Origin of the sequence: Streptomyces sp. NPDC091412, assembly GCF_044756885.1 — a bacterium.
In the GTDB taxonomy this organism is placed as follows: Bacteria; Actinomycetota; Actinomycetes; order Streptomycetales; family Streptomycetaceae; genus Streptomyces.
The window spans coordinates 166,722-274,589 of the sequence record NZ_JBIVTV010000007.1 but is presented as its reverse complement, the minus strand read 5'-3'; the positions used below and the strand labels follow the sequence as shown (position 1 = coordinate 274,589).

At 71.8% G+C, this 107,868-nt stretch carries 116 protein-coding genes and 4 pseudogenes (1 of these 120 cut by a window edge); 57 read left to right on the top strand and 63 right to left on the bottom strand.

The window, feature by feature from the left end:
* The 3 genes from ACIQMV_RS20485 to ACIQMV_RS20475 all read right to left on the bottom strand — a co-directional run.
* Positions 1-608, bottom strand: partial view of a CoA transferase gene (locus ACIQMV_RS20485; RefSeq protein ID WP_402594427.1) — the beginning only. 1,162 nt of this gene lie to the left of the window's left edge; the window shows 608 of its 1,770 coding nt (coding positions 1-608); its start codon is at positions 606-608; the stop codon falls past the left edge of the window.
* Positions 605-1,432, bottom strand: coding sequence for a class I SAM-dependent methyltransferase (locus ACIQMV_RS20480; protein ID WP_402594425.1), 828 nt, complete (start codon positions 1,430-1,432; stop codon positions 605-607). The genes ACIQMV_RS20485 and ACIQMV_RS20480 overlap by 4 nt, the downstream gene beginning before the upstream one ends.
* Positions 1,433-1,518: 86 nt before the next feature.
* Complete coding sequence (locus tag ACIQMV_RS20475; RefSeq protein WP_402594423.1) at positions 1,519-1,692, bottom strand: hypothetical protein; 174 nt, start codon at positions 1,690-1,692, stop codon at positions 1,519-1,521.
* Positions 1,693-2,492: 800 nt separating this feature from the next.
* Between ACIQMV_RS20475 and ACIQMV_RS20470 the strand changes: the two genes are divergently transcribed.
* Positions 2,493-2,759, top strand: a complete 267-nt coding sequence (locus ACIQMV_RS20470; RefSeq protein WP_402594422.1) for a UDP binding domain-containing protein — start codon at positions 2,493-2,495, stop codon at positions 2,757-2,759.
* A 64-nt stretch (positions 2,760-2,823) separates the two neighbouring features.
* On the opposite strand, the gene ACIQMV_RS20465 is transcribed toward ACIQMV_RS20470, so the two are convergent.
* On the bottom strand, positions 2,824-3,486 hold the full coding sequence (locus ACIQMV_RS20465) for a response regulator transcription factor (RefSeq protein ID WP_141367292.1): 663 nt from the start codon (positions 3,484-3,486) through the stop codon (positions 2,824-2,826).
* Positions 3,483-4,607: a sensor histidine kinase gene (locus ACIQMV_RS20460; protein ID WP_402594420.1), complete on the bottom strand. Its 1,125-nt coding sequence runs from the start codon at positions 4,605-4,607 to the stop codon at positions 3,483-3,485. The genes ACIQMV_RS20465 and ACIQMV_RS20460 overlap by 4 nt, the downstream gene beginning before the upstream one ends.
* Before the next feature lie 209 nt (positions 4,608-4,816).
* On the opposite strand from ACIQMV_RS20460, the gene ACIQMV_RS20455 reads away from it, so the two are divergent.
* The 4 genes from ACIQMV_RS20455 (at position 4,817) to ACIQMV_RS20440 (ending at position 9,807) form a co-directional block, all read left to right on the top strand.
* Positions 4,817-6,997, top strand: a complete 2,181-nt coding sequence (locus ACIQMV_RS20455; protein WP_402594419.1) for an MMPL family transporter — start codon at positions 4,817-4,819, stop codon at positions 6,995-6,997.
* An 81-nt stretch (positions 6,998-7,078) separates the two neighbouring features.
* On the top strand, positions 7,079-8,224 hold the full coding sequence (locus ACIQMV_RS20450; RefSeq protein WP_402594417.1) for a winged helix DNA-binding domain-containing protein: 1,146 nt from the start codon (positions 7,079-7,081) through the stop codon (positions 8,222-8,224).
* Between the two features lie 72 nt (positions 8,225-8,296).
* Entirely contained in the window at positions 8,297-9,394 is a 1,098-nt protein-coding gene (locus tag ACIQMV_RS20445; RefSeq protein WP_402594416.1) for a P1 family peptidase, read from the top strand.
* A gap of 68 nt (positions 9,395-9,462) precedes the next feature.
* Positions 9,463-9,807: a PucR family transcriptional regulator gene (locus ACIQMV_RS20440; protein ID WP_402594414.1), complete on the top strand. Its 345-nt coding sequence runs from the start codon at positions 9,463-9,465 to the stop codon at positions 9,805-9,807.
* Between the two features lie 25 nt (positions 9,808-9,832).
* On the opposite strand, the gene ACIQMV_RS20435 is transcribed toward ACIQMV_RS20440, so the two are convergent.
* From ACIQMV_RS20435 to ACIQMV_RS20425, 3 genes are all read right to left on the bottom strand, one after another.
* A complete protein-coding gene (locus ACIQMV_RS20435; RefSeq protein WP_402594412.1) occupies positions 9,833-11,257 on the bottom strand; it encodes a purine-cytosine permease family protein in 1,425 nt (474 codons plus the stop codon).
* Positions 11,258-11,509: 252 nt separating this feature from the next.
* Complete coding sequence (locus tag ACIQMV_RS20430; protein WP_402594410.1) at positions 11,510-11,809, bottom strand: hypothetical protein; 300 nt, start codon at positions 11,807-11,809, stop codon at positions 11,510-11,512.
* 80 nt (positions 11,810-11,889) lie between these two features.
* Positions 11,890-12,939, bottom strand: coding sequence for an aldo/keto reductase (locus ACIQMV_RS20425; protein ID WP_402594408.1), 1,050 nt, complete (start codon positions 12,937-12,939; stop codon positions 11,890-11,892).
* Between the two features lie 603 nt (positions 12,940-13,542).
* On the opposite strand from ACIQMV_RS20425, the gene ACIQMV_RS20420 reads away from it, so the two are divergent.
* A complete protein-coding gene (locus tag ACIQMV_RS20420) occupies positions 13,543-14,265 on the top strand; it encodes a CBS domain-containing protein (RefSeq protein ID WP_402594406.1) in 723 nt (240 codons plus the stop codon).
* An 11-nt stretch (positions 14,266-14,276) separates the two neighbouring features.
* On the opposite strand, the pseudogene ACIQMV_RS20415 reads toward ACIQMV_RS20420, so the two are convergent.
* Both ACIQMV_RS20415 and ACIQMV_RS20410 read right to left on the bottom strand, forming a co-directional pair.
* A pseudogene (locus tag ACIQMV_RS20415) lies at positions 14,277-14,393 on the bottom strand (oxidoreductase); the annotation flags it as partial.
* A gap of 107 nt (positions 14,394-14,500) precedes the next feature.
* The gene (locus tag ACIQMV_RS20410) at positions 14,501-15,379 is read right to left on the bottom strand and encodes an endonuclease/exonuclease/phosphatase family protein (protein WP_402594404.1); all 879 of its coding nucleotides are present in this window, start codon (positions 15,377-15,379) and stop codon (positions 14,501-14,503) included.
* Between the two features lie 286 nt (positions 15,380-15,665).
* On the opposite strand from ACIQMV_RS20410, the gene ACIQMV_RS20405 reads away from it, so the two are divergent.
* Positions 15,666-17,513, top strand: a complete 1,848-nt coding sequence (locus ACIQMV_RS20405; RefSeq protein ID WP_402594402.1) for an exo-alpha-sialidase — start codon at positions 15,666-15,668, stop codon at positions 17,511-17,513.
* A 52-nt stretch (positions 17,514-17,565) separates the two neighbouring features.
* Here the strand turns inward: ACIQMV_RS20405 and ACIQMV_RS20400 are convergent, their stop codons facing one another.
* Positions 17,566-17,898 carry a putative quinol monooxygenase gene (locus tag ACIQMV_RS20400; protein WP_402594400.1) on the bottom strand — a complete coding sequence of 111 codons (333 nt, stop codon included), beginning with the start codon at positions 17,896-17,898 and terminating at the stop codon, positions 17,566-17,568.
* A gap of 242 nt (positions 17,899-18,140) precedes the next feature.
* On the opposite strand from ACIQMV_RS20400, the gene ACIQMV_RS20395 reads away from it, so the two are divergent.
* Positions 18,141-18,719, top strand: coding sequence for a restriction endonuclease (locus tag ACIQMV_RS20395; RefSeq protein ID WP_141367316.1), 579 nt, complete (start codon positions 18,141-18,143; stop codon positions 18,717-18,719).
* Positions 18,720-18,801: 82 nt separating this feature from the next.
* Here the strand turns inward: ACIQMV_RS20395 and ACIQMV_RS20390 are convergent, their stop codons facing one another.
* The 6 genes from ACIQMV_RS20390 to ACIQMV_RS20365 form a co-directional block, all read right to left on the bottom strand.
* Positions 18,802-19,662 carry a cytochrome c biogenesis CcdA family protein gene (locus ACIQMV_RS20390; RefSeq protein WP_141367318.1) on the bottom strand — a complete coding sequence of 287 codons (861 nt, stop codon included), beginning with the start codon at positions 19,660-19,662 and terminating at the stop codon, positions 18,802-18,804.
* Positions 19,659-20,405 carry a DsbA family protein gene (locus ACIQMV_RS20385; protein ID WP_402594398.1) on the bottom strand — a complete coding sequence of 249 codons (747 nt, stop codon included), beginning with the start codon at positions 20,403-20,405 and terminating at the stop codon, positions 19,659-19,661. The genes ACIQMV_RS20390 and ACIQMV_RS20385 overlap by 4 nt, the downstream gene beginning before the upstream one ends.
* Positions 20,406-20,471: 66 nt before the next feature.
* Positions 20,472-20,960, bottom strand: coding sequence for a hypothetical protein (locus tag ACIQMV_RS20380; RefSeq protein WP_402594396.1), 489 nt, complete (start codon positions 20,958-20,960; stop codon positions 20,472-20,474).
* Between the two features lie 66 nt (positions 20,961-21,026).
* On the bottom strand, positions 21,027-21,413 hold the full coding sequence (locus ACIQMV_RS20375; RefSeq protein ID WP_402594395.1) for a hypothetical protein: 387 nt from the start codon (positions 21,411-21,413) through the stop codon (positions 21,027-21,029).
* 80 nt (positions 21,414-21,493) lie between these two features.
* Positions 21,494-21,850 carry a DsrE family protein gene (locus ACIQMV_RS20370; protein WP_402594393.1) on the bottom strand — a complete coding sequence of 119 codons (357 nt, stop codon included), beginning with the start codon at positions 21,848-21,850 and terminating at the stop codon, positions 21,494-21,496.
* Positions 21,851-21,986: 136 nt separating this feature from the next.
* Positions 21,987-23,882 (bottom strand): ATP-binding cassette domain-containing protein, encoded by a 1,896-nt coding sequence (locus ACIQMV_RS20365; RefSeq protein ID WP_402594391.1) that lies wholly within the window; start codon positions 23,880-23,882, stop codon positions 21,987-21,989.
* A gap of 387 nt (positions 23,883-24,269) precedes the next feature.
* Here ACIQMV_RS20365 and ACIQMV_RS20360 point away from each other — a divergent pair, with 387 nt between their 5' ends.
* From ACIQMV_RS20360 to ACIQMV_RS20345, 4 genes are all read left to right on the top strand, one after another.
* Positions 24,270-25,922, top strand: coding sequence for an alkaline phosphatase family protein (locus ACIQMV_RS20360; RefSeq protein ID WP_402594389.1), 1,653 nt, complete (start codon positions 24,270-24,272; stop codon positions 25,920-25,922).
* Between the two features lie 208 nt (positions 25,923-26,130).
* Positions 26,131-26,664, top strand: coding sequence for a sigma-70 family RNA polymerase sigma factor (locus ACIQMV_RS20355; protein ID WP_141367328.1), 534 nt, complete (start codon positions 26,131-26,133; stop codon positions 26,662-26,664).
* A gap of 25 nt (positions 26,665-26,689) precedes the next feature.
* Positions 26,690-27,502 carry a zf-HC2 domain-containing protein gene (locus ACIQMV_RS20350; RefSeq protein WP_402594387.1) on the top strand — a complete coding sequence of 271 codons (813 nt, stop codon included), beginning with the start codon at positions 26,690-26,692 and terminating at the stop codon, positions 27,500-27,502.
* Between the two features lie 12 nt (positions 27,503-27,514).
* On the top strand, positions 27,515-27,910 hold the full coding sequence (locus tag ACIQMV_RS20345; RefSeq protein WP_402594495.1) for an ATP-binding protein: 396 nt from the start codon (positions 27,515-27,517) through the stop codon (positions 27,908-27,910).
* 59 nt (positions 27,911-27,969) lie between these two features.
* On the opposite strand, the gene ACIQMV_RS20340 is transcribed toward ACIQMV_RS20345, so the two are convergent.
* Positions 27,970-28,701: an MgtC/SapB family protein gene (locus ACIQMV_RS20340; RefSeq protein ID WP_402594385.1), complete on the bottom strand. Its 732-nt coding sequence runs from the start codon at positions 28,699-28,701 to the stop codon at positions 27,970-27,972.
* A gap of 206 nt (positions 28,702-28,907) precedes the next feature.
* On the opposite strand from ACIQMV_RS20340, the gene ACIQMV_RS20335 reads away from it, so the two are divergent.
* Entirely contained in the window at positions 28,908-29,354 is a 447-nt protein-coding gene (locus tag ACIQMV_RS20335) for a VOC family protein (protein WP_402594383.1), read from the top strand.
* A 99-nt stretch (positions 29,355-29,453) separates the two neighbouring features.
* On the opposite strand, the gene ACIQMV_RS20330 is transcribed toward ACIQMV_RS20335, so the two are convergent.
* Positions 29,454-30,374, bottom strand: coding sequence for a LysR substrate-binding domain-containing protein (locus ACIQMV_RS20330; RefSeq protein ID WP_402594381.1), 921 nt, complete (start codon positions 30,372-30,374; stop codon positions 29,454-29,456).
* A 117-nt stretch (positions 30,375-30,491) separates the two neighbouring features.
* Between ACIQMV_RS20330 and ACIQMV_RS20325 the strand changes: the two genes are divergently transcribed.
* From ACIQMV_RS20325 to ACIQMV_RS20315, 3 genes are all read left to right on the top strand, one after another.
* The gene (locus ACIQMV_RS20325; RefSeq protein ID WP_402594379.1) at positions 30,492-31,610 is read left to right on the top strand and encodes a diaminopropionate ammonia-lyase; all 1,119 of its coding nucleotides are present in this window, start codon (positions 30,492-30,494) and stop codon (positions 31,608-31,610) included.
* 63 nt (positions 31,611-31,673) lie between these two features.
* Positions 31,674-32,297, top strand: coding sequence for a LysE family translocator (locus ACIQMV_RS20320; protein WP_402594377.1), 624 nt, complete (start codon positions 31,674-31,676; stop codon positions 32,295-32,297).
* 106 nt (positions 32,298-32,403) lie between these two features.
* Positions 32,404-32,559 (top strand): hypothetical protein, encoded by a 156-nt coding sequence (locus ACIQMV_RS20315; protein WP_172633279.1) that lies wholly within the window; start codon positions 32,404-32,406, stop codon positions 32,557-32,559.
* A gap of 112 nt (positions 32,560-32,671) precedes the next feature.
* On the opposite strand, the gene ACIQMV_RS20310 is transcribed toward ACIQMV_RS20315, so the two are convergent.
* Both ACIQMV_RS20310 and ACIQMV_RS20305 read right to left on the bottom strand, forming a co-directional pair.
* Positions 32,672-33,934: a glycoside hydrolase family 3 N-terminal domain-containing protein gene (locus ACIQMV_RS20310; RefSeq protein ID WP_402594375.1), complete on the bottom strand. Its 1,263-nt coding sequence runs from the start codon at positions 33,932-33,934 to the stop codon at positions 32,672-32,674.
* A 257-nt stretch (positions 33,935-34,191) separates the two neighbouring features.
* A complete protein-coding gene (locus ACIQMV_RS20305) occupies positions 34,192-34,716 on the bottom strand; it encodes a transglycosylase SLT domain-containing protein (RefSeq protein WP_141367344.1) in 525 nt (174 codons plus the stop codon).
* 513 nt (positions 34,717-35,229) lie between these two features.
* Here ACIQMV_RS20305 and ACIQMV_RS20300 point away from each other — a divergent pair.
* Positions 35,230-35,358, top strand: a complete 129-nt coding sequence (locus tag ACIQMV_RS20300; RefSeq protein ID WP_281156534.1) for a hypothetical protein — start codon at positions 35,230-35,232, stop codon at positions 35,356-35,358.
* Between the two features lie 107 nt (positions 35,359-35,465).
* Complete coding sequence (locus ACIQMV_RS20295; RefSeq protein ID WP_402594373.1) at positions 35,466-36,803, top strand: dicarboxylate/amino acid:cation symporter; 1,338 nt, start codon at positions 35,466-35,468, stop codon at positions 36,801-36,803.
* A 166-nt stretch (positions 36,804-36,969) separates the two neighbouring features.
* Here the strand turns inward: ACIQMV_RS20295 and ACIQMV_RS20290 are convergent, their stop codons facing one another.
* Entirely contained in the window at positions 36,970-37,203 is a 234-nt protein-coding gene (locus ACIQMV_RS20290) for a hypothetical protein (RefSeq protein WP_141367349.1), read from the bottom strand.
* Positions 37,204-37,394: 191 nt separating this feature from the next.
* On the opposite strand from ACIQMV_RS20290, the gene ACIQMV_RS20285 reads away from it, so the two are divergent.
* Complete coding sequence (locus ACIQMV_RS20285; RefSeq protein ID WP_402594370.1) at positions 37,395-37,907, top strand: GNAT family N-acetyltransferase; 513 nt, start codon at positions 37,395-37,397, stop codon at positions 37,905-37,907.
* A gap of 24 nt (positions 37,908-37,931) precedes the next feature.
* Here the strand turns inward: ACIQMV_RS20285 and ACIQMV_RS20280 are convergent, their stop codons facing one another.
* Genes ACIQMV_RS20280 through ACIQMV_RS20270 form a run of 3 tightly spaced genes read right to left on the bottom strand, consistent with a single transcriptional unit; the run spans position 37,932 to position 39,197 of the window.
* Positions 37,932-38,450, bottom strand: a complete 519-nt coding sequence (locus ACIQMV_RS20280; RefSeq protein ID WP_141367353.1) for a GNAT family N-acetyltransferase — start codon at positions 38,448-38,450, stop codon at positions 37,932-37,934.
* A complete protein-coding gene (locus ACIQMV_RS20275; RefSeq protein WP_216372871.1) occupies positions 38,447-38,740 on the bottom strand; it encodes a hypothetical protein in 294 nt (97 codons plus the stop codon). The genes ACIQMV_RS20280 and ACIQMV_RS20275 overlap by 4 nt, the downstream gene beginning before the upstream one ends.
* A 55-nt stretch (positions 38,741-38,795) precedes the next feature.
* Positions 38,796-39,197, bottom strand: a complete 402-nt coding sequence (locus ACIQMV_RS20270; protein ID WP_402594368.1) for a hypothetical protein — start codon at positions 39,195-39,197, stop codon at positions 38,796-38,798.
* 319 nt (positions 39,198-39,516) lie between these two features.
* Between ACIQMV_RS20270 and ACIQMV_RS20265 the strand changes: the two genes are divergently transcribed.
* The 4 genes from ACIQMV_RS20265 (at position 39,517) to ACIQMV_RS20250 (ending at position 43,059) form a co-directional block, all read left to right on the top strand.
* Entirely contained in the window at positions 39,517-40,779 is a 1,263-nt protein-coding gene (locus ACIQMV_RS20265) for an MFS transporter (protein ID WP_402594366.1), read from the top strand.
* A gap of 113 nt (positions 40,780-40,892) precedes the next feature.
* Positions 40,893-41,561 carry a metalloregulator ArsR/SmtB family transcription factor gene (locus tag ACIQMV_RS20260; protein WP_141367357.1) on the top strand — a complete coding sequence of 223 codons (669 nt, stop codon included), beginning with the start codon at positions 40,893-40,895 and terminating at the stop codon, positions 41,559-41,561.
* Positions 41,558-42,745 (top strand): cysteine desulfurase family protein, encoded by a 1,188-nt coding sequence (locus ACIQMV_RS20255; RefSeq protein ID WP_402594365.1) that lies wholly within the window; start codon positions 41,558-41,560, stop codon positions 42,743-42,745. The genes ACIQMV_RS20260 and ACIQMV_RS20255 overlap by 4 nt, the downstream gene beginning before the upstream one ends.
* The gene (locus ACIQMV_RS20250; protein WP_402594363.1) at positions 42,742-43,059 is read left to right on the top strand and encodes a sulfurtransferase TusA family protein; all 318 of its coding nucleotides are present in this window, start codon (positions 42,742-42,744) and stop codon (positions 43,057-43,059) included. The genes ACIQMV_RS20255 and ACIQMV_RS20250 overlap by 4 nt, the downstream gene beginning before the upstream one ends.
* 122 nt (positions 43,060-43,181) lie before the next feature.
* Here ACIQMV_RS20250 and ACIQMV_RS20245 read toward each other — a convergent pair whose 3' ends face one another.
* From ACIQMV_RS20245 to ACIQMV_RS20230, 4 genes are read right to left on the bottom strand one after another with little or no spacing between them, the layout of a single operon-like run.
* Positions 43,182-44,261: a thiamine pyrophosphate-binding protein gene (locus tag ACIQMV_RS20245; RefSeq protein WP_402594361.1), complete on the bottom strand. Its 1,080-nt coding sequence runs from the start codon at positions 44,259-44,261 to the stop codon at positions 43,182-43,184.
* Positions 44,262-44,302: 41 nt separating this feature from the next.
* The gene (locus tag ACIQMV_RS20240; protein WP_402594359.1) at positions 44,303-45,253 is read right to left on the bottom strand and encodes a hypothetical protein; all 951 of its coding nucleotides are present in this window, start codon (positions 45,251-45,253) and stop codon (positions 44,303-44,305) included.
* Positions 45,250-46,083: a family 1 encapsulin nanocompartment shell protein gene (locus tag ACIQMV_RS20235; protein ID WP_402594357.1), complete on the bottom strand. Its 834-nt coding sequence runs from the start codon at positions 46,081-46,083 to the stop codon at positions 45,250-45,252. Before ACIQMV_RS20235 ends, ACIQMV_RS20240 begins: the two co-directional genes overlap by 4 nt.
* A gap of 19 nt (positions 46,084-46,102) precedes the next feature.
* Positions 46,103-47,179 (bottom strand): Dyp-type peroxidase, encoded by a 1,077-nt coding sequence (locus tag ACIQMV_RS20230; protein ID WP_402594356.1) that lies wholly within the window; start codon positions 47,177-47,179, stop codon positions 46,103-46,105.
* Between the two features lie 250 nt (positions 47,180-47,429).
* Here ACIQMV_RS20230 and ACIQMV_RS20225 point away from each other — a divergent pair, with 250 nt between their 5' ends.
* Positions 47,430-47,654, top strand: coding sequence for a YozE family protein (locus tag ACIQMV_RS20225; RefSeq protein WP_141367371.1), 225 nt, complete (start codon positions 47,430-47,432; stop codon positions 47,652-47,654).
* Positions 47,655-47,685: 31 nt separating this feature from the next.
* Here ACIQMV_RS20225 and ACIQMV_RS20220 read toward each other — a convergent pair whose 3' ends face one another.
* The 3 genes from ACIQMV_RS20220 to ACIQMV_RS20210 all read right to left on the bottom strand — a co-directional run bounded on the left by ACIQMV_RS20220 (position 47,686) and on the right by ACIQMV_RS20210 (position 49,484).
* Positions 47,686-48,858 (bottom strand): GTP-binding protein, encoded by a 1,173-nt coding sequence (locus tag ACIQMV_RS20220; RefSeq protein ID WP_402594354.1) that lies wholly within the window; start codon positions 48,856-48,858, stop codon positions 47,686-47,688.
* Between the two features lie 6 nt (positions 48,859-48,864).
* The gene (rpmF, locus tag ACIQMV_RS20215) at positions 48,865-49,035 is read right to left on the bottom strand and encodes a 50S ribosomal protein L32 (protein ID WP_141367375.1); all 171 of its coding nucleotides are present in this window, start codon (positions 49,033-49,035) and stop codon (positions 48,865-48,867) included.
* 146 nt (positions 49,036-49,181) lie between these two features.
* Complete coding sequence (locus tag ACIQMV_RS20210; RefSeq protein ID WP_402594352.1) at positions 49,182-49,484, bottom strand: hypothetical protein; 303 nt, start codon at positions 49,482-49,484, stop codon at positions 49,182-49,184.
* A 240-nt stretch (positions 49,485-49,724) separates the two neighbouring features.
* Between ACIQMV_RS20210 and ACIQMV_RS20205 the strand changes: the two genes are divergently transcribed.
* Complete coding sequence (locus tag ACIQMV_RS20205; protein ID WP_402594350.1) at positions 49,725-50,366, top strand: superoxide dismutase; 642 nt, start codon at positions 49,725-49,727, stop codon at positions 50,364-50,366.
* A 222-nt stretch (positions 50,367-50,588) separates the two neighbouring features.
* Here the strand turns inward: ACIQMV_RS20205 and ACIQMV_RS20200 are convergent, their stop codons facing one another.
* Positions 50,589-51,407 (bottom strand): isocitrate lyase/phosphoenolpyruvate mutase family protein, encoded by an 819-nt coding sequence (locus ACIQMV_RS20200; RefSeq protein ID WP_402594349.1) that lies wholly within the window; start codon positions 51,405-51,407, stop codon positions 50,589-50,591.
* Between the two features lie 180 nt (positions 51,408-51,587).
* Between ACIQMV_RS20200 and ACIQMV_RS20195 the strand changes: the two genes are divergently transcribed.
* Complete coding sequence (locus ACIQMV_RS20195) at positions 51,588-52,241, top strand: hypothetical protein (RefSeq protein ID WP_402594347.1); 654 nt, start codon at positions 51,588-51,590, stop codon at positions 52,239-52,241.
* Between the two features lie 61 nt (positions 52,242-52,302).
* On the opposite strand, the gene ACIQMV_RS20190 is transcribed toward ACIQMV_RS20195, so the two are convergent.
* Positions 52,303-53,364: a peptidoglycan-binding protein gene (locus tag ACIQMV_RS20190; protein ID WP_402594346.1), complete on the bottom strand. Its 1,062-nt coding sequence runs from the start codon at positions 53,362-53,364 to the stop codon at positions 52,303-52,305.
* Positions 53,365-53,602: 238 nt separating this feature from the next.
* Here ACIQMV_RS20190 and ACIQMV_RS20185 point away from each other — a divergent pair, with 238 nt between their 5' ends.
* Both ACIQMV_RS20185 and ACIQMV_RS20180 read left to right on the top strand, forming a co-directional pair.
* A complete protein-coding gene (locus ACIQMV_RS20185) occupies positions 53,603-54,517 on the top strand; it encodes a DUF2690 domain-containing protein (protein ID WP_402594344.1) in 915 nt (304 codons plus the stop codon).
* Positions 54,518-54,523: 6 nt separating this feature from the next.
* On the top strand, positions 54,524-55,630 hold the full coding sequence (locus ACIQMV_RS20180) for a barstar family protein (protein WP_402594343.1): 1,107 nt from the start codon (positions 54,524-54,526) through the stop codon (positions 55,628-55,630).
* Between the two features lie 22 nt (positions 55,631-55,652).
* On the opposite strand, the gene ACIQMV_RS20175 is transcribed toward ACIQMV_RS20180, so the two are convergent.
* Positions 55,653-57,128 carry a multicopper oxidase family protein gene (locus ACIQMV_RS20175; protein WP_402594341.1) on the bottom strand — a complete coding sequence of 492 codons (1,476 nt, stop codon included), beginning with the start codon at positions 57,126-57,128 and terminating at the stop codon, positions 55,653-55,655.
* Between the two features lie 308 nt (positions 57,129-57,436).
* A complete protein-coding gene (locus ACIQMV_RS20170) occupies positions 57,437-57,922 on the bottom strand; it encodes a carboxymuconolactone decarboxylase family protein (protein ID WP_401772336.1) in 486 nt (161 codons plus the stop codon).
* Between the two features lie 151 nt (positions 57,923-58,073).
* Here ACIQMV_RS20170 and ACIQMV_RS20165 point away from each other — a divergent pair.
* Together ACIQMV_RS20165 and ACIQMV_RS20160 are read left to right on the top strand one after the other, a co-directional pair.
* Positions 58,074-58,279, top strand: a pseudogene (locus ACIQMV_RS20165) (RNA polymerase subunit sigma-24); the annotation flags it as partial.
* A gap of 53 nt (positions 58,280-58,332) precedes the next feature.
* Positions 58,333-59,202, top strand: coding sequence for an alpha/beta fold hydrolase (locus tag ACIQMV_RS20160; RefSeq protein ID WP_402594339.1), 870 nt, complete (start codon positions 58,333-58,335; stop codon positions 59,200-59,202).
* 90 nt (positions 59,203-59,292) lie between these two features.
* Here ACIQMV_RS20160 and ACIQMV_RS20155 read toward each other — a convergent pair whose 3' ends face one another.
* The 6 genes and pseudogenes from ACIQMV_RS20155 to ACIQMV_RS20130 form a co-directional block, all read right to left on the bottom strand.
* On the bottom strand, positions 59,293-59,889 hold the full coding sequence (locus tag ACIQMV_RS20155) for a hypothetical protein (protein ID WP_402594337.1): 597 nt from the start codon (positions 59,887-59,889) through the stop codon (positions 59,293-59,295).
* On the bottom strand, positions 59,843-61,081 hold the full coding sequence (locus tag ACIQMV_RS20150; RefSeq protein WP_402594494.1) for an amidase family protein: 1,239 nt from the start codon (positions 61,079-61,081) through the stop codon (positions 59,843-59,845). Before ACIQMV_RS20150 ends, ACIQMV_RS20155 begins: the two co-directional genes overlap by 47 nt.
* Positions 61,082-61,175: 94 nt before the next feature.
* Entirely contained in the window at positions 61,176-61,733 is a 558-nt protein-coding gene (locus ACIQMV_RS20145) for a pyridoxamine 5'-phosphate oxidase family protein (protein WP_141367398.1), read from the bottom strand.
* Positions 61,734-61,936: 203 nt separating this feature from the next.
* A complete protein-coding gene (locus tag ACIQMV_RS20140; RefSeq protein ID WP_402594335.1) occupies positions 61,937-62,896 on the bottom strand; it encodes a DUF5996 family protein in 960 nt (319 codons plus the stop codon).
* A 159-nt stretch (positions 62,897-63,055) separates the two neighbouring features.
* A pseudogene (locus ACIQMV_RS20135) lies at positions 63,056-63,192 on the bottom strand (alpha/beta fold hydrolase); the annotation flags it as partial.
* 31 nt (positions 63,193-63,223) lie between these two features.
* The gene (locus ACIQMV_RS20130) at positions 63,224-63,724 is read right to left on the bottom strand and encodes a DUF1772 domain-containing protein (RefSeq protein WP_402594333.1); all 501 of its coding nucleotides are present in this window, start codon (positions 63,722-63,724) and stop codon (positions 63,224-63,226) included.
* Positions 63,725-64,026: 302 nt separating this feature from the next.
* Here ACIQMV_RS20130 and ACIQMV_RS20125 point away from each other — a divergent pair, with 302 nt between their 5' ends.
* Entirely contained in the window at positions 64,027-64,683 is a 657-nt protein-coding gene (locus tag ACIQMV_RS20125) for a class I SAM-dependent methyltransferase (protein ID WP_402594332.1), read from the top strand.
* Positions 64,684-64,946: 263 nt separating this feature from the next.
* On the top strand, positions 64,947-65,123 hold the full coding sequence (locus tag ACIQMV_RS20120; RefSeq protein ID WP_402594330.1) for a hypothetical protein: 177 nt from the start codon (positions 64,947-64,949) through the stop codon (positions 65,121-65,123).
* A gap of 28 nt (positions 65,124-65,151) precedes the next feature.
* Here ACIQMV_RS20120 and ACIQMV_RS20115 read toward each other — a convergent pair whose 3' ends face one another.
* Both ACIQMV_RS20115 and ACIQMV_RS20110 read right to left on the bottom strand, forming a co-directional pair.
* Positions 65,152-66,642 (bottom strand): glycosyltransferase family 39 protein, encoded by a 1,491-nt coding sequence (locus ACIQMV_RS20115; RefSeq protein ID WP_402594329.1) that lies wholly within the window; start codon positions 66,640-66,642, stop codon positions 65,152-65,154.
* Positions 66,643-66,678: 36 nt separating this feature from the next.
* Complete coding sequence (locus tag ACIQMV_RS20110; protein ID WP_402594327.1) at positions 66,679-67,536, bottom strand: polysaccharide deacetylase family protein; 858 nt, start codon at positions 67,534-67,536, stop codon at positions 66,679-66,681.
* 305 nt (positions 67,537-67,841) lie between these two features.
* Here ACIQMV_RS20110 and ACIQMV_RS20105 point away from each other — a divergent pair, with 305 nt between their 5' ends.
* Positions 67,842-68,207, top strand: coding sequence for a response regulator transcription factor (locus ACIQMV_RS20105; protein WP_402594326.1), 366 nt, complete (start codon positions 67,842-67,844; stop codon positions 68,205-68,207).
* Between the two features lie 95 nt (positions 68,208-68,302).
* Positions 68,303-68,734 (top strand): SRPBCC family protein, encoded by a 432-nt coding sequence (locus tag ACIQMV_RS20100; RefSeq protein ID WP_141367915.1) that lies wholly within the window; start codon positions 68,303-68,305, stop codon positions 68,732-68,734.
* Positions 68,735-68,758: 24 nt separating this feature from the next.
* Here ACIQMV_RS20100 and ACIQMV_RS20095 read toward each other — a convergent pair whose 3' ends face one another.
* Positions 68,759-69,493 (bottom strand): response regulator, encoded by a 735-nt coding sequence (locus ACIQMV_RS20095; RefSeq protein ID WP_402594324.1) that lies wholly within the window; start codon positions 69,491-69,493, stop codon positions 68,759-68,761.
* Positions 69,490-70,812 (bottom strand): sensor histidine kinase, encoded by a 1,323-nt coding sequence (locus ACIQMV_RS20090; protein WP_402594323.1) that lies wholly within the window; start codon positions 70,810-70,812, stop codon positions 69,490-69,492. Before ACIQMV_RS20090 ends, ACIQMV_RS20095 begins: the two co-directional genes overlap by 4 nt.
* Positions 70,813-71,143: 331 nt before the next feature.
* Between ACIQMV_RS20090 and ACIQMV_RS20085 the strand changes: the two genes are divergently transcribed.
* Both ACIQMV_RS20085 and ACIQMV_RS20080 read left to right on the top strand, forming a co-directional pair.
* On the top strand, positions 71,144-71,716 hold the full coding sequence (locus ACIQMV_RS20085) for a heme-binding protein (RefSeq protein ID WP_402594492.1): 573 nt from the start codon (positions 71,144-71,146) through the stop codon (positions 71,714-71,716).
* A gap of 255 nt (positions 71,717-71,971) precedes the next feature.
* Positions 71,972-72,622: an ankyrin repeat domain-containing protein gene (locus tag ACIQMV_RS20080; protein ID WP_402594321.1), complete on the top strand. Its 651-nt coding sequence runs from the start codon at positions 71,972-71,974 to the stop codon at positions 72,620-72,622.
* Between the two features lie 107 nt (positions 72,623-72,729).
* Here the strand turns inward: ACIQMV_RS20080 and ACIQMV_RS20075 are convergent, their stop codons facing one another.
* From ACIQMV_RS20075 to ACIQMV_RS20060, 4 genes are all read right to left on the bottom strand, one after another.
* Complete coding sequence (locus ACIQMV_RS20075) at positions 72,730-73,242, bottom strand: nucleoside deaminase (RefSeq protein WP_141367416.1); 513 nt, start codon at positions 73,240-73,242, stop codon at positions 72,730-72,732.
* A 9-nt stretch (positions 73,243-73,251) separates the two neighbouring features.
* The gene (locus ACIQMV_RS20070) at positions 73,252-73,752 is read right to left on the bottom strand and encodes a nucleoside deaminase (protein ID WP_402594319.1); all 501 of its coding nucleotides are present in this window, start codon (positions 73,750-73,752) and stop codon (positions 73,252-73,254) included.
* Between the two features lie 83 nt (positions 73,753-73,835).
* Positions 73,836-74,306: a cyanase gene (gene cynS / locus ACIQMV_RS20065; RefSeq protein ID WP_141367420.1), complete on the bottom strand. Its 471-nt coding sequence runs from the start codon at positions 74,304-74,306 to the stop codon at positions 73,836-73,838.
* Between the two features lie 120 nt (positions 74,307-74,426).
* A complete protein-coding gene (locus tag ACIQMV_RS20060; protein ID WP_402594317.1) occupies positions 74,427-75,020 on the bottom strand; it encodes a carbonic anhydrase in 594 nt (197 codons plus the stop codon).
* A gap of 124 nt (positions 75,021-75,144) precedes the next feature.
* Here ACIQMV_RS20060 and cynR point away from each other — a divergent pair, with 124 nt between their 5' ends.
* The 3 genes from cynR to ACIQMV_RS20045 all read left to right on the top strand — a co-directional run bounded on the left by cynR (position 75,145) and on the right by ACIQMV_RS20045 (position 77,701).
* Entirely contained in the window at positions 75,145-76,056 is a 912-nt protein-coding gene (cynR, locus tag ACIQMV_RS20055; protein ID WP_402594315.1) for a transcriptional regulator CynR, read from the top strand.
* Between the two features lie 230 nt (positions 76,057-76,286).
* The gene (locus ACIQMV_RS20050; RefSeq protein WP_141367426.1) at positions 76,287-76,580 is read left to right on the top strand and encodes an SCO4225 family membrane protein; all 294 of its coding nucleotides are present in this window, start codon (positions 76,287-76,289) and stop codon (positions 76,578-76,580) included.
* Positions 76,581-76,777: 197 nt separating this feature from the next.
* The gene (locus tag ACIQMV_RS20045) at positions 76,778-77,701 is read left to right on the top strand and encodes a GNAT family N-acetyltransferase (RefSeq protein WP_402594490.1); all 924 of its coding nucleotides are present in this window, start codon (positions 76,778-76,780) and stop codon (positions 77,699-77,701) included.
* On the opposite strand, the pseudogene ACIQMV_RS20040 reads toward ACIQMV_RS20045, so the two are convergent.
* Positions 77,682-78,924: pseudogene (locus tag ACIQMV_RS20040) on the bottom strand (hypothetical protein); the annotation flags it as partial. The gene ACIQMV_RS20045 and the pseudogene ACIQMV_RS20040 overlap by 20 nt on opposite strands.
* A 10-nt stretch (positions 78,925-78,934) precedes the next feature.
* On the bottom strand, positions 78,935-80,713 hold the full coding sequence (locus ACIQMV_RS20035; RefSeq protein WP_402594313.1) for an MOSC domain-containing protein: 1,779 nt from the start codon (positions 80,711-80,713) through the stop codon (positions 78,935-78,937).
* A 393-nt stretch (positions 80,714-81,106) separates the two neighbouring features.
* Here ACIQMV_RS20035 and rox point away from each other — a divergent pair, with 393 nt between their 5' ends.
* Complete coding sequence (rox, locus tag ACIQMV_RS20030; protein WP_402594311.1) at positions 81,107-82,543, top strand: rifampin monooxygenase; 1,437 nt, start codon at positions 81,107-81,109, stop codon at positions 82,541-82,543.
* Positions 82,544-82,650: 107 nt separating this feature from the next.
* Here rox and ACIQMV_RS20025 read toward each other — a convergent pair whose 3' ends face one another.
* The 3 genes from ACIQMV_RS20025 to ACIQMV_RS20015 form a co-directional block, all read right to left on the bottom strand.
* Complete coding sequence (locus ACIQMV_RS20025; protein WP_402594310.1) at positions 82,651-83,547, bottom strand: RNA polymerase sigma-70 factor; 897 nt, start codon at positions 83,545-83,547, stop codon at positions 82,651-82,653.
* A gap of 351 nt (positions 83,548-83,898) precedes the next feature.
* Positions 83,899-85,104, bottom strand: a complete 1,206-nt coding sequence (locus tag ACIQMV_RS20020; protein ID WP_402594308.1) for an NAD(P)/FAD-dependent oxidoreductase — start codon at positions 85,102-85,104, stop codon at positions 83,899-83,901.
* A gap of 183 nt (positions 85,105-85,287) precedes the next feature.
* Positions 85,288-85,803 carry a CGNR zinc finger domain-containing protein gene (locus ACIQMV_RS20015; protein ID WP_402594307.1) on the bottom strand — a complete coding sequence of 172 codons (516 nt, stop codon included), beginning with the start codon at positions 85,801-85,803 and terminating at the stop codon, positions 85,288-85,290.
* Between the two features lie 116 nt (positions 85,804-85,919).
* On the opposite strand from ACIQMV_RS20015, the gene ACIQMV_RS20010 reads away from it, so the two are divergent.
* From ACIQMV_RS20010 to ACIQMV_RS20000, 3 genes are read left to right on the top strand one after another with little or no spacing between them, the layout of a single operon-like run.
* Complete coding sequence (locus tag ACIQMV_RS20010) at positions 85,920-86,576, top strand: TetR/AcrR family transcriptional regulator (RefSeq protein ID WP_402594305.1); 657 nt, start codon at positions 85,920-85,922, stop codon at positions 86,574-86,576.
* On the top strand, positions 86,573-87,940 hold the full coding sequence (locus ACIQMV_RS20005) for an MFS transporter (protein WP_402594303.1): 1,368 nt from the start codon (positions 86,573-86,575) through the stop codon (positions 87,938-87,940). Before ACIQMV_RS20010 ends, ACIQMV_RS20005 begins: the two co-directional genes overlap by 4 nt.
* Positions 87,941-87,997: 57 nt before the next feature.
* Positions 87,998-88,867, top strand: a complete 870-nt coding sequence (locus tag ACIQMV_RS20000; RefSeq protein ID WP_402594301.1) for an alpha/beta fold hydrolase — start codon at positions 87,998-88,000, stop codon at positions 88,865-88,867.
* A gap of 6 nt (positions 88,868-88,873) precedes the next feature.
* On the opposite strand, the gene ACIQMV_RS19995 is transcribed toward ACIQMV_RS20000, so the two are convergent.
* The gene (locus ACIQMV_RS19995) at positions 88,874-89,833 is read right to left on the bottom strand and encodes a GlxA family transcriptional regulator (RefSeq protein WP_402594299.1); all 960 of its coding nucleotides are present in this window, start codon (positions 89,831-89,833) and stop codon (positions 88,874-88,876) included.
* A gap of 115 nt (positions 89,834-89,948) precedes the next feature.
* Here ACIQMV_RS19995 and ACIQMV_RS19990 point away from each other — a divergent pair, with 115 nt between their 5' ends.
* The 3 genes from ACIQMV_RS19990 to ACIQMV_RS19980 all read left to right on the top strand — a co-directional run bounded on the left by ACIQMV_RS19990 (position 89,949) and on the right by ACIQMV_RS19980 (position 92,487).
* Positions 89,949-90,587 carry an HD domain-containing protein gene (locus ACIQMV_RS19990; RefSeq protein ID WP_402594297.1) on the top strand — a complete coding sequence of 213 codons (639 nt, stop codon included), beginning with the start codon at positions 89,949-89,951 and terminating at the stop codon, positions 90,585-90,587.
* Positions 90,588-90,752: 165 nt separating this feature from the next.
* Positions 90,753-91,223, top strand: a complete 471-nt coding sequence (locus ACIQMV_RS19985) for a cation:proton antiporter regulatory subunit (RefSeq protein ID WP_402594295.1) — start codon at positions 90,753-90,755, stop codon at positions 91,221-91,223.
* 4 nt (positions 91,224-91,227) lie between these two features.
* Entirely contained in the window at positions 91,228-92,487 is a 1,260-nt protein-coding gene (locus ACIQMV_RS19980; protein WP_402594294.1) for a cation:proton antiporter, read from the top strand.
* A 231-nt stretch (positions 92,488-92,718) separates the two neighbouring features.
* On the opposite strand, the gene ACIQMV_RS19975 is transcribed toward ACIQMV_RS19980, so the two are convergent.
* From ACIQMV_RS19975 to ACIQMV_RS19965, 3 genes are all read right to left on the bottom strand, one after another.
* Positions 92,719-93,009, bottom strand: coding sequence for a DUF3040 domain-containing protein (locus ACIQMV_RS19975; RefSeq protein ID WP_402594292.1), 291 nt, complete (start codon positions 93,007-93,009; stop codon positions 92,719-92,721).
* Positions 93,010-93,416: 407 nt separating this feature from the next.
* Positions 93,417-93,761: a DUF1801 domain-containing protein gene (locus ACIQMV_RS19970; RefSeq protein ID WP_402594290.1), complete on the bottom strand. Its 345-nt coding sequence runs from the start codon at positions 93,759-93,761 to the stop codon at positions 93,417-93,419.
* Positions 93,758-94,528 (bottom strand): esterase/lipase family protein, encoded by a 771-nt coding sequence (locus ACIQMV_RS19965; protein WP_402594288.1) that lies wholly within the window; start codon positions 94,526-94,528, stop codon positions 93,758-93,760. Before ACIQMV_RS19965 ends, ACIQMV_RS19970 begins: the two co-directional genes overlap by 4 nt.
* A gap of 571 nt (positions 94,529-95,099) precedes the next feature.
* Between ACIQMV_RS19965 and ACIQMV_RS19960 the strand changes: the two genes are divergently transcribed.
* On the top strand, positions 95,100-96,065 hold the full coding sequence (locus ACIQMV_RS19960; protein WP_402594287.1) for a nitronate monooxygenase: 966 nt from the start codon (positions 95,100-95,102) through the stop codon (positions 96,063-96,065).
* Positions 96,066-96,252: 187 nt separating this feature from the next.
* On the opposite strand, the gene ACIQMV_RS19955 is transcribed toward ACIQMV_RS19960, so the two are convergent.
* Positions 96,253-96,519, bottom strand: a complete 267-nt coding sequence (locus ACIQMV_RS19955) for a hypothetical protein (RefSeq protein ID WP_402594285.1) — start codon at positions 96,517-96,519, stop codon at positions 96,253-96,255.
* 865 nt (positions 96,520-97,384) lie between these two features.
* Here ACIQMV_RS19955 and ACIQMV_RS19950 point away from each other — a divergent pair.
* Positions 97,385-98,542 (top strand): acyltransferase family protein, encoded by a 1,158-nt coding sequence (locus ACIQMV_RS19950; RefSeq protein ID WP_402594283.1) that lies wholly within the window; start codon positions 97,385-97,387, stop codon positions 98,540-98,542.
* A 187-nt stretch (positions 98,543-98,729) separates the two neighbouring features.
* Positions 98,730-99,950: a hypothetical protein gene (locus tag ACIQMV_RS19945; RefSeq protein WP_401772253.1), complete on the top strand. Its 1,221-nt coding sequence runs from the start codon at positions 98,730-98,732 to the stop codon at positions 99,948-99,950.
* Between the two features lie 122 nt (positions 99,951-100,072).
* Here the strand turns inward: ACIQMV_RS19945 and ACIQMV_RS19940 are convergent, their stop codons facing one another.
* Positions 100,073-101,053 carry a LuxR C-terminal-related transcriptional regulator gene (locus tag ACIQMV_RS19940; RefSeq protein WP_402594281.1) on the bottom strand — a complete coding sequence of 327 codons (981 nt, stop codon included), beginning with the start codon at positions 101,051-101,053 and terminating at the stop codon, positions 100,073-100,075.
* 95 nt (positions 101,054-101,148) lie between these two features.
* Between ACIQMV_RS19940 and ACIQMV_RS19935 the strand changes: the two genes are divergently transcribed.
* From ACIQMV_RS19935 to ACIQMV_RS19920, 4 genes are all read left to right on the top strand, one after another.
* Positions 101,149-101,415: a hypothetical protein gene (locus ACIQMV_RS19935; protein ID WP_402594279.1), complete on the top strand. Its 267-nt coding sequence runs from the start codon at positions 101,149-101,151 to the stop codon at positions 101,413-101,415.
* A gap of 46 nt (positions 101,416-101,461) precedes the next feature.
* The gene (locus tag ACIQMV_RS19930) at positions 101,462-102,124 is read left to right on the top strand and encodes a class I SAM-dependent methyltransferase (RefSeq protein ID WP_402594277.1); all 663 of its coding nucleotides are present in this window, start codon (positions 101,462-101,464) and stop codon (positions 102,122-102,124) included.
* A gap of 170 nt (positions 102,125-102,294) precedes the next feature.
* Positions 102,295-102,921 carry a hypothetical protein gene (locus ACIQMV_RS19925; protein ID WP_402594275.1) on the top strand — a complete coding sequence of 209 codons (627 nt, stop codon included), beginning with the start codon at positions 102,295-102,297 and terminating at the stop codon, positions 102,919-102,921.
* A 177-nt stretch (positions 102,922-103,098) separates the two neighbouring features.
* Positions 103,099-104,019 (top strand): universal stress protein, encoded by a 921-nt coding sequence (locus ACIQMV_RS19920; protein WP_402594274.1) that lies wholly within the window; start codon positions 103,099-103,101, stop codon positions 104,017-104,019.
* Positions 104,020-104,219: 200 nt separating this feature from the next.
* On the opposite strand, the gene ACIQMV_RS19915 is transcribed toward ACIQMV_RS19920, so the two are convergent.
* Positions 104,220-104,441: an HIT family protein gene (locus tag ACIQMV_RS19915; protein WP_402594272.1), complete on the bottom strand. Its 222-nt coding sequence runs from the start codon at positions 104,439-104,441 to the stop codon at positions 104,220-104,222.
* Here ACIQMV_RS19915 and ACIQMV_RS19910 point away from each other — a divergent pair.
* Complete coding sequence (locus ACIQMV_RS19910; protein WP_402594271.1) at positions 104,440-104,877, top strand: glutaredoxin domain-containing protein; 438 nt, start codon at positions 104,440-104,442, stop codon at positions 104,875-104,877. The two genes, ACIQMV_RS19915 and ACIQMV_RS19910, sit on opposite strands and share 2 nt — an antisense overlap.
* 118 nt (positions 104,878-104,995) lie before the next feature.
* On the opposite strand, the gene ACIQMV_RS19905 is transcribed toward ACIQMV_RS19910, so the two are convergent.
* Entirely contained in the window at positions 104,996-105,406 is a 411-nt protein-coding gene (locus ACIQMV_RS19905; RefSeq protein WP_402594269.1) for a hypothetical protein, read from the bottom strand.
* Between the two features lie 257 nt (positions 105,407-105,663).
* On the opposite strand from ACIQMV_RS19905, the gene ACIQMV_RS19900 reads away from it, so the two are divergent.
* The 3 genes from ACIQMV_RS19900 (at position 105,664) to ACIQMV_RS19890 (ending at position 107,863) form a co-directional block, all read left to right on the top strand.
* Positions 105,664-106,566 carry a universal stress protein gene (locus ACIQMV_RS19900; protein ID WP_402594268.1) on the top strand — a complete coding sequence of 301 codons (903 nt, stop codon included), beginning with the start codon at positions 105,664-105,666 and terminating at the stop codon, positions 106,564-106,566.
* A gap of 217 nt (positions 106,567-106,783) precedes the next feature.
* Positions 106,784-106,906 (top strand): hypothetical protein, encoded by a 123-nt coding sequence (locus tag ACIQMV_RS19895; protein WP_301184433.1) that lies wholly within the window; start codon positions 106,784-106,786, stop codon positions 106,904-106,906.
* Positions 106,907-107,200: 294 nt separating this feature from the next.
* Positions 107,201-107,863 (top strand): response regulator transcription factor, encoded by a 663-nt coding sequence (locus ACIQMV_RS19890; RefSeq protein WP_141367480.1) that lies wholly within the window; start codon positions 107,201-107,203, stop codon positions 107,861-107,863.
* Positions 107,864-107,868: the final 5 nt, after the last annotated feature.

Here is a 107,868-nt window from a genome sequence, read left to right as displayed (position 1 = left end):
AACGGCGGTGCGCCGGCGCCCGGACCGGGGGACCTCAGCGGCACCGGCCTGTCCGCAGGGTGCGTACGGGCGGCGCTCGCCATGGCCAGGTACTGGCCGGTGGCGAGGAGCGCGCCCTGCGCGACCGAGGTGCGCACCCGGCCGATCCGGGTGCCGCGCGCGGCGGCGTGGAACGCGGCGAGCATGCCCGTCACGGCGAGCACCCCGGCCACCGTTCCGGCGTAGTCGAGGCCGAGCGGCGTGGGCTCCCCGTACCGGCGCCCGTGGATGTGGGCGATGCCGCAGGCGGACTGCACATCGGCCTCGCTCGCCAGGGGCAGCGCCACCGGGCCCGCCCAGTCGATGGCGCAGGTGAGGCTGTCGGCACCCGTGACGGCGACGAGGGTGCCCGCGTCACCGGCGTCACCGGTGCCGTGCCCCGGACGGCTGTCACCGGTGCCGTGCTCCGGGCCGGCGGTGGCCGGTTGGCAGCCGAGGAGCGCCAGGTGGGCGGCGGCGACCGCGAGCGCCGTCGAACCGCCCGCGGCGCTCACCTGGATCCCGGCCAGCGGCCGGTGCGGTTCCGGCGTCCGACGTGCCTCGGTCCGTACACACGCGTCGACGCTCACCGGGCCCGCCGCCCCTGCACGGAGTAGATCACGCACGAGCCGGCCCGGAACCGCGGATGCCGCATCACCTCGCGTACCTCGGCGAGTTCGGCGTCGGTCATGCTGGCGGCGACGAGACGGTCACGCAGGTGGTGGGTGTGGTGGATCAGGAGGTGGACGCCGGGCGAGTCGGCGTGCCACGGCATCAGGAAGGGCACGGGGTCGATGTCGACGAGCCCGGCATCCCGCAGGGCCCCGGCGGCGTGCCGTCCCCAGCTGCCGTCCGCTCCCGCCTGCGCGAACACGCGTGCCCTGGCCGCCAGGAACCGCTCGTACACCTCGGCTCCGGCACGGCTCGGCGCGAGCAGGACCGGGCCATGGTCGATGTCGAACGCGTCGAGTTGCAGCCACCCGCCCGGGCGCAGGGCACGGGTCATCGTGGCGAGCGCCGCCCGGCGGTGCGGCAGACGGAGCGGCACCGGACGGGAGTGGACCAGGTCGAAGGCCTCCTCGGGCAGTGGGTCGCGGGTCACGTCGTGCCGCGGTGTCCGAAGGCGCGGGTGCTCGGGGAGGCGCACCGGACTGATGTCCGTGGCCACCACCTCGCCGGTGGGCGCCACGCGTTCGGTCAGCCAGGTGGCGACGCTGCCGCCGCCCGCGCCGACCTCGAGGCAGCGCCAGCCGTCGGTGACTCCGGTGCCGGCCAGCCGCGCGGTGGTGATCGGATCCAGCGACGCGGCGAGGCAGCGGTGCTGCTCCGTCGCGTGGACGTTGTCGTTGTCGAAGGCGTATCCCTCGCCGGGATCCGCGACCGCGGCGGCGGGTGCGTGGAGAGCGGACTTCACCAAGTGCTCCTGGGATGCGGGTGAGTACGGGACCGGGCGCGCGGGTGAGGCCGGGGCGACCCCGGCCCTGTCCGCCGTCCGCCGTGTCAGGAGGAGAAGCTGCCGGACAGCTGCGTGGTGTGCATGCCGTGGCCGGGGAGGACCGCGACGCCCGCGCTCGCCGCGTGGGCCGACCCCGAGCCGGCCAGGCTCAGGACGCCCGCGAGGGACGCGGTGGCGAGGGCGGTGGTGAAGCGCTTTCCGACAGCGGATTTGTGCATGAGATCTCCTTGGACATCTCGGGCCCGGTAACCGGCGACACTCACAGAAGATCACATTGAGCGACAGTCATCTCGCTGTCCGTGTCGGCTGCGTTCGTGGCCGTACCGCGGGATCCCCGCCGTGCGGTACGGGTTTGCCGCCGGGACGGCCGGTTCCGGGGGCGCGCGGGTTTCACTGCGCGGAGTGACCGTGATCGCCCGGTCGGATGCGCGCGACCTGTCGGCCTCCGGGGCGGCGGCCCGGTGCACGACGCACAGCGGTGACGGCCGTTGCGTGTGCGCGGAAGCCGCCATCGGCGTGATCGCCGTCGATTCCGCCTGCGCCAGCGTTTGGGGCGCCCGGCACCGGCAAGCCCCGCTCACCGGCAAGACCCGCATGACCGGCCGACACGCCGCCGCCTCGGTGGCCATCGGCAGGGGCGCCCTCGGACACCGGATCAAGCGACGGACGGCACTGCCCCGTGCACACCAGAGCGATGTGCACGGGCATCGGACCGCCCAGGCCCGGCCCGGCGGTGGAGGGAGCGAGGGAAACCGCCCCTGTGCCCCGGACCACGGACCCCGGACCACGGACCACGGACCCCAGGCCCCGGACCACGGACCCGTGCGCGCCGGATGTGGAGCGAACGCGGTGGACCAGAACACCCAAGACCGTTCGGGGTGTTCGGCTGCGCACGGGTTCTGGCAACAGGACTCACTCCCGCTCGGTCTCCAGGAACGGTTCGCCTTCCGGACGGTCGCGGCCGCGCGGCAGCCTTCGCCTCCGGACGGTCGCCGCCGCGCGGCGGGTGAACCGTGAGATGCCCGCCCATGTGGCGCGGCGGGTGACCGCGCTGCGGGACGAAGCGGGGTGCGCGGTCCAGGGGGCCGAAGTGCCGCTGCTCGGCATGACCTGCAAGCCGGACGTCGCCGATCTGCGCCAGTCACCCGCGACCGCGGTGGCCCGGTGCCTGACCGCGCTCGGCGCCACGGTCCGCTTCCACGATCCGCACCATCCGATTGGCCGTCATCAGCGCTCCTGTCCATGGGGGGATTCCCAGGCCAGGAGCACAGGGGAGGCAGGTTGATCAGCCACGCCCGTCCTCACCCCGGGTGTCGCAGCGCCCCGACCGGCACGGCCGCCCGCCTCGCTCAACGGCTTCGCGGGGTCACCAGGCCCGACTCGTAGGCCAGGACTACGAGTTGGGCGCGGTCACGGACTCGGAGTTTGACCATGGCCCGGTTGACGTGGGTCTTCGCGGTCATCGGGCTGATCACCATGCGGTCGGCGATCTGGTCGTTGGACAGCCCCTGCGCGACCAGGGCGACGGCCTCGCGTTCGCGGTTGGTCAGCTCCTTCAGCCCCGGGCCGGCTCCCGTGTCGAGCGGCTGGGTGACGTACCGGCTGATCAGCTTGCGGGTGATCGACGGCGCGAGCAGGGCGTCGCCCCGCGCGGCGACACGCACCGCGTGCAGGAAGTCCTCCGGCACGATGTCCTTGACGAGGAACCCGGCCGCCCCGGCGCGCAGCGCGTCGAAGACGTACTCGTCCAGGCCGTAGTTGGTCAGGATGACGACGTGCACCCCCGACAGCGCCGGGTCCGCCGCGATGCGCCGGGTCACCTCGATGCCGTCGAGGACCGGCATCCGGATGTCGATGAGCGCGATGTCGGGCAGGTGCTCCCGGACCAGGGCCAGGCCCTCCTGCCCGTCACCGGCCTCGGCCACCACCTCGATGTCGTCCTCCATGTCGAGCAGCGCGCGGAACCCGCTGCGCAGGAGCGGCTGGTCGTCGACCAGCAGGACACGGATCACGACGTCTGCTCCACGGGGAGTTCGGCCTGGACGGTGAAGCCTCCCTCGACACGCGGCTCGGCCCGCAGCCGGCCCCCGAGGGCGGTGACGCGCTCACGCATCCCGAGCAGTCCGACGCCGGGCACGGGGGCGGTGCCCGGCGTGGCCCTGCCGTCGTCGTCGACGCGTATCGTGAGCGCGTCCGGACGGCAGTCGATCCGGACCGACGCCGAATCCGCGGCGGCATGCCGGGCGATGTTGGTCAGCGACTCCTGCACGATCCGGTACACGGTCCGGTCCACCGCGGCGGGCACGTCGTGCCGTTGCCCCTTGATCGTCAGCGTCGCGTCCAGGCCGATGGCACGGGCCCGTTCCACCAGCTCCGGGACGTGGTCGAGACCGCGCGGCGGGGCCGTGTCGTCGTCGCGCAGCGCCTCCAGGGTCGCGCGCAGCTCCCGGCTCGCCTCGCGTCCCGCCTCCTGGATCGCCAGCAGGGGCGCCGGTACCTGTTCGCCGCGCTTGCGGGCCACATGGACGGCGACCTCGGCCTGCACCTTGATGATCGAGATCTGGTGAGTGAGCGAATCGTGCAACTCCCGTGCGATGTGCAGCCGTTCCTCGTCGGCGCGGCGCCGCGCGGTCTCCTCCCGGGTGCGCTCGGCCTCGTCCGCCCGCCGCTCGGCCTGCCGCAGCGCCTCGCCCGCCGCGCCGGCCGCGATCAGCCAGGCCACTTCGAGGGCGCCGCGGGCCTGCGCGAACGCCTCCCCCGTGTCGTGCAGGGAGGCGAGGGCCGCGAGGGGGAGGGCGGCCAGCATGGCCACGCTCGCCGCGACGGTGACGGTACGGTGCCCCGCCCGCATGGCGGCGTACACCGCGAACAGGTAGGCGACGGCGGGCACATCGAAGCCGACCGCCTGGTAACCCACCGCGCACACTCCGGTGACGGCCAGCACGGGCAGCGGGGCCCGGCGGCGCGCGGCCAGCGCCAGACCGCCGGCCACCAGCAACGCGTAGCCGAGCGGGCCGAGTCCGTCGGCGGAGTGCTCCCCGGACAGCCCGGTGGCCAGCAGCGCCCCCGCCACGCCGACGGCGATCGCCCAGTCCCCGACACCGGCCGGGACACCGAACCGTGCTCTGTCCATGGGCGCACCCTAACGGGATGCCGCCGCGGGCGGATCACGCTCGCGGACGAGCGCCCCCGTACCGCACCCGCGGTACAGGGCCGGCGCCCGCGGTATCCGCCGCGGCCGCGTGCGCCGCCGGCGGCAGCCCGAAGTGTCCGCGCCTGCGGGACGTTCGGGGACGGGTCCGGCGGACATGATCGGGCGACGTCCAGCCGCAGGAGGAGAAGATGACGGCAACCGACACCCCCCGTACGGAAGGAGCCCTGGCGGGACTTGCCCGGTTCTGCTACCGGCGGCGCCGCCTGGTGCTCCTGGCCTGGATCGTCGGCGTGATCGCCGTGGCGTTCGCCGGCTTCGGCTTCGGCGCCGCCGCCGACAACGACTTCTCCGGCGGAAGCTCCGACTCCGCCAAGGCGCAGACGCTGATCGAGAAGCACTTCCCCGAGCGGCAGGGGGATACGCTGACTCTCGCGATCAAGGCGGAGAAGGGGATCGACGACCCCGCCGCCCGGCAGAAGATCGAGCAGGTCATCGCCGATCTGGACGCCTCCCCCCTCACAGGACCGGTGACCTCGCCGTACAGGGACGAGGATCTGGTGACGAAGGATCGTCGTATCGCCCGTACGACCATCCCGCTGACCGCCAAGGATGTGAAGAAGTCCGAGGTCAAGCCCCTGGTGACCATGGTCAAGGAAGCCTCCGGCGACGGCGTGACGCTGGGGCTGGGCGGGGAGAAGGCGGAGAAGGCCGAGACGCCCCCGCAGGGTTCGTCCGAGAGCGTGGGCATCGTGGCGGCGGCGGTGATCCTGTTCATCGCCTTCGGGTCACTGGTGGCGATGGGGCTGCCGATCGTGACCGCGCTGCTGGCGATCGTCGCCGGCATCGCCCTGATGAAGCTGGTGGGATACCTGGTCCCGTCACCCGATTTCACCGCGATCCTCGCCGCGATGATCGGTCTCGGCGTCGGCATCGACTACGCGCTGTTCATCGTGACCCGCTACAAGGACGCCCTGCAGGCCGGCGACGAGCCGGAGACCGCCACGGTCAAGGCCATCACAACGGCCGGTCACGCGGTCCTGTTCGCCGGTACGACCGTCGTGATCGCGCTGATGGGCCTGATCGTCATGGGACAGCGGCTGATGACCGGGGTGGCCGTCGCCACCTCGGTGATCGTGCTGGTGACGATGATCGCCGCGGTGACCCTGCTGCCGGCGTTCCTGGGCTTCACCGGGCACAGGATCAACTCGCTGCGCCTGCCGCGTCGCACGTCCCGCCGGAGCGGGGCCGGCGGTGTTCCGGCGCGGGAGCGCCGTACCCTCGCCGAGCGCTGGGCCGGCGTGGTGCAGCGCAGGCCGCTGGTCGCCGCGGTACTGGCCGGCGCGGTCCTGCTGGTGCTGGCCGCCCCCACGCTGTCGATGCGGTTGAGCAACCCCGACGCCAGTGTCCAGCCCCACGACAGGAGCAGCTACACCTCGTACAAGATCCTCTCCGAGGGCTTCGGTCCCGGCTACGGCGCACCCCTGATCCTCGCCGCCGAGGTCGGCTCCGACCACACCGGTCTGGGTCCCGTCGTCGAAGCGGTCGGCAGGACCGAGGGCATCGCCCACACCACGCCGCCCCAGTTCAGCAAGGACGGGCAGGCCGCGATCCTCATGGCCTTCCCCCGGACCGGATACCAGGACGAGGCGACCGCGGACGTGGTGCACCGGCTCCGCGACGAGGTGCTGCCCAAGGCGCCCGGCGGCGACAGGGTCTACGTCGGTGGCCCGAACGCCGGCACGATCGACATGGCCGACGACATCGGCTCGCGCCTGCCCCTGATGATCGCGGTCGTCATCGCGCTGTCCCTGGTGCTGCTCATCGCGCTGGTCCGGTCGGTCACGATCGCGTTGCAGGCCGCGGTGATGAACCTGCTGGCGATCGGCGCGGCCTACGGCGTGCTCGTCGCGGTCGTCCAGTGGGGATGGCTGGGCTCGGCGCTCGGCTTTCCCACCGAGATGCCGATCACGACCTGGGTGCCGATGATGATCTTCCCGGTCCTGTTCGGCCTGTCCATGGACTACGAGGTCTTCCTGATCTCGCGGATCCGTGAGGAGTACGAGCGCACCGGCGACACCCGGACGGCCGTCGCTCGCGGAATGGCGCGGACCGCCAAGGTCATCACGGCCGCGGCCGCCATCATGGTCGCCGTCTTCACGACCTCGCTGCTCGGCCCCGACGTCGCGGTCAAGCAGGGAGGTCTGGGCATGGCCGTCGCCGTACTCATCGACGCCACCATCATCCGGATGATCCTCGTCCCCGCGGTGATGGAACTGTGCGGCAACGCCAACTGGTGGATGCCCGGACGCCGTTCGCCGAAGGTGACCGCGATTCAAGGCGCCGAGGCCGGGGAGGAGGCCAGGGTCTGACCGTTGCTCCGGCCGGAGTGCGGGGGACCCTTGGGCCGGGTTCCCCGCACGACCGCGAGACAAGCTCGGCATGATGACCGGATGGTGACCTCGCGCGCCCTCAACCGCTGCACCCTCGCCCGTCAGTTGCTGCTCGACCGGGAGCCGCTCACCGCCGTCGACGCGGTGCGCCGCGTGGTCGCGCTTCAGGCACAGCAGCCCGCCTCGCCGTACCTGGCGCTGTGGAACAGGCTCAGCGGCTTCGACCCGGCCGGCCTCGACGCCGCCGTGGCCGGCCACCGGGCGGTCAGGTCGACGCTGATGCGGATCACGTTGCACATGGTCCACGCCGAGGACTACCAGGCATTCCGCGAGGCCATGGAGCCGGCACTGCGCGCCTCCCGGCTCGGCGACTCCCGTTTCACGGCGTCCGGGCTCACCGCCGCCGACGCCGACGCGCTGATCCCGGGACTGCTGGAGTACACCGGCCGGCCACGGTCCGCCGCCGAGGTCCGGGGTCGGCTCGAGGAGTTGCTGGGCACGCCGGTGGAACCGGTGACCTGGCGGATGCTGCGGCAGTACGCGCCGCTGTGGCACGCGCCCACCGGAGGGCCCTGGTTGTTCGGCACGCGGCAGTCGTACGTCGCCGCCGGCACGCCGCCGGAGCTGGCCGACCCGGACGCCGCCGTCGCGGGTCTGCGCACTCTGATACGCCGCTACCTGGAGGGCTTCGGCCCGGCCTCGGTGGCGGACATGGCACAGTTCGCGCTGGTCCAGCGGGCGAGAGTGAGGGCGGCGGTGCAGTCACTCGCCGCCGAACTGGAGCAGTTGGAAGGCCCCGACGGCACGGTGCTGTACGACATTCCCGGCGCGCCACGGCCGGCCGAGGACATTCCGGCCCCGCCCAGACTGATGGCGATGTGGGACAGCATCCTGCTGGCCTACGCCGACCGTAGCCGCGTCATCCCACCCGCGTACCGCAGGCTTGTGACGCGTGTCAACGGCGACGTGCTGCCCACCCTCCTGGTCGACGGCTACGTCGCCGGCGTCTGGCGTCCCGTCGACGGGGGAATCGAGGCCACCGCCTTCCACTCGCTTCCGGAGCACGTCTGGCAGGGACTGGCCATGGAGGCCGGCTCGCTCACGCAGTTCCTCGCCGACCGCGAGGACACGGTCTACCGGCGCTATGGCCACTGGTGGACGAAGGGGCTGCCGGCCGACGAGACACGCCTGCTGCGCGGCGACTGAGCGGTGCCGCACGCCGCTGCGGGCCTACCCGGCCGCCCCGAACGAAGGGTGCGGCGCGTAGCGTCCGGTCGTATGGAACCCATGGCGCACGTCCAGTCGGCACAGGGCACCCTGCCTCGGGCCCGTGACCTCGGCATCGTCGTCGGACGGGGCGGCACCGGGCCCCTCAACGCGATCACCGATGTACCGGGAGTCCGGGTCGGGCACACCACCGTCCGGCGTCCCCCCGACGTGCACAGCGGAGTGACCGCGGTCGTGCCCGACGCGGTCGGTCCCCAGTCTCCGCTGCCCGCCGGGGTGTTCACCGGCAACGGCTACGGCAAGCTCATCGGCACCACCCAGGTCACCGAACTCGGCACGCTGGAGACTCCCGTACTGCTCACCTCCACCCTGTCGGCGTTCCGGGTCGCCGACGCCCTGGTCGGGTGGATGCTCGAACGCCCCGGATGCGGCGAGGTGCAGAGCCTCAACCCCGTGGTGGGCGAGTGCAACGACGGCTTCCTGTCCGACATCCGCGCACGGCCGGTGCACGAGGAGCACGTCCGGGCCGCGCTCGACGGGGCGGTCGGCGGTCCGGTGGCCGAGGGCTGCGTCGGCGCGGGAACCGGCACCGGCGCCCTGGGGTTCAAGGCCGGGATCGGAACCGCCTCGCGCACCCCTGAACTGGGAGGCCGGCGGTTCACGGCCGGGGTCCTGGTGCAGGCGAACTTCGGCGGCACGCTGCGGGTGCTCGGCCGCTGCGTCACCCCGCGGTCCCTGGGCCTGACCGGCGACCCGGCGCCGGTCACGGAGACCGGCTCCTGCATGATCGTGGTGGCCACGGACGCGCCCGTCGACGCGCGGCAGCTCACCCGCGTCGCGCGGCGGGCCGTGTTCGCCCTGGCCCGCACGGGCGCGGCCTACAGCCACGGCAGCGGCGACTACGCCATCGCCTTCGGCACCCGACCGGAGGCGGGCGCCCCGGTGGCGGACGCCGAACTGGGACCTCTGTTCGAAGCTGTCCTCGACGCCGTCGAGGAGGCGGTGCTCAACTCCCTGCTGGCCGCGACCACGACCACGGGCTTCGGCGGCCGCACACTGCCAGCCCTGCCCGCGGACCGGCTGCTCGACGCCCTCACGGATCCCGCGGCAACCCCACTGTCAGGCGGCCGGAAACAGCCGTCCGGCTGACATGCGCTCCACGGCGGAGAGGCGATGGGCCGCGGCTATCGGCCGCATTCGGCAATCGCGGACTGCTGATGGGCAATCCGGACCTGCCGCTGCCGCTGCCGCTGCCGCTGCCGCTGCCGCTGCCGGAGCCGGAGCCGGAGCCGGGCCACGCCGTGCTCGCGCCGCTGCTGCGGCACGACGAGGAACAGCGGGCCGAGCTGGTCACCACGCTGCGGTCGTACCTCGCCCACGACTGCGCGTCCGCCGCGACCGCCCGGGAGCTGAGGCTCCACCGCAACAGCTCGCGCTATCGGCTGCGGTTGATCGAGCGGCCCACCGGCCGTGATCCCGACCGCCCGGCCGACCGCACGGAGCTGTGGCCGGCCCTCCTGGCGCTGGAGGCCGACCCCGCCGGCACACCGTCGGGGCCGTGAGCGGGCGCGACCGCCTTCGCCGCCGTCAGGGGGTGGGGGAGGGGGAGGCGGTCCTCGTCCCCGGCTCGGTGGTGAGGATCATGCGGTCCGGTACGTGGGCGGTGTCGCGGCGGGCCGTGAGCCAGTAGAGGAAGGCGGGTACGGCCAGGCCGACGATCCAGGAGATGTCCGTGCCGCCGAGCGGCTTCACCAGCGGGCCGGTGTAGAAACTGGTGGCCAGGAAGGGCAGTTGGGCCAGAAGGCCGATGCCGTAGACGATGAGTGCCTTGACGCGCCAGGCGCCGTAGCGGCCGTGCGGGTCGCTCAGGGCGGGCAGGTCGTAGCGCTCCTTGGCGATCAGGTAGTAGTCCACCAGGTTGATCGCCGACCAGGGGGTGAAGGCCGTGAGCAGGAAGAGCAGGAAGTCCTTGAACGAAGTCAGGAAGCTGTCCTTGCCCAGGAGGGCGACCGCGGTTCCCGCGATCATGATCCCGGCGATGTAGGCGGCGCGGCCGCGGGTGGACAGCGCGCGCTGCCCGCGGAAGCCGCTGATGCCGGTGACCACCGACATGAAACCGCCGTAGGTGTTGAGCACGTTCACCGTCAGCTTGCCCAGGGCGATGACGAAGTACAGGAACGAGGCCGCGAGGCCCGCGCCGCCCAGGCCGACGATGTAGCCGACCTGGTTGTCGACGAAGGCGCTGCCTGCCGCGGCCGCCGCGAGCGCGCCGAACGTCATGGACCACTGGGAGCCGAGGGCCGAGCCGCCGAGGGTCCACCAGAAGGTGGCGCGGGGAGAGGTGGAGCGGGGCAGGTAGCGCGAGTAGTCGGCCACGTAGGGGCCGAAGGCGAGCTGCCAGGAGGCGGACAGGGAGACGGCGAGAAGGAACAGCGGCAGGTCGAAGGAGCGGTTGGCGAGGAGGGTGCTCAGTTCGGCGTGCTCCAGGAGGCGGATGCCGAGGTAGACGAAGGCGACTGCGCATACGACGCTGGCCACCCGTCCCAGGGTGTGGATGAGCCGGTAGCCGACGAGCGTGGTGACCGCGGTGACGACGGCGAAGATCACGATGCCGGTGGTGTCGCCGAGGTGGGTGAGTTCGCCGACCGCCTGGCCGGCCAGCACGCTGCCGCTGGCGAAGAAGCCGACGTACATCACGACGACCAGGACCAGCGGGACGACGGCTCCGCGGACGCCGAACTGGGCCCGGCTGGAGATCATCTGCGGCAGGCCGAGGCGCGGTCCCTGGGCGGAGTGCAGGGCCATCACCGCGCCGCCCAGCAGGTTGCCGAGCAGCAGACCGATGATCGACCAGAAGGCGCCCCCGCCGAAGACGACGGCGAGCGCGCCGGTGACGACCGCGGTGATCTGGAGGTTCGCGCCCAGCCAGAGAGTGAACTGGCTGAACGCGCTGCCGTGCCGTTCGGCGTCGGGGACGACATCGATCGAGCGTTGTTCGACCACGCCTGTCATAGATTGCCCTCTTCCACGGATCCGCTTCTGGCATGCATAAGTTCATTCAGAATGGGATTGGATGAATGAGAGGTCAATACTTTGCTGCAAAATATGGGCTGAGGATTGCCTGGGCCGGGTGGCGAGGCCCGAACCTGCGGCCTGTGGCCGCCCGGCCTCACCGACGGCGGCTCCGGTCCCGGTCCTCGCGGAGCCACTGCCCGACGACCGCGTCGGCGTGCTCGCCGAGAGACGGGCTCGGAGCCGACCGGCTCATGTGCGGGTGAACTGGCCGGCACGGCGGCCCCGGGGCTCCCTCTTGATCAGCGGGACGTGGGCCTGGCCACGGTGGGCGAAGACGGTGAGGCACACGCCGGCGCGCCGGGTGGCCTGCGGCGCGGCGGCCTCGCGCCGTTCGGCCACGGCCGGATCGGCCCGTATCCGGTCGGCGGCCTCGCGCAGGTGGGTGACCGGCGCGGTGGCCGCGGACCCGTCAGGCGTCGGCGGCACGGGCGAACGGACGCGGGTACGCGCGGAGCGTTTCGCCACCGCCGTGCTCGGCACGCGGGTCATCCGCTCCACGGACCGCGCGCCGCGGCTTTCATTCCTACCCGACGGCCTGAGCCCGCCCCGTCGCGACGGACGGCCGAACCTCAGACGGCGGACCGGGACTCGGCCGGGCGTCGCCGCAGCGCCGGTACGGCGAGAGACGGCGGAGTCCAGACGCCGTCAGGGGGGTAGACATCGGTTCCGGGCGGCACGATGTCGTCGAGCCGGTCGAGTACGGCGTCGTCCAGCGCCACGGACCTGCCCTTGAGCGTGCTGTGCAGTTGCTCCATCGTGCGCGGGCCGATGATCACCGACGTGACGGCCGGATGCGCGAGCGGGAAGGCGATGGCCAACTCCGGCAGTGAGCAGCCCACTTCCCGGGCCACTTCGACGAGCTGCTCGACGATCTCCAGTTTCGCGGCCGTGCGCGGCGCCGACGGATCGAAGCGGTCGGGGTGCAGGGTGGGGCGCCCGCTGCTCAGATCGAGGGCCCGGCCCCTGCGGTAGCGACCGGTCAGGAACCCGGAGGCCAGCGGACTCCAGGTCAGCACCCCCATTCCCAGGCGCTCCGCCACCGGCAGCACGTGCCGCTCGACGCCGCGGGCCAGCAGCGAGTACGGCGGCTGCTCGGTGCGGAACCGCTGGAGCCCCCGCCGGTCGGCCACGTGGTACGCCTCCACGATCTCGTCGGCGGGGAAGGTGGAGCAGCCGAACGCCCTGATCTTGCCCTGGCGCACCAGATCGGTGAGGGCCGAGAGCGTCTCCTCGATGTCGGTCGTGTGGTCCGGCCGGTGCACCTGGTACAGGTCGATCCAGTCCGTTCCCAGCCGCCGCAGACTGTCCTCCACCTCCCGGAAAATCCAACGCCGTGAGTTGCCGCCGCGGTTGGGACCGTCCCCCATGGGGAAGTGGACCTTGGTCGCGAGCACCACGTCGTCGCGTCGGCCCTTCAGCGCCTTGCCGACGATCGTCTCCGACTCCCCGGCCGAGTACATGTCGGCCGTGTCGACGAAGTTGATCCCCTCGTCCAGCGCGGCGTGGATGATCCGGACGCACTCGTCGTGGTCGCCATTGCCGACGAACCCGAACATCATCGTGCCGAGGCAGTACGGGCTGACCTCGATACCGGTCCCGCCCAGAACGCGGTGACGCATACGACTCTCCTTGGATGGGCCCCACTTGGACGGGCCGACCCTACGAATTGGAGTCCTCTCCAAGGCAAGCGCGGCCCACCGCTCAGGGTGCTCCTTCGGGGTGCACGGCCCGTACGGCCTCGATGACGGAGCCGCTATGAGCGAGTGCGGCGGCGCGTTCGTGGCGGCGGCACGGTCCGGTGGTGCTTTCGTGGTGGAGCCGCAGGCGGTCGGCGGGCAGGTGCCGGCGGCGGCCAGGACGAGCGCGGTACAGGACGCGCCCCGACGCCGGGAAAGAGGCTTGGACGGTTCCTGCCGAAGTCCTCGGCGCGCGGTCCGCGTGCCGCGGTGAAGCGGCGGGGACGGCGCGGGCCCTGCCGGCCGGCCACCGGTTCGCGCTCCGGTGCGCGGGGTGCGCGGGACGGCGGCTCGATGCCTGGAAGTTGGGGCGGCGACCGGCAGGCGCCGACGAGCCGTTCTCAGCGGGCGCGCATCCGTCATCGGCCGAAACGGGTGACCGCGCGGGGTACCAAGGGACTTTCGGGGTCCCGGCAGGGACTGTTCGGCCTCAGCGGCAAGGCGGCGCGTGCGGTGGACTGGAGGCGACAGGAAGGGCGCCGAGTGATGAGACGACGCAGCGTCAGCGAGCTGATGAGCCCCACCGCCGTGAGTGTGCGACCGGGCACGGCGTTCAAGGAGATCGCACGCGTCCTCGACGAGTACGACATCACCGCCGTCCCGGTGGTCGACGACGAGGACCGGCCGATAGGAGTGGTGTCCGAGGCGGACCTGCTCCGCAAGCAGACGTGCGGAGGCGCCGGGAGGAACGCGGGGGAGCTGATGACGAGCCCCGCCGTGGTCGCGGAGCCCGGCTGGCACGCCGCGCGTGCCGCGCGGACGATGGAGCGGCACAAGGTCAAGCGCCTGCCGGTGGTGGACGGCGACGGCCGGCTGATCGGCGTGATCAGCCGCAGCGATCTGGTGCGGCTGTTCCTGCGCCGGGACCGCGAGATTCAGCAGGAGATCCTGGAGGACGTCATCGTACGGACGCTGGGTCTGCGGCCTTCGGCGCTCGCGGTCGAGGTCGCCGAGGGCCGGGTCGTACTCAGCGGCACAGTGGAGCACAGGAGCCTGATCCCGGTCACCGTGCGGCTGTGCGACAGCGTCGACGGCGTGGTGGAGGTGGTGAACCGGCTCGGTTTCGACCGGGACGAAACCCTGAACCCTCCGGCGGTACGCGGCGGTTCGGCTCGTTCGGAGGCCGGTGTGCGCACGGCGCCGGGTGGTGGGCACGGCCTGTCGTCGGTGCTGTCACCGCCCCGGCTCCGCTGCGGACGCCGCTGGTGAGCCGCCGGTCGTCACAGGTCCAGGATCAGACGTTCCCCCAGGCACCGCGAGACGCAGGTCATCATGGTCTCGCCCGCGGCGCGTTCCTCCTCGCCGAGCACCCGGTCACGGTGGTCCGGCTCGCCCTGCGGATGGCCTGCCGCGCGGTGCAGCCGGCACCGGGGTGACACCCCCGTCCCGTCGGGGCGGGTGAGACCGGCCGGCGCGACGTGGACGCCGGCGGTGCCGTGCGAGTTCAGCGGCCGCGCCGGTGGAGCTCCAGGTCCGCGACCACCGGGCGGTGGTCGGACGCCTCCGTGGCGATCTCCCGGGCGCCGGTCACGGTGATGTCGGGGGAGACCGTCACGAAGTCGATGCGCTTTTCCGGACGGATCGCCGGGTACGTCCCTCCGCCGTCCGGGTCGGCGTCCCTGAGCCGCTGCCACAGCGGTGCCAACTCGGGAGCGTTCGCCTCGGTGTTGAAGTCCCCGACCAGGATCTTCGGGCCGTGGTCGGCGGCGAGCACGTCGAGCATGTCCGCCACCTGGGCCCTGCGGACGGACGGGTCGCCCCGGTAGTCCAGGTGCGTGTCGTAGACGTGCACGTGCGAGCCCCTGACGTTGAGCGTCACCTCGGCGAAGCCGGGCGCCGGGGCCGGCACCGGATCGGGCGTCTGGGTGGAGAGCCGGGTGATGTCGTGGTTCTCGGCCTCGAGCACCGGGTGGCGGCTGAGCACGGCGACGCCGAACTGGCGGCGGTCCGCGCCCTGGACGGCCGGGTCCATGTCGTAGATCGGCGCGAAGAACACCCGCATGCCCAGCTTTTCGGCCAGCGCCCGGGCCTCGTCGGCGAAGTCGCTGCGGGCGCCCCAGTGGACGTCGACCTCCTGGAGACCGACCACGTCGGCGTGCAGATCACGTATCGCTCGCGCCGTGCGGTCCAGATCGAAGACCTCGTCCTCGCCGGCCCCGGCGTGGATGTTGTAGGTCGCCACCCGCAGCGGCACCGCGGGTGCGCGGGACCCGGCGGTGCCGGCGTCCGCGGCCGTCGCCGGTGCCGCCACGGCGAGCGCGGCGGTGGCGGCGAGCACGGCGGCGACGCCGCGCCGGACAGGACGTCGGAACGTGGGCTTCATGCCGTCGATCCCTTCACCGTCTTCTTGGAGAGTCACACAACAGCCGGTGTGACGAGTGTGGTTGACGATGCCGCCCACGTCGAGCCCGCCTCCGTCGCGCCCCTGACGGGGATTCAGCGCCGCGACGGGCCGTCGTACCCGCTGTGGCACATCACGTGAGCCGGAGGGGTTCACGTCAGACATCAGACGTCATATGATCCGCGTCGACGGCAGACGCCCTGCCGTTCCGAGCGATAGGACAGCGATGTCTCACTTCCGGCGAAGGCTCCGATGGGGAGCAGGTCTGGTGGGGCTCTCCACCGTCGTGGCACTGGCGGGCGGCGTGCCCGCGGCCGCGGCCACCAAACAGGCACCGGACTTCGATGCCACACCCCCTCAGGCCGGCAAGCCCTTCTACGCGGAGCGGCAACTCGCCACGAACGGCGAGGGTTTCCCGAACTACCGCATCCCGGCGCTGGCCGTCACCAACCGCGGTGACATCCTCGCCGCCTATGACGGCCGGCCCACCGCGATCGACGCGCCCGGCCCCAACTTCATCCTCCAGCGCCGCTCCACCGACGACGGCGCCACCTGGGGGGAGCAGACGGTCGTCCACGGGGGCAAGCGGGAAGCGCCCATCGAGGGCTACTCCGATCCCAGTTACCTCGTCGACCGCTCCACCGGCGACATCTTCAACTTCCACGTGAAGTCCTTCGACCAGGGCTTCGGCGGGTCCCGGCCCGGCGTCGACCCCGAGGACCGCAACGTGCTCCAGGCCGAGGTGAGCGTCTCCCACGACGACGGCCGGACCTGGCAGCACCGGGTCATCACCCCGGACGTCACCGCCGACCTCGGCTGGCGCTCCCGGTTCGCGGCGTCGGGTCAGGGGATCCAACTCAAGTACGGCACGTACGCCGGGCGGCTGCTCCAGCAGTACACGATCATCAACGGCGACGGTGTCTTCCAGGCCGTGTCCGTGTACTCCGACGACCACGGAAAGACCTGGAAGGCCGGCGCAGCCGTCGGCGCGGGCATGGACGAGAACAAGACCGTGGAGCTCTCCGACGGCCGCGTCATGCTCAACTCCCGCGACTCCGGCCGCTCCGGCTACCGCAAGGTCGCGATCTCCGACGACGGCGGCGTCACCTACGGCAAGGTGACCGTCGACCGGGAACTGCCCGACCCGGCGAACAACGCCTCCATCGTCCGCGCCTTCCCCAACGCGCCGAAGGGCTCGGACCGCGCCAAGGTGCTGCTGTTCTCCAACGCGGGCTCCACCGGCCAACGGGCCAACGGCACGGTCCGGATGAGCTTCGACGACGGCGAGACATGGCCGGTCGCGCAGGTCTTCCAGCCGGACGGCATGGCCTACTCGACCCTGGCGACCCTGCCCGACGGCAACGTCGGCCTGCTCTACGAGCCCGACGGCGGCAACGGCGGCATCCGCTTCGCCCGGTTCAACCTCGCCTGGCTCCAGGGCGTCGCCGCGCCGCTCACGGCCGGGAACCTCACGGTCGAACGCGGCGGTACGGCGGCCTTCGAGCTCACGGTGGCGAACCAGAGCGGGTCGGCCCTCCACGTGAAGGACCTCACCCTCGGGGTGCCGGCGGGCTGGTCGTACGAACTGACGCCGCCGGACCGGATCCTCCCGGACTCCTCCCGGGCCGTCACCGTCCGCCTCACCGTCCCCGAGGACGCGACCGGGGGCACCTACCCCGTGACCGCCACGCTCACGGACACCAAGGGGCGCACCTCCCGGGGTTCCTTCACCGCCGAGGTGCCGAAGACGGCCGACGAGAACACGCCGGGCCGCATCCGGGTGACCGGCGGCACGCTCACCAACCCGCGGGACGACGGCTACCGGGCCGGTGACAGGCTGGTCTTCACCTACACCGTCACCAACCTGTCCGACGCGGCCACCACGGTGGTGCCGAGCGGGAACCTCGAGGACCTCGACCCGGCGGCCGACGCACGCAACTGCCGGTGGCGCGGCCTCGCGGCGCACGCCTCCTACACGTGCGCCTTCCCGTACCACGTCGTCTCACAGGAGGACCTGGACGCGGGGCGCTTCACACCGGTGACCGCGTGGACCTCGACCTCGGACGACACCGTCACCGTGGTCGGGCACACCGGCGAGCGCGTCGAACTGAGCTGACCCGACCTTCTCGTCGAACCGCCTCGCGGGAGAACTCCCGCGAGGCGGTGGGTCATTCCAGTCCGGAGACGGCCATCTCGCCCAGCAGCGACCAGCCGTCCTGCGCCAGGGTCGTGTTGACGATCCGGGGCGTCTCGGCCAGGTGGGGCGGCAGGGTCTGCTGCGCGGCCCTGAAGTGCTCCGACCGCACGTGGGCCGCCCCCGCCTCGTCGTCGCGGAAGGCCTCGACCAGGACGTACTCCGTCGGGTCCTCGACGCTGCGGGACCAGTCGAACCACAGGCAGCCCGGTTCGGCGCGAGTGGCCGCGGTGAACTCGGCGGCGATCCCCGGCCACTGGTCGGCGTACTCGGGACGGACACGGAACTTGGCGGTGATGAAGATCATCGGTCTCCCTCATTGATTCTCTGCGCGCAGCCGCGCCGCCCGCTGTGCGGTCCGGCACCCGAACGGCGCCACAGGCGTGCCGCACCGCGGGCCGGGACGGGCCGGCGGTGCGGTGGATCGGCCGAACACGGCCGTAGCCGTGACAGGTCGGACACGGCAGGCTGTGGTGATCGTAGCCGACGGGTGACAAACCGCCCGGGGGTGCGGCGGTGCGTCGCCGCCAGGGGGAGGGGACGGAGCCCATGGGGATCGCGCTGCTGGTGGCGTCGACCGCGGTCGTGGCCGCGGCCGTCGTCACGGGCCTGGTACGGGCCGGGCGACGTGAGGCACAGGCGGAGAGGACCCGGCTCGCCGGGGAGGCGCGGCGGCGGGCGCGCCGTTCGCTGGACGCGGTGTGGGCGATGGACGACCGGCAGTTCGAGGAGTACGTCGCCGAACTGTGCCGCCGGGACGGCTGCACCGACGTCCGGCGGGTCGGCGGCGCCGGAGATCTCGGCGCGGACGTGACCGGCCGGCTGCCCGACGGCCGCCGCATCGTCATCCAGTGCAAGCGGTACGCCAAGCACCGCACCGTCGGCAGCCGTGACCTCCAGACCTTCAACGGCACCGCGCGAGCCGAGCACCGGGCCGACGTCCCGGTCTTCGTCGCCTCCTGCGTCTTCACCCGGCCGGCCCGCGAGTTCGCGGCCCGGCACCGGCTCTGCCTCATCGACGTCAATCTGCTCGGCTTCTGGAACGGCGGCACCGCGTTGACCTCGTTCCTGGACCTGGACATCGGCCGGTCCGGAACCAATCGCCGGCTGCGCCCGGACCACGACTGACGGAGCCGCGTGTCCGGTGCGCGGGCGGGGCACCGGCGGGACGCCCCGTCCGCGCACGGCACACGGGGCGACCTCCGTCCGGTCAGGCAGCGGAGTCGGTGCCTTCTCCGCCCTCCCCGCGCGGAAGACGGCGAAGCCGCAGCACGGCCACCGCCGCCGTGACGGCGCCGGCCAGGGCCAGTACCAGCAGGAGGACCCGGTCCGAGACGGCCTCGCCGAGCCGCCTGGCGCCGCTCTCCCAGGCCGCCTCGGTGTCGATGTCGAGGAGGGAGGGCAGCGCCGAGGTGCCGTCGAAGAGCAGGAACATGACGCCCAGCAGGACGAAGAGGATCCCGCCGGCCAGCGAGGTGGTGTGCACGGTCAGCGGTCCCCACCGCACCGCGCGCCCCCGCAGCCGGCGCCGACGCCCGAGGTCCCAGCGGTCCCACAGCAGCGCCAGGACGAACAGCGGAACGGCCATGCCCAGCGCGTAGACGGCCAGCAGGAGCCCGCCGTGCACCGGGCTGCCGCCGAGCGCCGCGACGGTGAGGATGCCGCCCAGGATGGGACCGGCGCAGAAGCCCGCCAGTCCGTAGACGGCGCCCAGGGCGAACACGGAGGCGGCGGACCCGCTCCTGCGGGTACCCGCCGCCTGCTGAAGACGGCGGGAGCCGAAGCCGAGGCCCAGGATCTGCGCCAGTCCCAGTGCGATCATCGTCCAGCCGCCGAGCAGGACCAGCAGCTCGCGGTGCCCGTAGAACAGGCGGCCTGCGAAGGAGCCGGCCACCCCGAGCGGCACCAGCGTGGTGCACAGCCCGGCGTAGAAGACGGCGGTACGCAGCGACAGCCGGGTGCGGCTGGTGAAGGCGTAGGCGAAGAACGCCGGCAGCAGCAGCGCACTGCACGGGCTGAGCAGTGCCAGCAGGCCGCCGAGGAAGGCGGTCGCGGCGGTGATCCCGCTCATCGCCCGGCTTCCTTCGCGGCCTTCTCCACGGCGGCGGTGAACGCGCTCAGCGGCTGCGCGCCCAGGATGGGTGTGGAGTTGACGAGGAAGGCGGGCGTGCTGGACACCCCCAGCGCGTATCCCTCCTCCTGGTCCCTGCTCACCGACGCCTCGGCGGCCTGGGACTTCAGGTCGGCCTCGAAGCGGTCGAGGTCGGCGACACCCGCCTCGCGGGCCATCTCATGAAGCCGGGAGGAGGAGAAGGCACCCTTGTTGCGCGGGCGTTCCTTGGCGTAGACGACGTCGTGGAACTGCCAGAACCGCCCCTGCCGTCCGGCGGCCCAGGAAGCGCGGGCGACGCGTTCCGATTCGGCGCCGAACACGGGGAAGTTGCGCCACTCGATGCGCAGCAGGCCCCTGTCCACGTACGAGCGGACGAGTTCCGGCTTGGTCTCCCGCGCGAACTTGCCGCAGAAGGGGCACTGGAAGTCCTCGTAGGCGATCAGTACGACAGGCGCGTCGGCGCGGCCCAGGGCCAGCGGGTCCTTCTGGTCCCTGCGGGCCAGGGCGAGCAGCGACTTCTCCTGTTCGTCGGGGGTGGCTCCGGCGACGGACGGCGAGACGGCGGCGGGCGGCCTGTCCCGGGACACGGGGTCCCCGGAACCGCCGCCGAGAGCGGTGGCCGCGGCGACGGCGGCCGCCGCACCGCCGCCCACGGCGATCAGGGTCAGACGGCGACGGTGGGCACGAGGGGAGGAAGGCATGGGGCACCTCCGAAAGTGAAGTGTGCGAAGAAAGCGAAGTGGGTGAAGGAGGGGGAAGGACAGGGGTCAGGCGGCGGGCCGCACGGGGCAGGCCGCCTCCGTGGCCAGGCGCCGCAGCGCGGCCTCGGCCAGCAGGCCGAGGGCGAGCACCGCGACCGCGGGTTGCAGGGGCGCCCAGTAACTCAGCGCGCCGGAGGCCCCCAGCAGAAGCAGGGCCACCTTGTTGCAGACGGGGCAGCCGACCGCGAGGAAGGACAGCACCGCGCCGGCCGACCCGAGCGAACGCCCGGTCGCGTCGTCACGGCCCGCGACGGGCCCCGTGCGCACATAGGTGGCGAGCACCACGGCCGACAGCACGGCGGTGAGGAGCAGCGTCGGGTAGTTCCACCACACCGGCGGCACCGAGCGGGAGAACAGCGGGGTCGGGACGAGGGCGGTGGGAACGCCCAGGACGAGGACCGCGGGCGGCGTGGCCGCCGCGGCAGCGGCCCAGCGACGTCGGGGCCAGCGGCGCAGGGCGGCCCACGCCGCACGGGGGGATCGGGACACGGACAACGGATGACTCTCCGGTCGTACGGGGTGGACGGGGTGGCCAGGGACGCGCGGACACGTCGCGCGGGCCTACACCCGTCGTACGGAGAGTTCGGTGAGGTCGGGAGGAGACGGTTCCGGCCCGTGGCGCCGGACATCCCGGTGCGCGGATGCCCACGCCGGTGCCGTGTCGTCGGCCTGCGCCGGCAGAGCACGGGAGAGCAGCGCACCGAACCGCGGGTGCTGTTGCTCCGGCTGCGCCTTCTTCAGGCAGGGACCGTTTCCCGCCGCGGCGGGCGCGCCGTGACCGGCGTCGTCCAGCGTCTCGGGGCACGGTGCCACGTGCGGGTCGGCCGCGGCGGAGGAGGACGCCGCCCGGAACGCGGGCAAGGAGGCGGTCGTGGCGCAGAACAGCGCGGCCAGCAGGACGAGCAGCGCGAGGCCGGCGCTCATGGCACCGTGCCGCGTGCGACGCATCGCCCTTCCTCCACTTCCTCGGTCCCGACACCATAGCCCAGGTACCCCCGGGCGTATCGAAGCCGGGACCGGGCGCGTCATCACAGCGGGACCAGGGACCACCCCTCGTGCTGACGGAGCGCCAGGTGCCACACGGCGGCCGGTACGACCCCCACGCCGGCCACGAGGGTGTCAGCGGTCAGTCCGCGCCCCGAGAGACTGTTGGCGCAGGCGAGGACCCGCGCCCCGGTCTCCAGCAGCCGGGTGACCTGTTCGCCGGACTCTTCCCCCAGCACGAGGTCCAGTCCGGCGCCGTGGACGACGACCTCGACCTCGACGGGCCGATCCGCCGCCGCCACCAGGTTCGTCACCGCGCGCACCACGCGGTCCGGTTGAGGAGCCGCCACGACGACACGTACGGGAGCGGGGAAACGGGAACCGGCGTTCTCGGCGTTCATGGGGCCACCCTCGCACACCGGACGGCGCCTCGACCGGGGCCCGCGCGGCGCGACCCGATCCCACCGGAAAACGGGAACCCGCGGCCGCGCGGGCCTGACCGCGGGCGGGCCGCGCCGCCGACGTGCCGGGCTGGGGTCAGCGGTCCTGGGACAGGCGCAGCAGGTCCGCGAAGACCCCGTTGGCCCGGACGAGTTCGTCGTACGGGCCCTGCTCGGTGATGCGGCCCTCCTCCATGACCACGACGTGGTCGGCGATCCTGGTGTTCTCCAGGCGGTGCGTGACGACGATGGTGATGCGTTCGCCGGCGATGGCCTTGATCTTCCCGAAGATCCCGTGCTCGCCCCGCGGGTCCATCTGCGAGGTCGGCTCGTCCAGGATCAGCAGCGGCGTCTGCCGGTACAGCGCCCGTCCGCAGACCAGACGCTGCCACTGGCCGCCGGACAGTTCGGCACCGCCCCACAGTTCCTTGGCGAGGAGGGTGTCGAGCTGCTGCGGCAGTTTCTCGACGGCCTCCCGCATGCCGACGGCCTCGACCGCCTCCCAGACCGGTCCGTCGTCGTAGGTGCGGGGCTGGCCGAGGGTGATGTTCTCGCGGGTGCGCAGGGGCCAGCAGGCGAAGTTCTGGGGGACGAGGGCGGTGCGCCGCCATACGGCGTCGGGGTCGGCGTGGGCGAGGTCGGTGCCGTCCCACAGGACACGGCCCTTGTCCGCGAGGAGGATGCCGGTGATGAGCTTGGCCAGGGTGGACTTGCCGGAGCCGTTCTCGCCGACGACGGCGAGGATCTGGCCGCGGCGCAGGGTGAGCGACACCCCGTTGACGGCCGGTTCGTCCTTGCCCGGGTACCGGTAGACGACTTCGTCGAGCCGGATCTCGTCCACGCGTTCCGGGATGGTCAGTTCACCGCGCCTCGGGGCGCGTTCGCGGGCCATGTCGAGGAAGGACCGCATGTCGGCGAGGTAGAGCGAAGTGTGGAACATGGCGGCGCCGTTGACGACGAACTGCGAGAGCGCGGCCAGCGTGGTCTGCACGGCGACGACGGCGGTGGCGGCGACCGGGAGGGCGACACGGCCGGTGGTGGCCAGCCAGGCGAGGGTGACCCAGGTGCCGAGCAGGAACACGCCGCCCAGGGCGCTGGTCGCCAGCACGATGCGCAGCATGCGGGGCGCGGCGGTGAGGGTGCGCTGGTCGATGCGGTCGGACAGGGCGCGGTACCAGTGGACCAGGTAGCCGGTCATGCCGTTGGCGCGGACCTCGTCCCCGAAGCGCGAGTAGGTGGCCCACCAGCGCATCATGGAGCGCACGTTGCGGTCGCCGACGTTGAGGTAGTGGGTCTCGTAGTCGACGCGCGCGGACAGTACGGCGCCCGCACCGGCCGGGACGACGGCCAGCAGGAGCAGCGGCAGCATCAGCGGGTGCAGGGCGGTGATGACACCGCTCGCCGCGATCATGCGGATCAGGGCGGCCGTGAACCGCTGACTGTCCTGCACCATGAACCGGGTCCGGGTGACCCCGACCTCGGCGGCCTCCTGCCGGTCGGCGAAGCCGTCCTCGCCGTAGGCCGACGCCTCGACCCGGCACACGGCGGCGACGAGCGCGATGTCCGCCTCGGTCGTCAGCAGCGGTGTGATCCGCCCGTCGGCGTAGGTGGACAGGGCGCTGCCGATCCGGCCGAGGCCCGCGGCGGCCATCACCACGACCAGCGCGGGCAGCGCGCCGTGCAGGCGTTCGGACACGGTGCCCGTACCGAGGATGTGGGTCATGGCCCGCGCGGTGAAGGCGAGGACGAGCGCGGCCGTGGCGCCCGTGAGGAGCTGGCAGGCCAGGAGGAGCACGACGCCGGTCCTGTCGACGGACCAGGCCATGCGCGCGGTGTGCCCGAGCACGGCGGGAAGCCGGCGGCACATGGCGCCGAAACCGGCCTCCGCCAGCGGGTTCCTGCCGTACTCGCCCTCGAAGGTGATGGTGGCGGGGGGTGGCGGGGGAGGCGTTTCCCCGTTCGCGGTCGAGGCGTCAGTCACAGTCACCTGCATCCCTCCTTGGGGCTCGCACCGCGCCTGGATGGCTCGGCAGTGCCCGGTACAACGAGGTGTCGCGAGATTCGAACACGCTCGATTCCGGACGCGTTGGACCCCTTGAGGAGCAAGGGCTCGCCCCCGCGGCCGCCGCACTGGAGCCGCCGCCGAGCGGTGGCAGGGTGGCCGAAACGCCGATGCCCGAGGCGCCTGGTGCACATGGGTTTTCCCGGGGCACGGACCCGGCCCGCACCGTCGGCCGGCCCGTACACGCACGGCTGGGCGCGCCCCCTGCCGAAGGACGCACCGACCCGTTACCTTTCTCCGCGCCGGCCGCCTCGGGCTGACCGGGGCGTGCCAGGGCCGACCCCTGACACGCCGTCAACCACCGCTGGAGAGAGTCACATGGGACGCAGCACTCGACCCCGGCCGTTCGCCCGACGCCGACCGCCCGCTCTCGTGGCCGGTACGGCCGCCCTGATCCTGGCCCTGACGCCCTCGGCCTCGTGTGCCGCACCTCAGCGGCAGGCCGCGCCGCACACGCTGCCCGGCGGCTACCGGCACCTGGTGGTGATCTACGAGGAGAACCACTCCTTCGACAACCTCTACGGCACCTGGGGACCGGTCGGCGGGCGGCAGGTCGAGGGCCTGGCCCGGGCCACCGTCCGGCAGCGCACACAACGCGCCCAGGACGGCACGCCGTATCGCTGCCTGCTCCAGAACGACGTGAACCTGACCAGCCCGCCCCTGTCGCCCACCTGCCGCGACGCCGCCCACGGGGTCGCGGCGAGCGCGTTCGCCAACGAGCCGTTCACCGTCGACGACCACATCGGGCCGCGGGACCGCACCTGCCCCGCGCCCGGAGCCCGCGCGGACGGCGGTGTGGTCAAGGACTCGCCGGGTGCCCTGCCCGGCGGCTGCACCCGGGACCTGGTGCACCGCTTCTACCAGAACCGGTACGCCATCGACGGCGGCCGGCAGGACCGCTACGTCACCGCCTCCGACGCGGTCGGCCTCACGATGGGCCACTACGACACCACGTCACTGCCGGTCCACCGCTACCTGCACGCCCCCGGCGCCCCGCGCTACGTCCTGGCCGACCATTTCTTCCAGGGCGCGTTCGGCGGATCCTTCCTCAACCACCAGTACCTGATCGCCGCGCGGGCGCCGCAGGACACCAGCGGCGGTGCCTCCGGCGCGAAGAACACGGTCCTCGACGCCGACGGCATGCCGGCCTCGTACCCGCTGTACCGGGCGACCGGCCCGGTGGCGGACGGCGCTCTGACCACCGCCTGTCCGGACGGCGACCCGGCCGACTACGCGCACGCCTGCGGCAACCTGGCCGTCAACACGGTGCAGCCGTCCAGCGCACCGTACGGCAGCGGCCCCCGGATCCCGCTGATCGACGACGCGAAGTACCCCAACATCGGCGACCGGCTCACGACCGCCGGCGTCTCCTGGAACTGGTACTCCGGCGGCTGGAACGACGCGGAGGCCGGGCACCCCGGACCGCTCTTCCAGTACCACCACCAGCCGTTCGACTACTTCGCCGACTACGCCCCCGGCACCCCGGGCCGCGGCCACCTGCGCGACGAGACGGAGTTCCTTCGCGCGGCCAGGACCGGCACGCTGCCGGCCGTCAGCTTCGTCAAGCCCTACGGCGCCGAGAACGAGCACCCCGGCTACGCCGGCGAGGCGGCCGGCAGCGACCACCTCGTCGACCTGCTCAAGGCGGTGACGGAGGGCCCGCAGGCCGGCAGGACGCTCGTGGTCGTCACCTACGACGAGTTCGGCGGCCAGTGGGACCATCTGCCGCCCCCGGGACCGGGCTCGCCCACGCCCGGCGCCCATGACGCCTGGGGCCCGGGCACCCGCGTCCCCGCACTGATCGTCTCCCGCTCGCTGCCGCGCTCGGCCGTCGACCACACCGTCTACGACACCACCTCCATCATCGCCACCATCGAACGCGGCTACGGCCTCAAGCCCGTCGCCACTCGCGACGCGGTCGTCAACGACCTCTCCCCGGCCGTAGCCGCCGGTGGCCGCGGAACCCGGTAGCCGCAGCCTGCCGGGCGGCCAGGAGCAGCAGGGTGCCGGCCGGCCCTGCTCATGACCGGGTGCGAGGGCGCCGGCTGCGGCGGGCGGCGAGCGCCGGATGCCGCACGACAAAAGGGAGTATGTGCGCGATGATCGGCATATGCCATGGACTCACCGAAAACGTGATCCAACGGCCGAACCGGATCGCTCCGCGCACCGTGTCCCTGGTATGGGGACCGCTTCGACCACGGACGAGGAACTGCTCCGCACTCTGTACGCCGAGCATGCGGGCCCCCTGTTCCACTACGTGCTGCGACTGACCTCAGGAGACCGGCAGTGGGCCGAGGACGTCGTGCAGGAGACGCTGCTGCGCGCGTGGCAGCACCCCGCCGCGTTCGAACCGGCCCGCGGTCCGGCGCGCGCATGGCTGTGCACGGTCGCCCGGCACGTGGTCATCGACGGCCACCGGGCCCGCAAGGCCAGGCCGCCCGAGGTGGACGGCGAGGCCCTGGAGCAGGCCGCAGAGCAGACGCGGGGCGAGGACCAGATCGAGCAGGCGCTGCAGAGCTGGGCGGTGGCCGACGCCCTGCGGACGCTGTCCCCGGACCATCGCGCCGTACTGCTGGAGACGTACTACCGGGGCCGGACCATGGCGGAAGCAGCTGACGTGCTGGGCATCCCGCTGGGCACCGTGAAGTCGCGGACCTACTACGCCCTGCACGCCCTCAGGCTCGCGCTCCGGGAACGGGGGATCGAGCCATGACGGCGGCGTGGAGGAGGTGTCGACCATGAGCGACCACGACGCCCTCCGGCTGGCGCTGGGCGGATACGTCCTGGGCGCGCTGTCCCCGGCGGAGAGCGAGCGGGTGCGAGCCCATCTCGCGGTGTGCGACGAGTGCCGGCAGGAGCACGCGGAGCTGGCGGGACTGCCGGCCCTGCTCGCGACGGTCACCGAAGCCGAAGCTGCTGCCGCCGACGTCGGAGCCGGAGCCGCGGGCCGGGCGATGCCCGCCGTCGGCGGGGACCTCGCCGACCGGCTGGTGCGGCGGGCCGCCGAGACCGCGTCGAACGCGCCTCCGGCACCCTCCGACACGTCCGCGGCCCCTCAGGCGGCCGAAGCGGGCCTCCTCGACCGTATGCTCCGGCAGGCCGCGGCCAGGCGCCGCAGGACCTGGCGGCTCCAGTGGGCCGGAGCCGTCGCCTCCCTGACGCTCATCGCGGCGTCGATCGGCGGCACATGGCTCGCGACCACCGGATCCGTGGTCAGTGAGGCGACGCCGCCCGGACCGACCGCGCAGGCGCCGTCACGCACCTTCTCCGGACACGATCCCGTCACCGGCGTCACCGCATCGGTGAAGGTCTCGCCCTCGGCGTGGGGCAGCGTCCTCCAGGTCTCCGCCGGAGGGGCGCCCGCGGGCGTCATCTGCCGGTTGCAGGCGATCGGGCCCGGCGGGGCCAGGGCGGACGCCGCCACCTGGCGGGCGGGCCAGTACCCTCCCGGCACCACGATTCCAGGAGCGATCCCGCTCTCACCGGGAACCATCCAGCACTTCGAGATCGTCACGGGCGACGGTCAGAAGCTGGTCACGATGCGAGCGTAGGCGAGCTCACCACTGCTCTCGCACTGCCGTCACCAGGTCCTGCTCACCCTCCCCGCCCGGAAGGCGCACGTCTCGGCCGCCCGTCACTTCACGGCGGACCTGCTGGACTGCTGGCGCGTTCCCCGGAGCGAGCGGGACGCCGCCGTCCTCATCGTCGACGAACTCGCCGCGAACGCCGCCCAGTACGGCCGTGAGCACATGACGCTGCTGCTGCTCCTCCTCGACCACGACACCCTGCACCTCGTCGTCAGCGACTCCGGAACCGCCGTGGAGCGCCACCACCGCGAGACGGCCCCGGACGAACACGGCCGCGGCACCGGCATCGTTCGCCACCTCGCGGAGTCGACCGAGGTCCACCAGACGCGCGGCGGCCGTGAGGTCCGCGCCTGTCCGCGGTGCCGGGCGTGAGGCGATCCCGTACCCGCCCGGTCGAGGGTGGGGGACGCGGACGAGACGCGGGTACCCGCCTATTCCTCGTCGCCTGTCGTCATCTCCACGTCGATCACTCCGTCGTCCTGGAAGAGCTCGGACGCCAGTTGCGCGGGATCCTCGGTGCCTTCGAGTTCCAGCAGCACCTTCGCGGCGTCGTCGGTGCGACAGGGCAGCCGCTCGACTCTGACCTGGAGGATGCGGAAGCCCCGACGGGTGCAGACCTGCATCAGGCGCGGCAGCAGCGCCGTGCCCGTCCGGTAGGTCAGACGCGCCTCGAAGATGCTGGTGGACGTGCCGGGCATCAGGCGCGTGGACAGCAGGCGCGGATATCCGCGGACGACCAGGAAGTGCACGATGGTGGTCGCCGTCGCGAGGATGGGCAGTCCGCCGCCGCAGGCCATGCCGACGGCGCAGGTCAGCCAGACCGTCGCCGCGGTGGTCAGGCCCCGTACCGCGTCCCGGCGCACGAAGATCAGTCCGCCGCCGATGAATCCGATCCCCGAGACGATCTGTGCCGCCACCCGGGACGGGTCGAACGAGACGTTCTCCAGCCCCAGGACATTGGTGAACCCGTGCTGCGAGACCTCCATCATCAGGGCGCTGGAGATACCGACCAGGGTGTGCGTCCGCAGGCCCGCGCTCTTCTGCTTGGCCTCCCGCTCCCAGCCGATCAGGCTCGACAACAGCAGCGCCAGCCCCAGCTCGGACAGCTGCCGCACGCCCTGCCCGTTGCTCAAGTCCCACAACGACGCCGCCAGCACGCTCACGCGCACCTCCTGATCCGTACGTACTCCATCAAGCCGACATCTACCCCCAACCTGGCACAACACGAGCGGCGCTGCGCGGAGTTCACGCATCGGTTCCGGCCAAAGGGGCAACGAACGGGCCGCCGCGTCCTGTACCGGGTCGCGCCGTCGCGGGCGGTAGCGTTGCGCCTGGACGACCGATTCCTGACGGCGTGTGGGGGCGATCGATGAAGCAGCAGGTGAACCTGGTGACCTTGGGCGTGGAGGACTTGGCGGTCAGCCGCCGGTTCTACAGCGAAGGCCTGGGCTGGACGCCGTTGCTCGATCTCGACGAGATCGTCTTCTACCAGGCCGGCCCGGGGCTGGCCCTGGGCCTCTTCTCCCTGGCCGACCTGGGCGCCGACACCGGGCAGGCGGCAGTGGCCGGCACCCCCTTCACCCTCGCGCAGAACCTCGATACGCCCGCCGACGTGGACGCGGCGGTGGAGCGGGCCCGTGCGGCGGGGGCGACGGTCCTCAAGGAGCCGCAACGCGCGGCGTTCGGCGGCTACCACGCGTACTTCGCCGACCCCGACGGCCACCGCTGGGAGGTGTGCCACAACCCCGGCTGGTCGGTCGCCGGCGACGGCACCGTGACACTGACGCCTGTCGAGGCGCCCGGCGCGGAGGACTGACACCCCTCGAACTGACACCCCTCGATTCCACCAGGGTCGCCGTCGAGGTCGACGGCTTCGCGCAGCCCCTCTCGAAATGAGTTCGCGCGCTGTGCCGCCCTACGCCCGGCCGGAGTGGAGGGTGACCGCGCGGAGAAGGGCGTCGCGGCACGCGAGGACGGCGGGGTGACGGCTGCGGCCACGGCGTACGACGGTGGAGATGCGGCGCGCGCGCTGACCGCGGGGGAGCTGCCGCAGAGCGACCGTGGGGGAGTGCCCGTACCAGACCAGGTCGGGAAGGAAGGCGGCGGCGTGCCTCTGCTCGACGAGGCGCAGGTGGAGCAGCAGGTCGGTGGTCTCGAACCGTACGTCGGGTTCGAAGCCGGCGTTGCGGCACAGGGTCATGGCCCAGTGCCGTGCGGCCGTGCCTTCGGGTTCCATCACCCAGGGGTGCCCATGGAGCGAGCGCAGCGCCGCCATCGGACCGTCGGTGTCCGGGCTGTCGGCCGGATGGGGCAGCGCGAGGTGCAGCGGGTCGTCGAGCAGGTCCTCCTGTTCGAGTTCGGACGGCCGCGGATGGGGGTTGCCGGGGTATTCCTCGGCGAGGACCAGATCGAAGTCCCGGGCCAGCAGGGCGGGCAGGGACTTTTCGGGCTCCATGTGCGTGACGTGGACGCGCAGTTGCGGGTGGAGGTCGCGCAACAGGCCGAGCGCGGTGGGGATCAGAGCCAGGGCGGCCGTCTGGAACGAGGCGATACGCAGGGTTCCGGTCAGATCGGACAGCGAGGTGGCGATCTCCGCCTCGGCGCGCTCCAGGCGTTCGAGGACCGCTTCGGTGTGGGCGACGAGGATCTCGGCCTGCGCGGTCAGCCGCACCCGCCGACCGGCCGGTTCCAGCAGCGGGACGCCGACTTCGGCCTCCAGCTGCGAGAGCTGCTGGGAGACGGAGGAGGGGGCGTAGGAGAGGGCGGCGGCGACAGCGGCCAGCGTGCCGCGGTGCTTGAGTTCACGCAGCAGCCGCAGCCGGTGCAGATCGAACATCGCCGGGGGCTCTCCTCGCCGTCGCGGAGCGGCCTGCTGAATCATCGGCTTCTCCGATGAGTATAAGTCGAAAACATGCGCTGGACCGATCGTACGAAGGGCGTGGACCCTGAGCGCGTGTCCGACAACGTCTCCCGCCGTACGCCGCCGTGGTCCGTACGACCCCGGGCCCGCACCTGGCGCTGTGGGCCGGCACCCGCCGAGGTGCGGGGCTTCCATGCCGCGCTGCCGGGCTACTCGCCCACCCGGCTGACCGAACTCCCGTCACTCGCAACGGAGTTGGGCGTCGGTCGGGTCTTCGTCAAGGACGAGTCGTGCCGTCTTGGGCTGCCCGCGTTCAAGGCGCTGGGCGCGACCTGGGCGGTCCACCGGACCCTTGCCGAGCGGGCCGAGAGCAGCGGGGAGGCGGGACCGGCCGTGCTGGTGACCGCCACCGACGGCAACCACGGCCGTGCGGTGGCCCGCACGGCACGCCTGCTCGGGCACCACGCCCACGTCTTCGTGCCGCGGGGAGTGCAGCCGCGGGCCGTGGCGGCCATAGCCGCAGAGAAGGCGGAGGTGACCGAGGTCCCGGGGTCCTACGACGACGCCGTGCGCCGGGCCGCCGAGGCGGCCGCCGCGCCGGACGCGGTCCTGGTCCAGGACACTGCCTGGCCGGGCTACGAACGGATCCCCGGGTGGATCGTCGAGGGCTACTCGACCCTCTGCGCGGAGATCGACGCGCAACTGGCGGCCGAAGGGGCCGCCGACGGCCCCGACCTCGTCTCCATTCCCGTGGGCGTGGGCTCCCTGGCCCAGGCCGTGGTCACCCACTACCGCAGCCGCCCCTCCGGGCGCGCTCCGGCGCTGCTGTCGGTGGAGCCGCAGGCAGCGGCCTGCGTGCTCGAAAGCCTCACCCGCGGCGAACCCGTCACCGTCACCTGCGGCGACACCACCATGGCGGGACTGAACTGCGGCACCCCCTCCAGCATCGCCTGGCCCTACCTGCGCGGCGGGCTGGACGCCGCTGTCGCCGTCCCCGACATCGACAGTGCCCGCGCGGCCGTCCGCCTCGCGGCCCTCGGGGTCTCCTCGGGCCCCTGCGGAGCCGCCGCGCTCGCCGGTCTCCGCACGGTGCTCACCGGCGCGGGCGGCGAGGAGCGTCGTACGGCCCTGGGGCTCGACGCGACCTCGGTGGTCGTGCTGCTGAGCACCGAGGGCCGGGACGCCGCCCCGTACTCCGTCGCCGATCACTGAACGCGCCACACCGGAAGGACCCCCGTTGACCACTCCCGACAGTCCGATCAGGAGGAGACCGGCGTGCTGACCCACTTCGCAGCCGCGCTCGGTGTCCTCGGCCTGCTGACCGTCGTGCCCGGCCCGGACATGGCGGTGGTCACGCGACGCGCCCTCGTGGCCGGGCCCGGGGACGCGCTGCGCACCGTGGGCGGAATCACGACCGGGCTGCTGCTCTGGGGCGCGCTGAGCGTGGCCGGACTCGCGGCCGTGCTCGCCGCCTCACCCACGGCCTACCTGGTCGTCAAGCTCCTCGGCGCCGCGTACCTGGTCTTCCTGGGCGCGCAGGCGCTGTGGCAGAACCGCCGCAGCGCCTCGCACGCCACCCGCACGGGCAGCGGCTCCCCCGCCGTCGGGAGCCCGTGGCGGACCGGCCTGGTCAGCAACGCCCTCAATCCGAAGATCGCCGTCTTCTACTCCGGACTGCTTCCCACCCTGGCCCCGCCGCAGCTGCCCGCAGCCTGGGCCATGACGCTGCTGGTCCTCCTCCATGCCACCCTGACCCTCACCTGGCTGGGCGGCTATGCTCTTCTGCTGTCCAGGGCCGGGCGCGTCCTCGAAAGGCCGGGGACCCGCCGCGTACTGGGGCGGACCACGGGCGTCGTGCTGATCGGTCTCGGTCTCGTGGTCGCGACCACGGCCGGCTGACCCCGCGCGTTCCCCGGTCCCAGGCGAAACCGAAAGTTAAACCCGCGGTCACCTGCGGTCGGTCCGCGCGACGTCGCGGTAGCGGACAAAGGTAAGTGACCCAAACATGCACAAGAAGGGCGGCACCCCCGTGCCCCACCTGTTGACCTCGCTCCTCACACAAGTGGCGGTCGCCGTGATCGAGGCGCTCGTCATCCGTCTGCTCGTCCAGCTCTGGAACGCCTTCGCCCGCAGCGGCCGCCCGATGACGGCCGCTGCCTGAGGCACCTCGGGCGCATCCCGAGCACCCTGAACGCCTGATCGCGCACCCTGAGCGCCTGCCCTGAGCGCCTGATCGCAGGCAGAACCTCAGTGGCAGTCGCGGGCAGGGACCCTCAGTGGCAGTCGAGCAGTCCCGCGGACTGCTTGGCGGCCAGTATCCGGCGCACGCTGTCGTCGACCTTGGCCCGGAAGGACGCGTCCTGCCGCATCCGGGTCTCTATGGCCTGTGTCATCGCGGGCACGGTGCTCGGCCGCACCGTGAGGATCATGTTTCCGCCCGCCGCGATGAAGTTCACGGCCCGCTGGGCGGGGGTGAAGGACCGGACCGCGACCGCGTTCCCGATGTCGTCCGAGATGACCACGCCCTTGAAGCCGAGCCGTCCGCGCAGCAGCTGCCCGATGACCGTCGGTGAGAAGGCCGCCAGATGCGTGGGGTCGATCTTGGTGTAGGTGGCCGACGAGACCATCACGAAGGGGGAGCCGGCCCGTATCCCGGCCCGGAAGGGCTCGAGGCTGGAACTGCTCGCGGTCGTCACCGAGTCCACGACGTTGGCGGTGGTGTCGGTGTTGCCGATCACCTGGCCCAGCCCGGGAAAGTGCTTGAGCGTGGTCAGCACGCCCGACTGCGCGAAGCCGGCGGCGAAGGCACCGGAGTGGGAGGTCACGGTTTCCGGGGTGTTGCCGTACTCCCGCTTGAAGGACCCGATGGGCATGTTGCGGGTGCCCAGCGCGGCCGGCACCACGTCGGCGATCGGCGCCAGGTTCAGGTCGACACCCGCGGCCTTCAGCTGCTTGGCCCATCCGGCGGCCTGGCTGCGCAGCGTCGCGGTCGACCAGCTGCCCTGGGTCAGTCCGTCGGGTATGGCCGAGAAGCCGGGGCCGTTCAGCACCTGTACCTGGCCGCCCTCCTGGTCGGTGGCGACCAGCAGACCGACCCTGCGGCCGCCGACCTGGTCCGCCTGCCCCCGGAAGCCGTCGACTGTCTTCCTCGTCGCCGTCGTGCCGGCGGTGCTGCGGCCGGTCAGCATGATGGCGCCCACGTGGTTGTCGCGCAGGGTGCGCAGCTGGGCCTGGTCGGGGTGGGCCGCGGAGATCCCGCCCATGAAGAGCTGCCCGACCCGCTGAGCGGCGGTCATGCCGGAGAAGTAGCGGTCGGTGCAGGTGGTCGCCTGGGTCGGCGAGGGGGTGCTCGCGGCGGCGGGGGGTGCGTCCGCGGTGGTGTGGCTGGTGGTGGGGGATCGGGGCGAGTCGCCTATTCGCCCGGGCGTGACCGACGCACCGCAGCCGGTGGCGGCCAGCGCCAGGGTGACCAGCGGTGCCGCGTAGCGCAGGGCTGTGGAACGGCGGCTCCTGATCTGCCGGACACGTGATGTCATGGGTTCGTCTCCTGGCCTGTACGGGTGCTGTGGCCTCCCCATAGCCGCCTGTCTCGCGGCTGTTTCCTCATGGCGGGCCGCGCTCGCCATGACCATCACACGGTACTTTATTGGGCATTTGTCCGCCCCTTCGGTGGCTACGAAGGGTGCCGACGCCTCCAGCGACGGAACGGGCCGGGGCCGGCAGCGGTTGTCGCTGCCGGCCCCGGCCCTGTCGTGCGCGTGTGCGTGCGCTGATCAGTACCGCGTGGGCGGGATCAGTACGCGGAGTTGACGTTGTCGATGGAACCGTAGCGGTGGGCCGCGTAGTTGGCCGCCGCGGTGATGTTGGCCACCGGGTCGGTGAGGCTGTGGGCCGTGCCGGCGACGTGGTAGGCGTTGAACGTGGGGGAGATGACCTGGAGGAGACCCTTGGAGGGGGTGCCCTTGCGGGCGTTGACGTCCCAGTTGTTCTGGGCGTTGGGGTTGCCACCGGACTCACGCATGATGTTGCGGTGCAGGCCCTCGTAGCTGCCGGGGATGCCCTTGGCCTTCATGATGGCCAGGGACTGCTTGATCCAGCCGTCGAGGTTGTTGCTGTAGCCGGCCTTGCCGCTGTAGGCGTGGCTGTCGGTGGAGCGGGCCGCGACCACGGAGGAGGCGTGCACCTGCGTTGCTTCGGCGGCCTGTGCGGGCGACGGCATCAGGGTCAGGGCGGCGGCCGCGGCGCCGGTCGTGGCGATGCCGGTGACGGTGAGGGTGCGCAGACGGGCGAAGCGGGCGGTGCGAGTGGTCGTGGTCATACGGAAGTAACCCTCCAGTGGGGGACGTGGTCGGGGGTGCCGGCCGCAATCGATTGCGGTGGCGTGGGGCGGGGCCCCGCGCTGCACAGACCGAAGCGGGCGGATCCGGCGGAGTTCGCCGGTCGTCCGTCTCGTGGTCCGGAGCAACGACAGCAATGTTTAGCCGTCGGCCGGACGGGGCGCAATGATGTGACGTACTACCCGACTGCGTAGTAAATGCCCGAAATGTTCCACCGTGGGGCTTTCTTTGCTGCTTGGGGCGACATGCTCGCTACGAACCGCCTTAGGACGTGATCTGGCTCCTATGGGTGGCATCACATCCACGGGCCTCTCGAGGCCGCTGTCCGGGCCCCGGCGGCGGGGAAGCGGAGCGGATGTCGGCGCCCCGGCGGGGGCGCGTCCCCGTAAGAGCCGGCTCCCGGAGGGAGGGGGTCCCCACAAGGCGGGAAAAGGGCACCCTCGGTCCAAAGGGTCCCTTTGAGGTTCTCAAAGTAGAAGTGTTAACGTTTCACCGTGAAGACAGCAGCCGCGTACCGCGCAGACGCCTCCTACGGCGTCTGCCGTGTCGTCATGGGCGTACCGCTCGTGGCGCGCCTGCATGTCGATCTCTGCCGCTGCGTGTCCGCGGCTTGTCGCGCCTGACCGCGAACTCATCGAAGCAGCGGCGCTGTTGACGTCTCTTCTGCGCGCCGCTCCTGTAAGCCCCCGCTCAAACCCACCTTTTCGCGCGTCCCTACTGGAGTGTGTCCGTGTCCGCGAACACCGCTGATCCGAAGCCCGCGAACTCAGGCTTCCGGATACCCGTCCCCTTCTGGGCCCAAGTACTGCTCGGTCTCGTCGTCGGCCTGATCCTCGGCTTCGTGGCCCGCACCTACGACGTGTCCTGGCTCGCCACCACCCTCGACAAGGTGGGCGGCATCTTCGTGCAGCTTCTGAAGCTGGCCGTGGCACCGCTGGTCTTCTTCGCGATCATGGTGTCGATCACCAACCTGCGGAAGGTCAACAACGCGGCCCGCCTGGCCGGCCGCACCCTCCTCTGGTTCATGATCACCTCGTTGATCGCCGTCGTCATCGGCCTCGTCATCGGGCTGGTCTCCAACCCGGGTTCCGGCTCCGCCCTCACCCCGGCCGACGGCGCCAAGCCGGACCACGCCGGCAGCTGGCTCGACTTCCTCACCGGCATCATCCCGACCGACGTCATCACGCCGTTCACCGAGCTCAACGTGCTTCAGATCGTCTTCATGGCGGTCGTCGCCGGTATCGCGATCCTCAAGATCGGCTCGAAGGCCCAGCCGGTCCTCACGCTCTCCGAGTCCATCCTGGAACTGCTCCAGAAGGCCCTGTGGTGGGTGATCCTGCTCGCCCCGATCGGCTCCGCGGGTCTCATCGGCCGCGCCATCGTGCAGTACGGCTGGAACCTGCTCGGCGACTACGCGACGTTCACCGCCGACATCTACATCGGCTGCGCCCTGGTCCTGTTCGGCGTCTACCCGCTGCTGCTCTCCGTCGTCGGGAAGCTGAACCCGATCCAGTTCTTCAAGGGCGCCTGGCCCGCCATCCAGTTGGCGTTCGTCTCCCGCTCCTCGGTCGGCACCATGCCGGTCACCCAGCAGGCGGCGATCCGTCTCGGCGTCCCGAAGGACTACGCCTCCTTCGCCGTGCCGTTCGGCGCGACGACCAAGATGGACGGCTGCGCGGCCATCTACCCGGCCATTTCCGCGATTTTCGTCGCTCAGATCTTCGATGTGCAGCTCGGCATCAAGGAGTACCTGCTCATCGCCTTCGTCTCGGTGATCGGCTCGGCGGCCACCGCCGGTCTGACGGGCGCGACCGTCATGCTGACGCTCACCCTGTCCACCCTCGGCCTGCCGATGGAGGGCGTGGGCCTGCTCCTCGCCATCGACCCGATCCTGGACATGATGCGCACGGCGACCAACGTCGCGGGTCAGGCCCTCGTCCCGGTGCTCGTCTCCGCCCGTGAGAAGATCCTGGACCACGCGAAGTACGACAACGCCTCGGCCTCCCCGGCCGACCACGCGGAGAGCCTCTACGACGACCCGAAGCAGGCCGCCCCGGTGTCCGTCTGACGCCCCGCCTCATTCCGGGTTGACAACCTCCTCCGCCCTGACGGCCGTTGGCCGACAGGGCGGAGGTGTGTTCTCAGGGGTGAGAACCGCGCGCGATGACGGGCGCCGGGGAGTCGCGCAGTCGGCACGGATGTCGGCCGAATGTCCCCGGCGCCCGGCACGGCGGCTACTTCTTGTGGCAGCCCCACTTGCCGTGGACCTTCTTGTAGTGCTCACCCTTCGGGCACTTCTTGTGGTGCGGCATCTTGGTGGCGTCCGGTACGGACGCGTGGTGACTGTCGGACACCTTGGCGTTCGCCGGCACCGCGAAGGCGGTTCCTGTAGAGGCCACGGCTGCTCCGCTGGCGAGCATGCCTGCGGCGACGCTGGCGGTCAGAGCGCGTATGATCCTGCTTCGCATGATCGACTGCCTTTCTGTAGTCGGCGTCACTGCCTCTCAGTTCGATTCTTGGCACCGCTCCCCGCAACCCGCATCTCGATCACGAGCAGCCGCGCGCCCGCGAACGCAACTCTGCGCCCTCGTATCAGCCTTGGGAGGCCGCGGAAACGCGAGCACACCGCGCGTGCCCGACTCCCGTAAAATTCCCGGTCATGACCGAGCTGCGCGGCGCCTTTGTCGTCCTCCGCCCCACGGCCCGCGAGGACATTCCCGCCCTGGCCGGCATCCGGGCCGCACCGGAAGTACGGGCGCGGTGGAGGGGCGGGGACGACCTCGCGGCGGACATCGTGGCCGATCTGGAGAACCCTCACACCCGGTGCCTGACCGTCGACTTCCGGCAGCGGCCCGTCGGCATGATCCAGTGGCATGCCGAGGAGGAGCCTGACTACCGGCACGCCGGCATCGACATCTTCCTCGATCCCTCGGTGCACGGCAGAGGCCTGGGCACCGACGCCGTACGGACCCTGGCCCGTCATCTCGTCGACACCCACGGCTACCACCGCCTGGTCATCGACCCGGCGGCCGACAACACCGCGGCGATCCGCTGCTACACCAAGGCCGGCTTCCGGCCCGTCGGCATCATGCGCCAGTACGAGCGCGGCACCGACGGCACCTGGCACGACGGCCTCCTGATGGACCTCCTGGCCGACGAAGTGGCGCGCTGAAGACCGTGACGCAGCGTGCCGACGTCATCGCCTGACGCTCAGGCACCATCGGCGCTCGCCTTCGTGCCATGCGTCGGTGGGTGTGAGCCCGGCGGCGGTGGCGACGGCGGCGGATGCCCGGTGGTCGGGGTGGATGTGGGCGACGACGGTCCGCACCGGCCGGCGGCCCAGCCGGTCGACGAGTGCCCGGGCGGCCTCGCCGGCGATGCCTCGTCCCTGCCACGGGGTCCCCACCACCCAGGCGAGTTCGGCGGTGAGCCCGTGGCCGGAGGGGCCGACCGTCGCCTGGACCGTGCCCGTCAGGCAGGACTCCTCCCGCAGCCGGATCACCCAGTTCAGCCAGGAGACGGCCGGATCGGGAGAGCCGGCCGTCATGCGCTCGTAGCGCGAGCGCAGGGCTCGCGGGGTGTCCGGCGTGCCGCCGATGAAGGTGTGCAGGGCCGGATCGGACAGCACCACGGCCATCTCCTCGGCGTGCTCGACGTGCAGCGGCAGCAGATCCAGCCGCCTGGTGCCGATGGCGTGGGCCGCGAGGGTGCTCATGCCCGCAACTCAACCATGCGGGCGTCGGCTTCGGCTGCCGGGGAGGCGGTCGGCGGGGACGCGTACCTCTCCGGGACGCGGTGTGCGGACGGCCGGTGGGCGAGGCGGTCGGTGATCCAGCGGGCGGCGAGCAGGCCGGAGGCGGCGGTGAGGGCCGCGGCCGCGATGACGGTGGCGTTCAGGCCGGGGGCGTCTGCGAGGGCACCGGCGACGAGCTCCGGCGGCGTGGCCGACGTCGCGCCAGAACCGGTAGGTCCGCGGCGCGTTGGCCCGCCAGGTGGGGTGCTCATCGGCCGCTCTCCGGCCCGGCGCCGAGGAGGTCGGTCCGGGCGGCGGCGCCCACGGTCAGCGACCCGCCGGTGAACACGCCGAGTGCGGTGCGGCCGTCCAGGACGAGGTACGACAGGGGCTCGTCGGTGCGCCCGGGGTGGCGAGCGCCCGCAGCGTGAGCTTGCCCAGGTCCACCTCGTCACCGTCGTCCAGCGGTGTGTGCGCGAAGGCCCTGTGGCCGGCGGCAGAGGCGAGCACCGTCGCCCCGGCGTCGTGACCGAGCCGCACGGCGCCGGTGTGGAAGCCGGCGTGCGGATGCGTGTCCGCGGTGAACGCCACGTGCGGCCCGCGCCGCTCGGCCACCGCGTACGGGGCGCGCAGGTCGCGGCCGGCGTCCATGGCCAGGGCAGGCCCGTCGCCCCGGCCGAGCGGACAGGCGCTGTTGCCCCAGTCCTTCCTCGCCCTACGATATTCCATGGATTTATGGAAGAGTGCGGTCGGAGCCTCACTGCGGGTCTCACTGCGGGGCACGGATCCGTCTCCGGACGGTACAAAGCCTGATCGGAGCCGGTGCCGTGGAGGCGTGCGACCATCCTGCTCTGCCGTCACAAGGAGAAACATGACCGAGAGCCGTGCCCGGAGTCCGTTGGCGGCGCGGACCCCGCCGACCCGATTCGCCGACCGCGCCCAGGTGCCCGACGCCTGACCATCCCTGGCCGTCCGGCCCCTACCCCTTCCCCCGTACCCCCTCCCACCGTGTGGCGGGAAGCGCCCGCCACCGAAAGGAGCCCCACCCGTGACGAGCACCGCAGCGCCGTCCACCCTCGCCGCCGGCCCCGACGTGCAGCGCCGCATCCTGAAAGTCCTCGTCGCCTCCCAGGTCCTCAGTGGCGCCGGGCTCGCGGCGGGCATCACCGTCGGAGCCCTGCTGGCCCAGGACATGCTCGGCACCACGGGTCTGGCCGGACTGCCCAGCGCCCTGTTCACCGCGGGCAGCGCGCTCGCCGCGATAGGCGTCGGCCGTATATCCCAGGCCCGGGGCCGCCGCCCGGGCCTGGCCGCCGGATACCTCACCGGTGCCGTCGGCAGTGCCGGCGTCCTCGCCGCCGCGGGTCTCGGCAGCCCCGTCCTGCTGTTCATCGCGCTGTTCGTCTACGGCGCCGGCACCGCCACCAACCTCCAGGCCCGCTACGCCGGAGCCGACCTCGCCGCCCCCACCCACCGCGCCCGCGCCGTGTCCACCGTCCTGGTCGCCACCACCCTCGGCGGTGTCGTCGGCCCCAACCTCGCCGCCCCCACCGGCGACCTCGCCGCCGCCCTCGGCATTCCCCGCCTGGCCGGACCCTTCCTTCTCGCCGGGGCCGCGTACGCGGCGGCCGCCGTCGTCCTCGCCCTCTGGCTGCGCCCCGACCCCCTCCTGCTGGCCCGTACCCTCGCCGAAGCGGAGCAGGACCCCACCGTGCCGCCGGCGCAGGCCCGCCCGGCCGTCGAGGGGGCACCGGCGAAGCCGCGCGGCGGCGTCGTGCTCGGAGCCCTGGTCATGATCCTCACCCAGCTCGTCATGGTCGCGGTGATGACCATGACCCCGCTCCACATGCACGACCACGGCCACGGCACAGCCGCCTCCGGGCTGGTCATCGCCATCCACGTCGGCGCGATGTACCTGCCTTCGCCGCTGACCGGCCGCCTCGTCGACCGCTACGGCCGCATCGCGCTCGCCGCCGCCTCCGGAGTCACCCTTCTCGTCGCGGGCCTGGTCGCCGCCGTCGCCCCCGGCGACTCCATCGCCCTGCTGGCGCTCGCCCTGGCGCTGCTCGGCCTCGGCTGGAACTTCGGCCTGGTCTCGGGGACCGCGATCATCACCGACGCGGTGCCGCTGGCGACCCGTGCCAAGACCCAGGGCATGGTCGACGTCTCCATCGCCATCGCGGGCGCCACCGGCGGACTGGCCTCCGGCATCGTCGTCGACCTCGCCGGCTATCCCGTCCTCGCCCTGACCGGTGGTGTTCTCGCCCTGGCCGTCCTCCCGGCCATCGCCGTCACCGCCCACAGCCGGTGAACCGGTGAGGAGGGCGGCACGGCCGCCCGTGCGGCGAACGCCACGACCCACAGCTGTCCGGCGGCAGCCCGGGTACCATATTCCATAGATTTTTGGAGGAAAGGGAGGAGATCATGGCGGAGACGGCCACGAAGGCGCGGCTCTACGACGCGTTCGCGGCCAGCGGGAAGGCGCTGGCCAGCGGGAAGCGGCTGGAACTGCTCGACCTCCTCGCCCAGGGCGAGCGCACGGTCGACGCGCTCGCGAAGGCGGCGGGACTGAATCTGACGACCGCTTCCGCGCACCTCCAGACCCTCAAACAGGCCGGGTTCGTCAGCACCCGGCGTGAGGGCGTACGCATCCACTACCGGCTCGCCGGTGACGACGTCGCCGAACTGTTCGCCCTGCTGCGCAAGGTCGCCGAGACCCATCAGGCCGGTGTTCCGGCCGCCCGCGACGCCTACCTCGGCGACGGCGGCGGCCGCACGGTCACCCGGGACGAGCTGCGGACCCGCGCGGAATCCAAGCAGGTGGTGCTCCTGGACGTCCGCCCGGTCGAGGAGTACCGGGCCGGGCACATTCCCGGTGCCGTCTCCATCCCCGTCGAGGAACTGGCCGACCGCGTCGGTGAACTGCCCGAGGACGCCGAGGTGGTCGTCTACTGCCGTGGCGAGTACTGCGTCCTCGCCCACGACGCCGTCCGCCTCCTCACCGAGAACGGCCGCCGCGCCATCCGCCTCAACGACGGCATGCTCGAATGGCGCCTGGCGGAGCTGCCCGTGGACGCGGGAGCCGGCGCATGACCCACCGTCCGCCGCCGCACCCGGGCCTGACCGGCGGACCGGTCTACCTCGACTACAACGCCACCACACCCGTCGACCCACGCGTCGTGGAAGCGATGCTGCCCCACCTGACCGGCCACTTCGGCAACCCCTCCAGCACCCACCCCTACGGCAGCGAACCCCGCAGCGCCCTCACGGCGGCGCGTGCCCAGGTCGCCGAGCTGATCGGTGCCCGCCCGGGCGAGATCGTCTTCACCTCCTCCGGCTCCGAGGCCGACCTGCTCGCCCTGCGCGGAGCCACCCTGGCCGCCACCCGGCCCCGCCCCCACGTCATCACCCAGGCCACCGAACACCCCGCGATCCTCGCCACCTGCCAGGCCCTCGAACGCCTCCACCACGCACGGATCACGGTGCTGCCCGTCGACCGCGAGGGCCTGGTCGACCCGGCCGCGCTGACCACCGCGCTCGACGACGACACCGTGCTGGTCTCGGTCATGGTCGCCAACAACGAGACCGGCGCCCTCCAGCCGGTGAGGGAACTGGCCGACGCCGCTCACCGGGCCGGAGCGCTGCTCCATTGCGACGCCGCCCAGGCCGTCGGGAAAATCCCGCTGGACGTACGGGAGTTGGGCGCCGACCTGCTCACGGTCGTCGGGCACAAGATGTACGCGCCCAAGGGTGCGGCCGCCCTGTTCGTGCGCGACGGTGTGCGACTGGAGCCGGTCGTCTACGGCGGCGGCCAGGAACGCGGGCTGCGCGCCGGCACCGAGAACGTCGCCCTCGCCGTCGCCCTGGGCGCCGCCGCGCAGCTCGCCGCCGACGACCTCGCCGACGGTGCGCACGAGCGGATCAGGGGCCTGCGCGACGAACTGCACCAGCGACTCGTCGACGCCCTGCCCGGGCGGGTCCGGCTCAACGGACCCGTGGAACAGCGGCTGCCCAACACGTTGAACATCGGCATCGACGGCGTACCGGGACACCGGGTTCTGGACGGCGCACCCCGGATCGCCGCCTCGACCGGCTCCGCGTGCCACAGCGGCATCCACACCCCCTCGCCCGTCCTCACCGCCATGGGCACCGACCCCGCGCGGGCCCTGGAAGCCGTCCGGCTCTCCCTCGGCCGCTGGACCACCCGGGACGAGATCGCGGCAGCCGCGACCGCGATCGCCGCCGCGGCGAACGTTTTTGCGGCAGGCACCCGGTGACCGCCGCCGGCGAGGCGGACATCACGGTCGACGGCACCGGACTCCTGTGCGTCACCCTCCTGCTCAGACTGCGTGCCGCCATCGAAGACGCCGCCCCCGGCACCCACGTACACGTCATCGCCACCGACCCCGCGGCCCCGCTCGACCTCCCCGCCTGGTGCCACATGACCGGCCACCACTACCTCGGCCCCGTCCCGAACACCGCCGAACCCCCGGTCTACGCCCTCCGCCTGACCACCGACGCGCGCCCGACTCACCCCGATGCCCCCTGGCATACCACCGAACCGTCCGCCGGCCGACGGGAGTTCACGTGAACCCGACGTTCGAGGACAGCGCCCGGACGAGCGCACGCACCGCCGCCCGTCCGGACGCCGGGCCCTCGGTTCCAGGGCGTTCCTCCCTCGGTTCCCTGGAGACGCCCCCGCCGTGGAGGCGGTCAGATCTGGACGCCCGGGCGGTGCTGGGGGCCGCGTGGGCCGTAGTCGATGTCCGCCATGCGGTGTCCGGATTCGACGGCGGTCGGCGGTGCGTCGTACTTGTCCATGACGGCTTCGATGAAGAGCATGCTGTCGTGCGGTGAGGCCAGCGCCTCCTTCAGTTCGTCCGGGGTCCGAACCACGGCCGTCCGGGCGTTCGTCCCCGGATGGAGGACCTTGGGCAGGTCGGCGTAGGCCCAGTTGGCGATGTCGTTGAAGCGCCCGTCCTTTCCGCAGATGGTGCGCTCGATGGTGTAATCGACGATCCCCTTGCAGGTGTTCATGGCCGCGATCGGGGCCTTCAGCTTGGCGGCCAACTCCAGCAGTTCACCGGTCACCTGGAAGCGGTCGGCATCGAGGTCGAGGAGGATCGCGGGCGAACGGGCGTTGGTGAGGCGCGCGATGATCGCGTCGGCACACGCCGTCAGCCGTTCCGGGTCGCTCTTCGGCATCGCCGGCACCAGCGGTTCCGCCGGAACCTCGACGTCCAGGTGCGCGATGTCGGAGGGCAGCTCCAGGTAGACCGGGAGCTTGCGCTGCCAGGCGGTCAGGATGAGCCGGTCGATCTCCCGCACGGCGTTCTGCGGTGTCAGCCGGGCCTGTGCCGCGGTGACCTGCGCGTAACCGCGCAGCACGTCGTCGTACTCGGGCTCCCCGGAGGTGTGGTGCATCCGCAGCTTGCGGTCCAGCGCCTTCAACGGAACCGATCCGCAGACGCAGATGACGGGAACGTGCTCGCTGTAGGCGCCCGCGACACCGTTGATGGCGCTCCACGCCCCGACGCCGTGCGTCACGACGAGTCCGGAGATCCCGTTCATCCGCGCGTACCCGTCGGCGGCGTAGGCGGCGTTCAACTCGTTGCAGTTGCCCACCCACATGAAGTCGTGGCCGTCCTCCATCTGAAGGAGGAACTCGAGGTTGTAGTCACCCGCGACGCCGAACAGGTGCCCGATGCCCACCTCCCGCAAGCGACGCAGGAGGAAGTCACCGATACTCGCCGTCGACGGCGCGGTCCTGGATGATGCGGTCGTGGTCGTCATGGTGTCCGTCCCCTGTCGGGCCGTTCGTCGGGCCCCCCGACTCAGGTCGCCCCCACGGCAATGGCCCGTTCGGCGGCTTCGCGCAGCACCCGGGCGCTCTTCTCCAGGGCCCGTCGCTCCTTGGGCGTCATGGCGGGCTCGTGCATCTGCTGGACGCCGCCCGCTCCGAGAACGCTGGACAGGGAGAGCGTGACCCCGTGGGCGGAGGAGTGAGCGGCCACCGGCAGCACCGCGCGTTCGTTGCGCAGGACCGCCTCGACGAGCCGGGCGGAGACGGCGCCGATGCCGTACTGGCTCGCGCCGGTGCCCTCGATGATGGTGATGTTGGCGTACCGGATGTCGTTTTCGACCTCTTCGCGTATGTCCTCGACCGACCGGCCGTCCTGGGCGAGCAGTTCGGCGACGGGAATGCCGCCGACACCCGCCGAGGACCACAACAGCACCTCGGAGGTGCCGTGTTCGCCCACCACAAGGGCCTGCACGTCACGTGGCCGCACCCGCAGGCGGTCGGCGAGCTGCACACGGAACCGGAGACTGTCGATGAGGGTACCGGTCGAGAACACCCGGTCGTGCCCGGCGAGATGACGGGTGAGGTCGGCCAGCGGGTCCGGTGGGTCGGTGACCACCATCAGCACCGCCTCCGGCGCGACCGCGACCACCTGGGGGACGACGTCGGCGAAGACCTTGGCATTGGTCTCCAGCAGCCGCAGGCGCCCCTGGGGCTCGGACCGGTCGGTGGCGCCGCCGGCCTTCTCGTTGACGCCCGCGGTGATGGCGACGACGGCGGCGTCGGCCAGGTCACCGTAGCCACCGGAGCGTACGTCGACCGTGGGGGACAGCGGAGCGGCGTAGCGCAGGTCGGCGGCCACGCCGTCGGCGCGGGCGGTGTCGCGGTCGATCAGCACGATCTCCCGGCAGGTTCCCCCTCGTTCGACCAGGGACAGCGCCGTGGCCGACCCGACCGCGCCGACTCCCACGACGGCGGCTTTCATGCCCACCCCTCCGCGGGTGCGGACGGGGGAGTCGACCCCCGCGCGGGCACGACGGCTTCGCCGGTGTACACGAGGAAGGTCAGCGTCTCCTGGAAGTACAGCCGGATGCTGGTGTCGTCGTGCGACAGGTAACCGATGGACAGGTCCTGGCCGAGGCGCAGTTCGAAGTCCCCGCCCCGCGTCGACAGCAGGAAGGCCCCCTCGATGGCGGGTGCCCAGACGATGTCGCCGTCCAGCAACCGGGCGATGTGTTTGATGATCGGGTAGCCGTAGTCGGACGTCTCGCTGACAGCGGTGTACGCCGCGGCGCTCAGCGCCAGGGCGTACGGGCCGCCGACCCCGGCGAGCCGCAGCACGGTCAGGGCCTTGCTGACGATGTCCGGGTACTGGCGCGCCTCGGCCGGCAGGGTCAGGGCGGAGTGGGACGAGCCCTCCCGCAGACCGGCGATGTCCGCGGACGGATAGCCCTCGAACACGGCGCGGTCCTCGGCGAAGGCGATCTGCCGGGCCGCGTCCTTGACCGGCTGCCAGTCCGCGTCCTTGGCACCCCGCGCGACATCGTCGACCTGCTGCCGGTCCACGGTGAACGGCACCCGCAGCTCGACCAGCGGCTGGAACCGGCGTAGCCGCGCCTCGACCCCCTCGGCCGGCGCCGCCACGGTCCGCAGGTGCCCGGTCCCCACACCCGCCGGCTCAGGGCCGCACGGCTCGGGCACGTCGACGATACGGCGGGCCGCGACGTGCCGCTTGAACGTACGCCGTGCCTCCTCCTCCAGATCGGCCCACGCGGCGGCGGAGATGGGTGCAAGTTCACGATGCAGATTGTCCATCGCGGGTGCTCGCCTCCTGTCACATCCTCAGATCGCCGATCCCCAGCGAGCCGTCCACGGCCGGCGGCCGGACCGCCGCAGGCACGGGCTCCGTCTCCTCGGCTCCGCCGCCCTCCTGACCCTCCTGGCCCTCCGCGCCCTCGCGCGCGGCCGGCGCATCGGGGAGGTCGTCGAGGAAGTCACTGGTGGGCACGGAGAACAACGACCCGGTCACCGCGGTGGAGAAGTCCAGGATCCGGTCGTGGGTGGCCGGCGGATCGCCCAGGAACATGCGCTCCAGCATCCGCTCGATCACGGCCGGCGTACGGGCGTAACCGATGAAGTACGTACCGAACTCGCCCTGCCCCACGGTCCCGAAGGGCATGTTGTCGCGCAGGATCTCGTGCTTCGTCCCGTCCGGGTCCTCGATGGTGGTCAGCGCCACGTGCGAGTCGGCCGGCTTGACCGCGTCGTCCAGTTCGACGTCGGACAGCTTCCTGCGCCCGATCACCAACTCCTGCGCCTCCACCGGCAGGGCGTTCCACGCCTCCAGATCGTGCACGTACTTCTGCACGATCACATAGCTGCCCCCGGCGAACTCCGGGTCCTCGTCACCGATCAGGACCGCCGTGTCCGCCGCCCGGCCCGTGGGGTTCTCCGTGCCGTCCACGAATCCGAGCAGGTCACGTACGTCGAAGTACTTGAAGCCATGCACCTCGTCACGCACGGTGACGACGTCGCGGATCCGCTCCATGATCTCGGCGGCCAGCGCGAAGCAGAGGTCCGGGCGGGCCGCGCGGATGTGGAACAGCAGGTCGCCGGGGGTCGAGACCGCCCGGTGCCGGGCTCCGGCCAGCTCGCGGAAACGATGCAGCTCCGCCGGACGCGGACCCGCGAACAGGCGGTCCCACGCCTCCGAGCCGATGCCCACGACCGCGCTCAGTTTCCCGTCCGGCGCCCGGAAACCGACCGCCCGCTGGAGCCCGTTCAGTTCGGACAGCGTGTCCCGTACGACCGGCTCGCCACCCTGGTCGATGGTCGCGACCAGGAAGATCGCCGCGCCCGTCAGCGGGGACAGCACCGGCTGGGGCTCCGGGGCCCGGGAGTGTGCGCACATGGAGCACGCCCCTTCCTGACGGTCACGGGCGGGCACCTGTTCACCGTATGGCGCGAGCCCGGCACCCGCCACCGCGCCCCCGGCGGTTCGCCGGCGGCCTCCGTACAGGCATCGCCGCGAACCTCTCCGCGGGACGCCCGACGACCGGTTTGACTTGCCGTGTGCTCGTGGGAGTCTGGAGGAACGGCGGCCGGCGGGGCGGACGGCCGGGTGAGGACCAGTGGGCGTTCCTTCTGTGAGAAGACGTGCGATGAACGACACAGCCGACTTCACGCGGTGGCTCAAGAGTCACACCGACGAGCTGAACCGTCTGGGTTCCTTCGCCCGCGCCGTTGCGAACGACCCCCACTGGCCCGCGGCGGCGACCGTCGAGACGTACCGGGAGTACCTGGAGGGCCGCGGGGCCGCCCCGGAGGTGATCGACACCCTGCGTCAGGCCTGGAACGAGTTCCAGCACCAGCCTCACTCCCACTGAAGGCACGCCCACGGAGGGCACGGGTGTGCGCTCAGACGTGCGCCACGGGTTCCGGGTGCTCGTGCTCGCAGGTGTCGCCGATGCCGTAGGTGTCCCAGACGGGGAACGGGTCGACGGGCGGCAGGCTTTCACCGTCGGCCATGAGGCAGTCGCCCAGTGCCGCGTGGAGCGCGTCCGTGCGCAGACGCGTGCCGATGAAGACCAGTTCCTGGCCTTCCGGGCCGTCGGTGTCGCGGGCGCCGGAGGGCTCGAAGCGTGCGACGGAGCCGGCCTGCGACCACAGGCCCGTCACCTGCCCGCGGCCGGCCAGTGTGAAGAACCCCTTGGACCGCAGAACCTCGCCGAACGCGCCGCTGTCGAGCTTCTCGGTCACGAACGTCCACAGCCGGCCTGGGTGGAACGGCAGTTCGGCGCGGAAGACGGTCGAGGAGATCCCGTACTCCTCCGTCTCGGGGACGTGGTCACCGTTGAGCTCCCGCACCCAGCCGGGGGCCTGTTGGGCGCGTTCCAGGTCGAACAGCCCGGTGCCCAGTACCTCTGCGGCCCGCACGCGGCCGTGGACGGCCGGGACGACGCGCGCCACCGGGTTGAGGCGGGTGAGCGCCGCCCGAAGCCGGTCCGCCGACTCCTCGTCGACGAGGTCGAGTTTGTTGAGCACGATGACGTCCGCGAACTCGACCTGGTCCATCAGCAGGTCGCTGACGGTGCGTTCGTCGTCCTCGTACTGGTCCAGGCCGCGCTCGACGAGTTCGTCGCCGCTGGTCAGCTCGGGCAGGAAGCCGGCGGCGTCGACGACCGTGACCATGGTGTCCAGGCGGGCGATCTCGCCGAGGGTGGCACCGTCGTCGCGGGCGAAGGCGAACGTCGCGGCCACCGGCATGGGTTCGGAGATGCCGGACGACTCGATGAGCAGGTAGTCGAAGCGGCCCTCGCGGGCCAGCCGGTCGACCTCCTCGAGCAGGTCGTCGCGCAGGGTGCAGCAGATGCAGCCGTTGGTCATCTCGACCAGGCGTTCCTCGGTGCGTGACAGGGCCGCCTCGCCGCCGCGCACCAGGGCGGCGTCGATGTTGACCTCGCTCATGTCGTTGACGATGACCGCGACGCGCAGTCCCTCGCGGTTGCCCAGGACATGGTTGAGGAGGGTGGTCTTGCCCGCGCCGAGGAAGCCGGACAGGACGGTGACGGGGAGTCGGTCGGAAGCCATGGACGGTCAGCCCTCGGGGCGCAGCAGCCCGCGCTCGTAGGCCTTCACCAGTCGCTGGGGCACGAGGTGCGCGACGCCGTCGACGGTGATCGGGACGAGCGCCGGCGTGGCCGCCTTCCACTGGGCGCGGCGGTGGCGGGTGTTGCTGCGGGACATCTTGCGCTTGGGAACGGCCATGGGGTCCTCCTGGTTCGGTGGTCACCTTCGGTGAGCAACCAGGAGGCTACATGAAAACGAATCTCATTACTATTTTGCTGTCGGGTGGGACTTCCGAGGCCGGCGTCCTCGGGAGGCCGCCGGCCGCTCGAGGCCTGCCGGCTGCGTCAGTGGTCGTCCCAGTGCCCCTCGTGGGCGGCGTGGCGGTGTCCGTCGTGCACGTAGTCGACGTGACCCTCGTGGGGTACGGCCATGTGTCCGCAGTCCTCGCCGTGCTGGTGGTCGTGGTGGGCGTGGGTGGTGTGGCCGGCGGTCACGCACTCGTCGGTGTGGCCGTCGTGGGCCTTGTGAAGGTGCCCGTCGTGCACGTAGTCGACGTGGTCGCCGTGCGGGAAGGCGGCGTGTCCGCAGCCCTCGCCGTGGGTGTGGGCGTGGTTGTCGTGGGTGCGGTGTTCGGCGGCGGTGGTCATGCGCTGCTCCTGGGGGTGCCGTTCGGCGGCCGGCGGGTGGTGCTGCCGCGGGCCATGCGTCGTGAAGTCAATATAGGGCGATTCATTCATATCTGCGGGAAATGTCGCGGCGGCTGGAATGTGCGGTCGGCCCGGTCGAGGGGTCATGGCGGCTGGTGCCGGGTTCGGCGCTCGGGCGCGTTATTGCTGCTATCGTGCACGTGCAAATCATGTGCAATAACTCGAAGGATGATGGTGGACATGGCGGTCTACACGCTCCCGGAGCTCCCGTACGACTACTCGGCGCTCGCCCCGGTCATCAGTCCCGAGATCATCGAGCTGCACCACGACAAGCACCACGCGGCCTACGTCAAGGGCGCCAACGACACACTGGAGCAGCTGGCCGAGGCACGGGACAAGGAGTCGTGGGGCTCGATCAACGGTCTGGAGAAGAACCTGGCCTTCCATCTGTCCGGGCACATCCTCCACAGCATCTACTGGCACAACATGACCGGCGACGGCGGCGGTGAGCCCCTGGAGAAGGACGGCGTGGGGGAGCTGGCCGGCGCCATCACCGAGTCGTTCGGCTCCTTCGCGGGCTTCAAGGCACAGCTGTCCAAGGCCGCGGCCACGACCCAGGGTTCGGGCTGGGGTGTGCTCGCGTACGAGCCGCTGAGCGGCCGTCTGATCGTGGAGCAGGTCTACGACCACCAGGGCAACATCGGGCAGGGCTCCACCCCGGTCCTCGTCTTCGACGCCTGGGAGCACGCCTTCTACCTCCAGTACAAGAACCAGAAGGTGGACTTCATCGAGGCGATGTGGCAGGTCGTCAACTGGCAGGACGTGGCCAAGCGCTACGCCGCAGCCAAGGAGCGCGGCGACAGCCTGCTGCTCGCGCCGTGACGACCGTCGTGACGACGTAGTCCCGCGGATGTCCTGCCAGTGATCGTCTTCTCACCCGTCACCGGCAGGCGCACAGCGAAGTGCTCCCCCTGGCGCGCTGCCCGGGGGAGCACTTCCGCTTCCCTCAACCGGTCAATGTCTCGAAGCCCGAGTCGTCGCAGTAGGACGCCGCACGGGCCTCGGACCCCGGGTCCATCCGTTCCTCACCCGGCCCCGGTGCTGTCAACGGGACTCGGAGAGCAGCGCGTTGAGTTCCGGGAAGGTGATGCCGCCGGACAAGGAGTCGTAGCCACCGGTGTCGAAGAGCTCCCGCGCGGCGCGGCGGGCGGCAGCGTACGCGGCCTGCGCCACGCCCGGGCCGAGGCTGACGCGGGCCACGCCGAGGGCACCCAGCTCGGCGACGCTCGGGGCACCGGGGCCGGCCATGACGTTCAACGGCACGGAGATGTCCTCGGCCAGCGCCGCGATCGTGGCGGTGTCGGAGACACCGGGAACGAAGATGCCGTCCGCGCCGGCGTCCACGTACCGGCGCGCGCGGGCCAGGGTCTCCTCCAGCCGGGTGACCGGGTCCCCGAGCCCCAACAGGTACGTGTCGACACGGGCGTTGAGGAAGAGTTCCACCCCCGCGCGGTCGGCGGTCCGCCGGGCGACGGCCAGCCGCGTCGCGAGCTCGTCCGGGGCTCGGGTGCCGTCCTCGATGTTGACGCCGACAGCCCCCGCCGCGAGCACCCCGGTGATGGTCTCGGCGACCTCGTCCGCGTCCTGCCCGTACCCGCCCTCGATGTCGGCGGTGACCGGAACCGCGACCGCGGCGGCGACGCGGGAAATCAACCCGAGCGCTTGATCGCGGGCGAGGACGTCACCGTCCGGCGAGCCCAACGACCAGGCGACGCCCGCACTCGTGGTGGCGATCGCGGAGGCCCCCGCGGACTCGATGACCCGGGCACTCGCGACGTCCCAGGCATTGGCGAGCGCGAGCGGCGCGCCGGGCGTGTGCAGAGAACGGAAGAGCTGGGCTTTGGCCGACTGCGTGGTGGTCATGCACGGAGTCAAACACGCCGGCCGGTCGTTCTCCGGCAAGAAACCGACACCGACGTCGACTCCTCCACCGCTCCTCCGTCCTACGCCGCTTTTGCGCCAGGACGCTTGAAGACCTGCTGCTCGTGCCGGATCGGGCCGGAGACCCAGGACGCCGAGATCGCGGTTGGGTACCGTCGGGGTATGACGACCGACTCGGCCGAAGCGATATCCGTGTTCCCCGGACAGGGGCGGCCGGGCCAGCGGATCGGCAACGTCCTCGCCTGGTCGACCACGCCCGTTCTGGTGGTCGTCCCGGCGATGCTCGTGAGGGCCGGCCTGGTCGGCGACGGGCTGTGCCTGCTGGGGCTGTTCGCGCTCCTGCTCGGAGCCACGGCGGTGTACTGCGTCAATCAGGGCCGGCACGCACGACTGCACGAGGGCGACCTGCTCTCCGCCCGCACGCTCACCGGCCGACGTACGGTCGATTCCACCCGGCTCAAGAAGGTCGGCCGCCTGGGGGCCGCCGGACGCGGTACTGCCGCTGACTGGCTCGTCCTCACGGACGTACACGGCACCCGAATCATCGTCGACAAGCAGCTTGCGGGTGGCGAAGGAACGACTGATGACGCCGTGCGCGAGGTTCTGAAGCGGCACTCGGGTCCACCTGTTCTCGTCTCCGACCGGGCGGCCGAGCGGTTGAGTGTGGCGATGGGCCGGCGGGGCGGCCGGATACGGCCCGGACGCTCCGGATCCAACGAGCACGCCGCGTTCCTCCCGCTGCTCCTGGCCCTGGCAGGCGCGCCAGTGAGCGTTGGTCTGCTGCTTGTGAGCCTGGCGCTCGGGGGCGTTCTGTGACGCCGAGGGCCTTCCCGGCCAGCGCTGCCCGGGAAGGCCCTTCCCCGATGGGGTGGTGGTCTCAACTGACCTGGAGGGTCAGGGTCTTGGGCCAGTGGGCCTGGTCCAGGTGGGCGAACAGGCTCTTGATGTGGCCGGGAGCGAGTTTGACGCAGCCCTCGGACTTGTAGTCGTTGTCACCGCGCCACAGGCTGGTGCCGTTCTTGGTCATCTTGCTGTGGATGAACAGATCGCCGCGCTTGACTGCCTTCTGGCCGGGCCTGGGGTGGCAGGTCTTGTCGGCGAGGTGGATCGCGTACCCCTTGATCCTGGTGTCGCGGTTGGTCTGGTGCCCGAGGATCTCGTAGGTGCCGCTGGGCAGCCAGCCCGTTTTGCCGGCGCACTCGTCCGTGCTGCCCATTCCGGATCCGGCGCGGTAGCTGTCGAGGAGACGGCCGTCGCGGTACAGGGCGAGCTTCGACCTGTCCGGGTGCTGCCGGTTCTTGGTGAACTTCAGTACGTATCCGCGGGGCGCGGGCACGACACCGGTGGAGCCGTTGACCAGGACGTTCCAGGTGTCGGGTCCGACGACGCCGTCCGCGCGCAGGTGGTGCCGGCTCTGGAAGGCCTTCACCGCGGCGACGGTGCGGCTGCCGTACACGCCGTCCGCCTTCACCGTGTGCCCCCGCGCGGTCAGCAGTTGCTGGGCCGCGGTGACCGCGTGCCCGCGGCTGCCGGAGCGCACGCTGACGGTCAGCGCGTTCCAGGTGCCGGGTCCGACGACGCCGTCCGCGGGCAGGTGCTGGCGGCTCTGGAAGGCCTTCACCGCGGCGATGGTGCGGCTGCCGTACACGCCGTCCGCCTTCACCGTGTGCCCCCGCGCCGTCAGCAGGTGCTGGGCGGCGCTGACCACCACTCCGCGGCTGCCGGAGCGCAGCGCGGGCCACTGCCGGGCGTGCGAGACGCCGACGGCCTTCGCGCCGCTGTGGGTGGCGTCCAGCGGCTGGGCCAGGCGTGCCCGACGGGCGCTGTCGGCGTCGTGGGCGGCGGCGGTACCGCCCGCCAGGCCGATCGTGGAGAGGATTCCGGTGGAGGCGGCTGCGACGGCCACCACGCGCAGACTCGTGCGGTACTTCGTGTTCATGGCGGTTGGTCCTTTCGTGTCATGTCTCCGGGCACGTCCATGACGCGCCAGGGCATGGCGCGACCAGGGACTTCGCAGGAGGGGATCGGCCGGGACGCTCTCACCGGCCGACGACAACTTTGGACCATGTTCCGGGCCGGATCTACGCTGTGCGCGGTACCGGCCATACGTGCATATACGCGGCTCTGTGTATGGGCTCTGACCTGGTACTTCGAAACGGGACAGAGGGAGCGCGCGGGTGGACACCCAGCCTCGGAACGACGCCGCCAGCGGCCAGGAGCCGTCGACACCCGCAGGGGTCGAGCTGGGGCAGACACTCAAACGGTGGCGCGAGGAGAGCAACCGGAGTCAGAGTTCGGTCGCCAGGAAGCTGGGGACCAGACAGCCGACGGTCTCACGGTGGGAATCGGGGACCACGGTCCCCACGGTCGAAGTGATCCGAGAGCTCTGGCGGATCCGTACGCAGCCCACCGGCACGCCGTCGATCGATACGGAACTCGACCGGGCCCTGGATCTGCACCGGTACGCGGAGACGGAACGCGGCCGCGGCCCCAAGCCGCCCCCGACCCCCACACCACCCCCGGCAACGGCGGCAGCGCCCTCACCCGCGCCGGCGGACGCCGTACCGCGGCAGGCGGGAAGGAAGCGGACCCCGTTGACGGTCCTCGCGGCCGCAGGGGTGGTCGTCGCCCTGGTGGCCACCTTCCTGACCTGGCACTTCACGGACTCCACTCAGAAAGCGGGTGGCACGAACCGCCCTTCGGCATCGGCGCCGCCTCGTCCCGCGCCACCCGCCACATGCAGCGGCGCCTCCTGCACCTCCGTGGAGCCCACCACCACGGTGTGCGCGCAGGACGCCGCCACCACCTACACCGGCCGTGGCTACGGAGTTCTCGTCGAGCTGCGCTACAGCCCTCGCTGCCGTTCCGCCTGGGCCAGGATGCGCGGCACCTCACCCGGAGACCGCATCATGCTCACCGTCGAGCACGACGAGGAGAACTCACAGGAGTACCGCCAGCAGACCGGCAAGACCGCCCACACCCCCATGGCCCACGTCGACGAGCTCACCAGCGTCCGCGCCTGCGCCATCGTCGACGGCCGCGGCACGATCTGCGCCACCAAGGCCGCCTCCGCCATTCCACGGTTGTCATGACCGGGCATGATTCCCACCGTGGGTGAGGAACATGAGGAAGAGTGCCGTCGCGGACAGGCCCGGTACACGCTGACGGATACGAAGCACGGCCAGGTCTGGGGTGTCTGCGCCGAGGTGGAGGGACTGTTCGGGGAGCCCCGGCGCGGCACGTACGAACTCTTCGGCTGGGTTCCGGAAGGAGACGAGGTACGTGGCTGGGCCGGCAGCCGGGTATGGCTGGTGCCGGAGGACGAGGACCTCGGGCCCTGGCTCCTCGAGGACGCGGAGAGCCTCGGTCAACACCCCGGTGCGGACGGTCCGGTGCTCACCGGTCTCGACGACTGCGAGGGCCCGCCCGTCGGGCACCGGGGCTCCGTCCGACTGCACGACCAGCACCGATGGCTGGGCACCTGCCGGGAGTTCGCCCGTGTCCTGCCGCCCGAGCGGGTCGAACCCCCGTTGGTCCCGCGGGACCTGGTCCCGGGTGAGGCGCTGCGGCGAGCGCTGACGGCGGGGACCCGGCGGGCGCTGGACCTGGAGGAGGCCGCCCTGGTGATACGGGACGACAGGGGTGAGCCGCTCGCCCGGCTGCTGCTGTGGACCAGGGTCGACGCGTGCCACCCGTCCGCACCCGAGGCGGGCTTGATCGACTTGGAGCTGGACGGCCGGTTCTTCACGCCCGTGCCCGAACACGCCCGGCCGGTCTGGGAGCAGTGGCTCGCCGGGCCGCCGGAGACACCCGGTGCGTGGGCCGGCCTCGACACCCGGAGGCGCGAGGCCTGGCTGGACGTCGTCCAGGAGCGGGCCTTCCGGCGTCCGCGCCCCGACCAGCCGGCCGGTCACGTGTACGAGCTCGACGGCCGGCACATCACCGACGTTCCAGGGTTCCACCTGGCCCTCGGCGAGGCCGTGAACGGGCCGGGCGGCTACTTCGGCGGCTGCCTGGCCGCCCTCGACGACTGCCTGCGCGGCAGGTTCGGCTACACCTCTCCGGGAACGCTGCTCTGGCGGGATGCGGCAACCGCGCGCGAGCACCTGTCCCGCACCTTGACGCCGGAGGGACAGCCGTACGACCTGTTCGCCGAAGTGCTCGACACCCTGACCGGGGGCGGGATGCGCGTCGACTTGGCCTGAGCGCTGACGGCGAGGGCGCGGGTCAGCCGCAGTGCAGCAGGGTCATGAAGCCGTAGTCCATGTGGAGTTGCTGATGGCAGTGGAACAGGGACAGGCCCGGCTGGTCGGCGGTGAAGTCGAAGTCGAGTGTCTGGTAGCCGCCGAGCATGACGACGTCCTTGTGCAGGCCGTGGGTCGGGGTCCCGGCGACGTGGGTGACTTCGAAGGTGTGGCGGTGCAGGTGGAGGGGGTGCACGTCGTCGGTCGCGTTGCGGAACCGCATCCGGTAGCGGCTGCCGCGGTCGATGTCCAGCACCGGCTTGTCGGTGTCCATGGAGAAGGGCACGCCGTCGAGGGTCCAGATGTTGAAGCCCTTGTCGGCGGCGTTGCGTTTCTCCACCAGCAGGTCGAAGGTGTGGTCGGGCCGCCGGGCGGTGGCACCCGCGCGGGCGAAGGTGCGGTAGTCCCAGGTGGATGTGCGCGGTGCGGTCCATTGCGGGGAGCCGCCGCGGCCGGCGTACTCCACCACGGTGCCCATGCCGTTCTTCCGGTCGTCGTCGGCCAGGTCCCCCAGTACCCACACACCCGGATGGTTCATCTCCACCAGGGCCGAGACGCGTTCGGCGGTGCCGATCCACAGCACCGGCACGTCGGCGCGACGGGGTACCGGGTTGCCGTCGAGGGCGACCACTTCGAAGGTGTGGCCGGGCAGGGCCAGGCTGCGGATCTCGGTGGCGCTGGCGTTGAGGACGTGGAGCAGCACGCGCTGCCCGGACTTGACCTTGATCGGCGGGCCGTGGCCCAGTTTGCGGCCGTTGACACTGAACGCGGTGTAGCCGACCTCGTAGCCGTGCGGCATCCCCCGGGCCAGTGAGCCGGCCATCGCCTTCTCGCCCCTGCGTTTCAGGGCCGGCACCTCGGAGCCGGCCAGGAAGTTCTGGGCCATGTCCCCGCCCTGGCTGAAGGCGGGCCCGAACTCCTTCAGCACCAGGAAGACCTCCTGGTCGTAGGCGCCGGGGTGGGCCTTCGGCTCGATGTGGACCGGGCCTGCCTGACCGGTGTAGGTACCCAGACCCAGGTCGTCATGTGCTGCCACATGGGTGTGGTAGAAGCGGAAACCGGCCGGTCCGGGCGTGAACGACAGGCGCCGCGTCCCGTGTGCGGGGATGTACGGGGTGCCCTCCTCCGCCGCCCCGTCCACTTCGGCGGGAACCCGCTGGCCGTGCCAGTGGAGCAGTTCGGGGGTGCCGGTGTCGTTGTGGACGTCGACCACGACCGGGCGGCCTTCGGTGAACCGCAGCAGCGGACCGGGGAACTGACCGTTGTACGTCGTGGTGGACACGATCGTGTCCGGCGCGAGCTCGACGAGCCCGGTCCCGATCCGCACGGTGTAGTCCGCCTCGCCCGGAGCATCGGGCACGGCGGACGGAGCCGTGGAGGCGGAGGCCGGCCTTGCGGCGCCACCGGCCAGCAGAGCCAGGCCACCGAGCTTGAGGACGTCGCGACGGGTGATCTGCACGGTCTGCTTCCTTCCTGGTCAGGGACCCGAAGAAGTCCCCAGCAGACATCGGGCCCGGATTCGCCCCCTTTGTGACCAGTGTCGCCTCCGTGGAAGTGCCGGGCGAGATCGAGAATCCGGGCCCCCTCCGCCCGGTCTCGCCTTCTGTGTCGTACGAGCCGCTGCTCTCAGCCGGGGGCGGGGGACTGCGCGGAATGTCACCGCACCGTCGGGCTTCGGCGTGCACCGCGCTGCGCACGGACCTCGGTGGGCCCGGCCCCGGATCGAATGATCCCGGGCCGGGACCCACTCGGCCGCAGCTCAGCAGCTCAGTCGAACGCGGCGGCGAACATGCCGGGCTCGTAGGAACCGCCCTGCTGGTGCGCGATCACGGCGAGCCGGTTGGCCGCGTTGATCAGGGCGACCAGGGTGACCAGTGCGGCGATCTGGTCGTCGTCGTAGTGCTTGCGCACCTGGGCCCAGGTCTCGTCGGACACGCCCTGACAGGCGTCGGCGAGCCGGGTTCCCTCTTCGGCGAGCGCCAGGGCGGCCCGCTCGGCTTCGGTGAACACGGTGGACTCGCGCCAGACCGCGACGAGGTTGAGTCGTACGGCGGTTTCACCGGCGGCCGCCGCCTCCTTGGTGTGCATGTCGACGCACCAACCGCAGCCGTTGATCTGGCTGGCGCGCAGCGCCACCAGTTCCTGCGTGGACCTCGGCAGCGGCGACTGCTGGACCACCAGGCCGGCGCCTGCGAACCGCTTGGCGAACTTGGCGCCGATCTCGTTCTCGAACAGGTTGAACCGAGCGTTCATGATGTCGTCCCCACTCGTCACTCGCTGGTTGTCGTGTTGCGCTGGACGAACACGAGACGCCGGCGACCCGCTCCTTGTGACGGAGCGGCGGTGTGACGTGCGCCACAAATGTGCTGTTCACCGTCGCCTGCGAGATGCTCGGCACCGTCATCGACGTGAGTCCTACGTCGCCCCTGGCTGCCCGAGCCGCTGCTGACCGCCCCGGACGTGGCCGAGGACGTCGAGCCGGCCGACAGCGTCTCCATGACGATGCTGCCGGTGCTGGAGACACTCACGCGGACCGAGCGGGCGCTGGTCGTGCTGCGCGAGGTGTGCGACCTCGGGTACGACGAGACCGCCGCAGCCGTCGACAAGAGCGAACACGGGCGCGGTGTGCGATGAGTTTTGGGCGCCGCGGGAGTCCAACGTTCATGACGACTCGGATCCTCCAGACCCCCGAAGCCGACCTCGCCTACGACGTCCACGGCCCACTGCCGACCGCCGACGGACGCCCACCGCTGGTCATGATCGGCCAGCCCATGGACGCCGGCGGCTTCCGTGCCCTGGCGTCGCACTTCCCCGACCGCACCGTGGTCACCTACGACCCGCGCGGTCTCGGCCGCAGCACCCGCAAGGACGGCCGGGTCGACCACGCGCCCGAGCATCAGGCCGCCGACGTGCACGCCGTGATCGAGGCGCTCGGAACGGGCCCGGTCGAGATGTTCGCGAGCAGCGGCGGCGCCGTGACCGCGCTCGCCCTCGTGGCGGCGTACCCCGACGACGTGACCACCCTGGTGGCGCACGAGCCGCCGCTCATCCCGGTACTGCCCGACGCCGTGGCCGCCGAGCGTGCCCGGGCCGCCGTCCGGCAGGCGTACCAGGACAAAGGCTGGGGCGCCGGCATGGCGGCGTTCATCGCGATGACCTCGTGGCGGGGCGAGTTCACCGACGCCTACTTCGCCCAACCCGCTCCGGATCCGGCCGCGTTCGGGATGCCGACCGAGGACGACGGCTCCCGTGACGATCCGCTGCTCTCCGACCGGTCCTGGGCGGTCAGCGGCTACCGACCCGACATCGACGCCCTGAACTCCGCGCCGACGCGGGTCCTGATCGCCGTCGGTGAGGAGACCCTCGACACCTTCACCGGACGCACCTCGGAGGCGGCGGCCGCACTGCTCGGCCGGCAGGCGACCGTGTTCCCCAGCCACCACGGTGGCTTCCTCGGCGGCGAGTCCGGCTACGCCGGCAAGCCCGAGGCCTTCGCGCGCAGGCTGCGCGAGGTCCTCGACGACGTTCGCTGACGACCGTCCTCCCCCCGGCACGGTGCGACCGCCAACGGGTCGGAGGGAGGCACCGGGTGTGGCCGCCGCGAGGAGCTCGGGGAAGACGGCTCAGAACTTGCCCGTCTGCTCCGCCGTTCGGTGCCCCAGCCGCCGGCTGAACTCCGCGCGGAAGCCGGCGGAGAGCGGTGGCCACCCCCAGAAGTCGAAAGCGAGGGCGCCCACCGCGAAACCGGAGTCCCACCGCCACTCGGTGACCGGGACCGAGGCACCGCAGGCGGAGCAGGGGACACCGCCCTCACCCGTGTCCTTCCAGGCGGCGATGCCGTCCCGGAACGGCCGCCAGACCTCCTCGTCCGCCTCGCACTCCTCGGGGTAGCCGATGATCACGGTCCTGGTCTCGCACCGCGGGCAGACGGCGTACTCCGCTTCGTCCATTCCCTGACCCCCGCAGTGGTGGTCGCGTCCGACGATCACGGCCACCGCGCCCGGCCGCCAGTCCGGGTCCGAGGAGTCGGCGACGGCCCGCGCCCAGTCCGGGCCCGGCACATGGCCCTCATCCACGTTCAGGCTGTACACCCCGTCGCCGGACGTCTCACGCGTGATCAGGCCCTCGGTGACCAGCCAATCGACCATCCGATCCGCGAGCGGCCCGGCCTCCTCACCGCTCACCTCGACGTCGACGATCCGCTCGAAGAAATCCCCCATCGCCCCTCCACGCCTCTCGATCGTTGTCCGTCACTGTGCCACCACCCTCCGACAACGCCGCGCCACCGGCTCGGGCTCCGACACCACCCCCGAGCGACCGGGGGACGGCGCCCAGCCGGGTGGCGCGGTCGGCGATGCCGAGGAGCTGTCGCTCCTCGTGGTGGCGGGCGACGAGCTGGAGACCGACAGGCGCTCCCTGGGCCGTGATCCCTGCCGGAAGGCTGAGCGCTGGATGACCGCTGAGGTTGAACGCCCAGGTCAGGGCAACGCTCATCCGTGCCCCCGGCCCGTCGTGGCCGTGCGGCGGGTGGGGTGTGGTGGGTGTGAGGACGAGGTCGGCTCGCTGGAAACAGTCGCGCAGTCGCTGCTCGTTGGTGCTGACGACCCTGCTGGCACCCTCGGTCGGGGAAGGCACCCCCGCGCGAAGCGCCGTCCAGGCCGAGGCGGGGTCGGCGAGTATCAGGCCGGAGCCTTCGGTCAGGGTGATCAGTCCGGCCTCGGCGAGGTTCTCCGCCGAGCGGCGGGCGACGGCCGCGACCGCCGGATCGGTGTCCGCGTATCCCAAAGTGGCCGACCAGACCGCGGGGAGCGGGTACGTGGAGCGGACGGCCGGCACCGGCGACTCGGTCACCGCGTCGAGATGGGCGAGGGCGTCCCGCGGGTCGCCCACCAGGACGCCGGGCGAGTTCAGACCCGCCCGGTCACGGGCCGGGAGCAGGCCATTGGTGGGCTTGAAGCCGACGATGCCGCACCACGCGGCGGGGATGCGCACCGATCCGGCGCCGTCGGACCCACTGGCGAGGGGCACGAGTCCGGCGGCGACCGCGGCCGCCGAACCCGCGGACGAGCCGCCGGGTGACCACGCCGGATCGAGCGGGTTGAGGGTGGGACCCCGGTCCGTGTGCCCGTAGGTCTGCCAGCCGCGGCTGGTACGCGGCACCGAGGTCGCACCCACCGGCACGCACCCGGCGGCCACCAGCCGGGTGTTCTGGAAGGAGCCGGGGCCTTCGCTCGCCTTGACGCCGATCGGCACACCCGCGAGAGGCAGTACGGCGCCGCGGGCGAGCCGCGCGTCGACGCCGGCCGCGTGCGCGAGTGCCCGCTCGGCCCAGACCTCGGTGAACGCGCGTACGGCGTCGTCGACTTCGGCGATCCGGGCCAGGGCGGCCTCGACGACGTCTACGGCCGTCATGTCGCCGTGCCGCACATGACGGGCGATGTCCAGGGCGGACAGGTCCGCGTACTCGCCGGTGCCGATCACCTGCGTCCTTCCTGCTCGGACTTGCTCAGAACCTCCACCGCGTATGGGTGTACACCCCGTCGTCCCGGCCGAATCCGTACGCCGTTGCCGGAGCCACCGCGAACACCACCGCGTCCCCCTTCCGGAACGCGTCCCCGATCCCGTGGAAGGTGCCCTCGGGGGAGGTGATGTGCGGCCCGTACTTGGCTTCGTACGCCGCGATCACCTCCTCCAGCAGCGCCGGATCGGCAACCTGTTCCGCCTTGCCCTCGACCACGAGGTCGAGCCCTTCGGTGAGCGAGTTTCCCCCGGTCGTCAGTGCGCAGTGCGCGTCATGAGCGAGGTTCCTCGCCTTCTGTTCCCCCGGGCCGGTGGAGAAGTACAGCACCCCGTCGTGCCAGGCAGCGATCACGGGAGTGACGTGCAGCCGGCCGTCGGGCCGCACCGTGGACACCCAGAAGATCTCTGCGGACTTCAGCACCCGCTGGGCCGTGGTCCACTCGGTGGCGGTGACCTCCGTGGCACCCGGGCGGGGATGCAGTGCGGAGCTGTAGCGGGCGTCGAACTCGGTCGTGGGTTGCTTTGAGGTTCCCTGTGTCGGCATGACGGATCTCCTTTCCCTCACCCATAACGACCGGCGGCCCGCGCCGAAATCATCGCTGCTCGGCTGCGGGTGCCGCGTGGCTGCCTCATCGAGGTGGGCCAGGCGACGGGTCTGCTCAAGGGCGAGCCGGCGCGCGCCGAGGCCTGACGGGCGTGGTGACCGGGTGGACCCGCCGACGTGCGGCGCGCGACCGCCGCTGAGCCTCAGCCGGAGACGGGGCGGGGCGTCTGGGCCCGCAGTTGCGGGTCCGTCACCCCGCCCGGGCAAGCGAGCGAGTCGATCGGCCATCGGGCGCGCCGGGCACCGGCCCGGTACGCGCTCTCGTAGAAGGCGAGCACGGCGGCACGCGGGTCGTTCTCGGTGCGGACCTCGTCGTACGGCAGTACGGCCAGGTGGCTGTCGATGCGGGCGACCCAGTGCGCCGCCGCGGGCCGGAGCGGCTCCTCGGCCAGGTGCGCCGGCTCGGGAGCGGTGTAGGAGTAGAACGCGGGCGCGGGGAAGGCGTCGTCGCCGAACCAGAAGCCGAAGCTGATCACCTCCCGGGAGTACGCCTCCCGGGTGACCGGGTCCACCTGCCGGGGCTGCTCGATGCGACGGTCGGAGAACCGGGTGTGCGCGATGTCGAAGGTGTGCCAGAAGTGGTGCACCGGGCTCACCTTCCCCGAGTACCCCGCGGCGAATTCCTCCAGCACCGACGCCACCTGGCTGAGCACTCGCCAGTAGCGGTTGGCCTGCGCGGGATCGTATGTCGCGTGCTCGGTGTCCTCGGCGAACGGCCGGCCGGAGTCGGGCAGGTCGAAGGGCGTGGGCACGTTGAGCCGCACCCGGATGCCCAGCGCGGCCAGCGAGTCCATGACCGCGTCGTGGAACGACGCCACGGACCGGCCGACGAGCGGGAAGGAGATCTCCCGCCCGTCCAGCGTCGAGACGACCAGCCGATGCGCGACGAAGTCGAAGTCCATCGTGAAGATGGGGTTGCCGTCGACCTGTCCCATCGGGCGCGTCGTGATACCGCGCCCCGTGAGGTGGAACGAGACGTTCCACCAGTGGTTGCGCCGGGTGCCGGCGGCGAGGCGGACCTTTCCGACGATCTGCGCGAAGCGATGGAGCGTCTCTTTGGTGTCGCGCCACTCGGCGAGGGGGATCGGCGGAAACAGCTCCATGGTCATCACCCTTCTTGTGCGGCCGACGCTCCTGACCACCGGACCGGGGCCTGGATGACCATGATGGCCACGCCGGGCAGGTGTGGCATCTCGGCAAGCCCCCTCTCGACGTCGAGAGTCATGGCCTGACGGGCGCGAGATCGTCGAGGAAGTCCCGGGTACGAGCGCGCGGACCCGGTCGGGATGCGCGGCGGCGGTGAGCGCGGCCGTGTGCCCGCCCAGGGACTGGCCGGCCAGTACCGGCTGTCGCAACGCCAGCCGGTCGGCAACGGCATGACATCGGCGACGTACGCGGCACCAAGCCGCGCGGATCCCCCGTCGATCGCCTCAGTGGGTGGAGCGGCCGTGCAGGACGAGAGCCCAGGCCAGGCAACCGAACGCGCCCGTGGAGGTCACGGCGCGGACGATGTTCCAGGCGACCCAGCCGGGCTCGAAGCGCTCCCTTACGGCGGCGAGGTCGTCGATGCGGTCCGGTTGGCCGGCGGCGGCCAGCTCGTCGTTGAGGGGGACGTTGACCGCCGCGGTGATGACGAACATCGCCAGATACAGCGCCAGCGCGGCGATGACGAACACGAAGACCCCGCGATCGCCGCCGGACCACTGTGCGACGGCGGCGAGTGCGAGCGCGAGGATCGCCCCCAGGAAGCACGTCATGAACCATCCGTTGAGGATCGCCTTGTTGATCTGCTGCATCGCGGTGACGAACGTGCGGTCGTCACCGCGGCGCAGACCGGGCATGACGGCGTAGGCGAAGCCCGCGAACAGACCGGCCATCAGGCCTGTGGCCAGGGTGGCCGCCAGCAGGGAAGGGGTGGCGAGTGCACTCACGTCATCTCCTCGTGCAGGTGACCGGTGCCGACACCGGTGCCGATGCCGACCGGATTCCGTTTGACGCTCAGTTCCCACTCCGTTTGAAGCGCTGTGCGGCACGCCCACCGCTCGAACGCTCCGATCCGCCGGTTCCTGCCCACCCTTCCCCCGTTTCAGCACACCATCAGATCAATAGGCGGATCACTCTAGAGGGTGCCTGTGACAAGCGTCAGCAGGTCGCTTGTGTGGTGTGCTGGGTCGGAACACATGCTCGCGACGACCACCAGGCACCGCCCCTGACACGAATCCGGTGATCCGCCATGGCCCCACAGGTCAGCCACCCCGTCTTCGCCCGCTTCTACGCCCGTGTCGCCGGCCCCGGCCTGGAGAGGGCCGGCATCACGCGGTACCGGAAGCGCCTGGTGGCGGGTCTGTCCGGCCGGGTCATCGAGATCGGCGCGGGCAATGGACTCAACTTCCCGCACTATCCAGCCGAGGTGAGACGCGTCCTGGCCATCGAGCCGGAGCCCCGGCTGCGCGCCCTGGCCGCGGAAACGGCCCGCACCGTGCCCGCGGAGGTGGAGGTCGCGGACGGCCGGGCCGAGCAACTTCCGGTGCCCGACGCCTCGTTCGACGCGGCCGTCGTATGCCTCACCCTGTGCTCGGTGGCAGACCAGGCGGCGGCACTGGCCGAGATCCACCGCGTCCTGCGGCCCGGAGGCCACCTGCGGTTCCTGGAGCACGTCCAGGCAGACACACCGGGGATGCGCCGCGTCCAGCGCGCCGTGGACGCGACCTTCTGGCCCCTGCTGTGCGGAGGCTGCCACACCGGCCGCGACACCCGGTCGGCCATCGTCGCGGCCGGGTTCACTCTCACCGAGGCGGAGAGGTTCGCCTTCCCCGAAACCCGTATCCCCCTGCCGACCGCCACCCACATCCTCGGCACGGCCCAGCGCCCCCGCGAGGAAGAGCACTGAACGTGCGCCGCCAATCTCGCCCGTGGGCGTGGTGCCGATCGCGGCCGTGTCCCCGGCGACGCGCCGGGCACCGGGGGCGACCACGGCTTCGCCGGGGCCACGCTCCCGGTCCGCTCGCGGCCGAGGCCGTCCTGCCATGCCCGGACGGCCTCGGCGGCGGCCGTGTACTCGTCGCCCACGGTGAAGCCGGTGTGGCCGAGCCTGGCCAGGTTCCTCTCCAGCATCGCCACGTCCTTGCGCTCACTGCCCACACGGAGCGTGCGGTGCAGCGGAATGCAGCCGTACAGCAGCGGCACCTTCCGGTCGTCCACGCTGTACACGGACTCGCCGCGGCTGACGGTGTCGCCCTCGCCGCGGTGCACGACGCCGACCTGGCCGCCGAGCCGGGCCCCAGGCGGGGCCTGTCCATCACGGTGGCGCTGCCCGTCGCCGGGAACTGAGGTGCCCGGACCCGGACTCGGCAGTGGCTCAGTAGTAGTGGCGCAGAGACGGCCACAGCCTCGACCACGGCGCTGTCGTCCCCGAGCACAGGGCGACCGTGGCGTGCTGTTCCTCGTTGGGCACGCCGTGCCGGTTGTCGACCTGGGCGACCGGGCGGCAGCCGGTGAAGAACTGTTCGATGCCGGACGCGTTTTGCTGCCGTACGAGGAGTACGGGGCCGTTCGCGGTGTCCGGTGGCCGGCGCCAGTCGGCGTAGCTCATGTGCCCCGAGTAGGGCCGGGGCAGGCCGCGTTCGGGGCCGTAGCGGTCCAACGCGCCTGCCTCGCCGTAGTTCTGCGTGAAGACCACGGCACGCGCACGGTCCTCGGCCGGTACGGCGGACCATGCCTCGCTGACCGTGTCCGCCAGGGCCTGCCAGCCGATCTGCTCGCCCTGCTCCTTGTTCATCGCCAGCGGGACGCCGAGCGCGCTCGGCGGCAGCACCGGCAGCGTCACCATCGCGTTGATCACCGCAGTCACCGCCACGGCGCTCGCCAGGAGCAGGGCGCGCGACCGGGATCGCAGCCAGTCGGCCAGCGGCTCGCAGCCCGCCACGAGCAGCACCACGAGCAGCGGGACCGCGTAGTACCCCTTGCCGCCGAGCCCCAGCACCAGCAGACACAGCAGCGGATACGCCACCGCCGCCGCCCGGGCCCAGCGCAGCGCCGGATCACGCCACAGCCGCAGCCAGCCGGTGACCCACACGGGCACGAACAACGGTGAGAGATAGACGAGTTGTTGCGGCAGGAACAACAGCCGGTTCTCCGCCCCGTCGTCCTGGCTGATCCCGCCGGCGACGGTCAACTGGGGCCAGCCGTGGTGGGCTTGCCACCACAGACCGGGCGAGGCCACCACCAGGGCGACCAGCGCGCCCACCGGCAGCCACCCGCTGCGCAGCACCCGCCGTGGCCCCACGGTCAGGATCGACGCGAGCAGTACGACGACCAGCAGCGCCACCAGGTACTTGTTCAGCAGACCGACGCCGACGGCCGCACCGAGGGCGAGCCACCACCGCCCGTCGCCGGTGCGGAGCAGCCGCAGCACCAGCCGGCAGATCACCAGCCAGGCGAGCAGATCGAAGGTGGCGGTGGAGAGCATGTGCCCGACGGCGAGCGCCTGAGCGCTCAGACCGGCGAGTCCGGCGGCCAGCGCCTGGGCCCGCCGCCGGCACCCCAACTCCCGTGCGACGAGGGTCGCCACGACGATGTAGGCGGCGAAGGCGAGGGCCGCCGGGACGCGCAGTCCGGCCGGGGTGTCGCCGAAGACGGCTCGGGCCGCGCGGGCCACCAGCGGAGTCAGCGGCGGCTGGTCCACATATCCCCAGGCGGGATGGTCGCCCGCGGCGAGGAAGTACAACTCGTCGCGGTGATAGCCGTACCGCCCGGACAGCGCGGTCAGCGCCGAGGCGAAGGCGACGGCCACCGACACGACAGGAAGGGCGGCGAACGACGGCAGCGCGCGTTCCGGTTCCGACGTCATCAGACCCCCCTTGGCTCACCGTACTGAAGGGGGCCGTCACCGGTCGAGAGGCCCGTCGCGGTACACCTCACCGGGCCGGGGCCCGGCGGGGGAGAGGAGCCGGGTGACGGTGACGAAGGTGTAACCGCCGGCGCGGAGGCCGGAGATGATGCCGGGTATCGCGGCGACCGTGCCGTTGTAGCCGCGGCTGGAGGGGTCCACCCGGTCGTGCAGCAGGATGATCCCGCCGGGGCCGGTGCGGGCCAGGATCCGGCGGGTGATGAGCGCGGAGTCGGTGGTCTCGTAGTCGGACGCGGTGGCGCTCCACAGGACCTGCGCCATGCCGAGTCGCCGGCAGATCGCTGCGACGGCCGGGCTCGTACGGCCCTGCGGCGGGCGCAGCAGGACGGGCCGGCGGCCGATGACCTTCGCTACGGCATCGCGGCCCCGGGTGATCTCCTTGCGTGCCTCGGCCGGGCCGATCCCGGTGAGGATCCGGTGGGACCAGGTGAGGGTCTCCACCTCGTGGCCTTCCGCGGCCATCCGCCGGACCGTTCCCGGATATGCGACGACGTGGTCCCTGCCCAGGGTGAAGAAGGTGGCGCGCACGCGGTACCGGCGCAGGATGTCCAGGATCCGCGGGGTGCGGACGCTCGGCGAGTCGTCGAAGGTGAGCGCCACGCATCTCGTCCGGCGGCAGTCGACGGACCCGCCAGGGCTCCGGGCGGCCCAGGTCTCGGCCCCGGCCGCCGCGCCGCTCGCCGACGACACCCGCGTCATGGCTCCGGCCCGCGGCGCGAGGCTGCCGTCACCGCAGCCGGACAGGGCCAGCGCCAGCGCCGCCGCGGTCACCAGTGCGGTCGGCGCGCGCGTCCGGTGCGCCGCCCCGGACGCGTTCCGCTCGCGCTGTTGCACGCGGCGATCCCCGTCCGGCGGCCAAGGGTCCGGCGGCGCAGGGCTCCGGGCCCGCTCGGGCCGGAAGACATCCCGACGGGATGGACCAGCCATACGGGGAGCGTAGCCCGGGCGTGCCCTGCGGGCACCCGGAGCCGGATGCGGCTGTGCGTCCGTCAGCGTTCCGCCGGTCGGTGAACGGCGTGACCGGCCCGGTGGACGAACGCCGGTGGCAGATTGGGCCACACCACCGGGGTGCGCTCCACCGTGGCGAAGTGGCGGCGCAGTTCCGAGGCGAACCGGCGGGCGGGCGGGGTCCAGGCCGCGTGGCAGTGGGCGAAGGTGGTGAAACGGCCGCGCGGCCCCAGCACCTGGGCGACGGCTTCGAGAGTGTCCGCTTCCCCGGCGCGGCCCCGCCCTCCGTCATCCGCCGCCTCGTGGAGCGCTTCGTCCTGCCCGAGGCCCGCCCCGCCGAGCGTGAGCGGCTGTCGCGGCTGACCGAGCGCGAGCGTGAGGTGCCGGCCCTGGTCGCCCGGGGGCTGAGCAACGCGGACATCGCCGCTCGCCTCTTCCTCGGCGAGACCACCGTCAAGACCCACCTCGGCCGCCTGCTGTCCGAGCTGGGCCTGCGGGACCGCGTCCACGCGGTCATCTTCGCCTACGAGAGCGGCCTGGTCCGGGTGGGCGCCTGACTCGCGGCCTTCTGCTCAGGACCCCGGCCCACCGGAGCGGGGCGCACACTGGAGGCAGAAGGACGCGCGTCGTGAGCCGAACCGTGGAGGTAGCCATGAGCACCCTCGAAGAACACATCGACGTCGGAGTCCCCGTCGACAGCGCCTGGGACAGCCTTCACCGGGTGGAGAACTATCCCCGCTTCATGGACGGCGTGCGGGACGCCCGTGCGGAGGCCGGGGGCCGTGCCCAGTTGGACATCGAGGCGGGCGGGCGGGCCCGGCAGATGGAAGCCGAGGTCTCCGACCGCGCCGGGGACCGCGTGATGGAGTGGCACACCACGGGAGACCCGGAACTGAAGTGCTCCCTCAGCCTGCACCCCATCGACCAGGGAAACACCCGGATCCAGGCACGGCTGGAGTACGACCCAGACACCGTCCGGGAGGCCTTCGGCGGCCCCAGGGGATTCGCCCAGGCCAACGCGATCGAACGGCTCGTCCGCAGCGATCTGGAACACTTCCGGGAGTACGCCGAACACAGCCGGTGAGCGGCAGGAAGATCCAAGGAAGACTCAGGGAAGACCCGTGAGCGAGCCGCGCCGTGCTCGTCGGGGCAGCAGGCGCTGTTCCTTGGCGACGGCCATGGCGCCCGCACGGGTGTCGACGCCGAGCTTGCCGTAGATGCGCCCCAGGTGCGTCTTGACGGTGGCCTCGCTCAGGAAGAGGGCCTTGGCGATGTCCCGGTTGGTCAGCCCGCGGGCCAGCTGGCCGAGTATGTCGAGCTCGCGGACGGTGAGTTTGGGGCGCGGGCTGCGCATGCGGGTCATGACCCGGTGGGCGACGGGAGCGGACAGGGCGGTGCGGCCGGCGGCGGCGCTGTGGATGGCCGTGAACAGCTCGTCGGGGCGCTCGGCCTTGAGCAGGTAGCCGGTGGCGCCCGCCTCGATGGCACGGGTGATGTCGGCGTCGGTGTCGTACGTGGTCAGGACCAGCACATGGACCGAGCCGCCGGAGTCGGCGGTGATGCGGCGCGTGGCCTCGACTCCGTCCATTCCGTCGCCGAGTTGCAGGTCCATGAGAACCACGTCGGGGACCAGCTTCGCGGCGAGCGCGACGGCCTCCGCGCCGCTGTCCGCCTCGCCCACCACGTCGATTCCCGGGGCGCTGCCGAGCAATGCGCGCAGCCCGGCGCGGACCACGGCGTGGTCGTCGCACAGGACGAGCCGTACGGTCGCCGGTTCGGTGCCTTCGGCGGGCTCGGCGGGCTCGGCGGGCTCGGCGGGCTCGGTGGGTTCGGTCCGGTTCATGGAGTGGGGACCTCCGCGGTAGTGGGACGGTGCGGGACGGCCGCGGAGACGACGGTGCCGTCACCGGGCGCGGACTCGATGGTGAGGGTGCCACCCAGCTGGCCGACCCTGGCCCGGATCGCGGGCAGGCCGTGTCCGCGGACCCCGACGGCGCGCTCCGGCAGCGCGGCGGTGTCGAAGCCGCGGCCGTTGTCGGCGATGTCCAGCCGGACCTGGTCCTCCAGGTGGGTGAGCGTGAGGGCGGCCCGGGTGGCACCGGAGTGCTCCCGGACGTTGGCGAGGGCGCCCTGGGCGATGCGCAGCAGCGCGGACTGCACCCGGTCCGGCAGCCCGTACGGTCCCGGTGTGCCGTCGACGACACAGGTCACGGTGAGTTCGGGCGTGCTCTCGCGGGTGGCCAGGACCCGCAGGGCCGACTCCAGGCCGCCGCCCTCGGCGAGGTCGGCGGGCGCCAGGTCGTGCACGAACCGGCGAGCCTCGGCCAGGCTGCTCTCGGCGATCGACCCGGCGGTGCGCAGATGGGCGCGGGCCCGCGCCGGTTCGGTCTCCCACAGCCGGTCGGCGGCCTGGAGGAGCATCCGCTGGCTGGACAGGCTCTGCGCGAGGGCGTCGTGGATCTCCATGGCCAGCCGCTGGCGCTCGGCGAGAGTGCCCTCGCGGCGCTCGGTGGCGGCGAGTTCGCGGCGGGTGCGCACCAGGTCGCGGATCAGGGCGGCCTCCCGGGTCGTCTGCCGGTCCATGTAGGTGAAGACCGCCGTCGCCAGGGCGGCGACGGCCGGGGGACCGATCACCAGGTCCACGTCGAGCCGGTCGGCCAGCCGCAGTTGCGCGACGACCACGAACGCGGTGAAGAACGTCACCAGGGTGTACGCGGCGGGCGTCGGCAGGGTGCGCAGCGCGGTGTAGAACAGCGGCACCGCGCACCAGGCGAAGCTGGGCGCCAGGGCGACCAGTACGGCCCACACACCGACGAGCGCGCCCAGCCACAGCAGCCCGGTGAGGGGAGGCCGTCCGCGGCCCGCGGAGGCCGAGCCCGGGGAGGAGGGCGAATCCGTCCCGGGGACCGCCGCCGTTCCCGAGGCGGTCGCGCCGGCCGCGGCGACCGCCCTGCGGTGGCCGACGACGTACAGCACGGCGAGGACGCCGGCCAGGGCCAGGACAGCCGGCACCTGGGGCTGGGCGTTGTGCCGCTGGACGTACCGGAACAGGGCGGAGCCGAGCAGCAGGAAGAACGCCAGGTGGATGACGAACGCGAGCCTGCGGGACTCGTTGTCGGCGGTGGCCGGGCCGGCCGGGGAAGGCCGGTTCCTGGACGGCATGGGCTGTTCCTCCCCGGCCGGGACGTACGGACATGGCTGTGGCTCGGCGGCGGGCGGGTCTCGGCGCGGCCTCGGCGGAAAGGTCCCGAGCTCGGAGAACACTGCCATTGTCGCCCGGGCGGCACGGCAGGGGGTCAACCGATCGGTTGACCCCGACGTCCGCCGTTCCACGCGCCGGAAGCAGCCGGTACGTCGACGGTCCGGCGTGCCGAGCCGGTCGAGAGTGGAGGCACGGCGCAGGAAGCGCCGAGTCCTCCGACACCCGCTCAGGTACGGCCGATCCGGCGGTCCGGGTGCCGGGGAACGTGACATGACTGGAGAGGTATCCGTGATGCAGCACAAGGCCAAGAAGTTCTCCGCCCGCGCCAAGGCCATCACCTCCGTGGCGGCCGTGGCAGCGGTCGGTGCCTGTGTGGTCGGAGCGGTGTCCGCCTCCGCCGACACCCCGGCCACCGCTCCGGTCGCGGCCGTGGCCGCGGTGAAGACCAAGGCCACGACCACCAGCACCCACCTCACGGCCGACGCCGCCGCCGACGCCGCGCTGGCGGCGCTGAAGGCCGCCCAGAAGGAGGGCCAGCGGGTGACCGTCGCGGTGGTGGACCGCAACGGCAACACGATCGTCACCCTGCGCGGCGACGGTGCCGGCCCGCAGTCCTACGACTCGGCGATCAAGAAGGCGTACACCGCGGTCTCCTGGAACGCGCCCACCTCCGAGCTGGTCAAGCGCCTGGACTCGGCACCGACCCTGAAGGACATTCCGGGCACGCTGTTCCTGGCGGGCGGCGCCCCGGTCGCGTACGACAACGCCCCGATCGCGGGCATCGGCGTCGCGGGCGCCCCGTCCGGCGACCTGGACGAGAAGTTCGCCCAGGCCGGTGTCGCGGCGATCAGCAACGGGCGCTGACCTCATGCTGTAGCACCCCCGAGTGACCGGCGTACCCGAGTGAGTGGCGTCCCCGAACCGGTGGGCACTCGGCCACCGCGGCGCGCGGGGGCATTCGCCCCGCGCGCCGCGGGTTCCGGCTTCTCCCGCCCTCCCGGCCTCTCGCCCACCACCCTTTTCCGCTCCTCTGCTTTGCTTGTCGTCCTTGTCGTCCTTGTCGTCCTTGTCGCCGCCGTCGTCCCGTTGTCCGTTGCCACCCTGTGGAGGAGTTCCGTCGTGGCCAAGAAGTCGCTTTCCCCGACCGACCGTGCCCTGCTGGACGCCGCGCACCACGGCGAAGCCGCCGCCGTCCGCGAGGCGCTGGCAGCCGGCGCCGACCGTGAGGCACGTGACGAGCAGGGCCGTACGCCCCTGTTGCGAGCGGCCCTCGCCGACGAGGTGGAGGCGGCCCGGGTGCTGGTCGACGCGGGCGCCGACGTGAACGCGCAGGACGACCACCTGGACAGCGCCTGGCTGGTCACCGGGGTCACCGGAAGCGTGGCGATGATGCGCGCGCTGCTGCCCGGCGGGCCGGACCTGAAGCTGACCAACCGGTTCGGCGGGGTGTCGGTGATCCCGGCGAGCGAGCGCGGTCACGTGGCCTACGTACGGGCCGTACTGGCCGAGACCGGCATCGACGTCGACCACGTCAACCGGCTCGGCTGGACGGCGCTGCTGGAGGCGGTGATCCTCGGTGACGGCGGACGCACGCATCAGGAGGTCGTGGAGGTGCTGCTCGGGGCGGGCGCCGACCCGCCGCTGCCGGACGCCGACGGGACGACGGCCCGCGCCCACGCCGAACGCCGTGGCTTCCGCGGGATCGCGGCCCTGCTGCGCGAGGCCGAAGCGCAGGCGGACCCGGACCACGGCACGGCCGAGCGACGATGAGCGGGCATGCCGGTCACCGCGCCCGCACCGCGGTGGACGCGGTGCGGGCGCGGTGACCGGACGCGCGCCGGGCATGGACACCCCGGCCGCGCCCTCCAACCCTGCTGTCAGGAAGCGGCCGTGCCCGGCCGGCCGACGCGGAAGGCGCGGTGCAGTTCGCGGAGGCGGTCGGTCAGGGCCGGGACGGGGCCCTGCACCGTCAGGCCGGGCACGACGTCCTGGATCGGCAGGCAGCGCACCGGAGACGGCGGTACGCCCAGTTCGGCCAGCCAGTCGGTCAACTGGGCGGCCGAGTGGGCGTAGACGATCCGGCCGAGGCCGGCCCAGCCGTGGGCGGCCGCGCACATCGGGCAGTGCTCCCCGGAGGTGAAGACGGTGGCCTCCGCGCGCTGCCGCTCGGTGAGATGGGCGGTGGCCCAGCGGACCAGCTCGAACTCCGGATGCCGGGTGTTGTCGTCCAGGCTGTGCACCCGGTTGCGGTCCTCCGCCAGGACCTGCCCGTCGGCACCGACCAGGACCGAGCCGAACGGCTCGTCCCCGGCCCGCACCGCCTCGGCGGCCAGCTCGACCGCGCGCTCCAGATGCCGCAGCTCGGCGGCGTTCGGTTCGATGAGGGACATGGCTGCTCCTCAGGCCGCGGTGGGGGCGCCGGGGACACGGCGCTCGCCGCCGTTGTGCTGCTGCCAGAGCTGGTAGACCTCGACCGCGGCGTCGCGCGGCTCGTAGCGCATCGGCAGCCGGCGCTCGTCCCAGTTCTTGGCGAACTCCTCGTAGAAGTTGTCCAGTTCGAAGTACTTGCGGTCGTCCACGTAGTGCGGCTCGTAGGCGTCCCGGGTGGTGAGGAAGACCACTTCGTCCGGTGAGCAGTAGTAGAGCGACCCCAGGCACATCGGGCACGGTTGGGCGAGCACGTAGATCGTGGCGCCGACGAGGTGCTCGGTGCCCAGCTTGGTGCACGCCTCGCGGATGGCGAGGATCTCGGCGTGCGCCGTGGGGTCGTTGGTCTGGGCGACCCGGTTCGGGCTCTCGGCCAGGATTTCGCCGTCCTTGACGATGACGGTCGCGAACGGGCGGCCGCCCTCGGCGACGTTGCGGCGGGCGATGTCGATGGTGCGCTGTGCGAAGTCCATCAAGGGTGTCCTTCCGTAGGAGGAGGAAGCCGGGGCGGACGGGCGGGCCCGCACCGCCCCGGAGCCGTTCCGATGGGGGCGGATCAGAAGGGCTTGGTGGGCAGGTACTTGCCGTCCAGGGTGATCACCGCACGCTCGCCGCCCTCGGGGTCGGCGACCTTCTTCACGTCCAGCTTGAAGTTGATCGCGGAGATGATGCCGTCACCGAACTGCTCGTGCACCAGGGCCTTGAGCGTGGTGCCGTACACCTGGAGCATCTCGTAGAAGCGGTAGATGGTCGGGTCCGTCGGGATGCCGCCGGGGATCGACCCCCGGGTCGGGATCGTCTGGAGCAGCGCGACCGCGTCGGCGTCCAGGCCGAGCAGCTCGCCGACGGCCTGGGCGGCCGGCTCGGGCAGGGCGTGCTGGCCGAGCACGGCGGCGGTGGTGAAGGCCACCGACAGGCCGGCCGCGTCCGCGATCTGCTGCCAGGTGAGGTCCTTGCGGATCTTGGCCTCGACGGCGGTGATGGCGATGGCCTGCCGGGCGGTGGGGTCGAACTGGGCGTGCGGCATGAGGGGTTCCTTTCGGGGTTCAGAGATCAGGGGGTGGGGGACACCCTGGGGGCACCCGGTCGACTGCGACGTGGCAGGCCGGGGCGATGGGGGGCCGAGGTCCGTGGGGCCGGACCGCCGTCAGGCCGCGGACGCGGTCGCCTGCGGTGCGGCGCCGACGTTCTCGACGCCTCCGGTGGCGATGTCGTAGACCCAGCCGTGCAGGGTGAGGGCGCCTTCGGTCAGACCGCGGGCGACCGAGGGGTGGGTGACCAGGTTCGCCAGCTGGGCGAGCACGTTCTGGCGCACCAGGGCGGCGACGTCCCCGCGGACGGCGGTACGGGCGCGGGAGGCGTCCGCGTGCCGCAGCCACTGGGCGACCGCCGGCACCCCGCGCAGGTCGTGGGCCTCGGCGAGGGCCGTCATGGCGCCGCAGCCGGAGTGCCCGCACACCACGATGTCGGACACGCCGAGGACGGCCACGGCGTACTCGATGGCCGCCGCCACGGCGTCGGGGCCCGGCGTGTGGGACGGGACGAGGTTGCCCGCGGTGCGGACGACGAACAGCTCGCCCGGTTCGCTGGCCGTGATCAGCTCCGGGACGACGCGGGCGTCGGAGCAGCCGATGAACAGCGTGTGCGGCGTGTGGTTCTCGGCGAGGTGGGCGAACAGGTCCGCCTTGGCGGGGTGGACGTCCCGCTGGAAACGCGTGACGCCCTGGGCGAGGTCGCGCATGAGTCACTCCCTTCGTTGGGTTCCGGCCTGCCGGACTCGGTGAATCCACCATGCATGACCTGGTCCTATAGAGTCCAAGACGCAGTACCCATGTCTCCCATTGCCCGTATCTATAATCGTTCCCATGGCTCTGGAACTGCGTCACCTGCGCTACCTGCTCGCCGTGGCCGAGCACGGCAGCTTCACCCGCGCCGCCGAAGACCTGCGCATCTCCCAGCCCACGCTCTCCCAGCAGGTCCGGCAACTGGAGCGGACCGTGGGGGTGCCGCTCCTCGACCGCAGCGGCCGCACCGTGCGACTGACCGACGCCGGCGAGACGTACGCGCGCCACGCCCGCCGCGCCCTGCGGGACCTGGAGGCCGGACGGCGTGCCGTCCAGGACGTCCAGGACCTGACCCGGGGCCACCTGCGCCTGGCGGCGACGCCGACCTTCACCTCCTATCTGGTGGGCCCCCTGGTCGCCGACATGCACGCCCGCCATCCCGGCATCACCTTGGACGTCAAGGAGATGACCCAGGACCGTATCGAGTCGGCCCTGCTCGCCGACGACCTCGACCTCGGCATCGCCTTCTCCGGCTCCCACCTTCCCGGCGTCGTGGCGCAGACCCTGTTCACCGAGACCCTGAGCCTCGTCACCGGCGCCACCGACCCGGGGGCGGGCCCGTCCCGGCCGCTACCGGTCAACGAGCTGAGCAATCAGCAACTCGCGCTGCTGAACGGCGACTTCGCCACCCGGAGTCATATCGACGCCCACTTCGCGACCCACAGGGTGCAACCCCGCATCGTGGTGGAGGCCGACTCCGTCCAGGCCCTCGTCGAGATCGTGCGGCGCACCCCGATCGCCACCGTGCTTCCCGACGCCATCACCCACGACCACCCGCACCTGCGCCCCGTCCCCCTCGAACCCGCCCTGCCCGCACGCACCGTCACGCTGCTGCGGCGCGGCAGCAGCTACCAGAGCGCCGCCGCCCGCGCCTTCACCCGTCTCACCCAGGACCTCGTCCGGGCCCGCGGCTACACCGACGCCCCGCAGTGACGTCCCGGGCCGGGTGTCCCGTACAGCACAGGAGCGGCGGACCCGCTCCCCGCTCCGAAGGACGCCGGCCCGGACCGCACACCTCGGACCGCCGGGCACTTGTCACCCAAGGGCGGCGTACTCAGGCAGAACTGAGTAGGCGTACCGAGGCCGGGCCGTCCCCTCCGACGTGATCCTTGGACCGCGGGCGATCCACGGTGGACCCCGCCACGGCAGTGAGGAGACGCACCATGACGGCGGCATTGCAGGGACCGGCCGGCTACGAGCGAGGGCGCGTCGCGGCGTGGCTCGCGGGCGGCTACGCGGCGACCATCGTCGGGTTGGCACTCTGGATCGAGGCGCTCGTCCTGTTCGGCGACCCGGGGTTCTCGGGTGTCTGGCTCATCTGGGCGGCGCTGCCCCTCTCCGTCCCGATCACCGCACTGCCGGTCACGGGCGGGGTGTACCTCCTGCTCCTGACAGCAGGGGGTCTCGTCCAGGCCTGGGTGCTGTGGAGGGTGCTGCGGGGGAAACAAGTGAGGTGAGTCGAGGCGCGGTTGCACGCTACAGTCGAACCCCCACCACGAGGGTGGGGGACCGCGACAGCGAAAGGAGGGACAAGCCCATGATCGCCATCATCTCCGCGCTCGAGTCCTCCCGGGGTGCCGGCCATCTCTGACCCCGGAGCGGACGGGCGCTTTCACCGGAGCGTGCCTTGACCGTGATTCAGAACGACCTGACCATGCGTCCGATCACCGGACGCGAAGAACTCGACCTCTTCCGCCGACTGCCCTACAGCCTCAACGAGGAACTGGCGGACGACCTCGCCGCCGGCCGCCGACGCCCGGAATGGATGTGGGTCGCCATGCACGGCGACCGCCTGCTGGCCAGAGCGGCCTGGTGGAGCCGTCCAGGCGGCGACGCACCACTGATCCTGGACATCCTCGACATCGACGACGGCATCCCGAGCCCCGATCGTGTGGACATCGGGGTGCGACTTCTGCGCACCGCGATGGCGGCCACCCTCCCGGACGGGTCGCGTCCCCCCGAGTACAGCCGCTTCATCCCGCCGGACTGGCGTGAGAAGGCGCTGACCAGGCAAGGCGTCGAGGAGCGCATGACGGTGCTGGAACGCACCGGCGCGCGGCTCTTCGTCGAACGGCTGCGTCTGGAATGGCGTCCCGAATCGCCCGTCCCCGGGCCCGGCGGGCGCCTCGCGTTCCGACCCGTCCACGACGCCGGGGAACTCGTTGACCTGATGACCTCGGTCCTGGACGGGACGCTGGACGCACACGGCCGGAACGACCTGACCCGGATGTCCACCCACGAAGCGGCCGTCAAGCACTACGAGGGCGAACTCGCCCGCTACACCAGCCCGCGGGACTGGTGGCGCGTCGCGACCCTGCCCCACGGAGAGCCGGTGGGATTCGTCATCCCGGCCCACAACGGCTACAACCCCATCCTCGCCTACATCGCGGTCCTGCCCGCCCATCGCGGCAAGGGCTACATCGACGACATCCTCGCCGAGGGCACCCGTGTGCTCGCCGAGCAGGACGTCCCCCGCATCCGGGCGTCCACCGACCTCGGCAACACCCCCATGGCGCAGGCCTTCCACCGCGCCGGCTACGTCAATTTCGAACGCGAGATCAACATGACCTGGAGCTGACCTGGGCGGGGGCACCTACGAGGGTGCCCCCGCCCCACTCGTCCGGCTCGCTCAGCCGATGGAGACGACATGCGCCCAGCGCGGCGGGGTGGCCTGCCTCCGCCCGTCCCACGCCCGAGGCGTTCCCGTCCCCGGCCGCACCGGCACCGGGGTGCGTGGCGAAGAGCCCCGAGCGGAAGAGCCCGTGGTCGATGCGGCGGGCCGCGGCCGACTCCAGTTCCTCCCGGAGCGGCCCGTCGCGCAGGACCGCGGCGGGGCCGAGCAGTCCCTCGACCACGGCCAGCGCCCCGGCGACGTCACCGTGACCGAGCCGTTCCCGGACCGCCGGAAGCGCCTCCGGACTGCGGTGCACCGTGTCGATCGCCCGCAGGCACGGCAGCGCGGGCCCGCCGAGCGCCACCAGCAGCTCCTCCCGGCGCAGTTGGGCCGGATCGTGGTCGACGGCCGTCAGCACCCCGTCCCGCAGCGCGATCCGGGACCTCGCCGCGGCATTCCACCCGGTGCGGATCGCCGGGCTCGGGACGGGCACCGGCCACCGGTACCGAGCCGCACGTCGCCAGTACCGCGGCGACGAGCGGATGCAGTCGCTCGGCCGCGAGCAGCCCGGCGCCCAGCAGCTCCAGATCCGGCAGGACCCGGGCGGCCGCCTCCGGCAGCACCGGAAGCGCCGCGACCTCCTGCGGCGGCAGCGCCTCCCGCAGTGGCCGGAACGTCGGGGCGTGACTGTCGTCGGGGGCCACGAGTTCGAGCACGGTGCGGCTCCGCGCGCCGAGCCGCACCGTGAAGGCCCCGCGGGGGCGCCGTTCGGCCCGCAACAGCAACTCCGCCTCGGCAGCCCAACCAGCCTCCGCCCACGGGGAATCGTGGACGATGGGCAGGCCGGGCGGTGTCATCGAGGATGCACCGCACCGCCGTGCCAGTTCCCCACTCCGCCCGGAGTCCCAGAGATGCCGGTGCAGGTCGAGCCGGAAACGCCGGTCGGGGTGCGGGTGCGGGTGCGGGAGGTGCTGCCTGGAGGCTTCGTTGTCGGACCCCTCCCACAGGGCCAGGGACATCCACTGCCCGGCGTCCGCCCGGGCCGGTGGCGTCCGCACCACCAGTTGCAGTGGCGCGCGGCCGGAACTCCGGTAATGCGCGAGGGAGATGGTGAGGCCGGGCCGCAGCCGCCCATCGGGGGCGATCCTGGGCATGTGCCAGCGGAGCAGATCAGGCGCGTCGCGACGCCGGGCATGACTAGAGGTCGAGGACGACTTCGGTGGTCGGTCGGCTGCAACAGACGAGGACGGTGCCGGCTTCGGGGAGTTCGAGGGGCGGGGTGGTGTAGGTGACGTCGCCCGCCATGAGGTGGGTGACGCAGGTGTGGCAGACGCCGGAGCGGCAGGACCAGCGGGTGGGGATGTCGCAGGCTTCGGCGAGGTCGAGCAGCGAGGCGTGGGACGGTGACCACGGGGTGCTGACGCCGCTGCGGGCGAAGGTGATGAGGGGGCCGGTGCCCTTGGGGCCGGGCGGCTGGTGCGGCCGGACGGCGGCGGTGGGCGTGACGCCGGGGTTGATGGCGGGAAGGGCGCTGAACTGTTCCGTGTGGATCCGCTCCGCGCGCAGACCGTGATCGCGCAGGTAACCGCCGAGGTCCTTCATGAAGGCGGTGGGCCCGCAGAGGTAGGCGTCCGCGTCGGTGGGGATGTCCAGGGCCGCGAGCGCCGGAGCGGTCGGGCGGCCCCGGGTGATGTGGTGCTCGCCCGGGGGCGGGGTGTCGGAGGTGTAGTAGATGTGCTCGTGGGCGTCGGGGAGTTGTGCCAGGAGGGCGTGGGTCTCGGCCGCGAACGCATGGTGGACGCGGTCGTGCGCGGTGTGGATCCACCAGACGGGGCGCGGGTCCCGCGCGGACGCGAGCCGGTGGAGCATGGCGAGTACGGGAGTCGCGCCGATCCCCGCGGAGATGAGGGCGATCGGGCGGGTGCCTGCTTCGAGTACGAACGTTCCTCGGGGACTTGCGATGTCCACGAGGTCCCCGGAGCGCAGCGTGGCATGGATGTAGCCGCTGACCTTCCCACAGGATTCGTGCTTGACGCTGATGCGGTAGGTGTGGGCGGTGGCCGCGGTGGCCGCGGTGGCCGCGGAGGACAGGGAGTAGCTGCGCACCGTGGGGACGGTGTCGCCGACGGCGAGCCGGATGGAGAGGTACTGGCCGGGGAGGGCCTCGGGCAGGGGTGTGCCGTCGGCGCTGTCGAGGTAGATGGACGAGACGTCGGGGGTCTCGGGGACGATGCGGGCGACGCGCATGGCCCTGAAGCCCGGCCACCCCGGCTCTTGCCTGGACTGCTGGGTGCTCGCGCGTTCGCCCGGCCATCCAGGTTCTTGTGTGGGCTGCTGGGCCGCGGCGAGTTCGCGGAAGGACTGCTGCCATCCGGGGCTGAGGGCGGGGATGTTCAGCGCCTTGCGCAGCTTCGCGGGGTCGCGGTCGGGGAGGTAGAGCAGCGCGTCGGTGTCGGCGACGCTGAGTTCCCCGGGACCCTTGCGGGTGAGGGTGATCTCGTCGCCGGCCTGGACGTGCCCCTCGGTGAGCACGCGCAGGTAGAAGCCGGGGCGGTGGTGGGCGACCAGCAGGGACGCCATGGTGGGCTCGCCGAGGCGCATGCCGACGCGGTAGCAGGTGACGCGGGGCTGGGTGACCTCGAATTCGGCCTCGCCGATGCGGTACCGGTCGCCGATGCGCACTTCGTCGTCGGGCAGTCCGTCGACGGTGAAGTTCTCCCCGAACATCCCGAAGGCCAGGTCGTCGCGCCCGAGCTGCTTTCGCCAGTACCGGTAGGACTCCGACTGGTAGACGAGGACGGCACGAATCTCGCCGCCGTGCCCGGCCAGATCTCCTTGGCCGTCTCCGTCGACGTTGAGCCGCCGGACCATGCGGGGACCCTCGACGGGGGTCTTCCAGGCTCCGGTGTGAACGGTCCTTCCCTGCCATGAGACGTCGGTGGGCATCCCCACGTTGACGGACAGCAGCGTCGCCATCGCGGACCTCCTGCGGGGTGGTCGGCCGGGGCGGCCGGAGCAGCCCCTCATGGCGCTGTGATCTGTGCGCTGGGATCGATCCTAGTTCTTGGGCCGGCAGGGGGCGCGTTCGTCCACGGTGGACGGGGCGCGTTCGTCCGCGGTGGACAGCGAAGGGCACAGCCAAAGACAAAGGCAAGGAGCACTCACTCCTTGCCACTTTCAACCTATAGCGCACCAGGGGCCTTGCGGCAAGACCCTGGTCGTGCCGCAGAATCTCCACTCGAGGCCAGAATCCGCGGAAACAAGTGATTCGCTAAGTACGTGCACTTTGTCAGCATGCGGGTGTGCGCGCCGCTGGATCGCGCGGGGCGGGCGGCCGGCGGAATCCCATCTCCTTGAACGGGCGTTTTGATGATTGACGTGATCGTGGCCGGCGGCGGACCCACCGGCTTGATGCTGGCCGGCGAGTTGCGGCTGCACGGTGTGCACGTGGTCGTGCTGGAGAAGCTGACCGAGCCGACCGGGCAGTCCCGCGGGCGCGGCCTGCACACGCGCAGCGTCGAGATGATGGACCAGCGCGGTCTGCTGGACCGGTTCCTCGCGGTCAGTGAGAAGTTCCGGTCCGGCGGTTTCTTCGGCGGCATCCACAAGCCGTGGCCGGAGCGGCTGGACACGGCACACCCGTACGGCCTCGCCGTCCCGCAGCCGGTCACCGAGCGGCTGCTCAACGAGCACGCCCTCGAACTCGGAGCCGAGATCCGGCGCGGACACGAAGTGGTCGGGCTGAGCCAGGACGAGGACGCGGTGACCGTCGGACTGGCCGACGGCACGCACCTGCGCTCGCGCTACCTCGTCGGCTGCGACGGCGGCCGCAGCACCGTGCGCAAACTGCTCGGCGTCGGCTTCCCCGGCGAGCCCGCCAAGATCGAGACCCTGCTGGGCGACATGGAGGTGACCGAGGATCCGGCGACGATCGCCGCCGTCGTCACGGAGGTCCGCAGGACACAACTGCGGTTCGGTGCCATTCCCGATGTGGACGGGCACGCGGGGGTGTACCGCATCGGCGTGCCCGCGGACGGCGTGGCCGAGGACCGCGCGACCGCGCCGACCCTCGACGAGTTCAAGAAGCAGCTCCGGGCGGTCGCGGGAACCGACTTCGGGGCGCACTCGCCGCGCTGGCTGTCCCGGTTCGGCGACGCCACGCGGCAGGCCGAGCGCTACCGGGTGGGCCGGGTACTGCTGGCCGGCGACGCGGCGCACATCCACCCGCCGACCGGCGGGCAGGGACTCAACCTGGGCGTGCAGGACGCGTTCAACCTGGGCTGGAAGCTGGCCGCCGAGGTCAACGGCTGGGCGCCGGAAGGGCTGTTGGACAGTTACCACGCCGAACGGCACCCGGTCGGCGCCCGGGTGCTGGACAACACCCGCGCGCAGATGACCCTGCTGGGGACCGATCCGGGTGCGACCGCGCTGCGGGAGCTGTTCTCGAAGCTGATGGACTTCGAGGAGGTGAACCGGTACGTGACCGGGATCATCACCGCGGTCGAGGTTCGCTACGACTTCGGTGAGGGCCACGAACTGCTCGGCCGGCGGCTGCGGGACGTGCGGCTGAAGCGGGGGCGCCTCTACGACCTGATGCACGGTGGACGCGGGCTGCTGCTCGACCGGACCGGCCGTCTTTCGGTGGCCGGTTGGGCGGACCGGGTCGATCATGTCGTGGACGTCGGCGAGGAGTTGGACGCGCCCGCGGTACTGCTGCGGCCCGACGGCCATGTGGCGTGGGTCGGTGAGGCACAGCGGGATCTGCTCAGCCGGCTGCCCAAGTGGTTCGGCGCGTCCGCCGGTTGAGCCGCGCGCGCCGACATGATTGCGCTGATCCTGGAGGCGGGGGGACGACGCCCGAGCCGTCGTCCCCCGGCCTGATGCCACCTGGCGTGGCTGTCGCCCACCGGTCTTCAGCGCAGGGTGAGCGGCGTCTCGGATTCCACGCGGGACAGCTTCTCCGGGTTGCGGACGTAGTAGAGGCCGGTGATGCGGGCGTCCTCGACACGGGCCGCCATGATGCCGTCGATCTCGCCGTCCAGGCGTACGAAGAGCGCCGGGCCGCCGTTGACCAGCGTGGGGTCGATGGTGAGCCTGCCCTGGACCTTTCCGGCACCGCCGACGAACATGCGGACCACCTTCTCGGCGCCGACGACCGGCCGCAGCGCTGCCTGCTTGACGCCGCCGCCGTCGCTCATCAGGACGACCTCGGGGGCGAGCACGTCGAGGAGTCCCTGCAGGTCCCCGGTCTCGAACGCGCGCTGGAACGACTCCAGGGCCGCCCGGGTCTCGCCGGGGGAGACCACCTTGCGCGGGCGGCGGGCGTCCACGTGCCGGCGAGCGCGGTGCGCGATCTGGCGGACGGCCGCGGGGCTCTTGTCGACGGCCGCCGCGATCTCGTCGTAGCCGACCTCGAAGACCTCGCGCAGTACGAAGACGGCGCGCTCCGTCGGCGACAGCGTCTCGAGGACCAGCATCAGCGCCATCGACACGCTCTCGGCGAGTTCGACGTCCTGGGCCACGTCCGGCGCGGTGAGCAGCGGCTCGGGCAGCCAGGGGCCGACGTACGCCTCCTTGCGGCGCTTCATCGCGCGCAGCCGGTTGAGCGACTGCCGGGTCGTGATCCGGACCAGATAGGCGCGTTGGTCGCGCACCTGCGCCAAGTCGACATCGACCCACCGCAGCCAGGTCTCCTGGAGGACGTCCTCGGCGTCGGCAGCCGATCCGAGCATCTCGTAGGCGACGGTGAAGAGCAGGTTGCGGTGGGCGATGAACGCCTCGGTCGCGAGGTCAGTGGCGTGGTCGCTCATGCGTCGACCCTCTCCTTTGCGGACGGCCTTGTCACGGGGGCGTTCAAGCGTGCGTGCACAGCACGGACCTTTGCGTCGGTGGCCGTACGATCCGGCCGGCCCTGTTCGGTGCCCACATGTGCCTGACTGGTGCTGTGGCCGGGAAGGTTTGCCGGGAAGCTCGCGGCGTCCGGTGCTGGGGGCACCTCCCACGCCCTTCGGGCAGTGGGGGAGCCTCGCAAGGCGGAGCATGGCCCGCGTACGGGATGTACTCGGGTGATGCGACAACGCGGCGTGGGGGTACCCCCGGCCGAAGGCTGGGGGAGTGCCGTGCCGGGCGTCGCGAGCCGGTGAACCTTTCCGGTCACAGCACTAGGCTGCCCGTGCGCCGGTAGCCGGCGCCTCGCCGCGCCGGCCCTCCAGCAGCTCCTGGCGCTTGGCGCCTCCCGAGACGCGGTGCAGGCCGTACGAACCGGGCTCGCGTGCCTCGTCGGCCAGGTGCTTGACGATGCCCCTGCACACGAACTCCTTGACCTTCGCGCCGGCGCGACCGCCGATGTGGAACCACAGCGCGACGTCGTGCCTGTGGGCGAACTGGAAGATGCCGGCGCGTCGGCCCAGGCTGATGCACTGGCCGGCGAACACCTGGTTGAGGGCCGAGGGCCGCTCGCCCGTGATCCGGCTGAGCACCGTGTCGGCGGCCCGCGCGCCCAGAGGAATCGCGGCCTGGCAGCTCATTCGCAACGGCAGGTCCGACGGGGCCGCCGAGTCCCCGGCCGCGACGACACGCTCGTCGTCCACGCTCGTCAGCGTCTCGTCCGTGAGCAGGCGGCCCAGGGCGTCGGTGCTCAGCCCGCTGCGCGCGGCCAGGTCCGGCACGCCGAAGCCTGCGGTCCAGACGGTCACCCGGCTCGGCAGCTCGCGGCCGTCACCGAGCCGTACGGCATCGCGGGTCACGGCCGTCACCTCCGTGCCGGGACCGTCGAGCACGGTCACGCCCAGCGCCGCCAGCCGCCCCGCCACCGAGCGTCGGCCCCGGGGGTGCAGGTACGGGCCGAGCACCCCACCGCAGACCAGGGTCACGGTGCGGCCGGCCTCCGCCAGCTCGGCGGCGGTCTCGATGCCGGTGGGACCCGCTCCGACGACCGTCACGGCGTCCGTCGCGGGGGCGGCGTCGACGATCGGCCGCAGCCGCTGCGCCTCCTCCAGGGTGGCGATCGGGTGGGCGAACTCGGCCGCACCGGGCACGCGCGGGTCGGCGCTGCCACTGCCCACCGCGTAGATCAGGTAGTCGTAGCCGACCGTGCCGCCGGCCGCCAGCGTCACGCGGCGCGTGGCCGCGTCGATCCGTGTCGCCGAGTCGACCACCAGCCGGACGCCGTCGGCCAGGACGTCCCGGTAGTCGACGACGGCGTCGTCGGTTCCGCCCACCAGTTGGTGCAGGCGGATCCGATGGACGAAAGTCGGGCGCGGGTTGATCAGCGTCACCGTCACGTCGTCGCGCCGCGTCAGGCGGTTGGCGGCCATGACGCCGGCGTATCCGCCACCGATCACGACGACGTCCGTGTTCTCCACCATGGTGTCTCCTCCGTTTCCAGGGGTTCGGCCTCAAGACACCGCGTGATGGACCGCTGTGACAGCATGTGAGGCGGATCACTGCGCGGACGTGGGGCCGCTCCGGGACACGCGAGTGAAGCCGCGGACGGGCGGCGGGCGGCAGGCGTCGGGATCCGAGCCGCTCGGCGCGCGGGCGAGCCGGTGCTACTCGGCTGCGGCGTCGCGAGTGCGCTGGTAGTGGCGCCGTGCCTTCATACGGTTGCCGCAGACGGCCATCGAGCACCAGCGGGCCTTGTTGGTCTTGCTGCGGTCGATGAGGAAGCGTCGGCACTCGGGGTTGGCGCACGGCCGCAGCCGCCCGGGGATCGTCCGCTGAAGCGCGCTCCACGCCAGGACCGCTTCCACCGCCATCCGGCGCTCCGGAGGGGGGTCCAGCTCCCACGACACCCCCGCGGGCGAGATGCGCGGGCGGGAGGTGACGCCCTTCAGGAGCGGGGCCAGCGACGTGGCGGGCCGGATGCCGCGCACCACGTCCTGGAGGGCGTCCCGCGCCTGCACGAGGCCGCGCAGCTCGTCCTCGGTTCCGCTGCCGCCGTGGGTCTGCTGCCAGGACCTGGCCGCCTCCGGGTCCGCCAGCCGGTCCTGGACGACACCGTTGACCACCGGCGTGCTGTTGAGGAGTTCCAGCAGCGCGTCCTGCCGCTCCCGCTCGGTCGCCATCGCACTCCCTAACCGAATCGGCTCGCTTGACAGGTTACACGCAAGCATCACGTCGACCAGTCGTCGACCGGCCACGGTGAGTAGACACTGTCTACGCCGCCTGATAGACAGTGTCTATGAGTGAAGAGGGCTCCCTGCGGGAGCGGCTGATCGACGCCGGGGTGGATCTTGTGCTCACCGAGGGCTCCGCGTCCGTGGGCCTGCGGGAAACGGCCCGCCGGGCGGGGGTGTCGCACGGGGCGCCGCGCCGTTACTTCCCCACGCACCACGCGCTGCTGTCCGCCATCGCCCTTCGCGGCTTCGAGGACCTCGGCGCCCGGTTCGAGGCCGCGGTCGCCGGGGTGACCACACCGCGCGCCCAGTTGGAGGCCGTCGCGCGGGTGTACGTCGGGTACGCGCTGGAGCGCCGCGGCATGTTCGAGCTGATGTTCCGGCACGACCTGCTCGACAGCGGGCCGCAGGCACCGGACCAGCCGCGGCTGCGCCGGACGACCCTCCCGCTGTTCGCGCGCATCACCCAACTCGTCGCCCGGTGCCGATCGGAGCGGGATGCCGCGCACGGCGCCGACGAGTCGGACGAGACCGCACCGCCGCCTGCCGTGACCGCCGCCGCCCTGTGGTCGAACCTGCACGGAACAGCCCAGCTGTGGTCCTGGGGCAGCCTGCAACTGGCCCTCGGGGACCCGCCGTTGGACGGAGGTCCCGCTGACGACCAGTGCGACCGGCTCATCGCGGCCGTCCTGGCCGCCCACCTCGGCCCGGTGGCGTCGTGACCGCCCCCTTCCAGCGGCGGCTCGCGCTTCTGGTCAGCGTGGCCGGCGCGGTGATCGTCGCGCTGGACGGGACCATCCTGCTCGTGGCGCAGCCCAGCCTCCAGCGTGATCTCGGCGCGAGCATGGCGCGGATCCAGTGGACGAGCACCGGCTATCTGGTCGCGGTGGCCGCGTTACTCGTGATCGCCGGGCGCCTCGGGGACCGGTACGGACATCCGCGCCTGCTGTTCGTCGGCGTCCTCGGTTTCGGGGCCGCCTCGGCCGGGATCGCGCTCGCGCCGTCCGTCGGCTGGGTGGTGGTCCTGCGCGTGGTGCAGGGCGGGTTCGGCGCGCTCCTGCAACCCGCGACGCTGGCGCTGCTGCGGCTGACGTATCCCTCGGAACGGCTCGGCACGGCGATCGCCGTGCGCACCAGTGCGATCGCGGTCGCCGCGGGGTCCGGTCCCCTCCTCGGCGGTGTACTCGTGGCGCACTGGGGCTGGCGTGCCGTGTTCTGGGTCAACGTGCCCGTCGCGTGCGTCATCGCCGCTCTCGTCCTCGCCGTGCGGACGCCGCCACTCGAACGTGCCGGCTCCTCGCGGCTCAACCTCCCCGGCGCGGGCCTGCTCGCGATCGCGCTCGCGGTCCTGGTGCACGCCCTGGCCGGCGTGCCCGCGCGGGGGTGGACCGCGGCGACGACGCTGCTCGAACTCCTCGCCGTCGCAGGCGTCGTGGCGCTGCTCGTCCGGCACGAGCGGCGCGCCACACACCCGATCGTCCCGCCTGCCGTGGCGCGGTCCGTACCCGTGACGGCCTCGATGGCCATCCTGCTGGTCACCTCCGCCGGCCTGTTCGGCACGCTGTTCAGGGTCACGTTCCATCTCCAGGACGCACTTGGCCTCGATCCGCTCACCTGCGGTCTGCGCGTCCTTCCGCTGACCGTGTTCATGGTCCTCGGCTCACCCGTCGCGGACGTCGCGCTGCGCCGGTACGGTGCGCGGCGCACCGCGATCGCCGGCACGGGCCTCGTCGTGGCCGGCATCGCCGGGCTGTCACGGCTCGATGCGACCGGTCCGTGGATGGTCATGGGCGCGGCCTTCGCCGTCATCGGTGCCGGGTTCGCCACGGTGATGGTCACCGCCACCGGGACCGTCGTCGGCGACGCGCCGCCGGGGTACGCGGGGGTTGTCGGCGGGCTCAAGCAGACCGCCATGAACATCGGACCGACCCTCGGTATCGCCGTCGCGGCCGGCGCGACCGGGTCCGCCGTTTCGACGATGAGTTCCGCCCTGCCGGCCCTGGCCGCGCTCACCGCCCTCGGTCTGCTGCCCGCCTGGCGGCTGCCCCGCCATGACCTAACCAGTAAAAGCGTCTTGACTGGTTAGGTGGAAGGTGTTCGACTGGATACATCACCACTGACGTTCGAGAGATGGGTGAGAGGCATGGTCCACGCAGTCCATCACCGCACGGCCACCGTCAACGGTCTCGAGGTCTTCCACCGGGAAGCCGGTGATCCCCAGGCGCCCGCGGTCGTGCTCCTGCACGGCTTTCCGACCAGCTCGCACATGTTCCGCCACCTGATCCCGGCGCTCGCGGACCGGTACCGCGTGATCGCCCCCGACCACATCGGGTTCGGCCAGTCGGCGATGCCCTCCCCGCAGGACTTCCCGTACACCTTCGACGCCCTCACCGAGATCACCTCAGGGCTGCTCCGGCAACTGGGCGTCGACCGGTTCGCGATGTACGTGCAGGACTACGGCGCCCCCATCGGATGGCGCCTCGCCCTGCAGGCCCCGGACCGCGTCACCGCGATCATCACCCAGAACGGCAACGCCTACGAGGAAGGCTTCGTCAAGCCCTTCTGGGACGGTGTCTTCGCCTACGCCAAGACACCCGGGCCGGCCACCGAAGCCTCCATGCGAGGCGCCCTGACGCCCGATGTCACCCGCTGGCAGTACGTCAACGGGGTCGCCGACCGCACCCTGGTCAGCCCCGACAACTGGGTCCACGACCAGGCCCTGCTGGACCGGCCGGGCAACGACGAGATCCAGCTCCGGCTCTTCCGCGACTACCCCTCCAACGTGGACCTCTACCCCGAGGTCCAGCGGTACTTCCGCGACTCCCGGGTCCCGCTGCTGGCGGTCTGGGGAGCCAACGACGAGATCTTCGGCCCCGACGGCGCCACGGCGTTCGGCCGGGACCTGCCCGATGCCGAGATCCACCTGATCGAGTCCGGGCACTTCGCTCTGGAAAGCCACCTCGACGCCATCACCGGGCACATCCGCGACTTCCTCGCCCGCGTCCTCGCCTGACGCGGACTACCGCTGTTCGCGGGTGGTGGCGAAGCGTCTCCGGTAGTGGGTCGGCGTGGTGCCCAGATGGCGGGCGAAGGCGCGGCGGAGGGTCTCGTCCGTGCCGAGCCCGCTGTGGTGAGCGGCCGAGGTCACGCTGTGGCCTTCGAGCAGCAACTGCTGGGCGCGGTCGAGGCGGACCCGCTCGACCCAGCGTGCGGGCGTGGTGCCCAGTTCGGCGCGGAACAGCCGGGCCAGATGCCGAGGGCTGACGGCGACGGACGCGGCCATGGCGGGCAGGCTGTGGTCGGCGGCCGGATCGGCGAGCACGGACGCGATCAGCGGGCGGAGCAGGTCACCGCGGGGAGGCGGGGTCGTGATGGCCGTGGAGAACTGCGACTGCCCGCCCGGACGTTGCATGAAGACGACCAGTTCACGCGCGACGTTCCTCGCCACGTCGGCGCCGTGGTCGTCCTCCACCAGGGCGAGCGTCAGATCGATGCCCGCGCTGATGCCCGCGGAGGTGACGTACCGCCCGTCGCGGATGTGCATGGCGTCCGGTTCGACGCGCACACGGGGGTAGCGGCGGGCGAACACGGCCGCGTGCCGCCAGTGCGTCGTCGCGCGGCGGCCGTCCAGCAGGCCCAGTTCGGCCAGGACGAAGGCGCCGGTGCACACCGAGGCGACCCGTGGCGCCCGCGCGGTGACGGCGCGGGTCGCGGTCAGCAGTTCGTCCTCGATCGGCTGCTGGGCCAGCCGGTCGCCTCCGGCGACCATGACCGTGTCGACCTGGCCCGCGTCGGCCGCCCGGACCGTACCGGTCAGTGCCAGTCCGGCGGAGGTGGTGACCGTCCCGCCCCGCGGGGAGACCAGCACCAGCTCATAGCCGGGAGCGAGCCGACCCGCCTGATGCAGAACCTCCGACGGACCGCTGACGTCGAGCATGGTCACCCCCTCGAAGACGACGAAGCCAACCCGATGCGTCATGTCCGAATCAGTGGTTCTCCTGGCAGCAAAGACATGGCCCAGCCTACGTCGTCCGGTGAACCCTGGAGGCGGATCACCGATCCGGACAAGGCCGAGCCAGAAAGGCGGACGAACGATGAACGAAGTGATCGCAGGAGTGCGGATCCCTGACACCACCCTGGTACGGGAGGCGACCGAACTGGTCCGCGACGTCGCCCCGCCGCTGCTCTTCCACCACTCCCGGCGGGTCTTCCTGTGGGGATCGCTGCGCGGCCGGGAGCAGCGGCTCGACTTCGACCCCGAACTGCTGTACGTGGGCGCGATGTTCCACGACCTCGGGCTCACGAAGCGTATGCGTCGCACCGACCAGCGCTTCGAGATCGACGGCGCCGACGAGGCCCGCCGCTTTCTGCACGCCCACGGCATCACCGGCGAGCCGGCCGACCGCGTCTGGACGAGCATCGCCCTGCACACCACCCCGGAGATCCCGCTGCACATGGCACCCGAGATCGCCCTGGTGACCCGCGGGGTGGAACTGGACGTCCTGGGCATCGGCTATCACATGGTCTCCGACGAGGAGCGCGCTGCGGTCGTCTCCGCGCACCCGCGCCCGGATTTCAAGAACCGGATCCTCGCCGCGTTCACCGAAGGCATCGAGGAACGCCCCGATACGACCTTCGGGAACGTCAAGGCCGACGTCCTGGCATACTTCGTACCCGGCTTCCGGCGCACCGACTTCGTCGAGGTCATCAAGAACTCCGACTGGCCCGAATGACCAGCTCCACCCCCGCTGGATTCCCTCTCCGACGCTCCCGATTGAGACGCAGCTGACACCGTCCGCAATTCCCTGCGCGGGACACAACTCGATAGGCTGCCGTTAAAGGTTGCCTAAAGAAACCGCCAAGTCGGACAGGGAGAAACAACTGTGGGCGCTGCGCGCATGAGTGGTACGCCGTTGCCGGGAATCGGGGTCCGCTACGACCTCAGCACGCGAGAACAGCGCCGTCTGTCCGTGGTCGCGCACCGGGACGGATCGCGGACCCTGAGCGCGTACCGCGAGGACGATCCCGACGCCTGCGCTCTGTCCGTGCGGCTGACCGCCGGGGAGGCGGCGGCCGTCATCGACGCCCTCATGCCGTCGCATCACAGCCCCAACCTGCTGTCGACGACCGAGTTGGGGCTGGTGGCGGAGCGCGTCGAACTGTCGGCGACCTCGCACTGGAACGGGCGGCTGCTGGGTGAGACCCGGATGCGCACCGAGACCGGCGTCTCGATCGTGGCGGTGCTGCGGCGGGCCGAGGCGATCCCGTCCCCCGGGCCGGACCTCCGGCTCGCGGGCGGGGACACGCTGATCGTGATCGGCACGCGCGAGGGCGCCGATGCCGCCGCTGCGATTCTCGGACGGGAGTGATCGCGTGCATTCGTCTGCGGTCTTCCTGATCGAGTTCGGCGCGATCATCCTGGGCCTGGGGTTGCTGGGCCGGTTCGCCGGGCGCTTCCAGTTCTCGCCCATCCCCCTGTATCTGCTGGCCGGGCTCGCCTTCGGCCAGGGCGGACTGCTCCCGCTGGACACCAGCGAGGAGTTCGTCGCCATCGGCGCCGAGATCGGCGTCATTCTGCTGCTGCTCATGCTGGGGCTGGAGTACACCGCCAGTGACCTGGTCTCCAACCTCAAGACCCAGTACCCGGCCGGGCTCGTCGACGCCACGCTCAACGCCCTGCCCGGCGCCGCCATGGCGCTGCTGCTGGGCTGGGGGCCGGTGGCGGCGGTCGTCCTCGCGGGGGTCACCTGGATCTCCTCGTCCGGTGTGATCGCCAAGGTCCTGGGCGATCTGGGACGGCTGGGCAACCGGGAGACCCCGGTGATCCTCAGCATCCTGGTCCTCGAGGACCTGTCGATGGCGGTGTACCTGCCGATCATCACCGCCCTGCTGGCCGGCGCGGGCCTGGCGGCGGGCAGCGTCACGCTGGCCATCGCCCTCGGGGTCGCCGCCCTGGTGCTGCTGGTGGCGGTGCGGTTCGGCCGGCACATCTCGCGCTTCGTCTCCAACGACGACCCCGAGAAGCTGCTGCTGGTCGTGCTGGGCCTGACCCTGCTGGTCGCGGGGCTCGCACAGCAGTTGCAGGTCTCGGCCGCCGTGGGCGCGTTCCTGGTCGGCATCGCCCTGTCCGGCGAGGTGGCGGAGGGCGCGCACAATCTCCTGGCCCCGCTGCGTGACCTGTTCGCCGCGGTGTTCTTCGTGTTCTTCGGACTGCACACCGACCCCCAGAGCATTCCGCCGGTGCTCCTGCCGGCGCTGGCCCTGGCCGTCGTCACCGCGCTGACCAAGATCGCCACCGGGTACTGGGCCGCCAAGCGGGCCGGTATCTCCGTCAAGGGACGCTGGCGCGCGGGCGGCACGCTGGTCGCCCGGGGCGAGTTCTCCATCGTCATCGCCGGGCTCGCCGTCACCGCCGGGATCGAACCCGACCTGGGCCCGCTGGCCACGGCCTACGTGCTGATCCTCGTCATTCTCGGCCCGCTCTCCGCCCGCTACACCGAACCGGTGGCCCGGCGCCTGACGGGCCTGTTCGGCAAGACCGCACCGGCCGGCGGCGCACCGGCCGAGGACTGGGCACCGGAACCCGCGCCGCAGGAGACGGTGACCGATCAGGACACGGTCGGCCGGTCCTGATCGGGGCGGTCTGCGGATCGGGGCACGGGTTGGCTGGTCGTGCTCGGGATGGTCTGCGGATCGGGACGCGGGTCGGCCGGTGGTGATCGGGACGGCCGGTCTGTCATGACTGACACAGCCGGCGGATCATGAGTGAGGACGGCCGGGTGGCACTGACGGAGCACCACACGGTCCCGCTCCTCGCCGTCCCGGCCGTCCACCGTGGTGCGGCCGTCCGGTGGGCCGTCGCGGTCAGGTCCGGGGTGGGGGAGTCCGCTGTCTGCGCGCGGTGCGCTGGGGGTCGCACAGCTCCGCTGCCATACCGGCCAGGACCAGGCCGGTGACGATCAGCAGCCCGTGGGCCAGAGCGATACCGGTGCCCAGCGCCACCAGGGCGAGGGCGCACAGCGGCCAGGCCCGGGTGCGCCGGTATTCGCGCGGCGGGCAGGGTCGTCCGGCCCGGAAGGCGCGGGCGAACCGGGGATCGTCCCGGTACACGCGAGCCGCGATCTCGCTGAGCAGCTTGTCATCGGTTCCGGGCATGACGCGCTCCTCTCGGCACGCGGCGGCGGGCAGGCGCCACAGCCGGCGGTCCGGGCCGTGCGGGCGGAAACCCGCGCGCGAGCAGGTCGCCGTGGCACTGCCGCCATCCGTGCCGGGCTCCTCTCGTGACTCGACGGACTCGCGGCTTCTCTCCCCCTGTCAGGGGCGCCGCGGCCCGCACCCGTGCCCGGGCAGGCGGCAACGTCATGCCACCCGCCGGTACGACCGTCGAAAGGGGGTTTGACTCCACCTTCACCCGTCGCCGGGGGCCGCCGCCATCGGGTCCAACACCCATTTATGTGGGGCTCGGACCCCCAGAGACGGCACCGTATGGGTGCCGGACCCGATGGACCCGGCCCGTAGGCCGCCCGTATCAGGCCCGGAAGCCGCCCGCATCAGGCCCTGCGTCACGCCCTGACCCACCGCCGGACCAGCGAAATGAACGCCGCCTCCCGCGCCTTGACCTCGGCGAGGTCCTTGAAGGTGACCATTGCCCGGTCGCCGGAACGCCACCGCATCAGGCCGCTGTCGTCGTCGAACGTGAACGAGGCGGCGTCGTCCCTCACCTTCGCGCCCCGGTGGAAGACGAGTTCGACGTCCCTGGACCTCAACTGGAAAGTCACCCGGTCGACACGGCCGTAGCAGAAGCTCGGAGCCTGCCACTTCACCTGCTCGGTGATCAGCGCATCGGCCCGCAAAATCGCGGCGCGCAGGTACTCGACCGCTTCTCTCTGCGGATGATCGACCGTCAAGCCGCGGCCAGGGGCTCGGAGACGTGCGCATCGCGGAGCAGGCGGCAGACCTCACCGACGACCCTGCCGTGCAGCGGCAGCGAGACGTGGCCGACGGCCCGCACGGGAACGTTGCGTATCCGCAGGTCGGGGTGGACCAGCCGGGCGTTGGCGGCGGGAACGATCAGCTCGTCGAGGTCGCTGTGGAAGGCCACGAAGCGGGTCGCACAGCCGGGAGCGGGCCCGGCGAGCTCCGTGAGCACGTCGCTGCCCGGCCGGAGCTGCCGGATCGCCCGAAGCGGCAGAGGCACCGCCGCGGCCAGCGTGCCGTGGTGCGGGGCGCCCAGGGTGACCAGAGTGTGCACGCGGGCGTCGCCGCCCATGCGCTGCGCGTAGTAGCGGGCGACCACCCCGCCGAGACTGTGGCCGATCACGTGGACACGCTCGTGCCCGCTGTCCTCGCAGATCCGCTCCACCTGCTCCGCCAGCAACCGCGCCGCGCCGCGGACGTCGTTGCTCAGCCAGCTGTAGTTCAGCACGGCGACCCGGCGAAAACCCGCCTGCCGCAGGCCGCGTCCCATGACATGGAAGATCGCCCGGTTGCTGAACAGACCGTGGACCAGCAGGACCGGGCTGTCGGTGGAGACGGCCGGAAGGGCCACGGCGCCGTCCGACGGCGCCGCCCGCCGGGATCCGGGCCCGCGGCGTTCCCCGCCCTCGCCAAGACCGGACGGGTAGAGGGCCAGTGCCGCGACGATCGCGGCCACCTCCACGGCGGCGCCGAACACGGCTCCGGGCAGCGAGCGGACCGGGAGCAGGCTCCCGCGGGAAGCCGGTGGCCCGGCCGGGCCAGAAGGTGTCACCCCCGCGCTGGGACAGCCGGAAGGTTCCCGTCCGGAAAGAATCATGGCTCGACTCCTCACGCCGCCAGGGGTGCGCGCTGCCGGGAACCACGCGGTGGAGCACGCCCCGCCGCACGGAGGAGGCTCCGGTCCGAGCCCGCGCCCGAGGGCTGCCGCCGAACGGAAACCGGCTGGTGACGCCCGTCCGCTCCAACGGATTGCGGGGACGTTAAACCGAAGTTTCCGCTGTCGGCAATGGTTAGGTGGCCCACCTCACACGCGGTTCACGAGCGGCGACCGGACGATTCCGGTGAGACATCAATTCGGCGGGATCGTGTCATGTGAGGGCGCTGCGCCGTACCGACATCAGGGCCGTCAAGGGCGTCCAGCCGATGGCCGGTACGCCGAGCGGCTTCGGCACCGCCGATCTGCAATCCGTGCGTATCGCTGTGCGTCGGGCGAACGAGTCCGTCGATCGCACTGCGACCGGCACTGCGCGTGGGTGAGGATTGCGGCCATGGGATTGTCGACGGCGTTCACGGAACTGTTCGGTGTGGAGCATCCGATTGCCCTGGCGCCGATGGGCGGGTCGGCCGGTGGTGCCCTGGCGGCGGCGGTCTCGCGCGACGGCGGGCTCGGACTGCTGGGCAGCGGGAACGGGGACCGGGAGTGGCTGGCACGCGAACTGCCCGTCCTGGCCGGCGAGTGCGCCGGGAAACCCTGGGGCATCGGCTTCCAGACATGGGCGATCGACGACGGCGCGATCGCGTGGGCACTGGAACAGAGGCCGGCGGCGGTGATGCTGTCGTTCGGCGACCCCGGTCCGTTCGCGGAGCGTGTCCGAAACGCGGGTACGGCGCTGATCCTTCAGGTCACCGACCTGGAGGAGGCCCGCAGGGCGGTGGATCTCGGCGCGGACGTGATCGTGGCGCAGGGCACCGAGGCCGGCGGGCACGGCGCCCGGCGCGGGCGGTCCACGCTGCCGTTCGTGCCCGTCGTGGCGGACCTGGCGGCGCCGCGGCCGGTGCTTGCGGCCGGCGGGATCGCCGACGGGCGAGGCGTGGCGGCCGCCCTGGCGCTGGGGGCCGCCGGAGCACTGCTCGGCACCCGCTTCCAGGCCACGACCGAGGCCCTGGTCGCCCCGGCGACCGCCCGGGCGATCGTCGAGGGCCGCGGGGAGGACACCGAGCGCAACAGGGTGCTGGACATCGCCCGTGGTTCGCGCTGGCCGGCGAAGTACACCGCGCGCACCCTCGGCCACCCTTTCCTCGACGCGTGGCGGGGCCGGGAGAACGAACTCGCGGCTGCCCCGCATGCGCGGCAGGCGTACGAGGACGCCGTCGCGCGACGCGAGATCCCGGCCCTGCCGCAGTGGGCCGGCGAGGGGGTCGACCTCATCGACGACCTGCCGTCCGCGGCCGGTCTGGTCGGCGCTCTGGCCGCCCAGGCGGAGGAAGCGCTGGCCCGGGCCGCCGGGCGCTGACCGCGCGATCACCGGGGAGCGGCGATCACGGCCGTTCGGCAGGTCGTGCGCCGGCGGTTCACGGCCGAAGGGCCGAAGACCGCACGTGCGGTCTTCGGCCCTTCGGCGCAGCGGTCATACCGGCTGTGACGGCGGTGTCAGAGAGTGGCGGTCGACCTCCGCGTCACAGCACGACTTCCGAGGCGCGTCAGCGACGGCCGGGGAAGTGGTGACGGTCGCCGTACCAGCCGTGGTGCCGGTCCCAGTGCCGGTTGTTGTACCAGCCGTGGTGGTGCCAGACCCGGTACGGGTAACGGTTGCCGAAGTAACCAAGGCGACCGTCGAAGTCGTGGCTGTACCTGCCCTCCGCGGGGCGGCTGTGCGGGAAGCTCCTTCCGTTGTCGTTGTCGCGGTCGTGGTTTCCTGCGGCCATGGACGGCAGGGCGGCCGCACCGACGAGGGCGCCCGAAGCCACACACGTGGCGAGTAGACGGAGCGCCGTACGAGAAACAGACATGAATCCCCTCACGGTCGTGCACCCTCACCCTGGTCAGGTGAGGCGTGCGATCCGATTCCCGGCTCTGTGCCGAGGCGCCACACTGTGGCCCGCTACGACGACAGCAGATGACCAAAAGGATTCGTGTTACGAAACGCGGATATATCCGTAACTCTCCCTTGTACGGACCATCGATCCGGGGGAGAGCGCGGGCCGCCGGCCCGGTCCCTGCCCCGAACCACCCCGCGATCAGGGGGGAAACAGCTGACGATGCGTAACGCTCCTGGCGGTCCCGCCGCCTCGACTCACGCGAATGGCCGAATGGCTTTCGTAACAGCGGGGGTGCGTCCTATCGGGGGACACGTTTCGGACGGCGGCGATCCGGTCGGTCGGTGGCGCAGTGCCGGTCGGCAAGGTGCGGTCCCGGCTCACGAACGCCCGGCGCCGGAAGCCGGCCCGCGGTGCGTTTCTCCCGTGCCGGCCGCCGACTCGGCGCGGAGGACATGCCGGTGCCGCGGCCGGGACCGGGAGAAGCGCTGGTCCGCGTCGAGGCGCCGAGGCGGGCACCCGGGTGCCGGGCCGGCGACAGCCATCGTCACGATCAGCCTGTACTGGTTCCTGGACCGCGTCTGGGGCGCCGCGGGTCCGAAGGGCTCCGCCTGAAGTCTTGGAGAACCCTTCGGATCGGCCCGGTGAGCATCGTGGCAACTTCGGTTCACCGCCTGCGCTTGTGTGGCGAGGGGTGGCCGGGAGGCCCGTAACGTGAGGCGTCCGTGATCTTCCAGCGGTGGTTCTTCCCAAGGAGGGTTGGGTGCCGATGCGTGACGCGCGGGGCACATTGTCCATGCCTGTACCGGGGTTCGCGGCCGGGACCGGCCGACCGCCACGGCCCACCCGGCAGCGCGGGCCCGCCCCCTCGGTACGGGGCGGCCCCCGCCTGTACGCCATCGACGCCATCCGCCTGCTCGCCGCCCTGATGGTCGCCGTGCACCACTACGTGGGCACGCGCCGCGTCGACCAGCCGGGCAACGCGATATGGGACCGCCCGGTCTCCGACATCATGCCGACGGTGTTCCACTTCGCGACGTACGGCTGGATCGGCGTCGAGATCTTCTTCGTGATCAGCGGCTTCGTGATCTGCATGTCGTGCTGGGGCCGCACCCCTCGCCAGTTCTTCGTCTCGCGTGTGATCCGGCTCTACCCGGCGTACTGGTTCGCGATCGTGTTCACGACGGCCGTGCTGACGGTCCTGCCGGGCGTCTGGGAGCGTCTGCGGCCGCGTGACGTCCTGCTCAACTTCACGATGCTCCAGTCCGGTTCGGGCGTGCAGAACGTGGACGGCGTGTACTGGACCCTGTGGGCGGAACTCCGCTTCTACCTGCTCTTCCTGCTGGTGGTGGTCACCGGACTGACGTACCGCAAGGTCGTCGTGTTCTGCTGTGTGTGGGGCGCCGCCGCGATGCTCGCGCCGGTGGCCTCGTTCCCCCTCCTCGATCTGCTCGCCGGCCCCGACGCCGCCTGGTACTTTATCGCCGGCCTCGCGCTCTACCTCATGCACCGCTTCGGCCAGGACCTGCTCCTGTGGGGCATCCTCGCCATGTCGTGGCTCATGGGCCAGCGGGAGCTGGGGCAGCGCATCGACGAGGTCGAGCACGTCTCCAGCTGGCGGGGCGCCGTGCTCCTCTACACCGTGTTCCTGCTCGTCATGATCGCCATCGCCCTCGGTCTGACCGACCGCATCCGTTGGAAGTGGCTGGTCACGGCCGGGAGCCTGACCTACCCGCTCTACCTGATGCACTACGTGGCCGGTACGACGCTGATCAACAGACTGCGGGACACGATGGACGCCCGGCTGCTGGTCGCCTCGCTGCTCGCCTGCTTCCTGGTGCTGAGCTACCTGGTCCACCGCTGCGTGGAGCGGCCCCTGGCAGGAGCGCTGAGGAGGGGCCTGGACACGTCGTTCGCCCGGATGCGGAATGCGGGACGCGCCGACCGGGAGTGACACCAGCGGCGCAGGACGGAAACCTTCGTCGGCATGGGGTTCGCCACCGCACCGAGGGACGGTGAGTGTCCGGTTCCAGACATGCCGGTTTCGGACAGTAAACGACCGTTCAACAATTGGTAGTTGGGCTTACAGACTGGGCGACGCCCGCGGATGCCTCACCAGGCACCTCAAAAAAGGAGTCCCCGTGAAGAAGGCCCTCTCCGTGGCGGCGAGCATGGCAATCGCCGCGACCTGTGCTTTTGGCATGGCGCTTCCCGCGCACGCCGCCGATACGACCGGGACCACGACCGTCGCGAGCCGGTCGCTGCAGTCGGCCGTCGACACCTCGGCGATGACCCCGCAGACCAAGGCCCTCGCTGACCGGATTCTGGCCGAGCTGCCCGCCGACTGGGAGTCCCGCGTCAACGCGGCCCGTGCCAAGTACGGCCTGAACGAGTCGCAGTGGAGCGAGATCCGCGACGGTGCGATCAACCCCGGCGACTACCAGTGCCAGCGCACCGAACTGACGACGTACGCCAACACCCTCCTCGACGGCGTCGAGGACCCGTTCACCCTCCTGATTCTCCAGCTCTTCGGCGGCTTCGACTTTCCGACCTACGACGCGCTGATCTTCGGCTCGGAGTCGAAGGCGAACACCTTCGGCGTCAACGGCGAGTACACCCAGAAACTCACCGCCGAGATGAAGAACCTCAAGCGCTTCTGGGACATCGACTCGGCCGGCATCGAGCTGATTCCCATGCACGGGGCCGACGTCTTCTCCAGCCCCGACCGGCTCGCGCGCACGCTCGCCGTGCTGTACGGCGGGACGCCCGAGGACAACCTCGACCTGGCCGAACTGTTCATCGAGCTGGTCGACTCGGAACCCGTACTCCAGGGCGGCGCGAACCCGATCTTCACGTTCAACGCCTTCGCCTACAGCGAGGTGGACGATCCGGATCCCCTCGGTGTCTCCGACCGGATCATCATGGGTGACGGCATCATTCAGGGCATGACCGAGGTGGGTCTGGGCGATGTCGCGCCTCGGGCCATCCTGGGCCACGAGTTCGGCCACCACGTGCAGTACCAGAGCAACCTCTTCGAGAGCGACCTGGCGGGCCCGGAGGCCACCCGCCGTACCGAGCTCATGGCCGACGCGTTCGGCACGTACTACCTGACCCACGCCCGCGGCGAGGCGTTGAACGCCGCCCGGCTCCTCAAGTCCGAGAAGTCGTTCTACCAGGTCGGCGACTGCAGCTTCACCAGCTCGGGCCACCACGGTACGCCGAACCAGCGGCTCGCCTCCTCCAGTTGGGCGGCGGGCGTGGCCAACGACGCACCGAACCAGGGGCACATCCTGCCCTCGCTCAAGCTGGACGAGCTGTTCGAGGCCAAGCTCCCCGACCTGGTCAAGCCGGACGCCGGCTGACGACCGCGGTCCCAAGAAGCGGCGTTGACCGCCTGAGCGGCTGAAGACCCGCGCGGGGCGGGCCGGATCAGACACCGGCCCGCCCCGCGCGCCAAGCGCACGGGCCCGACCGGGGGCGTGGTTCACAGCCAGCCCCGGCGACTGGCCTGGACACCGAGCTGGAACCGGGTCTTGGCGCCGAGCATCTCCTGGAGGCGGGCGATGCGCCGGGCGACGGTCCGCTCACTGACCCCCAGCTCACGGGCGATCGACTCGTCGGTCAGCCCGGCACTGAGGTAACTCAGGAGCTGTCGGCTCTCGTTCATCGGACTGGCCTCGCTTCCGACGACCTCACCGGCCGGCGGGAGCGGAACGGCGATCCGCCAGTACGACTCGAAGACGCCGATCAACCCGTCCAGCAGACCCGACGGCTGGACGACGACGCTGTGGTGTCCGGTGCGGTCCGGCGCGGTGACGGACACCACGACGAAGCGGTCGTCGCAGACCAGGAGGTTCAGTGCGACGTCGGGGAAGACCCGTGCCTGCTCCCCGCGCTCGACACATGTGTGCGCCACCTCCAGCGCCTTGGGGTCCTGGAGGATGTTGGCGCTGTACACCACCCGGTAGGCGATCCCGCGGTCCAGCGCGTCCAACGTTCCGGGCCCGACCTCCGGCACCCGATCGCCTCCGCCCACCGGCCCTATCGACAGGGCGCGCACCTCCGCCAACGCCTCGCTGTGGACCCGCTGTTGAACCGCTTCGGGTCTGCCGGAGGTGTCGACGACCTCGACATAGCTCGAACCCGCGGTGTGGTCGAGCCAGAACCGCGACAGCACCGTCGCGCTCTCGTAGGCGATCCGGGCCTCGCGGGCGCGCAGCTCGGCGACGGCCTCCAGCATCGCGCGAGGCGGCTGGGCGGTCAGCCTGTCGCGCGTGCGCGAGACCAGACCGATGTCGCCGAGTTCGGCCACCGCGTACTGGACGCTTTCGAGAGGCGACCCGACCAGCGGCGGCCGCTCGGTGAGCTCGATCAAGTTCTGCGGACCCTGTTCCACGAGCACGAGATAGACGGCCTCCGCCGTCGCGGAGAGCCCCAGAGCCTGCAACGGACGCAGTTCGCGCATGTGTCCCCCAACCCCGGCGGCGCTGAACGCACCGCCCACTGACTCCATTCGTACGGTGACTGTCCGATTACAGAAGATCGCCAGACTAGCAGCACGTGATCATGCGGATACCGGTCGTCCTGTCCGTCATTCCGGCCCGGCCGGCTCACCCCTGGAACGTCGCGGAAACACCGCCGACTGGCGACGACCCGCTCGACGCGCTGCTCGGCCGACTGGCCGCGGCGTACGAGGACGCGTGGCTGCTGAAGTTCCGCCTCGGCCGGGACGCGTTGCTGGTCGGCGCCGGACGGCGGGCCCCGACCGACGCGGAGAAGCCCGAATCGGGCGACCTGGCCGCGGGACTCCCGCTCGTCCCCGGGTGACGGCATGGGATGACCGGCGAGGGGGATCGTCTGTATGGTCGGGGCCATGGCCGCCGATGACGACGCTCTTCTCGCGGAACAGATGGCCTATTACAGGGCCGGTGCGACCCAGTACGACAGGCCCTATGCGGAACGCGAGGAACTGCGGGAGTTGCTGTCCGCCGCCGATGGGCTCCCGATTGCCGGAGACGTGCTGGAACTGGCTTGCGGAACGGGCCAGTGGACCTCGGTGCTCGCAGCACGGGCGCGGTCGGTGACGGCTGTCGACGCGGCGGCCGAGGTATTGGCCATCGCCCGGACACGAGCCGCGTCCGGCAACATCCGGTTCGTTCGGGCCGATCTCTTCGCATGGCAGCCGCCGCGACGCTACGACACGGTGTTCTTCGCCTTCTGGTTGTCCCATGTCCCGCCGACGCGGTTGCCCGACTTCTGGAACTTCGTCGCGGCCGCGCTCGCGCCGGGCGGCAGAGCGATCTTCATCGACGACGGCCCGGCTGGGGCTGCGGAGGAGGAGGTCCTCGCGGATCACCCGGTCCCCGCGGCGATGCGCCGGCTCGACGACGGGAGCAGGTACCGCGTCGTGAAGGTGTTCCACGACGCCCGAACCCTCAAGGACGACCTCATCGGGCTGGGATGGTCGGTTCGCATCCGGACCGTCGCCGCGCATTTCATCGGGATCGCGGAACCGCCGGCCGCCAAGCCGTCGTGACCAAATGGTCCCACGCGGGTTTTTCGTGACGTGCTCGACCAACTGGCCCTGCGGGAAGGGACCTTCAGCCCAACTGTCGTGGCCTTTCGGCATCCGGCGGTGCGCGGCGTCCGCGGCAAGAGTGAGGAGCGCAAGGACAAGGACCGGACACTCGCGAAGGGATCACTGCCATGGCCGTGGACGAGCACCCGCACCGGAGCCCGGGCATCCATCTGCCGGCCTTCCGCCGCAACCGGACCGCCTCCGCGTCCGCCGCGTCGGCACAGCTCGACACGCACACCGCCGCTCAGGCGTACGCCCCCGCATCCCTGCGCATCCTGACCGGTTTCGTCTTCCTGTGGGCGTTCCTCGACAAGGTCTTCGGCCTCGGTTACGCGACCGCGTCCGGCAAGGGCTGGATCGACGGCGGATCGCCGACGAAGGGCTTCCTCAGCTCTGTCGCCGTCGGGCCGATGGAGTCGACGTTCCACTCGTGGGCCGGCCAGGCATGGGCGGACTGGCTGTTCATGCTGGGCCTGCTCGCCATCGGCGTGGCCGTCATGACCGGTGTGGCGCTGCGGCCGGCCGCCGTGGCGGGCACGGCGATGATGGCGCTGATGTGGATCGCCGAGTGGCCACCGGCCAGGCATCTGTCGAACGGAGCCCCGAGCATGTCGACGAACCCGTTCGCCGACTACCACCTGATCTACGCCGTCGCCCTGGTCGCCGTGGCGGCAGCGGGCGCGGGCGCCACTTGGGGCCTGGGCCGGCTGTGGGCGCGGCTGCCGATCGTCCGCGATCACACCTGGCTGCGCTGACCCCCCCGGCGTGATCGCATCACAACGCGGCCATCCCACAGCGCGACCATCCCACAGCGCGACGGTCCGCAACGCGCGGGCCGTCGCGCCAAGCCCCGCACGGAGCTTCGGCTCCGCCGAAGGACCGCGGCCCCCTGCCTCGCAGGACTCCCTGAACGACACTGGAAGGTGGAGATCATGCCCCGCACCATCACCGTAGGTCTCGACGGCTCGCCCGAGAGCCGCGCCGCCGCCGAGTGGGCGGCCCGTGAGGCGCAACTGCGTGGACTGCCGGTGAAGCTCCTCCAGGTCTGGGAGCCGGTGCCGGAGCCCATGGCCCTGGCGCAACTGCTGGGCGCCGACACCCACCAGCACTGGACCGAGAGGGTGCTGCGCGAGGCCGCCGAAGAACTCCGGTCGCGCCATCCCGGCGTCGAGGTGACCACGGCACACGTCACAGGAAAGCCCGCCGAGGCCCTCGCCCGCGCGGCGCGGGACGCCGAACTGCTCGTCCTCGGCTCGCGCGGCCTGGGCGGGATCCGCGGCTTCCTGGTCGGCTCGGTCGGGCTCGCGGCGGTGGCGTCCACCGAGCGGCCCGTCGTCCTGGTCCGCGCCGGCGAGCAGACCACCGGCGAGCGGACCACCGCCGAGCCCGACACGGACGACGCCGGCAAGCCGTCCACCGCGGCCGCCGTCCGCCCCATCGTCCTCGGGCTCGACGCCGCCGGCTCCGACGAGGCGCTGCTCGCGTTCGCCTTCGACGCCGCCGCGCGCCGGAACGTGCCGCTGCGCGTCGTGCACGGCTGGAATCCGCCGCCCTACTACGCCTGCGGCATGGGCCTGGAACCCGCGGTCGGGCGGGAGATGGGGCAGGCTGACGCCGCCGCCGTGACCGAGGCGCTGCGCCCCTGGCGGCAGAAGTTCCCCGGTGTGGAGGTCGTCGAACAGCCCCACTTCGGCAGCCCGTCGCTCCTCCTGATCGAGGCCTCCCACGAGGCATCCCTGGTCGTCGTCGGCCGGCGTATCCGCCGGGCCGCCTTCGGCGCCCGCCTCGGCCCCGTGACCCACGCGGTCCTGCACCACGCCGCCGCCCCCGTCGCCGTGGTCGCCCACGACTGACGCTCACCTCGCCGGCGTGGTCACACGCTTCCGGGTGCCTGCGGCATGCGAAGCACGCCCCGGGCGGCAATGGCCGCCCGGAGGCGCGCGGCCGTTTCGGCCGCTTCCTCCGGGGACACGGGCAGGATCCCGTTGTCGGTCATCAGGGTGTGGAACTGCTGCTGCTCGTAGGGGACACCGGCCGGCAGGGCGGCGATGTGTCAGTGGAGGTGGGCGTTGCCCCGCTGACTGCCGAGGGAGTACACGTACGTCCGCTCGGGCCGGAAGACGCTCTCGACGGCCAGGGCGACCTCGCGGACGACCCGCATGAGCCGAAGGTAGGCCGCTTCGTCCAGGTCGCGGACGACGTGCTCGATGTGCGCCTTCGGTGCGACGAGCACCTTCCCCGGCGTGTTGGACGTATCGGTAGTCTGCGTCGTCATGACGCGCGCGTGGATTCTGCCGATGTTGTCCGTGCTCTGCGGCTCAGTCGTTGCGACTGAGCTGACACTCCAGGGGCGTCCTGGCGCAGCCGCAGCACTCCTGTTGGTGTTTGTGCTGCTCGCAGGCATGAACTCGCCTCTGATCTTTCCACGGTCGATCGGGGCTCTGGAGGCACAGCGGCGCAGCGCGGTCGACGGTCGGCCGATCGTCTTCTGGCGGTCGGGTTGCACGTACTGTCTGCGCCTGCGCCTCCGGTTGGGCCGCAGCGCCCACCAGTTGTACTGGGTCGACATCTGGCGCGACCCGGCCGGAGCGGCGGCGGTGAGAGCGGCCAACGACGGCAATGAGACCGTGCCGACTGTCGTCGTGGCGGGCCGGCCGCACACCAACCCCGACCCTGAATGGGTGCGCCAACAGCTCTCCGCTTCCGCGTGATCGGGCGCGACCATCTCACGGCACGACGGCGACCGGGCACCGGCTCTCGCGGAGCAGGGCCTGTACGGCGTCCGGGCCCCTACCGGCGCCGCGACCCACGACGACCAGTGCGGCGCGCTCAGCGTGATGGCTGCCATGGCCGCCGCGTGTGGGCCAGGAGTTGTACCTCGTGGTCCTCCCCGGTGGCGCGGTCCTCCTCGGGAGTGGCGAAGGGCAACTCGGGGGCACGGGAGGGCAGTTCCCAGGCGTGCATGGCGTGCAGCCGCACATCCCGTACCGGGGCGGTGTCGAAGGCGAAGCCGACGGCCTGCTCCACCGGGTGACGGGCGTTCAGCCCAAGGGTGATGTGCGAGGGGTGGCGCACTGGAACCGCGAAGGGGGTGCGATCGTCCGGTACCAGCACCACCGGGCAGGCGGAGCCAGCCACGAGGGCGAGTTGTGCCGTGCCGGCGGTGTCGTCCTCCGCCGCGGACAGGCCCAGCACGAACATCGCCGCGGCGCTCGGGCCGTCGGGCGGTGAGCCGTACACCACCTCGAGCGGCGCTCAGTCGACGGCCGCACGATCGCGGCCCGTCCTGTTGGCGCAGGCGATGATGACACGGTTCATGGTGATCCGCCTCTCGGGGGCAGGAGCAACCCGGCCTCGCGCCTCCCCTCGTGCCGCCCCCTTCAGGTCCGGCTCAGGGGCCGAATGGGCCTGCGGGAGTCCTTGCGGCCCATATCCACCGAGTGATCGTGGGAAGACACTGACAGTAACGAGCAGACCGAGCGCAGGAGGTGCGCACCATGCTGTCGCCCGTCATCGTCGGAGTGGACGGATCTGCCGAGAGTCTCGCCGCCGTCGAGTGGGCCGCCCGTGAGGCGGTGCGTCGCGACCGGCCGCTGCGAATGGTGCATGCCAGGAACTGGACCCGTAGGCAGACGGCGAGCGAACCCGCGAACGCCGCGCAGCGGCAACAGGCGCGTCGCACCTTGCGGCAGGCCGAGGAGCACGTCCGTGGCGCCGTACCCGACGTGCGCCTCAGCGACGAGCAGGTCGAAGGCCCGGCGACCGCGGCCTTGCTGAAGGCCACCGAGCAGGCCGAACTGCTGGTGCTGGGCTCACGAGGCCTCAGCGGCTTCACGGGAGTCCTCGTCGGCTCGGTCGCCCAGGGGGTGGTCGCCACGGCCCCGCGCCCCGTGGTGCTCGTACGGGCGGGGGAGGAGGCCGAGGACGAGCACTTCCCGGCCGACGACGGCAGCCCGTCCACCGGCACCGGCTTCCGCGACGTGGTGCTTGGCATCGACCTCGCCGATGCCTGCGACGAGGTGATCGAGTTCGCGTTCGAGGCGGCCCGCCTCCGGCACGCCCGGCTGCGTGTCGTGTATGCCTGGCAGCCGCCTTCCGCGATCAGCCTCGGCCCGGGGGACATCGGTCTGATCAACGATCCCGCGCAGGCCGAGGAATGGCGGGACTTCCTGTCCGCGCTGCTGAGGGTGTGGCGTGACAAGTACCGCGACACCGAGGTCCTGGAGACCGTTGTGGAGGGCAAGGCTTCCACGGTGCTGGTGCGGGCCGCCTCCGCGGCCAGCCTCCTCGTCGTCGGCCGCCGTCTGTCCGAGCGGCCGACGGTTCCGCGCATCGGCCCCGTCACCCACGCCGCCGTCCATCACGTCCGCTGCCCGCTGGCCGTCGTACCCCACGAGTGAGAACTGCCGCCGCCGGCGGTCGACGATCACCTTCGTCGTCCTGCCGGCCACTCCGGAGGCGCTGGCGGCAGGCGATGCCGACGCGCCGCCGGATCACCCACCTCTCACCGGGCCTTGGACGGCTCCGGCCGCGACTCCGAGCAGCACACCTTCTCGTGCGCCGAGGGCCACCGGCTGATCCGGGGTGCGGCCGGGAAGCCGGGGCGGGCTCCCGGACGTGTGCCGCCCGGCGGCGGCGCGGGAGGCGCGGCCCGCCGGGGTGAAGATCGCCGCAGGTGTCGCAATCCTCGGCGGACTCGGCGCCCTCGCCGCGTCGATCGCCGTCGCCGTCATCAAGTGACTCTGACGGGCCGGCGAGCCGGCGGGCCCGGCTCCGCGGGCGACGCTTCCGGCCAGCCGGGTGGCAAGACGCTTCCGGCCAGCCGGATGGTCCGCCCCGGGCCCTGCCCCGCATCCTCGACACCCGCGACCGGTGCCGTCACGACGTCGACGCGCTCCGTGACCACGGGTGGCCCCCAGCAGCCTTGCCGCCCCCTCGTCGTCTACAGTGCGGTAGACCGTCTACGAGGTTGTAGTCGGCCGTGGCAGCTGCCCGGCCGACCACGAGGAAAAGGGCACCGGAGAACGGAGGAGCATGCGCCGCAAGATCCTGGTCGTCGAAGACGATCACGCCCTGCGCGACGTCCTGCGCCGCAGCCTGTCCGACGAGGACTTCGACCCCGTCTGCGCCGCCGACGGCGCCACCGCCCTGCGCCTGGTCTCGGAGGACGTCTGCGCCGCCGTCCTCGACATCGGGCTGCCTGACGCGGACGGCCGGGACGTGTGCCAGGCGATGCGCGCCAACGGGTTCCGCGCCCCGATCGTCTTCCTCACCGCCCGCCACCAGCTCACCGACCGGCTGGCCGGGTTCTCCGCCGGAGGCGACGACTACCTGCCCAAACCGTTCCACCTCGCCGAGCTCGTCGCCCGGCTGCGTGCGGCCCTCAAACGCGCCGGGCCGCCGCCCCCCGCCACGGCCGGAGAGCTGGTCCTGGACGCGGTCGAGCACAGCGTGACCGTGCGCGGCGCCGACGTCGCCATGTCCCCGACCGAGTTCCGCCTGCTGGCCGCCCTGGTCGCCGCGGGCGGAAGCATCGTCCGCCGTCGTGACCTGGTCCGGGCGGCCTGGCCGGCGGGCGCACAGGTCAGCGACAACACCCTGGACCAGTACCTGACCCGGTTGCGGCGCAAGCTGCGGACGGCCGGCAGCGGCCTGACCATCGGCACGGCCCGCGGGATCGGACACCGGCTGTCATGAAACAC

Coding starts and splice junctions, on each gene's coding strand:
- ACIQMV_RS20475 (WP_402594423.1), bottom strand. CDS start 1,692: ATGCACAAATCCGCTGTCGGAAAGCGCTTCACCACCGCCCTCGCCACC.
- ACIQMV_RS20470 (WP_402594422.1), top strand. CDS start 2,493: ATGCCCGCCCATGTGGCGCGGCGGGTGACCGCGCTGCGGGACGAAGCG.
- ACIQMV_RS20460 (WP_402594420.1), bottom strand. CDS start 4,607: ATGGACAGAGCACGGTTCGGTGTCCCGGCCGGTGTCGGGGACTGGGCG.
- ACIQMV_RS20455 (WP_402594419.1), top strand. CDS start 4,817: ATGACGGCAACCGACACCCCCCGTACGGAAGGAGCCCTGGCGGGACTT.
- ACIQMV_RS20450 (WP_402594417.1), top strand. CDS start 7,079: ATGGTGACCTCGCGCGCCCTCAACCGCTGCACCCTCGCCCGTCAGTTG.
- ACIQMV_RS20445 (WP_402594416.1), top strand. CDS start 8,297: ATGGAACCCATGGCGCACGTCCAGTCGGCACAGGGCACCCTGCCTCGG.
- ACIQMV_RS20440 (WP_402594414.1), top strand. CDS start 9,463: ATGGGCAATCCGGACCTGCCGCTGCCGCTGCCGCTGCCGCTGCCGCTG.
- ACIQMV_RS20435 (WP_402594412.1), bottom strand. CDS start 11,257: ATGACAGGCGTGGTCGAACAACGCTCGATCGATGTCGTCCCCGACGCC.
- ACIQMV_RS20430 (WP_402594410.1), bottom strand. CDS start 11,809: ATGACCCGCGTGCCGAGCACGGCGGTGGCGAAACGCTCCGCGCGTACC.
- ACIQMV_RS20425 (WP_402594408.1), bottom strand. CDS start 12,939: ATGCGTCACCGCGTTCTGGGCGGGACCGGTATCGAGGTCAGCCCGTAC.
- ACIQMV_RS20420 (WP_402594406.1), top strand. CDS start 13,543: ATGAGACGACGCAGCGTCAGCGAGCTGATGAGCCCCACCGCCGTGAGT.
- ACIQMV_RS20410 (WP_402594404.1), bottom strand. CDS start 15,379: ATGAAGCCCACGTTCCGACGTCCTGTCCGGCGCGGCGTCGCCGCCGTG.
- ACIQMV_RS20400 (WP_402594400.1), bottom strand. CDS start 17,898: ATGATCTTCATCACCGCCAAGTTCCGTGTCCGTCCCGAGTACGCCGAC.
- ACIQMV_RS20395 (WP_141367316.1), top strand. CDS start 18,141: ATGGGGATCGCGCTGCTGGTGGCGTCGACCGCGGTCGTGGCCGCGGCC.
- ACIQMV_RS20390 (WP_141367318.1), bottom strand. CDS start 19,662: ATGAGCGGGATCACCGCCGCGACCGCCTTCCTCGGCGGCCTGCTGGCA.
- ACIQMV_RS20385 (WP_402594398.1), bottom strand. CDS start 20,405: ATGCCTTCCTCCCCTCGTGCCCACCGTCGCCGTCTGACCCTGATCGCC.
- ACIQMV_RS20375 (WP_402594395.1), bottom strand. CDS start 21,413: ATGCGTCGCACGCGGCACGGTGCCATGAGCGCCGGCCTCGCGCTGCTC.
- ACIQMV_RS20370 (WP_402594393.1), bottom strand. CDS start 21,850: ATGAACGCCGAGAACGCCGGTTCCCGTTTCCCCGCTCCCGTACGTGTC.
- ACIQMV_RS20365 (WP_402594391.1), bottom strand. CDS start 23,882: ATGCAGGTGACTGTGACTGACGCCTCGACCGCGAACGGGGAAACGCCT.
- ACIQMV_RS20360 (WP_402594389.1), top strand. CDS start 24,270: ATGGGACGCAGCACTCGACCCCGGCCGTTCGCCCGACGCCGACCGCCC.
- ACIQMV_RS20355 (WP_141367328.1), top strand. CDS start 26,131: ATGGGGACCGCTTCGACCACGGACGAGGAACTGCTCCGCACTCTGTAC.
- ACIQMV_RS20350 (WP_402594387.1), top strand. CDS start 26,690: ATGAGCGACCACGACGCCCTCCGGCTGGCGCTGGGCGGATACGTCCTG.
- ACIQMV_RS20335 (WP_402594383.1), top strand. CDS start 28,908: ATGAAGCAGCAGGTGAACCTGGTGACCTTGGGCGTGGAGGACTTGGCG.
- ACIQMV_RS20330 (WP_402594381.1), bottom strand. CDS start 30,374: ATGTTCGATCTGCACCGGCTGCGGCTGCTGCGTGAACTCAAGCACCGC.
- ACIQMV_RS20315 (WP_172633279.1), top strand. CDS start 32,404: ATGCACAAGAAGGGCGGCACCCCCGTGCCCCACCTGTTGACCTCGCTC.
- ACIQMV_RS20310 (WP_402594375.1), bottom strand. CDS start 33,934: ATGACATCACGTGTCCGGCAGATCAGGAGCCGCCGTTCCACAGCCCTG.
- ACIQMV_RS20305 (WP_141367344.1), bottom strand. CDS start 34,716: ATGACCACGACCACTCGCACCGCCCGCTTCGCCCGTCTGCGCACCCTC.
- ACIQMV_RS20290 (WP_141367349.1), bottom strand. CDS start 37,203: ATGCGAAGCAGGATCATACGCGCTCTGACCGCCAGCGTCGCCGCAGGC.
- ACIQMV_RS20285 (WP_402594370.1), top strand. CDS start 37,395: ATGACCGAGCTGCGCGGCGCCTTTGTCGTCCTCCGCCCCACGGCCCGC.
- ACIQMV_RS20280 (WP_141367353.1), bottom strand. CDS start 38,450: ATGAGCACCCTCGCGGCCCACGCCATCGGCACCAGGCGGCTGGATCTG.
- ACIQMV_RS20275 (WP_216372871.1), bottom strand. CDS start 38,740: ATGAGCACCCCACCTGGCGGGCCAACGCGCCGCGGACCTACCGGTTCT.
- ACIQMV_RS20270 (WP_402594368.1), bottom strand. CDS start 39,197: ATGGAATATCGTAGGGCGAGGAAGGACTGGGGCAACAGCGCCTGTCCG.
- ACIQMV_RS20260 (WP_141367357.1), top strand. CDS start 40,893: ATGGCGGAGACGGCCACGAAGGCGCGGCTCTACGACGCGTTCGCGGCC.
- ACIQMV_RS20255 (WP_402594365.1), top strand. CDS start 41,558: ATGACCCACCGTCCGCCGCCGCACCCGGGCCTGACCGGCGGACCGGTC.
- ACIQMV_RS20245 (WP_402594361.1), bottom strand. CDS start 44,261: ATGACGACCACGACCGCATCATCCAGGACCGCGCCGTCGACGGCGAGT.
- ACIQMV_RS20240 (WP_402594359.1), bottom strand. CDS start 45,253: ATGAAAGCCGCCGTCGTGGGAGTCGGCGCGGTCGGGTCGGCCACGGCG.
- ACIQMV_RS20235 (WP_402594357.1), bottom strand. CDS start 46,083: ATGGACAATCTGCATCGTGAACTTGCACCCATCTCCGCCGCCGCGTGG.
- ACIQMV_RS20230 (WP_402594356.1), bottom strand. CDS start 47,179: ATGTGCGCACACTCCCGGGCCCCGGAGCCCCAGCCGGTGCTGTCCCCG.
- ACIQMV_RS20225 (WP_141367371.1), top strand. CDS start 47,430: ATGAACGACACAGCCGACTTCACGCGGTGGCTCAAGAGTCACACCGAC.
- ACIQMV_RS20220 (WP_402594354.1), bottom strand. CDS start 48,858: ATGGCTTCCGACCGACTCCCCGTCACCGTCCTGTCCGGCTTCCTCGGC.
- rpmF (WP_141367375.1), bottom strand. CDS start 49,035: ATGGCCGTTCCCAAGCGCAAGATGTCCCGCAGCAACACCCGCCACCGC.
- ACIQMV_RS20210 (WP_402594352.1), bottom strand. CDS start 49,484: ATGACCACCGCCGCCGAACACCGCACCCACGACAACCACGCCCACACC.
- ACIQMV_RS20205 (WP_402594350.1), top strand. CDS start 49,725: ATGGCGGTCTACACGCTCCCGGAGCTCCCGTACGACTACTCGGCGCTC.
- ACIQMV_RS20200 (WP_402594349.1), bottom strand. CDS start 51,407: ATGACCACCACGCAGTCGGCCAAAGCCCAGCTCTTCCGTTCTCTGCAC.
- ACIQMV_RS20195 (WP_402594347.1), top strand. CDS start 51,588: ATGACGACCGACTCGGCCGAAGCGATATCCGTGTTCCCCGGACAGGGG.
- ACIQMV_RS20190 (WP_402594346.1), bottom strand. CDS start 53,364: ATGAACACGAAGTACCGCACGAGTCTGCGCGTGGTGGCCGTCGCAGCC.
- ACIQMV_RS20180 (WP_402594343.1), top strand. CDS start 54,524: ATGATTCCCACCGTGGGTGAGGAACATGAGGAAGAGTGCCGTCGCGGA.
- ACIQMV_RS20170 (WP_401772336.1), bottom strand. CDS start 57,922: ATGAACGCTCGGTTCAACCTGTTCGAGAACGAGATCGGCGCCAAGTTC.
- ACIQMV_RS20160 (WP_402594339.1), top strand. CDS start 58,333: ATGACGACTCGGATCCTCCAGACCCCCGAAGCCGACCTCGCCTACGAC.
- ACIQMV_RS20155 (WP_402594337.1), bottom strand. CDS start 59,889: ATGGGGGATTTCTTCGAGCGGATCGTCGACGTCGAGGTGAGCGGTGAG.
- ACIQMV_RS20150 (WP_402594494.1), bottom strand. CDS start 61,081: ATGACGGCCGTAGACGTCGTCGAGGCCGCCCTGGCCCGGATCGCCGAA.
- ACIQMV_RS20145 (WP_141367398.1), bottom strand. CDS start 61,733: ATGCCGACACAGGGAACCTCAAAGCAACCCACGACCGAGTTCGACGCC.
- ACIQMV_RS20140 (WP_402594335.1), bottom strand. CDS start 62,896: ATGGAGCTGTTTCCGCCGATCCCCCTCGCCGAGTGGCGCGACACCAAA.
- ACIQMV_RS20125 (WP_402594332.1), top strand. CDS start 64,027: ATGGCCCCACAGGTCAGCCACCCCGTCTTCGCCCGCTTCTACGCCCGT.
- ACIQMV_RS20115 (WP_402594329.1), bottom strand. CDS start 66,642: ATGACGTCGGAACCGGAACGCGCGCTGCCGTCGTTCGCCGCCCTTCCT.
- ACIQMV_RS20100 (WP_141367915.1), top strand. CDS start 68,303: ATGAGCACCCTCGAAGAACACATCGACGTCGGAGTCCCCGTCGACAGC.
- ACIQMV_RS20095 (WP_402594324.1), bottom strand. CDS start 69,493: ATGAACCGGACCGAACCCACCGAGCCCGCCGAGCCCGCCGAGCCCGCC.
- ACIQMV_RS20090 (WP_402594323.1), bottom strand. CDS start 70,812: ATGCCGTCCAGGAACCGGCCTTCCCCGGCCGGCCCGGCCACCGCCGAC.
- ACIQMV_RS20085 (WP_402594492.1), top strand. CDS start 71,144: ATGCAGCACAAGGCCAAGAAGTTCTCCGCCCGCGCCAAGGCCATCACC.
- ACIQMV_RS20075 (WP_141367416.1), bottom strand. CDS start 73,242: ATGTCCCTCATCGAACCGAACGCCGCCGAGCTGCGGCATCTGGAGCGC.
- ACIQMV_RS20070 (WP_402594319.1), bottom strand. CDS start 73,752: ATGGACTTCGCACAGCGCACCATCGACATCGCCCGCCGCAACGTCGCC.
- cynS (WP_141367420.1), bottom strand. CDS start 74,306: ATGCCGCACGCCCAGTTCGACCCCACCGCCCGGCAGGCCATCGCCATC.
- ACIQMV_RS20060 (WP_402594317.1), bottom strand. CDS start 75,020: ATGCGCGACCTCGCCCAGGGCGTCACGCGTTTCCAGCGGGACGTCCAC.
- cynR (WP_402594315.1), top strand. CDS start 75,145: ATGGCTCTGGAACTGCGTCACCTGCGCTACCTGCTCGCCGTGGCCGAG.
- ACIQMV_RS20050 (WP_141367426.1), top strand. CDS start 76,287: ATGACGGCGGCATTGCAGGGACCGGCCGGCTACGAGCGAGGGCGCGTC.
- ACIQMV_RS20045 (WP_402594490.1), top strand. CDS start 76,778: ATGCGTCCGATCACCGGACGCGAAGAACTCGACCTCTTCCGCCGACTG.
- ACIQMV_RS20035 (WP_402594313.1), bottom strand. CDS start 80,713: ATGGCGACGCTGCTGTCCGTCAACGTGGGGATGCCCACCGACGTCTCA.
- rox (WP_402594311.1), top strand. CDS start 81,107: ATGATTGACGTGATCGTGGCCGGCGGCGGACCCACCGGCTTGATGCTG.
- ACIQMV_RS20025 (WP_402594310.1), bottom strand. CDS start 83,547: ATGAGCGACCACGCCACTGACCTCGCGACCGAGGCGTTCATCGCCCAC.
- ACIQMV_RS20020 (WP_402594308.1), bottom strand. CDS start 85,104: ATGGTGGAGAACACGGACGTCGTCGTGATCGGTGGCGGATACGCCGGC.
- ACIQMV_RS20015 (WP_402594307.1), bottom strand. CDS start 85,803: ATGGCGACCGAGCGGGAGCGGCAGGACGCGCTGCTGGAACTCCTCAAC.
- ACIQMV_RS20010 (WP_402594305.1), top strand. CDS start 85,920: ATGAGTGAAGAGGGCTCCCTGCGGGAGCGGCTGATCGACGCCGGGGTG.
- ACIQMV_RS20000 (WP_402594301.1), top strand. CDS start 87,998: ATGGTCCACGCAGTCCATCACCGCACGGCCACCGTCAACGGTCTCGAG.
- ACIQMV_RS19995 (WP_402594299.1), bottom strand. CDS start 89,833: ATGACGCATCGGGTTGGCTTCGTCGTCTTCGAGGGGGTGACCATGCTC.
- ACIQMV_RS19990 (WP_402594297.1), top strand. CDS start 89,949: ATGAACGAAGTGATCGCAGGAGTGCGGATCCCTGACACCACCCTGGTA.
- ACIQMV_RS19985 (WP_402594295.1), top strand. CDS start 90,753: ATGAGTGGTACGCCGTTGCCGGGAATCGGGGTCCGCTACGACCTCAGC.
- ACIQMV_RS19975 (WP_402594292.1), bottom strand. CDS start 93,009: ATGCCCGGAACCGATGACAAGCTGCTCAGCGAGATCGCGGCTCGCGTG.
- ACIQMV_RS19960 (WP_402594287.1), top strand. CDS start 95,100: ATGGGATTGTCGACGGCGTTCACGGAACTGTTCGGTGTGGAGCATCCG.
- ACIQMV_RS19950 (WP_402594283.1), top strand. CDS start 97,385: ATGCCTGTACCGGGGTTCGCGGCCGGGACCGGCCGACCGCCACGGCCC.
- ACIQMV_RS19940 (WP_402594281.1), bottom strand. CDS start 101,053: ATGCGCGAACTGCGTCCGTTGCAGGCTCTGGGGCTCTCCGCGACGGCG.
- ACIQMV_RS19930 (WP_402594277.1), top strand. CDS start 101,462: ATGGCCGCCGATGACGACGCTCTTCTCGCGGAACAGATGGCCTATTAC.
- ACIQMV_RS19925 (WP_402594275.1), top strand. CDS start 102,295: ATGGCCGTGGACGAGCACCCGCACCGGAGCCCGGGCATCCATCTGCCG.
- ACIQMV_RS19920 (WP_402594274.1), top strand. CDS start 103,099: ATGCCCCGCACCATCACCGTAGGTCTCGACGGCTCGCCCGAGAGCCGC.
- ACIQMV_RS19910 (WP_402594271.1), top strand. CDS start 104,440: ATGACGCGCGCGTGGATTCTGCCGATGTTGTCCGTGCTCTGCGGCTCA.
- ACIQMV_RS19915 (WP_402594272.1), bottom strand. CDS start 104,441: ATGACGACGCAGACTACCGATACGTCCAACACGCCGGGGAAGGTGCTC.
- ACIQMV_RS19900 (WP_402594268.1), top strand. CDS start 105,664: ATGCTGTCGCCCGTCATCGTCGGAGTGGACGGATCTGCCGAGAGTCTC.
- ACIQMV_RS19890 (WP_141367480.1), top strand. CDS start 107,201: ATGCGCCGCAAGATCCTGGTCGTCGAAGACGATCACGCCCTGCGCGAC.